82 protein-coding genes, 3 pseudogenes and 3 other annotated features (2 of these 88 only partly in view) are annotated in these 115,343 nt (G+C 26.3%); of the genes and pseudogenes, 50 read left to right on the top strand and 35 right to left on the bottom strand.

Features of this window, described 5'->3' with window-relative positions; translation table 4 throughout:
• From HF996_RS03195 to serS, 4 genes are all read right to left on the bottom strand, one after another.
• Positions 1–770 carry the 5' portion of an ATP-binding cassette domain-containing protein gene (locus tag HF996_RS03195; RefSeq protein WP_254427702.1) on the bottom strand. The gene continues 766 nt to the left of window position 1, outside the view, so only the first 770 of its 1,536 coding nucleotides appear in the window; the start codon lies at positions 768–770; its stop codon lies beyond the left edge, outside the window.
• A 55-nt stretch (positions 771–825) separates the two neighbouring features.
• Positions 826–2,442: an ATP-binding cassette domain-containing protein gene (locus HF996_RS03190; RefSeq protein ID WP_168910600.1), complete on the bottom strand. Its 1,617-nt coding sequence runs from the start codon at positions 2,440–2,442 to the stop codon at positions 826–828.
• Positions 2,443–2,519: 77 nt separating this feature from the next.
• Positions 2,520–2,738: a hypothetical protein gene (locus HF996_RS03185; RefSeq protein ID WP_168910599.1), complete on the bottom strand. Its 219-nt coding sequence runs from the start codon at positions 2,736–2,738 to the stop codon at positions 2,520–2,522.
• Between the two features lie 23 nt (positions 2,739–2,761).
• Positions 2,762–4,036, bottom strand: a complete 1,275-nt coding sequence (gene serS / locus HF996_RS03180; RefSeq protein WP_168910598.1) for a serine--tRNA ligase — start codon at positions 4,034–4,036, stop codon at positions 2,762–2,764.
• 280 nt (positions 4,037–4,316) lie between these two features.
• Here serS and HF996_RS04120 point away from each other — a divergent pair, with 280 nt between their 5' ends.
• A complete protein-coding gene (locus tag HF996_RS04120) occupies positions 4,317–4,970 on the top strand; it encodes a hypothetical protein (RefSeq protein ID WP_254427701.1) in 654 nt (217 codons plus the stop codon).
• A gap of 52 nt (positions 4,971–5,022) precedes the next feature.
• Here the strand turns inward: HF996_RS04120 and HF996_RS04115 are convergent, their stop codons facing one another.
• Positions 5,023–5,166: a hypothetical protein gene (locus HF996_RS04115; RefSeq protein ID WP_254427700.1), complete on the bottom strand. Its 144-nt coding sequence runs from the start codon at positions 5,164–5,166 to the stop codon at positions 5,023–5,025.
• On the opposite strand from HF996_RS04115, the gene HF996_RS03175 reads away from it, so the two are divergent.
• Both HF996_RS03175 and HF996_RS03170 read left to right on the top strand, forming a co-directional pair.
• Positions 5,153–15,502 (top strand): DUF1410 domain-containing protein, encoded by a 10,350-nt coding sequence (locus HF996_RS03175; protein WP_254427699.1) that lies wholly within the window; start codon positions 5,153–5,155, stop codon positions 15,500–15,502. The two genes, HF996_RS04115 and HF996_RS03175, sit on opposite strands and share 14 nt — an antisense overlap.
• A gap of 23 nt (positions 15,503–15,525) precedes the next feature.
• Entirely contained in the window at positions 15,526–26,058 is a 10,533-nt protein-coding gene (locus HF996_RS03170) for an adhesin (protein WP_174813142.1), read from the top strand.
• 65 nt (positions 26,059–26,123) lie between these two features.
• Here the strand turns inward: HF996_RS03170 and HF996_RS03160 are convergent, their stop codons facing one another.
• Both HF996_RS03160 and HF996_RS03155 read right to left on the bottom strand, forming a co-directional pair.
• Complete coding sequence (locus HF996_RS03160) at positions 26,124–26,459, bottom strand: hypothetical protein (protein ID WP_168910597.1); 336 nt, start codon at positions 26,457–26,459, stop codon at positions 26,124–26,126.
• Positions 26,460–26,867: 408 nt separating this feature from the next.
• Positions 26,868–28,331 carry an adhesin gene (locus HF996_RS03155; protein ID WP_168910596.1) on the bottom strand — a complete coding sequence of 488 codons (1,464 nt, stop codon included), beginning with the start codon at positions 28,329–28,331 and terminating at the stop codon, positions 26,868–26,870.
• A gap of 383 nt (positions 28,332–28,714) precedes the next feature.
• Between HF996_RS03155 and HF996_RS03150 the strand changes: the two are divergent.
• Positions 28,715–30,131: pseudogene (locus tag HF996_RS03150) on the top strand (IS3 family transposase).
• Positions 29,199–29,282: a sequence feature (ribosomal frameshift element), on the top strand. (Overlaps the previous pseudogene by 84 nt.)
• 53 nt (positions 30,132–30,184) lie before the next feature.
• On the opposite strand, the gene HF996_RS03145 reads toward HF996_RS03150, so the two are convergent.
• A complete protein-coding gene (locus HF996_RS03145; RefSeq protein WP_168910595.1) occupies positions 30,185–30,358 on the bottom strand; it encodes a DeoR family transcriptional regulator in 174 nt (57 codons plus the stop codon).
• Positions 30,359–31,589: 1,231 nt separating this feature from the next.
• On the opposite strand from HF996_RS03145, the gene HF996_RS03140 reads away from it, so the two are divergent.
• Genes HF996_RS03140 through HF996_RS03110 form a run of 7 tightly spaced genes read left to right on the top strand, consistent with a single transcriptional unit; the run spans position 31,590 to position 40,977 of the window.
• Positions 31,590–32,045, top strand: coding sequence for a hypothetical protein (locus HF996_RS03140; protein ID WP_168910594.1), 456 nt, complete (start codon positions 31,590–31,592; stop codon positions 32,043–32,045).
• Between the two features lie 30 nt (positions 32,046–32,075).
• Positions 32,076–34,496 carry a hypothetical protein gene (locus tag HF996_RS03135; RefSeq protein ID WP_168910593.1) on the top strand — a complete coding sequence of 807 codons (2,421 nt, stop codon included), beginning with the start codon at positions 32,076–32,078 and terminating at the stop codon, positions 34,494–34,496.
• On the top strand, positions 34,496–35,002 hold the full coding sequence (locus HF996_RS03130; protein WP_168910592.1) for a hypothetical protein: 507 nt from the start codon (positions 34,496–34,498) through the stop codon (positions 35,000–35,002). The genes HF996_RS03135 and HF996_RS03130 overlap by 1 nt, the downstream gene beginning before the upstream one ends.
• A 2-nt stretch (positions 35,003–35,004) precedes the next feature.
• Positions 35,005–38,088, top strand: coding sequence for an ABC transporter permease subunit (locus HF996_RS03125; RefSeq protein WP_168910591.1), 3,084 nt, complete (start codon positions 35,005–35,007; stop codon positions 38,086–38,088).
• A gap of 1 nt (position 38,089) precedes the next feature.
• Positions 38,090–39,049 carry a sugar ABC transporter permease gene (locus HF996_RS03120; RefSeq protein WP_168910590.1) on the top strand — a complete coding sequence of 320 codons (960 nt, stop codon included), beginning with the start codon at positions 38,090–38,092 and terminating at the stop codon, positions 39,047–39,049.
• A 3-nt stretch (positions 39,050–39,052) separates the two neighbouring features.
• Positions 39,053–40,297 (top strand): ABC transporter ATP-binding protein, encoded by a 1,245-nt coding sequence (locus HF996_RS03115; protein WP_168910589.1) that lies wholly within the window; start codon positions 39,053–39,055, stop codon positions 40,295–40,297.
• On the top strand, positions 40,297–40,977 hold the full coding sequence (locus tag HF996_RS03110; protein WP_168910588.1) for a hypothetical protein: 681 nt from the start codon (positions 40,297–40,299) through the stop codon (positions 40,975–40,977). Before HF996_RS03115 ends, HF996_RS03110 begins: the two co-directional genes overlap by 1 nt.
• A gap of 71 nt (positions 40,978–41,048) precedes the next feature.
• On the opposite strand, the pseudogene HF996_RS03105 reads toward HF996_RS03110, so the two are convergent.
• A pseudogene (locus tag HF996_RS03105) lies at positions 41,049–42,464 on the bottom strand (IS3 family transposase).
• Positions 41,894–41,977 (bottom strand) — a sequence feature (ribosomal frameshift element). It overlaps the preceding pseudogene by 84 nt.
• Positions 42,465–42,566: 102 nt before the next feature.
• Between HF996_RS03105 and HF996_RS03100 the strand changes: the two are divergent.
• From HF996_RS03100 to HF996_RS03040, 13 genes are all read left to right on the top strand, one after another.
• Positions 42,567–43,277 carry a GntR family transcriptional regulator gene (locus HF996_RS03100; protein ID WP_168910587.1) on the top strand — a complete coding sequence of 237 codons (711 nt, stop codon included), beginning with the start codon at positions 42,567–42,569 and terminating at the stop codon, positions 43,275–43,277.
• A gap of 122 nt (positions 43,278–43,399) precedes the next feature.
• The gene (locus HF996_RS03095; protein WP_168910586.1) at positions 43,400–45,418 is read left to right on the top strand and encodes an alpha-amylase family glycosyl hydrolase; all 2,019 of its coding nucleotides are present in this window, start codon (positions 43,400–43,402) and stop codon (positions 45,416–45,418) included.
• The gene (locus HF996_RS03090) at positions 45,405–47,060 is read left to right on the top strand and encodes an alpha-amylase family glycosyl hydrolase (protein WP_168910585.1); all 1,656 of its coding nucleotides are present in this window, start codon (positions 45,405–45,407) and stop codon (positions 47,058–47,060) included. The genes HF996_RS03095 and HF996_RS03090 overlap by 14 nt, the downstream gene beginning before the upstream one ends.
• 2 nt (positions 47,061–47,062) lie before the next feature.
• Positions 47,063–49,444, top strand: coding sequence for a glycoside hydrolase family 65 protein (locus tag HF996_RS03085; protein WP_168910584.1), 2,382 nt, complete (start codon positions 47,063–47,065; stop codon positions 49,442–49,444).
• Complete coding sequence (pgmB, locus tag HF996_RS03080; protein ID WP_168910583.1) at positions 49,437–50,102, top strand: beta-phosphoglucomutase; 666 nt, start codon at positions 49,437–49,439, stop codon at positions 50,100–50,102. Before HF996_RS03085 ends, pgmB begins: the two co-directional genes overlap by 8 nt.
• 326 nt (positions 50,103–50,428) lie before the next feature.
• Positions 50,429–51,160 carry a triose-phosphate isomerase gene (tpiA, locus tag HF996_RS03075; RefSeq protein ID WP_168910582.1) on the top strand — a complete coding sequence of 244 codons (732 nt, stop codon included), beginning with the start codon at positions 50,429–50,431 and terminating at the stop codon, positions 51,158–51,160.
• A 108-nt stretch (positions 51,161–51,268) separates the two neighbouring features.
• The gene (gene rpsO / locus HF996_RS03070; RefSeq protein ID WP_168910581.1) at positions 51,269–51,535 is read left to right on the top strand and encodes a 30S ribosomal protein S15; all 267 of its coding nucleotides are present in this window, start codon (positions 51,269–51,271) and stop codon (positions 51,533–51,535) included.
• A gap of 80 nt (positions 51,536–51,615) precedes the next feature.
• Positions 51,616–52,878: a serine hydroxymethyltransferase gene (gene glyA, locus HF996_RS03065; protein WP_168910580.1), complete on the top strand. Its 1,263-nt coding sequence runs from the start codon at positions 51,616–51,618 to the stop codon at positions 52,876–52,878.
• A gap of 207 nt (positions 52,879–53,085) precedes the next feature.
• A complete protein-coding gene (p46, locus tag HF996_RS03060) occupies positions 53,086–54,402 on the top strand; it encodes a surface antigen P46 (protein WP_168910579.1) in 1,317 nt (438 codons plus the stop codon).
• 163 nt (positions 54,403–54,565) lie between these two features.
• Positions 54,566–56,104 carry a sugar ABC transporter ATP-binding protein gene (locus HF996_RS03055; RefSeq protein WP_168910578.1) on the top strand — a complete coding sequence of 513 codons (1,539 nt, stop codon included), beginning with the start codon at positions 54,566–54,568 and terminating at the stop codon, positions 56,102–56,104.
• Positions 56,104–57,408 carry a sugar ABC transporter permease gene (locus HF996_RS03050; protein WP_168910577.1) on the top strand — a complete coding sequence of 435 codons (1,305 nt, stop codon included), beginning with the start codon at positions 56,104–56,106 and terminating at the stop codon, positions 57,406–57,408. The genes HF996_RS03055 and HF996_RS03050 overlap by 1 nt, the downstream gene beginning before the upstream one ends.
• Before the next feature lie 25 nt (positions 57,409–57,433).
• The gene (locus HF996_RS03045) at positions 57,434–57,994 is read left to right on the top strand and encodes a hypothetical protein (RefSeq protein ID WP_254427698.1); all 561 of its coding nucleotides are present in this window, start codon (positions 57,434–57,436) and stop codon (positions 57,992–57,994) included.
• Positions 57,981–58,874 carry an ROK family protein gene (locus HF996_RS03040; protein WP_168910575.1) on the top strand — a complete coding sequence of 298 codons (894 nt, stop codon included), beginning with the start codon at positions 57,981–57,983 and terminating at the stop codon, positions 58,872–58,874. Before HF996_RS03045 ends, HF996_RS03040 begins: the two co-directional genes overlap by 14 nt.
• Positions 58,875–58,942: 68 nt before the next feature.
• Here the strand turns inward: HF996_RS03040 and HF996_RS03035 are convergent, their stop codons facing one another.
• The 8 genes from HF996_RS03035 to HF996_RS03000 all read right to left on the bottom strand — a co-directional run bounded on the left by HF996_RS03035 (position 58,943) and on the right by HF996_RS03000 (position 68,757).
• Complete coding sequence (locus tag HF996_RS03035) at positions 58,943–60,094, bottom strand: hypothetical protein (protein ID WP_168910574.1); 1,152 nt, start codon at positions 60,092–60,094, stop codon at positions 58,943–58,945.
• A 72-nt stretch (positions 60,095–60,166) separates the two neighbouring features.
• On the bottom strand, positions 60,167–61,375 hold the full coding sequence (locus tag HF996_RS03030) for a hypothetical protein (protein WP_168910573.1): 1,209 nt from the start codon (positions 61,373–61,375) through the stop codon (positions 60,167–60,169).
• A 10-nt stretch (positions 61,376–61,385) separates the two neighbouring features.
• A complete protein-coding gene (locus tag HF996_RS03025; protein ID WP_168910070.1) occupies positions 61,386–62,822 on the bottom strand; it encodes a hypothetical protein in 1,437 nt (478 codons plus the stop codon).
• Positions 62,823–63,001: 179 nt separating this feature from the next.
• Positions 63,002–64,138 (bottom strand): hypothetical protein, encoded by a 1,137-nt coding sequence (locus HF996_RS03020; RefSeq protein ID WP_168910572.1) that lies wholly within the window; start codon positions 64,136–64,138, stop codon positions 63,002–63,004.
• Between the two features lie 15 nt (positions 64,139–64,153).
• On the bottom strand, positions 64,154–65,485 hold the full coding sequence (locus HF996_RS03015) for a hypothetical protein (RefSeq protein ID WP_168910571.1): 1,332 nt from the start codon (positions 65,483–65,485) through the stop codon (positions 64,154–64,156).
• Between the two features lie 279 nt (positions 65,486–65,764).
• Positions 65,765–66,205, bottom strand: coding sequence for a PTS sugar transporter subunit IIA (locus HF996_RS03010; protein WP_168910570.1), 441 nt, complete (start codon positions 66,203–66,205; stop codon positions 65,765–65,767).
• Positions 66,189–67,298 carry a mannitol-1-phosphate 5-dehydrogenase gene (locus HF996_RS03005; RefSeq protein WP_168910569.1) on the bottom strand — a complete coding sequence of 370 codons (1,110 nt, stop codon included), beginning with the start codon at positions 67,296–67,298 and terminating at the stop codon, positions 66,189–66,191. Before HF996_RS03005 ends, HF996_RS03010 begins: the two co-directional genes overlap by 17 nt.
• Positions 67,276–68,757, bottom strand: a complete 1,482-nt coding sequence (locus tag HF996_RS03000) for a PTS mannitol transporter subunit IICB (RefSeq protein WP_168910568.1) — start codon at positions 68,755–68,757, stop codon at positions 67,276–67,278. The genes HF996_RS03005 and HF996_RS03000 overlap by 23 nt, the downstream gene beginning before the upstream one ends.
• 135 nt (positions 68,758–68,892) lie before the next feature.
• Between HF996_RS03000 and HF996_RS02995 the strand changes: the two genes are divergently transcribed.
• Positions 68,893–69,684: a hypothetical protein gene (locus tag HF996_RS02995; protein WP_168910567.1), complete on the top strand. Its 792-nt coding sequence runs from the start codon at positions 68,893–68,895 to the stop codon at positions 69,682–69,684.
• A gap of 58 nt (positions 69,685–69,742) precedes the next feature.
• Positions 69,743–71,205: pseudogene (locus HF996_RS02990) on the top strand (IS3 family transposase).
• Positions 70,273–70,359, top strand: a sequence feature (ribosomal frameshift element). Its footprint overlaps the pseudogene before it by 87 nt.
• 72 nt (positions 71,206–71,277) lie before the next feature.
• Here HF996_RS02990 and HF996_RS02985 read toward each other — a convergent pair.
• From HF996_RS02985 to HF996_RS02955, 8 genes are all read right to left on the bottom strand, one after another.
• Positions 71,278–73,710, bottom strand: coding sequence for a DEAD/DEAH box helicase family protein (locus tag HF996_RS02985; RefSeq protein WP_168910566.1), 2,433 nt, complete (start codon positions 73,708–73,710; stop codon positions 71,278–71,280).
• 29 nt (positions 73,711–73,739) lie between these two features.
• Positions 73,740–75,131, bottom strand: coding sequence for a DNA methyltransferase (locus tag HF996_RS02980; RefSeq protein ID WP_254427747.1), 1,392 nt, complete (start codon positions 75,129–75,131; stop codon positions 73,740–73,742).
• Between the two features lie 53 nt (positions 75,132–75,184).
• The gene (locus tag HF996_RS03985) at positions 75,185–75,568 is read right to left on the bottom strand and encodes a type III restriction endonuclease subunit M (protein WP_217349327.1); all 384 of its coding nucleotides are present in this window, start codon (positions 75,566–75,568) and stop codon (positions 75,185–75,187) included.
• 287 nt (positions 75,569–75,855) lie between these two features.
• Positions 75,856–77,154 carry a site-specific DNA-methyltransferase gene (locus HF996_RS02975; protein ID WP_254427746.1) on the bottom strand — a complete coding sequence of 433 codons (1,299 nt, stop codon included), beginning with the start codon at positions 77,152–77,154 and terminating at the stop codon, positions 75,856–75,858.
• 64 nt (positions 77,155–77,218) lie between these two features.
• Positions 77,219–77,593, bottom strand: coding sequence for a type III restriction endonuclease subunit M (locus tag HF996_RS02970; protein ID WP_168910565.1), 375 nt, complete (start codon positions 77,591–77,593; stop codon positions 77,219–77,221).
• Between the two features lie 122 nt (positions 77,594–77,715).
• Positions 77,716–79,965 carry a S8 family peptidase gene (locus tag HF996_RS02965; protein ID WP_254427697.1) on the bottom strand — a complete coding sequence of 750 codons (2,250 nt, stop codon included), beginning with the start codon at positions 79,963–79,965 and terminating at the stop codon, positions 77,716–77,718.
• Between the two features lie 40 nt (positions 79,966–80,005).
• The gene (locus tag HF996_RS02960; RefSeq protein ID WP_168910563.1) at positions 80,006–81,055 is read right to left on the bottom strand and encodes an ATP-binding protein; all 1,050 of its coding nucleotides are present in this window, start codon (positions 81,053–81,055) and stop codon (positions 80,006–80,008) included.
• Positions 81,056–81,133: 78 nt separating this feature from the next.
• Positions 81,134–82,192: an ATP-binding protein gene (locus tag HF996_RS02955; protein WP_168910562.1), complete on the bottom strand. Its 1,059-nt coding sequence runs from the start codon at positions 82,190–82,192 to the stop codon at positions 81,134–81,136.
• A gap of 364 nt (positions 82,193–82,556) precedes the next feature.
• On the opposite strand from HF996_RS02955, the gene HF996_RS02950 reads away from it, so the two are divergent.
• From HF996_RS02950 to HF996_RS02895, 12 genes are read left to right on the top strand one after another with little or no spacing between them, the layout of a single operon-like run.
• Positions 82,557–84,026 (top strand): aldehyde dehydrogenase family protein, encoded by a 1,470-nt coding sequence (locus HF996_RS02950; protein ID WP_168910561.1) that lies wholly within the window; start codon positions 82,557–82,559, stop codon positions 84,024–84,026.
• Positions 84,026–85,042 carry a 5-dehydro-2-deoxygluconokinase gene (gene iolC, locus HF996_RS02945; protein ID WP_168910560.1) on the top strand — a complete coding sequence of 339 codons (1,017 nt, stop codon included), beginning with the start codon at positions 84,026–84,028 and terminating at the stop codon, positions 85,040–85,042. Before HF996_RS02950 ends, iolC begins: the two co-directional genes overlap by 1 nt.
• Positions 85,026–85,832: a 5-deoxy-glucuronate isomerase gene (locus tag HF996_RS02940; protein WP_168910559.1), complete on the top strand. Its 807-nt coding sequence runs from the start codon at positions 85,026–85,028 to the stop codon at positions 85,830–85,832. The genes iolC and HF996_RS02940 overlap by 17 nt, the downstream gene beginning before the upstream one ends.
• Positions 85,822–86,838 carry an inositol 2-dehydrogenase gene (iolG, locus tag HF996_RS02935; protein WP_168910558.1) on the top strand — a complete coding sequence of 339 codons (1,017 nt, stop codon included), beginning with the start codon at positions 85,822–85,824 and terminating at the stop codon, positions 86,836–86,838. Before HF996_RS02940 ends, iolG begins: the two co-directional genes overlap by 11 nt.
• The gene (iolD, locus tag HF996_RS02930; protein WP_168910557.1) at positions 86,838–88,808 is read left to right on the top strand and encodes a 3D-(3,5/4)-trihydroxycyclohexane-1,2-dione acylhydrolase (decyclizing); all 1,971 of its coding nucleotides are present in this window, start codon (positions 86,838–86,840) and stop codon (positions 88,806–88,808) included. The genes iolG and iolD overlap by 1 nt, the downstream gene beginning before the upstream one ends.
• Positions 88,808–89,710, top strand: coding sequence for a myo-inosose-2 dehydratase (iolE, locus tag HF996_RS02925; protein WP_168910556.1), 903 nt, complete (start codon positions 88,808–88,810; stop codon positions 89,708–89,710). The genes iolD and iolE overlap by 1 nt, the downstream gene beginning before the upstream one ends.
• 10 nt (positions 89,711–89,720) lie before the next feature.
• Positions 89,721–91,262 carry a sugar ABC transporter ATP-binding protein gene (locus HF996_RS02920; RefSeq protein ID WP_254427696.1) on the top strand — a complete coding sequence of 514 codons (1,542 nt, stop codon included), beginning with the start codon at positions 89,721–89,723 and terminating at the stop codon, positions 91,260–91,262.
• Complete coding sequence (locus HF996_RS04110) at positions 91,263–93,077, top strand: ABC transporter permease subunit (RefSeq protein ID WP_254427695.1); 1,815 nt, start codon at positions 91,263–91,265, stop codon at positions 93,075–93,077. It begins immediately after the preceding gene.
• Positions 93,078–93,098: 21 nt separating this feature from the next.
• A complete protein-coding gene (locus HF996_RS02910) occupies positions 93,099–94,304 on the top strand; it encodes a substrate-binding domain-containing protein (RefSeq protein WP_168910555.1) in 1,206 nt (401 codons plus the stop codon).
• A gap of 27 nt (positions 94,305–94,331) precedes the next feature.
• Positions 94,332–95,372, top strand: a complete 1,041-nt coding sequence (locus HF996_RS02905; RefSeq protein ID WP_168910554.1) for a Gfo/Idh/MocA family oxidoreductase — start codon at positions 94,332–94,334, stop codon at positions 95,370–95,372.
• On the top strand, positions 95,365–95,964 hold the full coding sequence (locus tag HF996_RS02900; RefSeq protein WP_217349336.1) for a restriction endonuclease subunit S: 600 nt from the start codon (positions 95,365–95,367) through the stop codon (positions 95,962–95,964). Before HF996_RS02905 ends, HF996_RS02900 begins: the two co-directional genes overlap by 8 nt.
• 49 nt (positions 95,965–96,013) lie before the next feature.
• A complete protein-coding gene (locus HF996_RS02895) occupies positions 96,014–96,442 on the top strand; it encodes a restriction endonuclease subunit S (RefSeq protein WP_168910553.1) in 429 nt (142 codons plus the stop codon).
• 118 nt (positions 96,443–96,560) lie between these two features.
• Here HF996_RS02895 and HF996_RS02890 read toward each other — a convergent pair whose 3' ends face one another.
• The 10 genes from HF996_RS02890 to recA all read right to left on the bottom strand — a co-directional run bounded on the left by HF996_RS02890 (position 96,561) and on the right by recA (position 106,352).
• Positions 96,561–97,172, bottom strand: coding sequence for a restriction endonuclease subunit S (locus HF996_RS02890; protein ID WP_168910552.1), 612 nt, complete (start codon positions 97,170–97,172; stop codon positions 96,561–96,563).
• Positions 97,173–97,419: 247 nt separating this feature from the next.
• Positions 97,420–97,737, bottom strand: coding sequence for a restriction endonuclease subunit S (locus HF996_RS02885; protein ID WP_254427694.1), 318 nt, complete (start codon positions 97,735–97,737; stop codon positions 97,420–97,422).
• Positions 97,738–97,948: 211 nt separating this feature from the next.
• Positions 97,949–99,172 (bottom strand): DNA (cytosine-5-)-methyltransferase, encoded by a 1,224-nt coding sequence (gene dcm / locus HF996_RS02880; RefSeq protein WP_168910551.1) that lies wholly within the window; start codon positions 99,170–99,172, stop codon positions 97,949–97,951.
• Between the two features lie 108 nt (positions 99,173–99,280).
• Positions 99,281–100,366 carry a M42 family metallopeptidase gene (locus HF996_RS02875; RefSeq protein ID WP_168910550.1) on the bottom strand — a complete coding sequence of 362 codons (1,086 nt, stop codon included), beginning with the start codon at positions 100,364–100,366 and terminating at the stop codon, positions 99,281–99,283.
• A 152-nt stretch (positions 100,367–100,518) separates the two neighbouring features.
• Complete coding sequence (locus tag HF996_RS02870) at positions 100,519–101,229, bottom strand: MnuA family membrane nuclease (RefSeq protein ID WP_168910549.1); 711 nt, start codon at positions 101,227–101,229, stop codon at positions 100,519–100,521.
• Positions 101,230–101,312: 83 nt separating this feature from the next.
• On the bottom strand, positions 101,313–101,828 hold the full coding sequence (locus HF996_RS02865) for a hypothetical protein (RefSeq protein ID WP_168910548.1): 516 nt from the start codon (positions 101,826–101,828) through the stop codon (positions 101,313–101,315).
• Between the two features lie 42 nt (positions 101,829–101,870).
• A complete protein-coding gene (locus HF996_RS02860) occupies positions 101,871–102,518 on the bottom strand; it encodes a uracil-DNA glycosylase (protein ID WP_334199176.1) in 648 nt (215 codons plus the stop codon).
• A gap of 2 nt (positions 102,519–102,520) precedes the next feature.
• Positions 102,521–103,663, bottom strand: a complete 1,143-nt coding sequence (locus HF996_RS02855; protein ID WP_168910546.1) for a 5'-nucleotidase, lipoprotein e(P4) family — start codon at positions 103,661–103,663, stop codon at positions 102,521–102,523.
• 80 nt (positions 103,664–103,743) lie between these two features.
• The gene (locus HF996_RS02850; protein ID WP_168910545.1) at positions 103,744–105,306 is read right to left on the bottom strand and encodes a phospholipase D-like domain-containing protein; all 1,563 of its coding nucleotides are present in this window, start codon (positions 105,304–105,306) and stop codon (positions 103,744–103,746) included.
• Between the two features lie 59 nt (positions 105,307–105,365).
• Positions 105,366–106,352, bottom strand: coding sequence for a recombinase RecA (gene recA / locus HF996_RS02845; protein ID WP_168910544.1), 987 nt, complete (start codon positions 106,350–106,352; stop codon positions 105,366–105,368).
• A gap of 149 nt (positions 106,353–106,501) precedes the next feature.
• Between recA and HF996_RS02840 the strand changes: the two genes are divergently transcribed.
• The 12 genes from HF996_RS02840 to atpA all read left to right on the top strand — a co-directional run.
• Positions 106,502–107,227, top strand: a complete 726-nt coding sequence (locus HF996_RS02840) for a phosphotransferase family protein (RefSeq protein ID WP_168910543.1) — start codon at positions 106,502–106,504, stop codon at positions 107,225–107,227.
• Position 107,228: 1 nt separating this feature from the next.
• Positions 107,229–108,491 carry a GTPase ObgE gene (obgE, locus tag HF996_RS02835; protein ID WP_168910542.1) on the top strand — a complete coding sequence of 421 codons (1,263 nt, stop codon included), beginning with the start codon at positions 107,229–107,231 and terminating at the stop codon, positions 108,489–108,491.
• 175 nt (positions 108,492–108,666) lie between these two features.
• The gene (locus HF996_RS02830; protein ID WP_168910541.1) at positions 108,667–108,963 is read left to right on the top strand and encodes an MG284/MPN403 family protein; all 297 of its coding nucleotides are present in this window, start codon (positions 108,667–108,669) and stop codon (positions 108,961–108,963) included.
• Entirely contained in the window at positions 108,956–110,134 is a 1,179-nt protein-coding gene (locus HF996_RS02825; protein ID WP_168910540.1) for an MHO_1580 family protein, read from the top strand. The genes HF996_RS02830 and HF996_RS02825 overlap by 8 nt, the downstream gene beginning before the upstream one ends.
• On the top strand, positions 110,109–110,540 hold the full coding sequence (locus HF996_RS02820; protein ID WP_168910539.1) for an MHO_1590 family protein: 432 nt from the start codon (positions 110,109–110,111) through the stop codon (positions 110,538–110,540). Before HF996_RS02825 ends, HF996_RS02820 begins: the two co-directional genes overlap by 26 nt.
• A 7-nt stretch (positions 110,541–110,547) precedes the next feature.
• Positions 110,548–110,766, top strand: a complete 219-nt coding sequence (locus HF996_RS02815) for an acyl carrier protein (protein ID WP_168910538.1) — start codon at positions 110,548–110,550, stop codon at positions 110,764–110,766.
• A 43-nt stretch (positions 110,767–110,809) separates the two neighbouring features.
• Positions 110,810–112,000, top strand: coding sequence for a Y-family DNA polymerase (locus HF996_RS02810; RefSeq protein ID WP_168910537.1), 1,191 nt, complete (start codon positions 110,810–110,812; stop codon positions 111,998–112,000).
• Between the two features lie 489 nt (positions 112,001–112,489).
• A complete protein-coding gene (locus tag HF996_RS02800; protein ID WP_168910535.1) occupies positions 112,490–113,239 on the top strand; it encodes a F0F1 ATP synthase subunit A in 750 nt (249 codons plus the stop codon).
• Between the two features lie 90 nt (positions 113,240–113,329).
• A complete protein-coding gene (gene atpE, locus HF996_RS02795) occupies positions 113,330–113,656 on the top strand; it encodes an ATP synthase F0 subunit C (protein ID WP_168910534.1) in 327 nt (108 codons plus the stop codon).
• A 23-nt stretch (positions 113,657–113,679) separates the two neighbouring features.
• A complete protein-coding gene (gene atpF / locus HF996_RS02790) occupies positions 113,680–114,249 on the top strand; it encodes a F0F1 ATP synthase subunit B (RefSeq protein WP_168910533.1) in 570 nt (189 codons plus the stop codon).
• A 9-nt stretch (positions 114,250–114,258) separates the two neighbouring features.
• The gene (locus HF996_RS02785) at positions 114,259–114,795 is read left to right on the top strand and encodes a F0F1 ATP synthase subunit delta (protein ID WP_168910532.1); all 537 of its coding nucleotides are present in this window, start codon (positions 114,259–114,261) and stop codon (positions 114,793–114,795) included.
• Between the two features lie 16 nt (positions 114,796–114,811).
• Positions 114,812–115,343: the start of a F0F1 ATP synthase subunit alpha gene (gene atpA, locus HF996_RS02780; protein WP_168910531.1), read on the top strand. It continues 995 nt past the right edge of the window; 532 of the gene's 1,527 nt are visible here — the first part of the coding sequence; the start codon lies at positions 114,812–114,814; its stop codon lies off the right edge, out of view.

The following is a 115,343-nucleotide window of genomic DNA, read 5'->3' as shown; positions in this document are numbered from 1 at the left end:
AATAAAAATCGAAAGAATATTAGTGATTTTACATCTAATTTTGTATAAAAAATAGCAAAAATAATGGATGTTGTAGCAATTAATTTTATTACATATAAAACTTGAGTGATAAAGCCATCTTTTACAAACTGTTCTAAATAATTTTTTTTCAGTTCGCTTAAATACATATTTTGGAATTGTTCTTGCATTCGCTCTTTAATAACATAAGTTTTATTAGCATAATATAAACGATCATAACCTTCTAATATATTTGCTAATTTTTCAATTAATTTTTCTTGAGCAGTTGAAAAATTAATAATTGCTTCTTTCTGCTTCTTTTGAAAAGAAAAAGAAAGGAGAAAACTCACTGCCAGAACACCTAGAAAAGCAACGATTAAACTTCAATGGATTAGTGCAGCGATTATTATGCTAATAACAATATCAAAAATTTTATTAAGAAAAGAAATTCAGTTTAAAATATTTTCATTAAAGTAAATATCAGCATCATTAAATAAATAATTTCAAAATTTACTTTCAGAAAATTTTTTAATTTCAGTTGATTTAGCTTTTTCAAAATGCTGAGCTACTTCATAGGAAACTGAAGAATAAATCCTAAACCTTATCCTGTTTTGTATATAGCCTTTTATAAATGAAATTACAACTGTATAAAGTTGAATACCTAAAAGAGTAATAAAAATTACTAAAAATTTAGATCAACCAGTATTAAAAGTGTTATTTTTCGCATCGCTCTGAATTTGCTGAACCATCTGTGCATAGTAATAATTTAACATAATAGTTCCAACAGACACTAACAGAAGAACAATTACTTGACAAATTCATAAAAATTTATATTTTTTCCAAAGTATTTTCATCTTCTAATCCTATCTTAATTATGTAATCATATTTATCACTAGGTTCTATATGATGGCTAATGTGAATTAAAGTAAGTTCCTTGTCATTAAACAAATCTTCCTTTATTTTTGAAGCATTTTCCTTGTCTAAATTAGCAAGTGCCTCATCTAAAATTAGTAATTTTTTGTCTCTGTAAAAGTGCCGAGCAATGTTAATTCTTTGCTTTTGCCCAGTTGATAAATTAGAATCTAAGTTATTTAGTTCTTGTCAAATATCATCAACAAAATAATTAGCCTTTTCCAAAGCCTTTTCTACTCTATCTTCTTGATTTTCTTCTCAAAAACTAACATTATTATAGATACTGGTGTTAAAAACAAATTCTTTAGAATCTAGAAAAGTCATACTGTTTTTAAAAGTATCAAAATCAATGTCTTGATAATTTTTACCATTTAATAAAATAGAACCCTGAGTTTCATCTAAAGGAATTTGTCTTAATAATATAGAAATTAATGTTGATTTTCCAGCTCCTGAAGGACCAGTGATTGCATATTTTTTCCCTTTTTCAAATTTGAAATTAAAGTCTTTAAAAATTACTTTTTTATCAAAAGAAAAATTTAGATTTTTAATTTCAATAGATTCAAAATGTATTTCTAAAGTGCTTCTTTTTTCTTCATTTTCCTTTTCTTCCAAGCTATATTTTTTTAGTATATCTTGTGTAGCAACAAATTGCTTAATGTAGTTTAAAAATTGAGCAAGCTGTTGTACTAACAAGATTTCAAAGAAATAAACAAAAATAAAGATAGAATAATCTTCTTTTTGTTGATAAACAAAATATGCAACAACAGTCAAAATACAAATACTAATAAAACCTGAGAAAGAAAAATTTAAAATTTCAAATAGTATTATTCATCTTACTTCTTTTATTATATGTCTTCTGATAATATTGTTTTTATTTTGAATTACTTGTGTAAGCAAATATTTTTTATTTAAAAAGAAAATTGAAGGAAAACCTTCGAGAAAATTTAAAAATTGTTCACCAAAAACTTTTCAAAATTCAATAATTTTTTTAGTTTTACTATTAATAACTTTTTTAACAACAAAAGGAAATATAACATTAGGAATAAACATTGCAATTGTTATCAAAGTAATATAAACACTTTGAGTAAACAAAATTACTAGTATGACTCCAACGGCTAAAATAGAAAAAATAAATTGGTAAAAATTATTCAATAAACCTTCAAAAATAGTATCAAAATCTTGCTTTAACGAAGCTACAAACGAACCACGACCTTTTTTGTAAAAATCAGAAATACTTGTCTTTTCAGCACTTTTAATAATATCTGTTCTTAAATGTTGTTTTACCTTCATCAACATTTTGTTATAGAGTCAAATATTAAAAATAACAAAAATGGTCGTTAAAACAAAGAAAACTACTTGTCAAATTAAAATAGTTTTGTATTCTTCAAATTGATTATTTTTTATAACATTAAAAATTAAGCTAATAATATAAGTATTAGCAATAACTATTAAATTCATAAAAATAAAACATAATAAACTTAAAGCAAAAAGTTTTTTTTCTTTTAAAAAATATTTTAAAACAATTTTAGTCATTTTGAGTCCAAATAAAAAGTGTTTTAATCAGTAAAACATTTTTTATAAATTAATTTATATTTTTTGGTTCTACTTTATTAACCGAACATATAAACAGAAAAAGCTATAAAAGCAGCAATAACTAATAAAATTATAATAACTGCAAAAATAAAAAAGTTTCTAGCAGATTTTCTTTGTTTTTCTATGTAATTTACAACAATTAAATCTGAAGTGTTTGCTTCAAAGTCAGCAATTTCTTGAAAATTATTTAATTCAGAATTAATTTTATCATCATATTTTTTGTATTTTTTGAACATTTTTACCTTCATTTTCCTTCTTTTTATTTATTTTCTTTACTAATTTTTTGAATTTTACCAAAGTATGGAATTAATACTTCAGGAATTTCAATAAAGCCTTCTTCTGTTTGATATTGTTCTAAAATTATAGCAATTATTCTATCAATTGCAAGCCCAGAACCATTAATTGTGTTAGCATATAGAGTTTTTCCATCTTCTTTATAACGAAGTTTCATTCTTTGAGCTTGAAAATCACCACAAATTGAAATAGAAGAAACCTCTCTGTATCTTTGTTCTGAAGGCATTCAAGCTTCTAAATCAATAGTTTTTTTAGAAGCAAATCCCATATCTCCGGTAGATAGAACCACTCTTCTGTGAGGAATTTTAAGCAATTTTAAAATATTAGCAGCATCATCAACTGTTTTTTCAAACTCAGAAAGTGCTTCTTTTTGTGAAGTAATTTTAACCAGTTCTACTTTATGAAACTCATGCATTCTGATGATTCCTTTAGTATCTCTTCCTCCGCTACCAGCTTCAGAACGATAGGATTTTGAATAACCAACAAATTTGATAGGTTTATCTAAATTTATTATTTCTTGAGAGTAAAAATTAGTAATTGGAATTTCCGCAGTAGAAATCAATCATAAATTAGAATCATTTACTTTATAAAGATCTTCAGCAAATTTAGGAAGTTGTGCGGTTCCATACAAAGCTTCTTCTAAAATCAAAGTATTTGGAAGAATTTCTTTATAACCGTTTGAAATATGAGTATCTAACATAAAGTTCATTAAAGCTCTAACTAATCTAGCGCCTTCATTTTTATAGATTACAAACCGAGTACCAGAAAGCTTTACTGCTCTTTTGAAATCGATGATATCTAATTCGGTAGCAATCTCATAATGAGGAAGGATTTTGAAGGATTTTTGTTCAACTTCAGCTCAGGTTTCTAGGATAACATTATCGTTTTCGTCTTTTCCAACAGGAACATCATCTAAAGGTAAATTAGGGATTCTAAGTAGCATATTTTCTACTTTAAAATCGATTTCATTAAAGTCAGTTTCAATACCACTGATGTCTTCATTTATCTTTATAACTTCTTCTTTTAAAGAACGAGTTTCCTTCTTTTCCCTTGCTAATTTTCCAATTTGATCAGATATTTCATTTCTTCTGGCTTTTAGTTCATTAAGTTCAACTAAAAGTTCATTTTTTTGTGTTCCAAAGGCAACAATTTCATCAATTACTTTAATATCAAAATTTCTTTGTGCTAATTTTGTTTTTACTAGTTCTACATTTGCAAGAATAAATTTTAAAGTTATCATAATTTTTTAATTATAAACTTTCGACAAAAATAAACAAACAAACAAGCAAAAAAAGCTTCTTTCTTAGTGAATTTGCAAATAAACAATTCTTTTAAGAGAAAATTTTTAAGACTTTGTTTTTGAAGAGTTTTTGTGTATAAGTCTTTTTTTTTTTTTTTTTTGTGATGTTTTTATTTTATAGTTGAATTGTGGTAAAATTTAGAAACTAAAATATATAAATTATAGCTACTCCTATTTATGCTATGAATTTACAGATTTTATCACATTTAAAGAAGGTAATATGTCAAACAAAACTGTCATAAAAAATTCAACTAAAAAATTAAAAACAACAATAGCAGCAACAGGTATTCTTTTAGGTGCTTCAGTTGCTACACTTCCATTTTTATTCAAAATCGCAACAGGTTCAGAAGTTAAAGTAGAAAACTTTGAAAGTTTTAATATTTCAAGACATTCTGCTGAATTTAATTTTGATCTTAAATCCAATCAACCAGGTTTAATTTCTAGACTGAAAAAAAATAACAAAGACTCTTTTGTTATGGTTTTTCTAGATTCTGACAATGTTATTAGAGAACAAAAAGCAGTTAAGTGATTAGAAGATAAACAAAAATTTAGTGTTCAAACAAACAACTTAGATGCAGGAAACTTATACACCATAAGATTATTAAATTTAAGTGATAAGAAAACAGAAATAGCAAATTTTGTCTTCACAAAAAATGCTAACTATGTACTTACAAAACCAGAAGTTAATTTTTCTTTATTTTCCACACATCTTTCATCTTCAACAGTTAGACTAGATTTTTCTGATCAACAAGACATCTTAAAAGACAAAGAGATTAAAATTGAATATAAACTAAAAGTTGATGAAGCTACTAAATTAGAAACATTTACAAAAGTTCTAACAACTGTAGACAAAAAAAGAATAAACAATTTGTAGAATTTTATTTAGATAATTTAAAAAGAGCTTCAGATTATGAAATTTTAGGTGTTTATTTTAAAGATCCTGAACTAGAAAATATCCCATCAAATTGAGAGAAAATTGATTTTTCAAATAAAGCTTCTAGATTATTTTCAACCTCTGCTCCATTTGCGACACTAAGTGATATTCAACAAACTGCAATGACTTCAAACACTGCAGATATTTCCTTATCATTTGAAACAGTTGATTATACAGTAGATACTAAACAAGTAAATGTAGAATACTACTGAAGAGAAGAAAGTGGTGCATATACTTTTAGAGCGATACCTGGGCAAAAAATAGAAAAAAGATTTGAAAATCAAAAAGAAATTTACGAAATTAAAAACATACATATTACTGACTTACCAGAAGGAGGTAAGTTTGCTATTTCCAGAATATTTACTGATGATAATAAAGAAGTAAATATTAGATTAGATAATCATAAAACTTTTAATTTTTATACACAAGCTGTTATTTCTGAAATTAGAAATGAAGAAGCTGAAACATCAGCAAACTTAAGAATTACCTTCATAGACAAACAAGAATCATTAAATAATAAAATTGCAAAAGTTTACTTTAAAGAAATAAAAGAAGATGGAACAGTCGAAGGACAACCACAACTTGAAGTTGAAGGGCAAATAGTAGGTTCTATTTTAAGAGTTGAACCAAAAGGACTTAAAAAACTACAAAAATATTTAATTGAAAGAATCGAAGTTTTAGACTTTAAAAAAGATCCAAAAACACAAGAAAGTCAATCACAAGTTCTTGATTTTTCTTCACGTTTTGATGAAAAACAAAAAACTTTTGCTACTAATGTAAAATCAGCTGAGATTCAAAAAATTACTTTTTCAGATAATACAGAAACTTCTATAAAATCAACATTAGAATTTAATGCTGATGAGAAATTTTTAGAATACTACACAGCTCAATTACAATACGCAGTAGTTGCAGCTCAAGATAAAAAAGACGAAACTAATCTTCTTTTTTCAGACACTTATCAAACTTTTACTAAACAAGCAGATGGTAAATTTACAATTGATTTTGAACTTAAAAATTTACAAAGTGGAAATGCTTTTATAGTAAAAGGATTAAAATTAGTTCCAAAATCCAACCTTACACAAAAAAATCTAGTTTTAAACAACTTAGATACAACTTTTAATCCTTTATTAGACGGTTCTTCTTTACTATTTTATACACTACCAGTTATCTCTGATATTACTTTCACACCTAATAAAACTTCAGCTAACTTAAACATTGTATTTAATAATGCTTTTCCAGCAGATACAAAAAATTCCTTCTTTACAAAGGATAAAAACAAAAAAATTAAAGCAAAAGTATTTTATAAGTTATATACCGGAGCAAATCCTTCATCAGCAAATAATTCAGAAGAAAAATCTATTGAAACTACAATTTTCCAAAACGGAATTAATAACTTAGAAATTAGTGGTTTAACTGGTGCAAAAATTTATCACATAACCAAAATTGAAGTTCTTGAAAACTATACAAGTTCTAAAAATAGCAATAATATTTTAGAAGTATCTGCAGCACTTGATGAAACCAAAAAATTCTTCTCAACTGTAGCAGAAACAATTAATGTTACTAAAATTGAAAATACCGCTCGTGATCAAGATAATTCAACAATTACAATTACATTATCTAAAAATGCTACTGATATTTTACAAGGAAAAACAGTATTACTTCAATTTAACAAATTAGGTTCAAGCAAAATTGAAGAAGTAGAAGCACAACTTAAACCTACAAATGGAAATGACGATCCAAAAATTGAATTTAAAGTAAGCCAATACGAAAATAAACCTTTAGAACTAGGTACAAAATACATTATTAATAACATTAAGTTAAAATCTGATCTTTCAGCAGCTGAACAAAATAGTGCAAAAGACTCAGCTTTACTTACTCAAATCTTATTTGATAAAAACATCAAAACAAGCGATAAATCCTTCTTTACCTCATCAGGAATTTTAGAAATTACCTATAAAAACGACATCGAAAGAACAATTGGTGTTGTTATTCAGTTAGCAGATGCACTAGGTGAATACAGAGACAAATACGCTGTTTTAAACTATAAATTAGTAGAACAAACAGGTGTGCAATTACAAGATAAAGACAAAGAAGAAAAACATTCAATATCAGCTCCAATTATTAATAATAGAGTTGTATTTAACCTTACAGATTTAGTTAAAAAAGGAAAATACCAACTAATTGAAAATCAAGGTCTTGAAATAGTAGATAATCCAAATGTGCTTCAACCTTCTACTTTAGCAGATTCACAGAAAAAAATATATGTTCCATTTAAAAAAACATTAACATCAACTGATCCAGAAAAACAAAAATCTCAATTTTTCTCAACAGTGCCAAAAACTGCTAATATTGACAAAATTGAGATAGAACAATCTACAAAAAACACAGCTAAATTTAAACTAACACTAAATGATCTAGATTCTTACTTAAATAATCAAAAAATCGTTGTTAAATATAGAAAATTAGGTTCATTATCAGATTTATTAACTCAAGAATCAACTTTAAATGTAACTAATAAAGATGCAAGTTTTGAGCTTAAAAACCTAGATGATGGAAGTGTTTATAATATAGTTTCATTTGAAAAAGCTCAAAACGATGTTGAGCCGATTGTTTTCTATACTAACCAAATCGACAACGAGCATAAAACTCTAAAAACAAGAGCAACTTTAAAATCAGTTGAAGTAGATACTAAAAAAGAAGCAAGTGCCAAAATAGTTTTAAGATTTAATGATACTTGACAAGATATTATTGGTAAGAAAATAAAAGTTACAATTAAAAATCAAAACAATCAAAAACTAACCAATGAACAAATCATTAATACAAATCTTCCATTTTATACATTCCGTTTTGATAATTTATCTAAAACAGATCAGTACGAAATAGAAAAAATTGAAGTAGATGACCAAGCAGTAAATGCACAACAAAGCAATCCTAACTTTAGCCAAATTTTACAACCTACAATAAAAGAACAAGAAAATGAAATTAAACAAAACTCAACATTTAGAATTAGTGCTTCAAAAGCTGTTGTTGAAAAAATTGAATTTTTAGATACACAAGCAGACCAAATAAAAGTAAAACTAACTTTTGATAAAGATTCCAAATTTATTGAAGGTCAAAAAGTAAAAATAAGTTATAGAAATATCTCAGATGTTGCAAATAAAACAGAAACTATTTCAGTTCCTGTAGAAATAGCAACAATTTCAGATGATAAAAAAACAGTTGAATTTAGTTTACAACAATTAAAATCTGGTGATAAATATCAAGTTTTAAAAGTTGAATTAGAAGAAAATAATCAAAAACCAATTTTAGGTAAAAATAAAGACTTTAACATTGTCTTTTCTACTAAAGTAGATTCAGAAGCTAGTTTAGAAAAACGTTTCTTTGTACCAACACCAACCATCGATACAATTAACTGAGAGCAACCAACAGAATCTGCATTTAGAATTAATTTCAAATTACACGATAATTCTGGTTCTTTAAATAACAGAAAAGCAAAAATTACTTATAAAGATAAAGACCAGCAACAACCACAGTCTCAAACATTAGTTTCAGATATGGTTGCAGTGCAAAATTCTAATTTTTCAATTAGTTTAGGGAATTTAACTAAAGCCAAAAATTACGAAATTGAAAAAATAGAAATCTCTGACGATTCACAAGCTAAAACATTTACTGAATTAGCAGGATTTAGTAAATTAGATACTTCTAAAAAAGAACAATATTTAAATCCTTGAACTACTGAAATTACTTCTATTCATACAAGCACTGAATTTGTAACTAATTCAGAAAAAAATAGTGCAACTATTAAATTAAATTTCAAAGATACAGACAGATTCTTAATTGGTAGAAAATTAAAAATTACTTTAAAAGCAAATGTTAAAGATGGACAAGAAAAAGTTGTTGAAGCAACAGTAACAGATTCTAGTGGAAATACAGTAATTGATGATCATTCATTACAAGATTTAGATCCAGCAACAATTTATAAAATTGTAAAAATTAAAGATATTTCTTCAGAACAAGAAGCACAAAATCATCCAAAACTTAAAAATATTTTCTTTGCTAATTCTGTAAGTGATGATCAAAGATTATTAGTTACAAAACCAGTAGTAACACAAATTAAAGTTGTAAACAATGGAGAAACAGCTCGTACAATTTATATTTCAATAAAAGATCCTCTTAAAAACTTTAAGAATGATCAAAGAACTTTTGAAGGTAAAAAATTAAAAATCACTTACGAGAAAAAAAGTGCTACAGGTAGTACAGAAGAATCACAAGAAGTAGGAATTCAAAATTCAAATGCTAAACTTGAATTATCTAATTTAACTAAAGATGAAACTTATGTAATTAAATCTGTAGAATGAGCTGAAAATCCAACACCATCAGGTCGTACTAGAAGAGCAACACCTGCATTTACTAAGTTTTATCTCTGAAAATTTGGTCAAAATGGACAAGTAGGAAATGTTATCTCTGAAGACGAAAGAACTTTCCATATAATGCCAACTACAGCTAGAACAAGTTCTTTATCTTTTTCTTCAGTTACTGCAGATTCAGCAAAAGTATCTGTATCTTTTGATCAACTAGATTCATTTTTAAGTAAAAACGCCACTTATCAACAACACTTACAACTTAGATATCTAGCTTCTGGAAGTGGTAAGATTCAAACTGCTAATTTAGTTTATAAACAAAATTCATCAAATTTTGAAGCAGATTTAACTAATCTTCCATATGGTTCTAATATTATTGTAACTGGTATTTCATATGACAAACAAAGTGCAACTTCAGATTTAAAAATAACTTTTGATGATCAATCACAACAAAATAAAACATTCGGTACATTACCAGCAGTTTCAAGAATAGAAAACAAATCCGATCCAAATTCAGAAACTAGTTGAAACATTGATGTATTTTTCAAAGACACACCAAGAAAATTAGAAGGTCACAAAGTTGTTTTAAAATATCAAAAAGTTGATATTAAAAATCAACAAGAACAACTAAAAGATCAAGAAATGTCTTCACAAGAATTTGAAGTTAAAAATTCAAGAGTAGCAATTAGTCTAACAAATTTAGTAAAATATCAAAACTATAAAATTTTAGGTTTATACTGAAATCCAGCAGATAAATCTAGTGCATCTACAAATTATGATTCAATTTTAATTAAAACAGAAGATTTAGTTAAAAACTTTGATGATAGACACAAAACTTTAGCTACTCAATTACAAACAAATTCCCAAACAGCTTTAATAGAGTCACAAAAAACAGGACAAATATTTAAAACTATTCCTGAGACTCAATCTATTACTAATATTGAATATAAAAGCATTACCTCTAATTCTGCTCAATTAGAAGTAAGTTTTGATGCTGCAGATAATAATTATTTAAATGAATTTACTAAAATACAATTAAATTATAGAAATGTAAATAATACCTCATCAAGTATGCAACCTATTACAGCAATAGCAACAAAAGATAATGGAACAAACACATATAAAGCAAGTTTTACTTTATCTAATTTACAAGTTGGACAATACGAAATTACTTCTATTGAATACCAACAAGGTTCAAAAATCAATCGCGTTCGTTATACTCAAACACAAACCTTACCACAAGAAAAAGTAAATCAAGATAATCCAGAAAATGTAAGAATAGAATTTGGACAAACTGTTTTACCAACTCAAAAAATCTTTACTACACTAACATCAATAAAACAAATTTTAATTCCACAACAAGAAGTCAGAGATACAAGCGCAAGGATTGAGGTTGAATTAAATGATACTGCAGGTATCTTTAATGGTTCTACATTAGCTTTAAAAGTTTACAAGAAAAATGAACCAAATCGATTTTTAAATCTTAAAGATGCACTGGTTATCAGTAGTAGTAGTAGGGCGATTTTCTTACTCGATGATTTAGATAAAAACACTCAATATGTAGTATCTGAGGTTCGTTTAAAACAAAACCAAAAAGATTTAAAATTACAAGAAGAGGTTCAATCTTCTTCTCCTGCTTCTTCTTCTCCTGCTAAATTTGAAAAAGAATTTACAACTACTACTGAATATGCAACAGTTGTAAAAATTACTGATGAAACTAATAGTTTATCAACATCAGATCAAATTTCTAAAGCAAAAGTTAAATTAGAATTTGATGCAAAAGATAAGTTCTTAAAAGATAAAAATATTAGTCTTTATCTAAAATATACTGCCATATTAGAAGGTAATCCTAAATATTCTACACAAGCAAAACAAGTAACAGAATCTAATGGAGAATATTCTATTGAATTTGAACTTGATAAACTAAGTGCAGGTAGTGAATATAAAATTGATGGTCTATTCATGTCTAATCAAGATATGGAAAACCAAAAAGGATTACAAGGCAACATTACTACATTAATTAATATTGATCAAACTAAAGTTACTTCACAACAACAAATATTTAAAACAGAAGTAGCTATCTCTAGAATCGTTACAAATACATCTGAAACAACAGCAAATGTTTTAGTAACTTTAGATAATTCCCAAAATAAAGAATTTAAAGATACTGACGCAACTATAGTATTTACCAAAGAAAATGATCAAATTGAAATATCTAAAACTCAAGTAACAAAATTATCTAACTCACAATTTCTTTTTCAGTTAAACGACTTAGTTAAAATTCAAAAATACCAAATTAAAGCAATTAAATTAACAGAATCAACTTCAAGTCAGCAAGTTGAGTACAATTTTGTTTCAACTTTTGACAATGAACAGAAAAAATTTGAAACAGATATTGATTCTGTAAATGTTCAAGTTAGTGCAAATCAACAAAATAAAGATGATTCAGGTGAATTTACTTTAAAAGTAAATCAAAATGAAGAAAATATTTTAAACAAATATCAAGTTCAAATTAATTATCAAAGTGTTGATAAATCTGAAGCACAAAAAGTAATTAATTGAACTGATTTAACTCAAAATAATCAAGTTTTTAATGTTAGTCAACTATCTAATGGTCAACAATATCAAATTACTAATATTCAATTAAAATTAAAAAATACAATTCAAAAAACTGATCCTAAGTTATTACAAGTTATACCAGTTACTATAACTAATCCAGAACCAGTTACTAACAACACCATTTATACTAATACATCTATTAAATCTATTTCATCAGTATCTACATTTGAAAAACAAGCCACTGTTACAATTGAATTAAACAATAATAATAAAATCATCCAACAAAATAAACAGCTTCAATTAACATATCAATTAGTAAAACAAGGAATAGTTGTTAATAACGGACAAACTCGTACTAAACAAGCTTCATTTTCAGCAGCTGATAATAAAGTGGTATTTAATCTAGATGGTTTAGAAAAAGGTAGTCAGTATCAAATAGTAAAATTAGAAACTGATTTAACTCGAGTTCAAGGATTTGCAAATTCCCAAATAAAATTTGCTGATACTGTTAAAGACCCAGACAAAAAATTTGATGTTGCAGCAACAACTGCAGATATTACTTACTTAACATATGAACAAATTACTACAAGATCTGCTAAAGTTAAAGTAAGATTAAAACAAGATGATAAGTTCTTGTTAAGTGATAATGGAAATGACATTGTATTATCTTATAGAAATGCAAGTGATAATGTAGTTCTAACTTCTCAACCAGCAAGTTTAAGACAACAAGGTAATGAGTTAGAAATTGAGTATCAATTAAATAATTTACTACCAGGTACTAAATATGAAATTGAAAAAATTATTTCACTTAAGTATTCTATTAGTGTGCAACTAGATAATTCAATCAACACAACTTCATTCCAAGAAAGTCAAGTAAACAGAAAAGCCTTTTATACTCACGTAGAAGTAAGTGATATACAATTAGATAAAATTCAAAATCCAAATAACAATAATCAAGAAGAAACAAGAGCTTTAGATCATAGTGCTAATGTAAAAGTGGTTTTTGCTGATAAAGAAAAAACTTTAAGAGGACAGCAAGTAAAATTAACTATTAAGCAAGGTTCTACTATTGGATTAAGTAATACATCAAATAATACAAAAGAAGTTGCTGCAGTGGTTCAAGAAGATAATCAAAATCAAAACCAAGTATATGCAACATTTAATTTAACTTCTTTAGTTAAATGAACCAATTACACTGTAGAAACAGTAACTCATAATGCCACCTCAAATCAGCCACAAAATAATCAACCAATTCAATTTGATTCTGCATTTAATCCAAGAGGGGATAAAGAAGCTAAAAAACACTTCCAAACTTCTGGAGATGTAATTGATATTTTAAAAACTATTCAAGCAGTTGATATCCAAAACCCTAAAAAAACAACATTAATATTGGAAGTTAATGAGTTAAATGCTGCAATTATGAAAGATAAATCATATCAAATAGAATTTGAAGATAAAAAAACTCAGAAAAAATATATATCAAGTCAGCCTGTACAAGTAAGAAATGATTATAATGATTCTTTCGGAGGTCAATCATTAACAAATAAAAACATTTTAAGATTTGACATTAGTAAAGATTATGTTTCAGAAGTTCAACAAAATGGACAAGTAAGCAATCAAAAAACTACACTTGATGAAGGACACAAATTCCAAGTAACAAAAATTACAGAAATATCTCTAGCAAGTAATACAAAAAAAATAGCTGTGGGAATTCCACAAAACACTAACACACAAGTTCTACAAGGTACAGAAACAAATCCTTTAATTAATACATCTGTTCAACAAATACCTGAAGACCAACAAATCATCTTCCAAACTATTTATGACTATCCAACAGTTGAAAGGCTCTATGCAGGTGAGACTACATTACAATTGAATGGAAAATGAAAAACCACTTTAAAACTTAAATTCAACGATCCAAACAATACTTTAGTTTCAAATAAAAAATTTCCAAATTCACAATTTAATTGATGAATGGAAAAATCAATAGTAAAAGTTAAATTCAATAATCAAGAACTATATTTAAACTGAACAAAAGATAATACACACACAGCTTCATCAAATGGTTATGAAGTAAAAAATGCTAGTTTTGATCAAAGCCCTGGTGTAAAAGAACTTTCATTTGATTTAGAAGCGACAGATATTAAATCTTTAATAGGTCAAGACATTAAAGTTAGTGTTATAGAAGCATCATATAACTGAATAGAAACTCAAACTTATGTTGAAACAGTATTTTCTAAAAACTTTACATCTCGTTTTGGTCATGATGGTATTACCAAAACAGTTTATGGTGAAGAAATAAAAACTAAGATTAGACCTAAGTTATATATTGAGCAAGCTACTTCAACAATGAACTATGATAAAGACTTATTTGGATTTACCATAGCAGTCTACGATCCAACAGGATTAATTAAAACCACCAATGATCAAGAAAACAGTTGAGCAAATGATAGATGAACAGTAGAAAAAGTTAACAAACAATCATTTAATTTACAGTTTGAACCGGTGGATATTAAGGTGACTCCATTTAACTATAATAATCGATTTACTATTGCAACTCAAGAAAATGTATGAACTGGAAATAAGGATATAAACGAAATTTTTAATGGAAATGATAATAGTATATCTCCACAATCAGGTGTTGCAACTCAATTAATAGCAGCTTCCCAGCGTCCTCAATATATTCAAACTTTATCAGCTGCTGATTATGCTAAACGAAATAGTAATGATGATGGAGAAGATATATTTAGTAGTCATTATGCTTTTGTTACATTTTTCTATGATTTAACCCAAACCCAAACACTAAAACTGTTTGGCGCACAAATAGCAGAACTAGATTTAAGCAAAATAAAAATATTACAAGATTCTGATAATCCAGAAACAAACAATTTAACCATATATAATCCAAGTGGAAGAAAAAGATGATTAATTGATCCGATGATATCTTTAAATGAGTTTATAACTATAGACACTGCTAATGGAGGAGTTAATTCTGGTAATTTAAAAAAAGGTTTTGACCCCTTTAATTTTAAAAAACAAAATAATAATAATAATAATTTATCTTTAAATTACTCATCAAATACTTTATCTTCACAAACTGATTTTAGCAATGCATTAACAAGTAATTTATATATTAAAAGATGGACTTACAATCCACATTCCAATATTAATAATGTAAAAGTATATTTATCAAGACCTAATAATTTTATGATGAAAGGTGGATGAAATAACTGAGCTGCATTGGCAATGTTTATGGATGAAGATCAAAAAATTTATTTTGCTGGAGATGACTTAAACTTGCCTGTAAATTTATTTAATGCCTCAAGTTTTAGAACTCAAGATGAAGTAGAATTAAACTTTTCACTCAAGAATAATCTTATATACAATCAAAAAAATCTAACTTTTTTAGGAGTTTTAGTTAAAGATATTTCAGGTGCAGGTTATGATACATCTAGCCAAAATCAAGGTTCTTCTACTCAATATATTCAAACCCAATTCTTAATAGATCCAACTAATGCATATAAAATTCATAGAACTATTAAAATAAGATAATCTTCAAAACTATAAGGAGTAAAATGAAACAACAAAATAAATCTTTTAAGAAAAAAGCACTTGCTATAGTTTCTTTAGCCATTGCTGGAGCTTCGCTTGGTTCTATCTTTTTAATTCCATATTTGATAAAGAATTGAAAAGGTATTCAGTATAAAGTTATAGATCTAAAACAGGATTTTGATAATCTAACTACAGATAAAGCAGTAAATTTTAGTTTTGAACTTGCAGATCAAGATGCATATGATTTAGAATATGCAGATTTAAATGTGCACTTAGTTGATGAACAAGGAAACAAAGTTGTATCTACTAAAGCAAAATATGATTATTTTTCAAGAAAATATAATTATGTTCAACCTGAATCTGCGTCTTTAGCAGCTGGAAGTAGATATTATGTTCAAGTAGAAGCACAAAATAATTTCTATAAAAATAGAAAAATTAAAAAACTATTTACCTTCTCAGAAAACACTAACAATTTTGTAACTACAAAAGCATCAGTTAAGTCATTTACATTTAATAATATTTCAAACAAAGAAGCACATGTAATAGTTGACTTTAATGACTCAATAAATTCACTTGATAATAAAAAAGTAGCCCTTCAATATCACTACATCAATACAAACATCTCACAAGATGGTGTTTCACAGGAATTGTCAGTTAAAACTAAAAACTTATCACAAGAAAGTATTACTTCTTACGTTGATTCTGCTACTGTAGCAAATCAAAAAGCAATATTTGTAATCAAAAACTTAACACCTAATAGAAAATATGTAATTGAATCAGTAAAATTAATAGAACAACTTTCTCCTGATTCATTTGCATCTAGAAAAATTGATAACTTATATAATCACTTATCTGAAGAAAATAGAAGTTTTGACACTCATGCAAATACTGTTTGAGTAGATAGTATAACTGCAAGTGATATTGATGATTATTCAAAAACTTTATTATTAAGTTTTGATGAAAATGATGATAATAAAACATCATTAGAAGGTAAAAAAGTTAAATTACAATATTCAAAAGTAGATCCAAAAAATCCAAGTCCTAAATTATTTACATTAGATTCTGTAATTAGATCAAAAATAGCTGAATTTAAATTAGATAGTACTAATTCACAAAATACTTTAGAACCAGGAACAAAATACCGTGTTGAAAAAGTATTTGTAACAGATGCTTATATTAAAGACAAAAATGCAAATACTGGAATTGAATTTAAATTAATAAACGAAAAACAAAGAGAGTTTTCATCTTCTACACAAATTACAGATATTCAATTTGATAAAGTAAGTACCTCAAGTGCAAATATTAATATAACTTTTGCATCAGCTTTAGATCCTGACTTGATTGTTGATCAAGAAGCTTCACTTAGTTTATCTCCAATCTCTGGTAAAAAAATTACTGCGTTAGTTAAAAAAGATGCAAGCAAAACAAATATTTATCACCTTAATTTCCAAGCAAATGATTTATTCCAAAAAACTGAATACTTTGTAGATTCTGTTAAATTATTATTAAAAAATAATCAAGTTGTTTATTTTGATGATACAAACACACCAACATCTAATGATCAACCAAATCAACCAATTAGTGTTAAAAAGATTTTATTTGATAAGAATCTAGAAAATACAAAAGATGCAAAAAGAAGATCTTTTACAACACATGAATTAGATGTTGAAGTATTTATTAAATCTTTCCCAGAATCTAAAATTAATTCAGTTGAATACAACATTGGATTTACTCCTTTATTTTCTTGATTAAATGGGCATAAGTTTATTTTAAAATATAAACAATTAAATTACACAGGATCTGAAGAAGGTGCAAAAGATGGATTTGGTCCAATTATTTCTTCTTCTGCTGTTGAAGCCAAAGATTATAATATTAAATTTAGTCTAATTGAGTTTAAAGATGGGGTTAAATATCAACTAGATTCTATTCATTTAGCTGACGATCCACAAAGAAAAATTGAATTAATATTTGATCCAAACTCTAAACAAAATGATTTAAGTTCAAATCAATTTGCAACTAAAATATTTGTTAAGTCAATTGATATTAAAGATCTTAAAGATACATCAGCTACAGTTAAATTAGTTTTTGGTGACTATACAAAATCACTTTTAAATGAACAATTACAAAACAAAAAAACTAGAAACGTAAAACTTTTATATGAATCAAAAGATACAGTAGTTTCTAATGATTTTGCAGATACTGAAGTAAAAGAAGAAAATGGCGAAATTGTAGCTGAATTTAAATTAAATAACCTACAGAAAAAAACAACTTATGAGATTAAAAATGTTTATTTAGATCCTCTTTTAGTTAACTTTACTGACATTACTATTAAATCATTACCAAATAATTCATTTACTACACCTCATAAACAAGTAATTATTGCTACAGCTAAAGTAAATGATATAATGCCTAATTCAGCAACTGTTGATGTTTCATTTGATTTAGGAGCTAACTTATTTTTAGCTGATAAAAAATTAAAATTACTTTATCAAAAAGAAAATGATTCTACAGTTTTTGAATCAGAAGCTACTACAGTTGGATTAGGTCTTAATACATCCTTTAAAATTAAAGACTTAGAAGCAGGATCTAAATACAAATTAGTAAATGTTAAAGTTGATGAATCACAAACTGATATCGCTGATACTAAATTTGTCTTTAAAACCAACGATCCTAATACACAAACAGAGTTTTACACTTATTTAGGTGTTGGTTCATTTCAAAAAGAAATCCTTAAACAAGATTCTATTGATATTTTAGTTAAACTAGAAAACTCTGATCCAAAAACTAAAGATATTAAAGATGCAATTTTAGTTTACCAAAGACTTTCTGATCAAACTATTTTTACTCAAAAACAAAATTCATATGATCAAAATAATAAGACTTTAAAGTTTGAACTTAAAAACTTAACTAAATTTACTGATTATAAAATTTTAGATGTTGCTTATAATTTCCAAAATCTAGTCTGAAATAAAAATATAAACAAAGACACTTCCGAAGATATTAAGTGAAAAACACTTGCAGAAGATGCAAAAATTATTAATATTTACCAAAATGTTCAAGAACTAACTTCTGTTGGAGTTTCTCTAAACTTTAACAACTTTAGCGACGCTTATTTATATAATGACAAAATAAAAATTAAGCTTAAAAAAACTGAGCCAGCAGATACAACTCAAAATCTAAATTCAAATGCTGTACTTGAAAAAGAAGTGCAAATAAACTCAGATTTAACAGCTGATTTTACTTTTGATAACTTAGATCCAGGTTCTACTTATGTAATTGAGCAAATGAGCGATGTTAATAAACCAGATCTTAGATTACATGACTGAAATCAGACAAAACTTTATACTAAATCACAAGTTAAAAATTTTGAATTCTCTGAAATCAAACAAAATTCTGCAAAAGTAAAAATTAATTTCTCAGACTCAGAGAATTTCTATGACCAAAAACAAATTCAAGTATTTTACAAACAAGTAAGAACTGGAAATATATTTTCTGTTACATCTGATTCTAACAACAAAGTATCTAATCATTCAATTACTATTGAATTAAAAAATCTAGAAAAATATTCTGAATACGTAATTGAAAATGTATTACTAGTTTCAGATGCAGGAAATACACCAATTACTATCTCAGAGCAAGCAAAAACAAATCAAGCTTTTGCTACAATAGTTTCTGAAATTAATCTAGTAGATGTGAAAGTAGATAAAATAAATACAGACTCAGCCCACATTAGCGTCATCTTTGATTCTAATATAGATTTTTACTTAGACAATAAACAAGTAAAAATTGTTTTTGCTGCAAAAAACCAAAATACTAACAGAAATTGAACCGAGACAAAAGACGTTACAATTACAAACAAAAACGGTATTTATCAAGCAGAAACAAATTTAACTAACTTAGAAGAAGGAGCTCAATTCGAGATTAAATCCTTTGAAGTAGGTATTGAAAAAATTACTCCAACTTCTAATTTACAGCCAACTACTTTAGCTGATTCTGATAATGTATTAAAACCTATATTTAAATTAGATAATAAAGAATGAAATCAGCAAAATATTTCAACTATAACCCAAGCTAATTTTGCAACTCATGGTGTTATCTCTCAAATTTCTACAGAAAATTTAATACAAGATAGTGCTAATGTTAAAGTTAAATTTAAAAATTTAAATAGTGATTCAGCACAGGTATTTAATACACATTCAGCTACTTTATCATTTAATGGTCCAGATGGTGTTATTTCTGCTACTGCAACTATTAATAATAATGAAGCAACCTTTAGTTTTAGTAATTTATCTAAATTAACTCAATATAGTTCTCCTTCTTTAATTATTAAAAACGTAAATAATCCACAAAGAGAAGTTTTAATTCCATTTGCAAAAGAATATGACAATCTAAATCAACAACAAAACACTAAAACTTTCCACATCAAAGACTTTACAACTACATTTACTTCAGTTTCAATTACTTCATTTGAATATGAAAAAATTTCTACAACAGAAAATAGATTAACTTTTGAATTCGATAGATTAGTTGATTATTTAATTAATGATAAAAAAGTAAAACTAGTTTATAGAATCAAAGGAACAAATCAACAAAGTCAGCCAATAACAACAGATGCAATCAAAGTCTCTGATTCAACAGTTTCTTTTGATTTAAAACAACTAAATGAAGGTAGTGAATATGAAGTTGAAAAACTTGAAGTAGAAGATGATAAAGCCAACAACATTTCAAGCATATCAGTTAATACAAGCCAAGTATTTACAAATACTAACAACAAAAACATATTCTTTACACAATCAGTAATTTCAACAGTTTCCTCACAACATTCTTATTCTCTTACTTCTGTAGATGCAGATACTAAAAGAAGAGTACAAATTACTTTATCAGATTCTGAAGGTAGATTTAAAGATACTAATTTAAAAGATAAAACTAAATTAGAATTAATTTCACAGCACTCAAACAACATAATTGAAGTAAAACCAACAAGTTTTACAAATAGTACATTAGAATTTGAACTAACAAATCTAGATAAACTCTCTGAGTATCATATAAATACTTTATTTATTAATAATGAAGTTATTCCTTGAGCTCATAATTTAAACTCATCTGATCCACAGATGGTGCCAAAACCTAGAGTGTTTAAAACCACAGCAAATGAAGCTAAATTAGTATCAGTAACACAAACAGATTCTAGTGCACATAAAGCAGTAGTTAATATTCAATTTGATCCACAAAAAGATTATTTCCTTTTAGGTAATGCAATTTCAGTTAAATTCAAAAAAACTTCAGGTAATGCTTCACAAAATCAATATGTTACTAAACAAGTAACTATTGACAACGAAGGTATTGCAAGAGTTGAAATTGATAAAGAAAAATTAGCACAAAATCCTATAAATACTGATTTAACAGCTGGTGCTGTTTATAAAATAGATTCTATTGATTTTCACGATATTACTACACAACTAGATACTGAAAAATTAGTAAATACAAAAATTAGTTTAGAAACATATATTCCAAATTCTTCTGATGTTACAGCTTCAACTCTTTTATCACAAGCTGAATCTGAGTTTAGAACTCAGCCAATTGTACAAACTCTAGAATCTACAAACTTAGAAAATTCTAGTGGTAATATAGATATTCAAATTAACTCAGAAGATACTGCGTTAACTAGCAAATATGCTTGAATTACTTATCAATCACAAAAAGATAATTCAATAATAGTTAGATTAAAATCAAATCAGCAAATTAGTCTTGAAAGAGGACAATATAAAGCTAACTTTAACTTATCAAGTCTAAAAGTACTTGAACGTTATAAAGTTTTAAATGTCAAATTAGGTGATGATCAAAATCCAAACGCAAGAGCAAGTGGTTTAGAAATAGATCAGCAAATTGATCAACAAAATAAACGTGAGTTTTATACCAAACCTACTAGAGCTATTATTCAAGATATTAAAGTAAATTATCCAGATGCGAGAGGTACACAAGCTGTTGTAGATATTAAATTTGATGATGTTCATGATACTTACTTAAATGGTTCATCTGCAACAATTACTTACGAAAGAATTGATGATACTGGTCAACAAATAGGAAATGATATAACACATAAAACTACTTTATTAAACCAAAATTTCCAAATAATTAACTCTTCTGTAAAATTTACTTTAACAGGTGATACTACTCAATCAGATACACAAAAAGTTGTATTAGTTGAAAATACAATAAATAGTAACAATAAAATATCAAAAACTAATACAGTAAAAGACATAGGAACTTCAACAACAGAATGAGAAAGAGATGCTCCTAAAAGTAAATTAGTTGAAGGTACTAGATATAGAATTAAAAAAATAGAATTAGAAAAACCATCAGCTGATTTACAAAAACTACATTTTGAATTTAAACAAGATACTAAAGTAACTTCTAAGAAAATTAATGAAACTACATTAATTGAACCACTTAGAATCTCTACTTATGATTATAAAATTCAAGTTAATGAAACCCCAACAGCCGTAAATACAAAAATAGCTGTTTATTATTCAACTAGTTATGATCTAAATGATCAAGATAAAAGTAAATTTGATTTATATGTTAAAAACTTATCGACCAATGAAGTTGAAATTATTTCAGCAGCTAATACTATAACTAAATTAAGTCCATCAGATAATGACGGAAACTATAGAGTAGAATTTGAATTAACAAATAAAAAAGCTTCTATTTATAGGATATTATCTACAACATATAATGACCAAACTGTTTTAATGTCATCTTATCTAAATCCTGAACAAAGTCAAGCTAATATTTATACAACCCCAGCTTCTAAATCTAAAGTAAAAGAATTAAAATACTTAACTAATTCACAATTAGAAGAAACAAAAGCAACAGTTATAGCATTTTTCGATGATACTAATGAAGATTTAACTAGAGCCAAAAGAAGAGCCATATTATATTACAAAGAAAAAAACTCAAATCAAACTAAAATATCTACTGAAGTAGAAATAAAAGAAAATAAAGCAGAGTTTAAATTAGGTGAATCAGGAACAGGTTTAAATCCTAATACTGACTATATAGTTGAAAAAATAAAAATTGAAACACAATTAGATTTTAATAAAGATCTTCAAGATAACAATTTAGATACACAAAAATTTGCTATTATTGCAAATGAAAATGATTCTGAGTTTAATACTTCTATTCAACCTAATGATAAAAATTTTGAAACCAAAGCTCAATTTCAAACTGCTTTTAGTGCTCAATCAGAAAATTCAGCTACTGTTACTTTAAGATTCAAAAATCCAGGGCAACAGATTCAAAATCAAAAAACTGCTTATATTGTTTTTGCTGAAAGCTCATTAGCTTCTAATAACCAAAATGATATTTTCCAAGAATCACAACAAAAAACTAATTTATCATTTGGCAATATTAGTCAAAACACACTTGCATTTAACTTAAAAGGTCTAAAAAAAGGTACTCTGTATAAAATTCAAAAAGTTATTATTGATAACATTGAATATAACATTGAGCAAAGTGCAACAAGTACATTTTCAACTATATTATCAAAAGCAACTGTGACCAATATTGATTATAAGTATTCAGAGTTTTCAACTACTGAAGCAAGTCAACCAAGTCAAGCTAATAACGTAAAAGCTAAATTTAGAGTGTATTTCCAAACAGTAGATAATTTCTTAAACAATCAATATATAAATGTAAAACTACAAACTAAAACTGCTAGTTTGTCAGATCAATCACAACAAAACCAAAATATTAACAAAGTAGCACAAGTTCAAGTAGATAATACTGGTTTAGTCTACGCTGATGTAGAATTTACCAACACAGAACAAATTAAAGCTGCAACTGAATATTCAATTTCAGAAATACAAATTTTAAATTCTAGTTCTTCAACAGATTTAAAACAAGGTGTACAAGTAGAAGGTATTTCAAGACTAACTAAAGATTTTTATACAATTACTAATATACAATCCTTTGATGCCGCTGTAGATGAAACTAGTGCTGAATTAGTATTTAAATTAAATTCTAAAGATCGTCAAATAAGTAATACACCAGTAATATTAAATTTACGTGATAATAACAATGTAAAATATTATTCACAAGTAATCTTTAATAATACTACTAACGAAATTAAGTTTTCTTTATCACATTTAGATAAATTAAAAGAATATACTATTGAATCACTACAGTTTTCAAAAGGTAATACACCAGTTAATATTGCCTTTATGCCTAATGTATCAAAAACATTTAAAACTATAGCTAAAGACTTTGAGATTAAAGATATTGTGCAAGTTTCTAATACCGATAAAACTGTTAAATTAAAATTAACATTTAATGGTGATTTAGATAAATACTTATTAAATAAACAAATTAAACTAAAATATCAAGAATTTAAAGATGGTCAAGAGCAAGGTAGTGAAAAAACTTCAAAAACAATTGCTACAATTAGAACTCCACGAAGTGTAGTTCAAGCAGGACCTAAAACCTTTGAAGCAGAATTTGAATTACAAAACAATGATGTAACAGATGGAACAAGATATAAAATTCACAGTGTTGAATTAGTTGATAAAAACTTGAAAAATAACTCAAATACAGTTTTAACATCTAGAATCTCAGATGATATTCTTAAATTCTTCCAGCACAAATTATTTTTTGAAACTAAAGTATCACAACCTAAATTAAAATCAATAACAATGGAAAAAACTACTAATGAAGAGGGTGAAGAAAATACTTATATTGCTCCAATTACATTAGAATTTTTTGATAAAAATAATGCATTAGCTAAAGATAAAATTGGTTCACCATCTAAAGGATATATAGCTTCTTCAGCATCTGGTAGACAAAATCAGTCAAATAATGGTAATAATGCTCGAAATGCTTGAAACTTTGAGTTTTGAACAGATAATAAAGAACAAGTTACATTCTTAGATAATGTTGAAGTTACTCATGACAACAGTGCTAAAACTACAAAAGTTAAGATTTTTATGAAAGGTAGTGCAAAAAAATGAGTAAAAACTAATCAAAAAATTCAACAAGATAATTCTAATTCTAATTCTAAGAATAAAAGATTAAGATTTACTTATTCTTATTACGAAGATCTCGATCGTACATCTGCAAAAAGCGTAGGAAGCCTAACTTCTGATGTTATTCACACTTACGCTAACGCACAGAGTACGTCTGCTCAAAATAGCGACCCACTATTTATAGATTCACCGGATAAATTTGTGTTGGAAAAATCATACGGTAGATTTTTAGGTGATGCTAGATTTATTTATTCATTAGAAGTCTATGATCCAAATAAAATCATTCAAAATGTAAATAAAGAAGATAATCCTCAAGTTGAAGGAAAATGACAACAACTTGAATTGTATTCTACTAAAACACCAATAAATCAAATAAATAAAAAATCACGAAAAGTTTGACAAAGTATAAATGAAATTAAATTAAATCTTTTAGCTAAAAAATCAGTATTAAACTTTAGAGGACTTTCATATGACAAAGGAGACTATAGCTTTAATTATAAAAACGCTAACTTAACTCAAAAAGATGCACTAGATATTCCTACTTATACTAATACTTTAGATACATCTTCAGAAATAGATTTTAAATATAAATATGAAAATAATTTGACAACTGATCTATATATAGTATCTAACGTAGACCCTGATAATGCAAATCATCCTCAAGAACAATACACAAGACAAGTAATAGATACCAGAATCAATACATATCTTAGAGAAGTTAGAAGTTCTAGTAATGCTGATTTTAAAACTATTGATTTACAAATAGGACCTGGCACTGGAAATCCAAATCAAATAGATAAAGTACTTTCTAAAATACTTTCAGTAGATTTTAATGTTTTAGAAATAAAAAATAACAAAATTTTATTTGCTAAAAACTCTTCCAAATTTATTAATACTTTCCAAACTCCGTTTGCAATAGGTACAGATGCTTGATGATTTGGTTCTGCAGTTGCAAACACAGGTAATAATGCATCACTTCTAAACAATAACTATAACATTTTAGGTCTTACACCTAATGTTGACACAGATCAAAGTAATAACAAGAATTTTGGTATTGAACAAATAACATACAACAAAGACAATGATACAGTTGAGGTTAAATACCATAGAGAACAAGATTCAAAAATTCAAACCGCTTTTCCAGAAGTCGCATATGCATCCTTTATTAACCAAAAAGGAGATCTCTACTTCTTTGGAGGTAAAGACGGAAGACCACTTTCATATAGAAATGATTATGACTATACAAATGAAACAATGACTTTCTATTTAAGACCAGATGCAATTCCATATGAACAAAGACCAAAACATGGAGAAATACTTTCATTTGTTGGAGTAGTTGTAATTCCTTATTTAGGTGAAGGTACACCAAGTTTTGCTTTTACAGTTGAACCTAACGGTAAAAAAGGTGAAGTAATGATAAAAGCATCAAATTCACTTAGTTGAACAATAGATTTTAGAAAAATGTATCTAACTAACTTCGTAAAATCTGATCCTATTTATAAAAGTATTAAAATAGGATTTGATAATTGAATATAATTAATTTCTAAAATACAAAAACAGAGCAACTTTGCTCTGTTTTGTTTGTAATATTTTTAATGAGATTATTTTTTATACTCAATAACTTTGTAATTATCTTTTGTATCATATCACATTGTTGGATACATAAAAGCAAAGTCAATTTCTGCATCACCAGCAGCAGTTTTAAATTTAATTATTCTTTCATTACCTTTCCCTTTCTTAGCTTCAACTTTTCCTTGACCTTCTTGTACATATGGTAAAACTACTACTCCAACAAATGAAAGTATTTCTCCATGTTTTGGTCTTTGATCGTATGGTATTTGTTCAGAATGAAGATTAAACCACATTGCATTTTGATGGTAATCAAAGTCAGTTACATAATTTAAAGGTTCACCTCTTTTGTTTCCAAAAAAGTACAATTGCCCTTGGTTATTAACAAAAACAGCATAAACAGCTCCTGGGAATGAAGTTTGTAGTAAATAATTATCTGCTATGTTGTAATTTACAGTAAATATTTGATATATTCAAAGACCTAGATACTAAAAAGTGTTGTTTTTTATTAAAGTTGTAGTAGCAGAATACTTAAATTCAGATATTCAAAGTCAAAAATATCAAATAAAAAATAACTCTGTAGTAAAGATAAACAACATTCCAACTAAAATAATGCAGAATTCGTAAAAGAGATTAATTTTAATAAAATATATCTTGCTTCATTCGTAAATTCAGAACCAATATATAAAATCAGTTTCGATTATAAGTAAAAATAAAATTCTTATAAAATACAAAAACAGAGCAAATTTGCTCTGTTTTTGTATTTTAGAAATTAATTAAATTCAATTATTAAATCCTATTTTGATAGGTTGATATATAGGTTTTGATTTAACAAAGTTTGTTAAATACATTACCCGAAAGTCTATAGTATTGAAATTATCAAATCCAGAAGCAGCATTTATTCTAACTCTTCCTTTACTATTTCCTGGATTTAGTTGATAACTTGCTGTGTTTTGGTCTTGACCTAAATATGGAATTACAACAACTCCTACAAAAGATAAAATCTCTCCATATTTTGGTCTTTGATTGTATGGAATTTGTTCAGAAGTTAAATAAAAAGTCATTGAATTATTTGTATAGTCAAAATCATTTACATAAGAAAGTGGTTGTCCATCTTTACCTCCAAAGAAGTAAAGATCTCCTTTTTGGTTAACAAAGGACGCATAAGCAACTTCAGGAAATATAGTTTGAATCCGTGAATTACTATCTCTGTGATACTTAACTTCTACAGTATTATTGTCTTTATTATATTTTAACTCTTCAATACCAAATTTTGTATTATTAGATTGGTCAGTGTCAATATTATTACTAAGACCTAAGACATTAGTATCTTGTTTTAATTGTGAAGGTGCTTGAGATACTAATTGATTATTGGCTGTACCAAATCATCAATTGGTAGATTCAATTATAAAAGGTGTTTGAAATGTGTTTATAAATTTCGGAGAATTTTTTGCATATAATACCGGTTTACTTTTTATTGTAAAAGTATCAAAATTAGCCGAAATTATTTTAGATAAAAGTTTATCTTTGTCTGATGCATTAATACTTATTCCTTTTGATACTTGAATATTTACAGTTTTATAGTCTGGATTATTTGAATTTGCGATCTGACTTATATAAGTATTTAATCTTCTTTTTTCTGGACCTTTTTGATTTCCTTGATAATTAGATGTTTCATTTCTTTGATAATGTTGACCTTGTTTTAGCTTAGTAAATCCACTAAATTCATATTTATACTTAAAACTAATTTGAGAATTAGAATCTAAATTATTGGTATAGTTTGGAATATCCTGTGCGTTTTCTTTAGAAATTGTTTGATTACTATCAACTCTATTAAATTCCTGTGAATTTGAAATATATGTTAATTTTCTAAAATTTAAAATAGAATCTTTTGCTCTCATTTGAAACAAAATGCTATTAGCTGTTCTAGGACCATTGTCATATAACTCGTATCTTGCTCATTGTCCTCCACCAGGATTGTTATCAAATGGAACATTTTGAATTAATTTATTTGGATCATAAATTTCAAGTGAATACATAAATCTTCCATCACCATTAAATCTACCGTATGATTTCTCTAACACAAATCTATCCGGTGAATCTATAAATAGTGGGTCACTATTTTGAGCAGACGTACTCTGTGCGTTAGCGTAAGTGTGAATATCATCAGAAGTTAGGCTTCCTACGCTTTTTGCAGACGTACGATCGAGATCTTCGTAAGGGAATAGAAAAAAACTCAATTAAAAGTTATTTAATTGAGTCATTAAAGTGTTGTATATAAATAAATATTTTTATATTATTATTATTATTATGTTTTATAAATTTAAATTATAAATTAATGATACTAAAATGATACTAAAATTTATTATTAATTCCTATAGTGATAAATATCTAAAAATCCTTCATTTTTAAAGCAAAAATTATCATTTTTTGAAAATTTTAAAATAAAAATTTCAAAAATATGATACCAATATGATACCAATATGATACCAATATGATACTAAAATGATACCAAAATGATACTAATCAATACTGTTAAAAATATTTAATAAATTTGTTAATAAAATAGCATTACTACTGAGCGGATCCCCTTTTCTTAGGAAAATAGAAAAGGGGATTTTTTATGAAATATTCATTAGAATTTAAATTAGAATGTGTAAAAAAATACAAAAAAGGAATTGAAATTAAAAAGCCCGATTTTGTTAATACAAGTCAGAAAAATTTTTTAAATCAAGTAATTTTTGAGAAAAAATTTATGACAAATTAGGAGTTGAAGGACTTAAGAAAAACCACGAAATAAAAAGTGAACTATAGATCAAAGATTAAACATAGTTAAAAGATTTTTAGCTGGTGAACCAATTGTTAAAATTTCACTTGAAAATAATCTTAATCCAAGTCAAATATCTTTTTGAAAGAAAAATATTTAGAATCGGGAATTAGTGGTTTACAATTAAACAAAGGAAGACAAATAATGAAATCTAAGATTAATAATAATAAATCTACAAAAATATCAAACAATTCCGATAGTCAAGATCAATCAAATTCTTCATTATCTGTATATGAAGAACTGAAACTTCTTAGAAAAGAAAATAAACTTTTAAAAAGGAAAATGAAGTACTAAAAAAGTGAAAAGCCTTGGTAGAGATCTTTGACTCAAATCAACCAAGGCAAGAAAAATAAAAAATTTATAATAAAGTAAAAGCTGACAAAAACCTTCAGCTTAACTCAAGTATTAAAAGAGTTTTCTATTCCTATATCTACTTTTTATTATGAACTCAAAAAAGAAGATTTTGACAAGAAAAATGAAGAAATTATAAGCCAAATGAAGCTTATTTTTGATGAAAATAAAGCAAGATATGGAAAAAGAAGAATAGAAGCTGAACTTAATAATAGAGGCTATAAAATTGGACTTAAAAAGTTCGCAGATTAATGGAAAAATTCGATCTCAAAGCAATTTGTCCTAGAAGAAAATACAAATCTTACAAAGGAACTGTTGGCAAAATTGCAGACAATATTTTAAATAGAAATTTTGTCGCAACTCAACCAAATCAAAAATGAACTACAGATGTAACTGAATTTAGCGGTTCATTTGGAAAAGCATATTTATCACCAATTTTAGATATGTTTAATGGTGAAGTTATTGCTTGAGATTTGTCTACAAGCGCTAACATCCAACAAATTAGGAAAATGCTTCAAAAAGCTTTTTCCAAACACAAAAATCTTGAAGGTTTAATTTTTCACAGTGATCAAGGTTGACAGTATCAACATAGACAATTTTCAGAAAAATTAAAACAAAAGGAATAATTCAGTCCATGTCTCGAAAAGGAAATTGTTTAGATAATAGCGTTATTGAATCGTTTTTGGAACATTAAAAAGAGAATGTTTTTATGGTCACTGAAAAAGAATTTTTAACTTTTAAACAACTTCACAAAGCAATTGCAAATTATATTTATTATTACAATCACAAACGAATTAAAGACAAAATAAAATGAATGTCTCCCATTAAATTTAGAGAAACATTCATTTCAAATTATAATTAATTAAAACACTTAAAAATTTTAGAAGAAAAGGGTACCACCTCACTACTACTGTGTTATTCTTCTAATATTTCTCAATAACCAGCTCTAGCTGTACCTATACGTTTTATTTTTCCAGCTTTTTTCAATTCATTTATATCTCTATTTAAGGTCACTCTTGGTATTTGGGTTATATTACTTAATGTGCTTAAGCTTATTGTGTGATTATTTTTAAAGTCTAATAAAATCATTAATCATCGTTTGCTTTTTTCATAAATATATAAAAATTTGTTATATAATGTGTATGTAAACAGATAAGGTCTGGCGCGTGGCGTAAGTGTAATGTAAGTGCACCCGCTTATCTGGGCTCCTTCATTTTGAAGGAGTTTTTTAGTTATTAACAAACAAAAGTAATCAAAATAAAATAAAAATTTTTTTCATAAATATAAAAAAATGTTATAATATTAATGTAAACAGATAAGGTCAGGTACGTTTGTATAAGTGTAATGTAAGTGCACCCGCTTATCTGGGCTCCTTCATTTCGAAGGAGTTTTTTTATTATTAACAAACAAAAGTAATGAAAAATAAAATAAAAATTTTTTGATAAATATAAAAAATGTGTTAAAATAAAAACGTAAACAGATAAGGTCAGGTACGTGTGTTTAAGTGTACATATTAGTACACCCGCTTATCTGGGCTCCTTCATTTCGAAGGAGTTTTTTTATTCTTTATTAATAGTATTTTTTATTTGCATTAATAAAAATTTGTTATATAATATTATCAGATGACAGATAAGTGCTGAATCCTTCGTGGTTTAAGTGTAATGTAAGTACTCCCCCTTATCTGGGCTCCTTCATTTTGAAGGAGTTTTTTTATTTATAGATAGTAACACTACATATAATAATTGTCTTTTGTCAATTTCCTATAAATAATAATTTTATGTAATATATTTTTTTTATATTATCGAATTGAATTTTGGATTTAACTATGTTTTAAATGAATGTGTTTTGATAAAATTTAAAAATAAAATATATGATTATTAATATGAAATTTCATTTTTTATTTGCATATTTTCAATTTTAATATATAATTATTATAGATTTACAGGTAAGTCTGATTCCTATAGGATTTAATCGTAATGTAAGTACGACCTCTTATCTGGGCTCCTTCGTTTTGAAGGAGTTTTTTTATTTTTACTTATATAAATCACTTAGAATTTAAAAAGTTTTTAAATAAAACTACTTTACCAATAATTATTAAAAATTAATATTAGCTTTTTTTTATTTCTTTTTTGTTCTTAAAAATTTTTTTGTTGTTTTTAATAGATTATTTTCCACGGATAATTTTTTAATTCAATAATTTTAAAAATATAATTAATTATTTGTATCTTTACTTTCTTCGCTTGATATATCAAGAATAAAATTAAATGCTTTAATTTGAAGCTAAGTTAGATGATTTAAAGTTTATAATTTAATTAGGATTATGAAACATAAAAAAGAGATTTATTTTCCAAAGATATCACTTAAAGACAAATTGCGCTGATTATTTTTGGGAAAACTTCCTTTAGAAAGAAAGTATAAACCGAAAATTGTTGAATATCTATTTATGCTATTTTCTAGCATAATAATATTTATTTGTGAATTAATTTTATTAATAGCTATTATCAACATTTTAAACACTAAAAGCGAAAATTCCTTTTGGGTTTCTTTTATTACAAAAATAAAAGAATTTAATTTTAGAATCATAATAACTATTTTAATTATCACTTATGTTGTAGAGATATTTTTATCTTTGCATATTTTTTACATACTTTCAAAAACAGAATTTAATAAATGAACGGGTATAATAGCTGCTATTTCTGCACTGCTATTTCTAAGTCCAATTTCATTTATTTTTACAATTATGGCATATCAAAAAAATGATCTTGCTTTTGAATAGATAATCCAAAAATATAAAAAGGAATCTAATATGAAAAAGAATAAATTTTTATTATTTAGTCCCGTAATTTTAACTGGTACCACATTAGCTACTTTAATATCTTGTGGTCAAACCGATATAAAAGATAGTAAAGACATTTACATCGCAGTAGACGGTGTGCAACAAGATTTTTATAACAAAGCAATTGAATTATTCAATCAAACTGACTCATACAAAGAAGGATTTAGAATTAAAACAATTGCCAAAGACGTTTGATCAGCTTTAGATTTTTCAGTCCAAGGTATTAATGATAATGCAGTTCCAGATATTTTTTATACTCCGCAAGATAGATTAACTGATTTTGTACAAAAAAACGCAGTAGCAGATTTGGGTAAATTCGATCCAAACCTTTTTGACGATATTGCAAAAGAAGTACAACTAACTGAAACAGAAAAAAATGATGCAAAAAAATTCGGAGAAGTAAGTGGAGTTTCCCAAGATGGACTTAAAACACTTTCACAATTAGTAGGAATTAGACACAACAAAGAAGGAATTATTATAGCTTCAAATAAATCAGAACTTGAAACCCGAAATGTGTTTAAAAATCCTTCAAGTGATACACTAAAAGAACTAGTTGAATCAGGTGAAATTGTTTTAAGATTACAAGATCTATGATACGGTAACGGAATTTTTTATGGTGGAATGAAAGCTTATTGAGATTCATTATCTGAAGAAGAAAAAGCAAGCTATCCTAAAAACTTTGGTGAGGCTTTAGCTTCAAAAAGCATATACGCTGATCCAGCCGTTCCAAATAAACACTCATCTGGATTTATAAAAGGTGATAAATATCATCCAATTTATAAAAAAGGTTTAGAAGCTGTAGTTGATGTGCTTTGACCTGTTATTAATGCAGCTTATTTTATGACAGATGAAGAATATAGTCAAACTCCTTGAGGTCAAAAAGATATTTCACGAACTGATTTACAAGGTTTATATACAAAAGATATGGGAAATGTGCAATCAAGAATTTTCGAATTAATGGCAGCAAATAAATTATCTTATGCCATAATCGGTACTTGAGATGTTCAGGTTGCACAAAGAACTGCTAATGCTAAATCATTTTTTAATGTTATAAAAGTAAACGAAGATACTGAATACAAACAAGCTCCTGGTGCTTGATCTTTCATGATTAATGCAAGAAATAATGGAGCTCCTGAAGCTAGAAGAAAAGCAATTAGTCAATTTATTAAAAACATTTTTGAAGTAGAACCTTACTATAATTACTTTAAACAAGATTCTAAAGTTCCATATTCTCAAAGCAGACAAGAAGCAATTAATACAAAAATTTCTGAAGATAACAAAGCTAAAACTAAAGAAATTTCCGATCTTGCAACAGAACTTGGATATACAGATGTAAAAGACTTAAAAGCATCTACTGATTTATTACTACAACCAGTAATTAACTTCAGAAATGAAGCAATTTTCTGAAATTCTTGATCATCAGATGAAGACAAAGCTAATCCTTTAGGTGAACAAAATATAATTAAAAAAGAAAAAATGAGTCTTTCTGATGTCAAAAAAATTAACATCGTACAAGATTCAGATTATGCAACATTAAATTCTTCACTTGAAGATGCAATTCCACTAAGAAACGCAGTAGCTGCTATTTTAGGTCTAACAAACGATTGAGATTCTTCATTACAAGGAAACCAACAAACATGACAAATTGGAGATTCTCTTCTAAAAGAAGGTGAATTTGATAGACTAGCAGCATCTAATGATATAGTTCAAGATGCAACTAACAAAACTTTCCACATTAGAAAAGTAGAAAAAATGATTTTCGGAGCAAATGGTGATAACAAAACTACTGATGTTGCTCAATTAATTGCTAAAATTTCTGAAGCAATTACAAATAATACTTTAGATAATTTAATTTCTGATGTAGTTACTAAAGCAAAAACATTTGCTAAATCATCTAAAACACCAGCTACTGACGATGTAGTTGAAAAAGCAGCTATGTTATACTTTAATAACTACGTAAATGCAGCTAAAACATCAAAGGTAATTGAGAATGCACTTTCTAATTACAATATACCTAAAAAAGACAAAACTCCTTCAAATTACAAGGTAAATGATGTAATTTCCAAATTAGAAGAGTATGACAAACTTCTTAGTTTTGACAAAATTTTAGCAGTTATGTCATCTACAAAATCTATTGCAGAAAATGGTTTAGGGTCTTTAAATACACAGACTAACCGTTTTGATTCTTCTAATCCACAATTTGCAGGTGTTTGAGGAAAATGAAACGATTTAATTTTAGGTAATATTGAGTGATACAAAACTCTTAAAGCTAATAATGTTAAAACACGTGCTCAATTTTTAACAGCTTTAGAAGATAAGTTTTCTACAACTTTTGCAGACTTTGCAAACACTATACAACAAGGTACAACAGTACTTAAATTAGAAGTATAATGTATCCAAAATACAAAACACATATTTTAAAAAAGCAATTTTATGCATTAGTGCTTTTGCTTGCTTTGTTAACTGCTTCGTTGTTGATTTGGGTTTTAATTCCTTTTGGTTTAGGTATTAAACAAACCGAGCAAACTAAACTTCTAAGCCCTGAAAAAATTTCACAACTTGGATCGCAGTTAGCTACAAAAACTTTAATTTCTTATTTAGCAAATAATTTAGTCATCATTTTCTTTTTAGTTTACTTGTTATTCTTGCGACATAAATTAAGAGCTGGCTATGTTTTCTTTATTTGCTGAATTATAGTTTTTATTACTTTAATTGCTTTACCTTTTTATCAAGGTAGCAATTACTATTCTGACGTTCAGCTAATTACAGGAATTTTTATTTCTCTTATTTCTGGTTCTATTGTTATTGCTCTTATTGTATTTTTAGTCCAATATTATATTCAAAGACAATTTCATTATTATAAATGATATAAAATCCACAAAGGAAAAAGTAGATAAATATGGAAAAATTAAAGCTCTATAACTGATATGGAAAAGCTTTTGATACTATCTTACCCGAGACATCAAATAATCTAAAAGCCTATAAAAAACAAGTCAATAATCTTTTTAGTAGACAAGAAATTAACATTAAATCACAACAAGCCCGTGACAAAGATTTATTTTTAAGAGCAAGACAAAAATTAAGAGATAATTTAAAAAGAAGGCTGGCTACTCATAAAATTGCTTATAAGAGCAAAATTGCTGTTTTAAAAGATACAATTAAAAAATTATCTTTTGTTGATTCAACAATTTCTCTTCTTAATTTTGAAATTAAAAAACTAAAAGCTAATTTAAAAGATTCAAAAACTTATACCAAAGATTTTGTTGCTTCTTTAGCAAAGTCAGCTGATGATTTAGAAACAAAATTAAACAACATAAGTAATTTAAAAGTTAGCACTAAAGAAGAAGAAATTCAAATTTTTAAAAAATTTACAATTTATAACATAATCAAAATTTATTTACAAAAATGTCAAGATACAAATTTTGAAATTGATAAAATAGAAAATTTTTTGTTAGATAATGAAATTTTATTAGTAAAAAAACTTGGGAAAAATTCTTCTAATTTTTTCAAAAATATCTACGAAAAGATAGAAAAACAAAGACTCTTTTTATTAAAGCAAAAAGAAAAAAATCAAAATAAATACTTAAAAACACATAAACTAGAATACAAACTTTATAAACAAGAAAAACATAATATTATTCTTGAAACTGAACAAAAGATTCTTGACTTAGAATATAAGTTCAAAAGTAAAATTAGTGAGCAAAATGCTATAAATAAGAAGAAAAAAGAAGAATCTTTATTAAAAGTTGAAGAACAAAAAAACTTGATTTTGCAACAAGAAAAACATAATCAAGAAGTAATTGATCAAAAATTAAAAACAGCCAAGCAAAAAATTGAAGCTATTAAAGACAAATACAGCAAATTAAAACCCTATTTTAAGCAAAGAGCTTTAATACAACTTTATAAAGATTTATCCAGTTTTTTACATAAACAAAACTTAGATGTTCCTTTACTTGATTATTCTTTTAATGATCTAAGTTTTGAACAACTTAAGAAGAAAAATGAAGAAATTTTAAAAGAACTTACTTCATTTTTAAAGCAAACTAGTTCTATTGAAAATAATAAAACTAAATTAATTTATCATTTTGCTTTTAAAGTATTTTTATCTAAAATAAATATATTAAGAAATGAATTTGAATTTAGTTTATTATTAAAATCTCAGTATAAAAAATTATTAGCAGAAGTAAAATCTAGCTATACATATGAAGGAAATTTCCTTTTTGAAGAAGCAAAAGCTTTAAAAGAAAGATTTTTAGATTATCGCCTTTCACGACTCAAATTTAGAGCAGAAAAAATACTAGCTAAAGTTGATTATCAACTTTTAGTAGAAAACAAACAAATTGCTAAAGAAAAAGAATTTATTAAAACTTCTTTAAAACAAATTAGTTTAACTTTTAAAGAAAATAAAAAGCAATTACAAAGCAAATTAAAGCAAAAAGAAATTTCAAAACCTGCTTATAAACATAAAATTTATGAATATAAAATAGACAAAAAAGAAGCTATTAGTGAACTAAAGCTCCAGTCTCAATCACTTGCTTCTAAAGAAACTTTAAAGACTTTATTTTGAAGAGAATTTTCTGAAACTAAAGTAAATAAAAAGCTATATGAAAGCAAGATTACTGAAGCACAAAAAAGCATTCCAATCGAAACTTTTAAAAACTTTAGATGACTAGCGCTTATTATGTCAATCATCTTCCCTGGACTAGCTGAAATTACTTTATTTAAGCAATATGTAAAAGGGATTTTGATGTCAATATTCTCTATTTTTTCTTGAGCATTGATTATTCCTTTTTCTTTTGGTGCTTATTGACAAAAAATGGGTGGTATTCCTGGATTTAGCGATTTAGGTGCTCATAAATTTGATTCAGCAAGAGGAATTTTCCCTGATGCTAGATTATACCTTTTCGGTGGTGTAATTTCAGTTTTACTTCTTGTTTTTGTTATTATCTATTTTATTGCTGCATCGATAAGTGCTTGACGGGTTGCCAAATATTTAGAATTTGGTTGCCGTCCAAGTAAATGAACTCACACTAAAAGATGATTAAATACAAGCGGATTTCCTTGAGTAATTTCTATTTTAGGTTGAGTGCTTATGTTATTTATTGTAGCAACTCCGATTATTACTTCAATTTTAATTTCCTTTACTAACTACGGATTTGGACACGAAGCTCCTTCAAAAACTGTTGATTGAGTAGGTCTGAAAATGTGAGGTTATTGATGAACATTCAGAGACAATAATATGTTCTTATCTTTAAGTCGTGTACTTAGTTGAACAGCGATTTGAACTGTTTTTTCAACCTTTTTACCTATCTCATTTGGTATTATCATTGCAGTGCTAACAAATTCAAGTAGAATTAAATTTAAAAAGGTTTTTAGACTAATTTATATCCTTCCATGAGCTATTCCAGCCTTTGTTACTTTATCCTTTTTAAAAACAGCATTTAAAGAAGGAGATGAAGGATATATAAACAAAATAATGTTAGCTTTAGGCTTGATTTCTGAAGCTAAAAACTGATTATCTGAAGTAGGTAGTGCTCGAGTATTAGTAATTGTTGTTCAAACCTGAATAGCTTATGCTTGAATTTTTATGCTAGTTACTGGTAATTTACAATCAATACCAAAAAATATTTATGAAGCTGGATCAGTTGATGGAGCAAAATCAAGACAACTATTTTGACACATCACGCTTCCGTCACTGCTTTTATCCATAGCTCCGATGTTGATAGGTCAGTTTGTAGGTGCATTTAATAACTTTACTACAATTTCTATCTTTACAGGTGGTGGCCCAAACTTTAAAGAGGCAACCGTTTTTGGTGAAGCTTCTACAGATATTATTATTTCTTGAGTTTATAAACTAACAACAGGTAGTGTTCAAATTGAAGGATCTCAAGCCTTTGCAGCTGCTCTTACAACACTAGCTGCTATCTTCTCAATTGCAGTAGGTGCTAGAGGATTTATTAAATCTATGTCAAGGAGGGACTAATATGTTCGATAAACTATTAAGAAAAAGGTTTTATAAACACAGTTTTGATTCGATTAAAGTAGACAAAAAAAGACTTGAGCCTAAAAGATTAAAACTAAATTCTTCTGATGCCAAAGATCCTACTGTGGCTGAAATTATTTGATTGTTCTTTAACTACATCATTTTAATTTTTTGAGCAATCATAATTTTATTTCCAATTGTTTCTTTAGTTTTGGCAGCGTTTAACGTTCAAAATCCAAGGATTGTAGCAATTACGCCATTTCAATTTGGTTTAGATAATTTTAATTATTTATTTACAAGTTCAAGATCATTGTTTGGTCGTTGATATTTAAATACAATTATTATCGCAGGTCTTACAATGCTCATTTCTACCATAGCAGTAGCATTAAATGGTTATGCTTATTCAAGGTTTAAATTTGCGGGTTCAAAACATTCGTTAACTATTATAATGATGCTTCAATTAATACCAGCAACTACTGCTTTAATTTCTTTATATATGTTGGTTAAAATGGGTGAAAATATAGGAATTCCTTCTATTTTTATGTTAGTTTTTATTTACTCAGGAGGATCGATTGCTGGTAATACATTTATGTTAAAATCATATTTAGATACAGTTTCTTCTGAACTAGATGATTCTGGAAAAGTAGATGGTTGTTCTAATTGAGGATTGTTTTTTAAAATATTAGTTCCTGTTATTAGACCAGCTCTAATTATGGTAGCCTTATGATCATTTTTAACTCCGTTTACCGATGTTATTTTGCCTAAATTTGTATTACAAAGAAATGATGAAAAAACTTTAGCAGTTGGTTTAGATACATTTTTAAATGCCGATCCAAAACAAGTTAATGCTGGAGCTTATGCAGCAGGTTCTTTACTTGCTTCACTTCCTGCGTTTTGTTTATTTATGTACTTACAAAAATACATAGTTGGTGGTTTAAGTGAAGGAGCTGTAAAAGGATAAAATATGTTAAAAAAATTGTTTAAAAATAAAAATAATGCTTCAAAAATGAAGGAAAATGCTGATTTTATTTCAGATGATGATCAACTATTAGAAACAGGATTTGAAACCATTGATATAGACAAAATGGTTTCTGAAATAGGTCAAGTATATAGCTCAACAAGAGGTGCAGATATTAAGTTGGTTAACATTTCTAAAAAATACGAAGGTAATGAAAATTACACTTTAGAAAATATTAATTTAGAAATAAAGCCAGGAACATTTTGTATCTTTCTAGGACCTTCTGGTTGTGGTAAAACTACTTTATTAAGAATGATTGCTGGACTTAATTCCATAACAAAAGGTGATCTGTTATTTAATAACAAAAGATATAATAATTTGCTTCCTAATGAAAGAAATATTGCAATGGTTTTTCAATCTTATGCTTTATATCCTCATATGAATGTCTACAATAATATAACTTTTGGTTTAAAAATAGCAAATGAAAGAAAAGACATTATTGATAGAACTGTAAAAGATGTTGCCAAGATATTAAAAATTCATAAATATTTATACAGAAAACCAAAAGATCTTTCAGGTGGTCAAAGGCAAAGAGTAGCAATAGGAAGAGCAATAGCTAGAAAACCGCTTGTGTTTTTAATGGACGAACCACTTTCAAACTTAGATGCTAAATTAAGAGAAAACATGCGTAGAGAAATAGTAAATATTCACCGTATGTTAAATACTACAAGTATTTATGTTACTCACGATCAATTAGAAGCTATGACTATGGGTGACCAAATTGTAGTTTTCAATGATGGTAAAATTCAACAAACTGGAAAAGGAAAAGATTTATACTTTAAACCAGCTAATATTTTTGTTGCTAAATTTATAGGTTCACCAACAATGAATACTTTTGATGCTCAGCTAAAAGGTAAAAAATTAGTAAATTCTCTTGAAGATGTTCAAATAACAATTGAAGATGATTTAGCTTCAAAAATAAAGGAAAATCAAGAACTTGTTGTTGGTTTTAGAAGTGAAGATTTAAAACTCCATACAAGTCAAGTAGCAAATTCAGTAGCTGGTAAAATTTCAAACATAGAATTAATAGGTAAAGATCAGTTAATTGCAGTAAGTATTAATTCAGAAATAGAATTTATAGTAAATGTGCCAAATGATCAGGATTTTGAACTTTATCAAGAAGTTTATGTGGAATTTGTGTTATCCAGAATTCATATTTTTGACAAAATTACAGAAAATAGATTAAACTAATGAATAATAAATTTTTCTTTGATTCAAAATATAATTACTTAGCAAGAAAAATACTTTTAGCACTAATTTCAATTGTATTTTTAATTATTATAATCCTTCAATTTTCTATGTTTTCTACCTTTTCTAACAGAATAACTATAGAGTATGACTGAATAGTAAGTAGCAAAATAGAAAACATACCTTTTCAACCAGTAGATAAAATTTTACAAAGTTCTACTTCTTACCAACTAAAAGATATTTTTTACTCTCTTAATTCTTTAACAATAATTTTTAGCTTTATTATATTAGCTTTACTTATTTATATTCAAATTAGACTTTATAAACAAGTTAGCAATGGAGATAAGTTATTTATTTACTTATTTGTATTAATTCCTGTTGTATTTGTATTTTTGTTTGCAATTAATTCTTTACAACCTGATAAAGTTTTTAGATTAGTGAACTTTGAAGATCCAGATACAGGTGAATTAAAACTCATTCAACAACCAATTGAAGATAAAATAAATTATACAAGATGCTGAATTTCAATGATATTTGCTTTTATTTGTATTATCTTAATTATTATCACTAAAAAGAAATTGGGCTTCATAAATAAAGACAAAATTCTTCAAAAATCATTAATTAATACTCAAGAACTAAAAGAAAAAATTCGTAATATTTTAAAATCTGAATCACAAAATTAAAACTAAAATAAAAAACAAGAATTTAATTTTGAGGTGGTACCCTTTTCTTCTAAAATTTTTAAGTGTTTTAATTAATTATAATTTGAAATGAATGTTTCTCTAAATTTAATGGGAGACATTCATTTTATTTTGTCTTTAATTCGTTTGTGATTGTAATAATAAATATAATTTGCAATTGCTTTGTGAAGTTGTTTAAAAGTTAAAAATTCTTTTTCAGTGACCATAAAAACATTCTCTTTTTAATGTTCCAAAAACGATTCAATAACGCTATTATCTAAACAATTTCCTTTTCGAGACATGGACTGAATTATTCCTTTTTGTTTTAATTTTTCTGAAAATTGTCTATGTTGATACTGTCAACCTTGATCACTGTGAAAAATTAAACCTTCAAGATTTTTGTGTTTGGAAAAAGCTTTTGAAGCATTTTCCTAATTTGTTGGATGTTAGCGCTTGTAGACAAATCTCAAGCAATAACTTCACCATTAAACATATCTAAAATTGGTGATAAATATGCTTTTCCAAATGAACCGCTAAATTCAGTTACATCTGTAGTTCATTTTTGATTTGGTTGAGTTGCGACAAAATTTCTATTTAAAATATTGTCTGCAATTTTGCCAACAGTTCCTTTGTAAGATTTGTATTTTCTTCTAGGACAAATTGCTTTGAGATCGAATTTTTCCATTAATCTGCGAACTTTTTAAGTCCAATTTTATAGCCTCTATTATTAAGTTCAGCTTTTATTCTTCTTTTTCCATATCTTGCTTTATTTTCATCAAAAATAAGCTTCATTTGGCTTATAATTTCTTCATTTTTCTTGTCAAAATCTTCTTTTTGAGTTCATAATAAAAAGTAGATATAGGAATAAAACTCTTTTAATACTTGAGTTAAGCGAAGGTTTTTGTCAGCTTTTACTTTATTATAAATTTTTTTATTTTTCTTGCCTTGGTTGATTTGAGTCAAAGATCTCTACCAAGGCTTTTCACTTTTTAGTACTTCATTTTCCTTTTTAAAAGTTTATTTTCTTTTCTAAGAAGTTTCAGTTCTTCATATACAGATAATGAAGAATTTGATTGATCTTGACTATCGGAATTGCTTGATATTTTTGTAGATTTATTATTATTAATCTTAGATTTCATTATTTGTCTTCCTTTGTTTAATTGTAAACCACTAATTCCCGATTCTAAATATTTTTTCTTTCAAAAAGATATTTGACTTGGATTAAGATTATTTTCAAGTGAAATTTTAACAATTGGTTCACCAGCTAAAAATCTTTTAACTATGTTTAATCTTTGATCTATAGTTCACTTTTTATTTCGTGGTTTTTTCTTAAGTCCTTCAACTCCTAATTTGTCATAAATTTTTTCTCAAAAAATTACTTGATTTAAAAAATTTTTCTGACTTGTATTAACAAAATCGGGCTTTTTAATTTCAATTCCTTTTTTGTATTTTTTTACACATTCTAATTTAAATTCTAATGAATATTTCATAAAAAATCCCCTTTTCTATTTTCCTAAGAAAAGGGGATCCGCTCACAAGATTTATAAATGTTATTTTAAAAAACTTTTTTTGTTGTTAAAATATTTATTAATATGAATGAAAATAATTATGTTAGAGAATTTTTAAGTGCACAAGAAAACAAAAAGGAAACATCCACTACCAAAACAAATTTAGTAATAGATTATTTACTTTCTGTAATAAATTCTAAAAGAGGTAGACTAAATAGACCACTACCTTCAGAACATGCTTTAATGGACAAATTTCAGTGCTCTAGAACTGTTGTTATTAGAGTTTATCAAAGATTATTTTCAATAGGTGCTATATATGCTGTTCCTAAAAGAGGTTATTTTATAGCAGAAAACTTTCACAATTTTATTAAGCCTATTTCTTTTTTGCTTCACGCTGATAAGATAGAAGGTGAAGAAAAATATAAAGAAATTCCAGACTGATTTGAAGGTAAAAACATCAAATTTATTAATGGTTACAAATATATTGAAAAAAAGTTCTACAAAAATGAAGAACATATTATTGATGCTGAAATTTACATTACAGCAAATGATATTTTAAAAGATGAAATTTTAGATTTTTCTAGACCGCTTGTAGCTATATTAAATGATAAGAACCAAGTTAAGAATATGGTCTATGAATTAAAGTATGAAAAAGTAGAAAAATTTGGTCAAAATCAATTGTTAGTAATTTACTTTTGAGGCTATGATAAAATTGGAATTTGTATAGCTGGTAAGTACTATGTAAAACCAGAACATTTCATTTTTTATCATCAAGAATTTTCAATACATTATTAATTTTAAAAAGAATAATTTGTCTTCATTTTTGAAGCAAAAATTAAAAAAATTTGCTAAATTTTGATACATCAAGAACACAGAAAAATTCCTACATCTAAATATCTTTTAACTATAATTTTGCTGTGAAAAATAAAACATTTTTTGATGATTTAGATCAAAAATTTTCTTATAAAAAATCTGATTTAGGTGTTAAGTTTTTAAAAGATAAAATTCAATTAAAACTATGACAACCTATAGCAAAAAAAGTAGAAGTTTTAGTCTTTGATAAAACTAATTTTTCTTCTCAAGTCGCAACTTTTAAAGCAGTTAAAAAAGGCAGCATTTGATTCACTTTTATTCCTTTACAGTTTGAATGTTTTTATTATCAATACAAAATTTTTCACAATAATAATAAAACAACTTTTGCCCTTGATCCTTATGCAATTTCTTTAGCCCCTTTTAATTGACAAGAAGATGAAAATAAAGTTGGACTTGGAGCTCTTATTAATAAAAAATCAGCTCAAACAGGTCAAAAACCTAAAAAATTAGTTTATAAAAATAACAATCATGTAGATGTTAATATTTACGAACTTCACATTAGAGATTTTACTAGTTTAAAAAATCAAAATGAATTTCTTAGCAAGCTTGGAACTTTCGATGCAGCAATAGAAGCTAATTTATTTTCATATGTTAAAAAATTAGGTTTTAGCCACATCCAACTTCTACCAATTGCTTCTGCTTTTAGCGTTAATGATCTAGAACAAAAAATGATTTATAAATCACAGGCTTCAAAATGAAGCACAAATTATAACTGAGGATATGATCCACATAATTATTTTTCTATTAATGGAATCTATTCTTCAAATCCAAAAGATCCTTATGCAAGAATTAAAGAGTTTAAAAAATTTGTCTCAGAAGCTCATAAAAACAACATCGGAATTATCTTAGATGTTGTTTATAACCACTTAATGACAAATAATATTTTAAATAACATAATTGATGGATATTACTTCAGAAATGAAGCCAAAATTAAGCCCGTTAAGTATCCTCCACTTGCTGATCAAAGACTTATGACAAAGAAACTAATTTTAGATTCTTTGAAATATTTTGTTCAAGAATTCAATGTTGATGGATTTAGATTTGATCTTTCGTGTTTTATGCACAAAGAAACTATTAATGAAATTGTAACTGAGTTAAGAAAGTTAAATCCCAATTTAGTCTTCCACGGAGAAGCGTGACCTTTTACAGATTTAGAATTTCAAAATTCTTACATCAAGGGAACAAATTCAAATAATTTAGCTTTTGCTTATTTTAATGACACAATTAGAGATTCAATCAAAGGCAGTGAGCATTCAACAATAAATTCAGGTCTAATTATCAAGCAAAATGAAGATCTTTTTGTCAAATTTGTTAGCTCAATAGTGGGAAATATCAAAGATTTTAATTTTAAAAATATAACTCATTCTAAAGATGATTATTTTTTATTTGCTGAAGATATTTCGATGGTTTTAAATTATGCAGCTTGTCATGATGGTTTTACTTTGTGAGATAAAATAAATGTGAGTGCAAAAGCGAATTTACCTTTAAAAAGAAGGATAGAGATATATAGGCAAGCTTTAATGATGAGTGTTTTTAGCCAAGGTAGGCACTTAATGTTAGCTGGAACTGAATTACTTCAATCTAAGCCTTGTGATAATTCAGGTGAAGAGCCAGAAAAATGTGTTTATTCAACTTATGATGATTTTAATGAACAACCAGATAATAGCGCTTATCATCCCAATTCTTATAAAACTTCTGACTATACAAATGGTTTAAAATGAACTCACCTAAAAAATGAGTTAGTTAAACAAAATGTCTTCAATTTTGTATCTAAATTAAACAAATACAGAGCAAAAACAAGATTTTTCAGACTAGCAACCAATAAAGAAATCAAAGATAATATTAAGTTTTTAGAAGTAGATAAACAAAAAGCAATAATTGCTTACCAAATAAAACAAAATAATGAAGTAGTAGAAGTAATCCACAACTTTTCTGAAGCAAGCCATTTTTATAAATTGCTAAATAAGGATAAAGTACTTTTTTCTTCAAGAATCAAGCAAAAAGAAGGAATTTTAGAAGGTCAATCATCAATTTTAATAAAGAGAAATTATGAAAACAATTAAATTAGAAGATAAAATTATCTATCAAATTTTTCCAAGATCATTTTATGATTCAAACAATGACGGAAATGGTGATTTAAAGGGAATTACTTTAAAGCTTCCGTATTTAAAAAAATTAGGAATAAATGCAATTTGACTTTGTCCAATTTATAAAACAGAGTTTGTAGATGCAGGTTATGATGTTTTAGACTATAAATCAGTTTGAAAAAATTTTGGTACACTAAAAGACTTTAAAGAATTATCAAGCAAGGCTAAAAAACTTGGAATTGATATCATTATGGATATTGTTTTAAATCATGTTTCAAATCAACACAAATGGTTTAAAAAAGCTTGTGAATCTGAAGATAACATAGAACATAACTACTTTATTTGAAGAAAAACATTAAGTGATGAAGAAAAAAAGGCAAAAAGTATTTTTGGTGGTTCAGCTTGAGAATATGTTCCAAGTGTAAAAAAATATTATTTTCACTTATTTTCCAAAGAACAAGTTGATTTAAATTGAAGTCATCCTAATACTATAAAAGCAATGGTTGATGTTATTGATTTTTGATACAAATTAGGTGTAAAAGGTTTTAGATTAGATGCTATTAAACACGTATCAAAAACCTTTGAAAATGTAGAAAAAAATCCTTATTTTGCTTGAAATCCAAAGGCAGTTGAGTATCTTAAAACTTTTAATAAATTAGCTTTTTCTAACAAGCCAGATGCTTATACATTAGGTGAATCATCAGGGATAACAGCTGATGAAATTTTATACTATGGCGCAGGAGAAAATAAGGTTTCAGAAAACTATTTTAATTTTTCCTGATGATGAATTGGTTGAGGTAGACAAACAGGTAGAAACGGCTACGATGCTAATTGAGATTATAAAAATTTTGTTTTCCAACAACAGCCTTTTCAACACAATGAAAAAATTAAGTCTTATATGTTTACTAATTTTTTATCTAATCACGATACTTCCAGAAGCGTTTCTCGTTGAGGTGATGAAAATATTTTTAGACAAGAATCAGCTAAAACACATGCTTTAATGCTTTTTATTTTAAAAGGAATTCCTTGCATTTACTACGGTGAAGAAATAGGTTTATTAAACACTCATTTCGACAAAAGAAACCAGTTTAGAGATGTAGATATTTATAATGGATTTACAACTTTAGTTGATGAACAAAAAATTTATAGCGAAAATGAATTTTTTAAATATATGAATATAAATTCACGTGATGCAGGAAGATCTTTAATGCAATGAGATAGCTCTAAAAATGCTGGATTTTCGCAAGCAAAGAACCTTTGATTAAAAACTGGAAGATATTCTGAAGAAATTAACGTTAAAAAAGCTTTAAAAGAAAAAGATAGTATTTTTTACTTTTATCAACAGTTAATTAAAATGAGAAAGAAAGAATTTAGAGATATCTTAATCAAAGGGACTTCTAAATTTGAAGTTTTACCAAGTGGATTAATTTTGATAAAAAGATGCTTTGAAAATGAAGAATTAATTGCTTATTTGAACCTTACTTCATCACAAATTGAAGAAAATATTGAACAAGGACAAACAATACTTAGTTCTTATAAAGATAACAAAATAGTAAAAAATATTTTCAGACCATATGAGTCAATTTTAATAAAAAATAGCTTTAAAAATAAAGGATAATTATGTCTTATTTAAAATATGATTTAAAGAAAAAATCAATTTCTCAAATCAAATTCAACAAATCAGTAACTGCTAAAACAGAGTCTATTTTTACTTTAGCTAATGGACACATGGGAATAAGAAGTGCTGATGAAGAAAGAATGTCATATAACAAAGAAGGATTCTATGTAAATGGGATTTTTAACCAAGATACTAAAGAAGATGTTCCAGAATTAGTAAATCTTGCTGATTTAATGACAACTCCAATCATAATTAATTCCAATGAATTTGAAGTTAAAGCAAGAGATAAGTACAAAAAAACTCTTTGAATTAGAGACGGTGTTTTAGAAAGAAACGTAGAAATAAAAAGAGATTGAGGGAAATTTTTAATACATTTTGAACGATTTGTTTCTAGAGATGATAGATATGTTTATGGACAAAAAATTCAAATAAAAGTTGAACAAACTCCTGATGATCAAGAAGTAGAAATTGTTTTAAAACCAGCTATAAATGCACAAGTAACCAATACAGGAACACAACACTTTGGAGAAGGTCATAAAACAAGACCAACTTCAGAATCATTGCAAATGGAACAAAAAACAACTTTTTCAAATCGTTGAGTCATTCACAATTTAATTTCAAAAGTTTATCTAAATGGAAAACAAATCAAAGGTGGAACAGACGATTATATAGTAGAAATTCAACGCCGTTATTTAGGTTTTAAAATAAAGCTAAAAGTAAAACCAGGTGATGTTATTGTTTTAGAAAAATTAATGTCTGTTCATAGTTCTGTAGATCACAAACATAATATTTTAAAAAAAGAAGAAGTAAAACAAAGAGCTAATGAAAAACATGAACAACTTCTTAAAACAAGTTATGACGCACTAAAACAAGCTTCAATAGAAAAAATGCATTCAAGAGTTTGAAATCAATTTTTTGTTCAAATTGAAGGAAAAGATGAACAAAGTAAATACGATTTACTAGCTTTAGATTTTGGTATTTTTCACTTAAATGGTTTTGTTCCTAGACATTCTACAAATATGAATGTTGGAGCAAAAGGTCTTTCTGGTGAAGGATATCAAGGACACACTTACTGAGACACAGAATTTTTTATTAATCCTATTTATCTTTTTAATGAACCTAAAATAGTAAAAAATCTTCTTACTTATAGATATAAAGGGATAAAAGGAGCAAGAAATAAAGCAAAAGAAATAAAAGAAAGAGAACAAGAAAGCAACTTAGAAGGGGCACAATTTCCTTGAGAAATGGCTTGACCAACTGATGGAGAAGTATGTCCATATTGAGGTCAAGTTGATGTAGTTAGTGGACAACAAGTTCCAATCGCTTCCAGAAGACAAGAAATTCACGTTTCAGCTGATATTGCTTATGCTGTAAATCAGTATTACCAAATCACAAAAGATGAAGACTTTATGGATAAAATGGGTTATGAAATGATCATAGATACAGCTATTTTTTATTCAAATCGTGCTGAATTACAAACAGATGGTTCTTTTGCAATCTTAGATGTTATGGGACCAAATGAGTACAAAGGTAACATTGATAACAATGCTTATATTAATATGCTCGCAAAACAAAATATAGATCTTGCACTAAAATATATTAATTTTTTAAAGAAAAATAAAGTAAAAATTTGGGAAAAAATCAAGAAAAAAATTCCTTATCAAATTAATGAAAAAAAATTAAAATTAGTTTCTAAAAACTTAATTCAACAACTTCCAAATAAAGATCTAATTATTGCTGAAAATGATCAATTTTTAAAACTAAACAAACTCGATGTTAGACCATTCCAAATGCTTGGTGACGCAGGAAAAAAATTATTTAGTACAAAAGAAGGACATAGACTTTTATCTTCTCAATTAGTAAAACAAGCTGATGTTGTTTTGTTGTTAAATCTACTTCCACACCTTTATAATGAAGAAATAAGAAGAAAAAATTTTAATTATTATGAAGAAATAACCACCCATGATTCTTCACTTTCGCCAGCTACTTATGCAATAGAAGCTGCCAGATTAAAAATGATTGATAAAGCTTATAAAATTTTTAAATACGGAATTAATATAGATCTAGGTCCAAAAATGCACACTTCAAATGCAGGAATTCACGCAGGGTCTTTAGCTGCAATTTACCAAATGATAGTTTTTGGTTTTGGAGGACTAGATTGACATAATGACAAACTTTATTTAGATCCTATTTTACCTTCTGCTTGAGATAAATTAGTTTATAGATTTTTATATCAAAATTCATTATTTGAAGTAAGTATCAATAAAGAGAAATTTTCAATAAAAAATATTTCTGAGAAGGAATTTGAAGGTTTTATGTATATTCATAATCAACCCGTTTCTATAACAAAAGAAGAGAAAATTTTTGAGGTTAAATATGATTAAAGGTTTTATTTTTGATTTAGATGGAGTAATCACTGACACTGCGGAATTACATTTTATTGCATGGCAAAAAATTGTTAAGCAATTAGGTATTGATTATACAAAAGAAGATAATGAAAAATTAAAGGGATTACCAAGAATTGATACACTAAAAGCTATTATCAATCTTAAAAAATCAGATTTAAAACTTTCTGATGAAGAAATGTTAAAAATTTGTGAACAAAAAAATGAACTTTATAAACAATTATTAGACACCGAAATTACTAAAGATTCTTTGTTGGACAATATTTTTAGCTTCATTTCTAAAGCAAAACAAGCAAACTTAAAACTTGCAATAGCTTCTAGTAGTTACAATGCTCCTACTATTTTAAAAAAATTAGAAATTATTGATTTTTTTGATTTTATAGTAAATCCTGCGAATGTAAAACAAGGAAAACCAGCAGGTGATATTTTTACTCAAGCAGCTAAAGGTTTAGGTTTAGATGTTTCAGAGTGTATTGGTTTTGAAGATGCACCAGCTGGAGTATTAGCAATAAAAAATGCAAATATGAAGGCTGTTGCAATTACAATAGAAGATAATGAAGTATTTTCAAAAGCTGATTTGGTAGTTTCTTCTACAAGTGAATTAGATTTTGATAATATAATTTCCAAGTTTTCTTAATAAGGTAAAAGTTTAAAATTTAAATTTTTTAAAATATAAAAAAATTTGCTTCATTTTTGAAGCAAATTTTATTTTTTTAACAATATTTTTGTACAAAAATCCTATACTAAAATTAATAACATTAAAAATAAACTCATTTAATAAACTTTTTTATGAATGTGTACTTTTAAAAGACTTTTTCCTATTTTTTTCCCTTTTTTGAAAAATTATTTTAAAAACAACTATAATAAATCTCACCCAAAATTCATGAATTCAAATTTTTAATTAAAGGTGTTGAATTTGTGCAAAAAATAGTAAAATATAAATTACATTATTAAGGAGACAAAATGAGTAAAACAGTAATTATTGGTAATTGAAAAATGAATAAAACATTATCAGAAACCAAAGAATTTTTTACAGAATTTAATAGTTTATATACAAATAATAAAAATAAAATTATTTCTAATTTAGATTTTGCTGTTGCTGTGCCATTTATTAACACAACTGCCTTTGAATTAAATAAAACTGAATTACAACTTGCAGTGCAAAACATCTCACAATTTGAAAAAGGTGCTTATACAGGTGAAATTTCAGCACAAATGCTTTTAGAACAAAAAGTTAAGTATGCAATAGTAGGACATTCAGAAAGAAGACAATATTTTAAAGAAACAGATCAAGACGTAAACGCAAAGACTCATCAAGCTATTAAAAATAACATTATTCCAGTAGTTTGTGTTGGAGAAACATTAGAAGAATACGAAAAAAATCAAACTAATCAAGTTATAGAACATCAATTAAAACATTCATTACAAAATGTAGATTTATCCAAAGTTATAATAGCATATGAGCCAATTTGAGCTATAGGAACAGGAAAAACTGCAACTCCAGAACAAGCACAAAAAGTATGTAAATTTATAAAGGAAAAAACCGATAAAAATACATTAATACTATATGGTGGTTCAGTAAATCCAGAAAATATAGAGCAGTTATTAAATCAGTCTGACATCGATGGAGCTTTAGTCGGAGGAGCATCTTTAAAAGCTGATTCATTTATTAAATTATTAACTTTAAATAAATAATTAAAAAGTGTTATAATTCTAATTACAAATTATTTATTACTTGGTTATAACAGTTTCTCGGGTTATTTCTAGGTTTTAAAAGAAAATACAATACATAAAGGAGAAATAATGATTTCAAAAGAAAAGAAAAAAGAACTAGTTTTAAAATTTGGTGGTTCAGAAAAAAATACTGGTGATACTAGAGTTCAAATAGCAATACTAACCGAAGATATTGAATCTTTAAAAAAACACTTTGCTGTTAATAAAAAAGATAAACATTCAATGCGTGGTTTTATTGCTAAAGTTAACCAAAGAAAAAGACTACTCGCTTATCTAAAAGAAAAAGACTTTAATTCTTATAAAGAAACAATTGAAGCTTTAAACATAAGAAAATAAAACTTTTTGAAAACATTACAAACACTAAAAATACATATTTTATTTTTAGTGTTTTTTATTAAAATGCAGGGGAGAGTATTATGAAAAAATTAAGACTAAATGACAAAGAATTACAAAAAGCTATAAATAACGAATTAATAAGACAACAAGAGCACATAGAATTAATAGCATCAGAAAATTTTGTTTCAGAAGATGTATTGCAAGCTACTGGATCCGTTTTAACAAATAAATATGGAGAAGGATATCCTGGTAAAAGATATTATGGAGGTTGCGAAAACATTGATGTAGTAGAAAACCTTGCTATTGAAAGAGCAAAAAAACTTTTTGGTGTTAAATATGTAAATGTTCAACCATATTCAGGTTCAGTCGCGAATGCTGCGGCGTTTGCTTCATTAATTAACCAGGGAGACAGAGTTATGGGACTTACTTTATCATCAGGAGGACATTTAACTCATGGTTATAAAATAAGTTTTAGTGGAATTTTTTATGAAGCTCACCCTTATGTTTTAGATGAAAATGACTTATTAGATTATGATGCAATTGAAGAATTAGCTATGAAAATCAAGCCTAAATTAATCATTACTGGTTATTCAGCATATTCTAGAATAATTGATTTTGCTAGATTTAGACAAATAGCAGATAAAGTTGGTGCATATTTATTAGCAGATATTGCACACATTGCAGGTTTGGTGGCTACAGGTTTACATCCTTCTCCAGTAGGTCATGCCCACATTATTACTACCACAACACACAAGACTTTAAGATCTGCACGTGGAGGAATGATTATGACTGATGATGAAGAAATTAGCAAGAAAATAAACAGATTTGTTTTCCCAGGTTATCAAGGTGGTCCTTTATTTCATGCAATCGCTGGAAAAGCAGCTGGTTTTTATGAAGCTTTACAACCTTGATTTAAAAAATATACAAAACAAATAATTAAAAATGCTCAAGCTTTTGCAAATTATTTTATTTCACAAAATGTAAAAGTAGTTTCTAATGGAACAGATAATCATCTATTTATACTTGATGTAAAATCCTCTTATAATCTAACCGGAAAAGATGCTGAACAATTGCTATCAAAAGTAAATATCACAACAAATAAAAACACAATTCCTAACGATAGTCTCAGCCCATTTATTACTTCAGGAATTCGTTTTGGTACCCCAGCTATGACTTCGAGAGGCTTAAAAGAAAAAGACTTTATTAAATTAGGAAAATGAATTCATAATTTATTATCTAATCCAGAAGATTTAAAATTACAACAAAAAATAAAATCAGAAATTAGTGAATTTATTAAAAAATTCCCACTTAAAAAATCTTACTGACCAGAAGATAATGAATAAATAATTTTTAAAAATTAAACTCTTTCTATTTTGTTATGTATTTCAAATAAATAGAAAGAGTTTTTTTGTTTTTTATAAAATTATTGCTACAAGATTTTAATTATAGAACTAAAAAAAGGGAAATTTTCACTAAAAATTGCTTCAAATTTCTTTGTAATTTATATTTTGTTATAATTTAAATGTAAAAACTAAACTAAAAGGAATAAAATGAAAAAATTTATAACTAAAAAATTTTTATATTTAACTACTTTATCAACAGCTTCATTTGCTGCTTTTGCTGCATTTGTAGCTTGTGGAAACACTGATACAGCAGGTTCTGCATCAACAAAAACACATGCTGTTACTAATGAGTCTATTAGAATTGCATTAACAGATCCAGATAATCCAAGATGAATTAATGCTCAAAAAGAAATTATTAATTACATAGACTTAACAGATGGTGCAACTTCAAATATCACCAAAAACCAAGAAACTCAAAATAACTGATTAATTCAACAGGCTAATTTAAATCCAGCTCCAAAAGGATTTATTATTGCTCCTGAAAATGGAGGAGGTGTCGGAACAGCAGTAGACAGTATTGCCGAAAAAGGAATTCCTGTTGTTGCTTACGATAGACTAATTACAGGTTCAACAAAATATGATTGATATGTTTCATATGATAATGAAAGAGTTGGTGAACTCCAAGGTCTTGCGCTTGCAGCAGGATTATTGGGAAAAACTGATGGAAGCTTTAAAGATATAGAAGAAATGAAAACTTATTTAACAGCTCATATGCCAACTGAAGTTATTTCATTTTACGCAGTAGCTGGTTCACAAGATGATAATAACTCTCAATACTTTTACAATGGTGCTATGAAAGTTCTAAAGGAATTAATGACAGCATCTAATGGTAAAGTTATAGACTTAAGTCCTGCAGGCAATGGAGTTTATGTTCCAGGATGAAATTACGGAACTGCTGGTCAAAGAATAGAGCAGTTTTTAACTACAAACAAAGCATCATCTGGTGTCAATAAATTGAACGCAGTTGATGGCAAACCAGCATCTACATTAAAAGGATTTTTAGCTCCTAATGATGGAATGGCAGAAGCAGCTATTACTAAATTAGAAGCAACTGGTTTTGATCCAAAAACTATTTTTATAACAGGTCAAGATTATAATGATATAAGTAAACCTTTCATTAGAGAAGATAAACAAAATATGACCATTTACAAACCAGATGCAATTTTAGGTAAAGTAGCTGTTGAAATTTTAAGAACTTTAATAACTAAAAAAGCAGCTAATGCAACTGCAACTCAAGAAGATATAGAAAATGCTTTAAAAACTAACAACAATACTAAAGACATTAAATTTAAATACGACAACACAACATATAAAGCAGGTACAAAACAAATTCAAGCTATTTTAGTAGATCCAGTTGTAGTTACTAAAGCCAATGTTGATAATCCTTTACCAACAACAGCGCCAACACCAGGAGCAAATGGTACACAAGCAACAGTATCTGCATCAGTAGCAACACAACAATAATTATTTAATTTTTTATAAAAAATTATTTATTATAAAATAGCAATTAACTTCAAGTTATTTTAAACAAAATATAAATATAAAAATTAGCTTAAAATTTGAAACAATAATTATTAATTTATTTAAAATTTTAAGCTAATTTTATATTCAAAAAAAGGAAATTAAGTTGGAAAAATCAAATATTCTATCCCTCAAAAACATAAGAAAGGTTTACGGACCAGTTGTTGCTTTGTCTGATGTTTCTTTTACAGTTCCAAAAGGAGAAGTTACTAGTTTAGTAGGTGAAAATGGTGCTGGAAAATCAACACTTTTAAAAATTTTATCTGGTGTAATTCCTTATGGGCAATATGAAGGAAGTTTGATTTATGAAGACAAAGTTATGTCTTTTCATAATACAAAAGCTTCAGAAAATGTAGGAATTGCAATTATCCACCAAGAACTTTCTATTTCACCATTTTTATCTATTTGTGAAAATATGTACATAGGTTCATATCCAACCAAATTTGGAAAAGTGGATTGAAATAAAATGATTTCTGAGTGCCAAAAATATTTAAAAATGGTAGGTCTGGAAGAAGATCCTACAACCATTGCAGGAACAATTTCAGTAGCAAAACAACAAATGATTGAAATTGCAAAAGCCCTATCTAAAAATGCAAAATTACTAATTTTAGATGAACCAACTTCTTCACTCAATGATGAAGATGCATTTAGGCTACTTGATATTATGAAGAACCTAAAAAAACAAGGAATTACTTCAATTTTTGTTTCTCATAAATTAAACGAAGTAAAATATGTAGCTGACAACATTGTTGTTATTAGAGACGGAAAGTTTATTTCACAATATAACAAAAATGAAGAAAAAATCGATGAAAACAGACTAATTCAAGACATTGTTGGTCGTCCACTAACTTCAAAATTCCCTGCAAAAGATCCAAACAGAAAATTTGGAGATGTAATTTTTGAAATCAAAGATATGGTAATTCCTCATGCAACCATTGCCAACTATGATGTTGTTAAAAATGCTTCATTAGATGTTAGACAAGGTGAAATCGTTGGAATCTCAGGTCTTGTAGGTTCAGGTCGTACTGAATTAATGCTTTCTATTTTTGGGCAATATTATAACAAGCCTTCAAGTGGTGAAGTATTTTATAAAGGAAAACCAGTAAAATTTAAAAATACAAAACAAGCAATTCAATCAGGTATTATGTATGCTTCAGAAGATAGAAAAAATGTAGGTTTAATTCAAATTTTTTCTATTCAAAATAACATAACGTCCGCTGCTTTACACTTGTTTTCAAAATGGGGTATATTAAACAATAATAAAGAAATTATTAATGCTCAAAAACAAAAATCCGAAGTAAATATTAAAACTAAAAACTTATTAAACAACGTTGACTCTCTTTCAGGAGGAAATCAACAAAAAGTTGTAATTGCAAAAGCTTTAAGTACTGAATTTGATTTACTTATCATCGATGAACCAACCAAGGGAATTGATGTTGGATCAAAATTCGAAATTTACAAAATTCTTCTAGATTTATCGTCTAAAGGTAAGACAATTATTGTTATTTCTTCAGAAATTGAAGAACTTTTAGGAATTACTGATAGAATTTTTGTTATGTCTCAAGGTGTTATTAAAGGTCAAATTTTAACATCTGAAGCAACACAAGAAAAAATTATGCAACTAAGTATAGGAGGTGTTAAATAATGAAATTTAATTTTTTTAATGAGATGAAAAATGCTTTTTCATTTCTAAAGTTAGATTTAGTTTCAAAATTTATTAGTAAACAGTTGGAAACAACTAAAAAGTCTTGAAATTACTTTCTAAAAAACCATAAATACGGTTATTACGTAGATAATGGATTACATCATTTGAAAAAATTTTCAATGTTGTATATTTTCTTAATTATTTTTTGTATCTTTTTAGGTATAACAAATGGTACTTTACTACAACCAAATACATTTACACTTTTATTCCAAAATAATTCATATATTATAATTTTGGCAATGGGAATGCTTTTGGTCATTCTTAGTGGAAATATTGATTTATCAGTCGGTACGCTAGTAGGATTGCTGGGTCTATTTTCTGTTACTATATATAATAATACAGGGCAAAGTATTTGACTGACTTTTATATTAACTACAATAATCGGTGCAGCTATTGGATTAATTCAAGGATTTTTAGTAGGTTATGGAAATATTCCTGCATTTATTGTAACACTAGGAGGTTTTTTAGCTTTTAAAGGAGCTCAACTTCTTTATTCAAATGGTGGAACATTAAGTCCTATTGGAGGTGGTTCATCTACTTATATTACAGGAACTATTCGAGGAATTCCTGACATTCAAGTAGGAACTGTTTGAATTTTTTCCTTAATATTACCGATAATTTTTGGAGCTATCATAGTTTCTTTAAGGGTTTGAGGTTATTTTTCAAAACAAAAATTTGGAATCAGAACACAAAATATCTTTATTTTTGCCGCAATTCAAACTATTATATTCTTACTTTTTCTAGCTTGTGGAATTATTTTTGGACTAGGTTCTAACCCAATGAGATACTTTGTTTTATACATAGGAATTGCTTTAGCTTTATTTACTTTCTTAACTCAAAATACTTCATTTGGTAGAGCAGTTTATGCAATAGGTGGAAACAGAAAAGCAGCTAAATTATCTGGAGTTAATGTTAAAAGAACAACAATGATTATTTTTATTATCATCGGTGCTCTTGCAGGATTTGCTTCAATAGTTTATACAGCTACTTTCTCATCAGCTACTTCATCTAGAGGAGATGATTTAGCACTCGATGTTATCTCGGTTGTATTTACTGGTGGAGCATCAGTATATGGTGGAATTGGATCAGTAAGTGGAACTATTTTAGGAACATCAATTATTGGTGTTATAAATCAAGGGCTTTTAGTTTTAAACGTTCAAGAATCACAAAAAAATATTATCAAAGGTTTAATTTTAGTTAGTGTTGTTGGATGAGATGTTCTCTCTAATAAGAAAAATAACTAAAAATATCTTTAAAAATGAAGGAAAAATGTCAAATTTTTCCTTTTATTTTTCCCCAAAATTACAAATTAAATTTTTGAATAATCTATTCATACAAGAGTTAGAATTTAAACTTATATACATCAACGATTCTTCATTAAACATACAACTTCAAGATATTAGAATTTTAGATATTCAATTTAAGCACTTTAACAAGAAAAATCAACACTTTTTACCTTTTGTTGTATACTATGACAAACACAAAATTGAAGGTAGTATTGTTTTAACTATGAAGGCAAATGAAGTAATTATTGAAAAAAGAATAAACTCTAGTTTGACAATAAAAGCATCTATACAAACTAAGTTAAAACTAGCAAATCAAGAAGTTAAAACAATTAATTCAGATCAAGTAATTACTAATTTTAATAAGCATAAAATTGAGTATATTTCAACAGTAGAAAATTGAGTAGTACAAAATAACAACGAATTAGTAGATTTATTTGAAATTAAAGATAATAAAAAATATATGAAAAAATGAAAAGCAACTTATAATAATAAAAATTATCATACAATTAAGATAAAAGCAGGAGTTCAAGATGAAAAAATTTAATTTTGCAACAATTGATATTGGAGGAACTAATACTCGTTTTGCTCTTTTTGAAAATGACAAAATTGTAAAAAAAATTAGATTCAAAACAGATGTTAATAATTACAAAAAAGTATTGGATAAAATTCTTGATTTAGTAAAACAATACAATATAAATGCAATTGCGCTTTGTATTCCTGGGCCTGCAGATTACAAAAAAGGTATTATTCTTTCTTCACCTAATTTAGTTGGTTGAAACGGAATTAATATAAAAGAATACTTGCTAAATAATTCCAAATTAGAATATGCTATTTTCGAAAACGATGCAAACGCGATGGCTTTGGCAAACCACACTCACTTTAAAAACAACAAAAAAGGTGTTACCCAGTTTTATACTATCTCCACTGGCTTTGGCGCAGGGTTAGTAATTAACAATAAAATTTTTCACGGAGCAAACGGTTTTGCTCAAGAAATTGCTCATATTCCTACATCAAAAACTTTTCATAAAAAACATCATTTAAATAATTATGCAGCCGAATTATTTGCATCAGGCACAGGAATGTCTTTAAGAGCTCAAGATAAAAATCTAGAACACATTGATGCTAAAAATATCATAGCAAAATATGAAGAACATGAAGATTACAAACAAATCGTAGATGATTGCATTGACACAATTGCAAGAACTATCTCAACTACAATAGGAATACTAAATCCTAACTTAATGGTCTTTGGTGGTTCTGTTGCTGAGCATAATTATTGAATAATCGAAAAAGCTATTAAAAAAGCAAAACATTGAACAAATCCAGATCAATGAAAAAGTGTAGAATTTAAAAAAGATGCATTTGGAGATGATTCAGCTTTATTTGGTTTATATTATTTAATACTTGACAAAACAAAAAAATAAACATCAACAAAAACAAACAAAAAATCAAGCAATATTGCTTGATTTTTTTAATGATTTTTTAATAACAGCTACATTAATTTTTTACCTGAAACAGGATTGAAAAATCCTTTAAACACGCTAAATATAGATTTATTTTGTTCAAAATTATATTCTATAAAAGCTTCAAGAATTTTAATTTTTTCTTCATCTGACATTGAAGTAAATCTACTTAATTTTTCTTCATTTTCTTCACTAATTTCTTGAGTAATTCTTTCTTTTATCATAAAAATAGAAGTTAAATAAATTCTAAATCATGCTTTTAAACTATTAATTAAAAAATATCTTTGTAAAGATATCGGAGTAGTCATAAGAACTAAAGGAAATATTCAAAAAACTTCTTTAAGTGAAAAATCTATTGCTTGAGAATCTGATCCAAGAACACTCAAATATGCAATTTCAAAAGTTAATGCCATTAAAGTAAAAAGTGCAACTAATTGTGATGCTAGTTTATATAATACTGCTTTATAAAGTAAATTTGATAAAGAAGATTGAAGAAATTGATCAAAATTATTTGTTGAAACTTTACTTATATCAGAAAGACTAAATGCAGGATTTACGTCAATTTCTAAATTGGTTGCTTTAACTAATGAAGGTTTTTGTGTATTAATAAATTTTAGATTAATATCTGACATTCTCGCAGTGTTAAAATAGCTATAAACCATTTTAATATTAAAAGGAAAACTTTGCGAAATTATAGAATTTAAATCTAGATTTTGTGCTTTAAATTCTTCAAATTCTTGTTCTAATTTATTCTCATTTAAAAAATTTTTGATTTGATTTTCTTCTTTAAAAATAAAGGCAAAACCCTTCAAATATATAGGATATTTTCTAAATTCTTTTAAATATCAAAATAAAAAATTTGCTAAAAAAACAAGAGCTAAAAATATAGAGATTCCTAATAAAATAAAAATAATTGTATTTATGTTATTATGAATATCTATCATTTGTTGTGAAGGTTTGGTTGGTTTATCAAAACTGAATATGTCACCTTCTTGACGATATTCACTATCTGGTTTATCAAAGAAAAATAAGTTGTTAAATAATAAACCAAAAAATACTAAAAGAGAAATAGCCGGAGCTAGTAAAAAACCTACTCAAAAAGATATAACTGAATAAGTTTTATTTTGTAGTTTGTATCTTAAAAAATCACTAAAAATTGTTCTAATATTTTTATTTTCCATACTTTCCTTTCTAATAAAGATATTTATTATAAATTCTAATAAACATATTAATTGTAAAACAGATTTTGAAATTTAATCTTTAACTTTATATTTAAATAAGGTTGAAAAAGTCAATAAAGACACGTACGGATTTTTTAATAAACGTTGTAAAGAAGTAAGTTGATAAATTTTGTACACTTTTATTTTTTCTTTTTCGCTTAAGTTATCAAAATGCTCTAATATTTTTTTGTTTTGTTCACTTACTTTATCACTAATTAAATCTAAATTATTAAAATTTGTCATTACAAAAAAAGCTAAGTTTTTCACATAAATACTTCACTCAATTAAACTTCAAAGTCCACTTGTAAATATTCAAATAGCAAAAGACAAACCTAAAAAAATGCCACTGTGAAATTGTATTTCAGATAATTGAAATAATATAATTATGTTAAAAATGAGTATTAAAATAGCACTAAATTGTAAAGTAAAAATTCTACTTGCTCACTTATTTACAAAATTTTGATTATCTAATAATTTAAAAAACTCAGTATTAATAAGATCTTGAAAATTTTGATGTTTGTTAAATTCTTCTATACATTCTTTTTGTAAACCCGCTTTAATCATAAATTCTTGAAATGATTCATTAGGACAAATTTTTCTTTCATCTTGTAAATCAAAATTTAATAAAAAATCTTGATATTCGTTTTTTCTTTTTCTATCATAACCAGGCGTATAAGCAGAAGAATATTCATTTTTGGAAGAAAACATATAATATAAAGAAGGAACAGAAGGAGTTTTAAAACTAAACATAAGTTTTCCAAAAATACTGTTTCAAAAGAAAATTAAAGTTAGTTTCTGAAAAATTTTAATAAAACCAAAAGTAATTGTTTTTGTTTTATAATCTTGCTCTATAAAATTTTCAAATTCTTCTAATAAGTTATTTTCTTTTAAAAAAATATCTTTATATCTAAAATTTTCAAATAAATAATAAAAACCTTGATAACACTTTAGTAAAAGTTCTTGTTTTTTGTTCTTAATTCTTTTATAAATTATTAAACTTATAAAAGAAACTAATAAAAAAGAAAAGAAAATTCAATAAACAAAAAAAGGTATATTTTCAAATAATTTATCAACTTTAGCTTTAGATCAAATATTAATACTTATAAACTCAAGAATTACAACATTAACAGCTAACAAAATAGAAAAAATGATTCTCAGAATGAAGAAAAATGAAGTAAACAATGATAATTTTTTAATTTTGAAATTTAAGAAATTATAAAATTTAAATTTTTCTTTTGTCATAATTTTAATCTTAGTCTACGCTTAAAACTATATCTAAAACTCTAGTCATGAGTACATCTGAAATGGAAATTATAGTGTCTACTAAATTTAATAATTCACTTATAGGATTTACAATTGAAGTAGCCGCTAATGCTAACTTTCTTGAAATTATCTTTTGAGCAAATGATTGTAATTTTCTTGTTAATGACTTTGTTGAAGAATTAATGCTATTAAAAAAACCTTTAAAATTAGAGATTAATTTTATAACATTTGTAGATTTTAAAATATAGTTAATTGAGCTACTTAAATTTAATTTGTAATAAATCTGAAAAGAATTCTTAAAAGTATTAAAAAATGATTTTATGTATTCATTAAAAGGCAATATTTGTGAAGTAATAATGGTGTAAAAATTTCCTCAATCAACATTATTTTTTGTTTGATTATAAAAATTCACTGCATTACGGTAATCTAAACTAAAAATTTTGTCCATTACACTTATATGATCTGATTTATATAGTGTGACTAGAGAATCATATTGTTCTTTCATTTCTTTCATCTCTTTAATAGATAATCCAAAAAATATAGTTGAAATTGTAGCTTGAGTAACTGCCATAGCCGCCATAGGTGCAGTAGCTCCAAAACTTCAAAAAGCTGAAATTGTGTAGGCTGCAGCTAAGCCTCATGCAATTGCAGTAGAAGCTCCGCTTAATGTAGTAAATAAAGTGTTTTTTATTAACATCCCAGCAAAATAATCTATATATTTTTTCAATTTATCTTTTTGATTAATGTGATTTTTTTGTATTTGTTTTCATTGACTAGGTGTTAATGAAAAATCTCCTTCATAATATGCGCTTTGATAATTGGAATAGTAAGAATAATTAGAAGTAAAAGAACTTTTTTGAAAATCTGGTAAATAATTTATTGATTTAAATTCTAATCCTGTATCTTGTGCAGGAAAAACTAGATTAATATTGTCTTGAAAATCAAAGCTTTCTTCTAATAAATTTTCTTCTGGTAAGTGTAAATTAAAATCTTCATCACTTTCTAAAGTAATATCTTCAACATCTGCATATAATACAGAGTTAATAATTTCTAATTGTTCTTGAGAAAAATAGTTTTTATCTATTTTTTCAAAAATTTCTTGCTCTGTTATATTTTTATTAATAAATTCATTGGTTTTTTGATTTCATAAATTTGTAAATTCTTCTATATTTTCATTAAATGGTAATGTATTAAGTGTATTATCGATCAATTGATTGATTTGAAGTGATTCTTCTGATGAAATATTCTTAAAATGATTTTCAATGTTGTTTAATATAGATGTTTTTGCTTCATCTTTTAGTTGAAATGAAGTATTTAAATTTTCTTGATAATAAGTATTATCAACATTAATCTGGTGTTGAATTCCAGGTTGTAGAGCATAAGTTAATTGAGAAATATCTCCAAGTTTAAAAATGGCTTTTTTCATTAATTCCTTTCGATTTTGTTTTTAAAATATTTTATGTTATCATGTGTATTATATATTCAAATTTTATGACATTTTTTAAATTGTTATTAAAAAAACAGCCAAAAAAATGTGGCTGTTTTTTGATATTTAATAAAGTAGATTTTTAATAAAAGTTAAACAATAATTTAGATACTAATTAACTAATCACTGTAATAAACTTTTTGAATAATTTGAGTGTTTATAATATCAAATAATCTTATCTTATCAATTTTGTCTAAACTATCAAAATTATCTACTAGTTTTTTATATTCTTGCTTCAAATATGGATTATATCTTTCTTTTACTTGAAAATTAAAGATAATAAATTCTTTTAAATGATATTCAAATATAATTTGATCACTTAAAACTCATAATAAAGAAAATATTGTTAATATAACAAAAAACGAAATTTCATAAGCTAGTTCACTTTGTATAACCACACCTACATTAATGTATAGATCGATAAACATGGTTATAGCAAATTGTATTAGAGAAAAAGTACTAATAAAAAGACAAAAAGTCACTATTATTTTGCTTCAAGGTTTAGACTTAAAAAATTTTGCTGTATTTTCTAAAAAATATTCTTCAAAATTTGAATATTTTTCAAGTTTTTCCATAAATTCTTGTTTGTAATTTTCAAATGTTTCAGGAAAAAATTCTTTCTGTCTTTCTAATTCAGGAAAATCAGTAAAATTAAATTTAATTAAATAGTGTTTTATTTTATTTTTTCTTAGAGGAAAGTAATGAGGAATATAATGATAATTATAATATGCACCTTTAAATCTACGACCAAAAGCAAATATTTTTCAAATTAAAATTCACACACATATAGTTGTAAATCAACTACTTAAAATTCCAACACCATAATTGATTTTATATTCATTTATTTTTCGATTTTTGAATTTTTGATATTGATCTCATAAATTTACTTCTTTTAGAAAAATATCTTTAGAATCAAAATTATGGATTTGTAAGTAAATAGCCTGAGGTAAAATACTTATTATTTTTTTTCTTTTTTTGACTTGCATAAAAATATAAAAGAAAAAAATAATAGTTAAAATTATAAAGATTCAAAATATTAATCAGTAAATTGAATTATTTATGTTATTAAAAAAATCACTGACTTTTGTTGATTTAATTTGAATAAATTTGTATTTTAGTGCAATTACATTTAAAGATGCAAAAACAGACAAAAGAAATACAATAATGAAGAAAAATGAAGATAAAACACTTGTTTTTCTATAAATTTTTACAAGAAAATTATTGTATATTAGTTCTTCAGACAATTTAGTGTTCACGATAAACCCTTTTAACTACTTGTGTATGTAATCTATTACAAATGTTGTAACCAAATTTAAATATGAGAGCATACTATCTAAAAAATTTAAAAACTCACCTATAGGGTTTGCTATTGCAGTTGAAACAATAATAATTCTTTTCTCTGTAGAACTAGCAACAAAATCTGCTATAGTTTTATCTATATTTTTCATTGCTCTATAAAATTTTACGAGACCTGTCACTTTTGGACCAAGACATCTTTCTTCTGGATATTTTAATAATTCTTTTCATGAATTTAGTGGAGTTTTAAAACTATTTTTTTCCATTCAATTAATAGTTTTGTGAATTCATTTGGTATTAAATTCTTCTATAATTTGATCAAATGTGTATGTAATTAGTTTTTCAGAAAGGAAATTTTTTCATTTTTTTAAATCATCTGTATTATCTTTAAATATTTCATTTATTTCACTATATTTTTTATTAAAAAAATCACTCATAAATTGAACTTCATAAGAATTGTAAAACTTTTCTATATCTATTAAATTCTTTTTGATTTCATTTTGTTCATCAATACTTGATTTTAAAAATCATGTAGATAATGAAGCTTGAACAGTAGCGCTAATTGCTAAAGGAATTGTAGCACCAAATGTTCAAAATGCAGCAGCAGTATAAGCGGCAGCTAAGCCTCAAGCAACAGCAGTTAAAGCAATGCTAATGTCATTAAATACTTGATTTTTGGTATCAATAGAATGTAAATATTCAATATAATTTTTTAATTTTTCTTTTTTATAAAAAAATGATTTTTTTGCTTTTTCTCATTCATTACTTGTAATTAAATCTTGTTGTTTCTTCTTAGAATTTACTAAATCTCTGTTAGAACTTTTTATATAACTTGTATTTGACTTATTTTTATTAATGCTTCTTGAATCTTTAATTTCTTTTTTAGTCAAAGTTTTAGATTTATTATCAATATTAGAGTTAATTAAATTTAAGTCTTTTGTTTTAAAATTTTCACGACCAATAGAATCAATAATGTCTTGTTCAGTTAATTTACCAGTTGTAAAATCATTAGTTTTTTCTTTCCATTTTTCTAAAAACTGTTCTCTTTCAACTCCTATTGGTAAATTTTCAAGAGTATTTTCAACAAAATCCGCAACTTCTGGTCTAGTAAAATATAAGGCTGATTCATAAGTATTGTCATAATCTCTTATAGGAACTATATCGATTGGCTCAATAGGAATTTGTGGTACCTGCATAGGATCTGTGGTATCGGGAGTATTACTTAAAACCATTTGATGTTGAACTACTGGTTGAAAAGCATAGGCAAGTTGAGATACATCACCTATTTGGAATAATAATTTTTTCATAGTGTCTCCTAAAATTGTTTTTTAATTTAATTAGTTAAAAACAGTTAGCGAGACTCTGCCGATATTATTAGTATATTTTTTAAAAAACCTAAAGATAAATTGTAAAAATAAATATTTAAGTTCTATTATCAACTTATTAAATTTATTTATTTTAAAAAGAAAAGTGATTCTTGAATTGTAGAATTTTCTAATTTTGCTTAACACAATTTACCTCTACAACAAAATTATACTCCTAAATTAAATATGCTTATTTTTTTATATAAAATTAAATTAAAAACACTACTTTTGTACATTTTTTAAAAAATTGATAATTTCTTCTTTGTTTATATTAGGCTTATAAACCAATTCTTTTACTTTATTTTCATCAGAAAAACTGATTCCTGCCAGTTGAATAAATTCCATCTGATTATCACCTTTTAAAGCAAGAGCAAAGATTATTTTAACTATTTGATTATCCCATTTTAATTCTTTTTTTAAATGTACAATGCAAACATCGTTTTTAAGTATGTGCTTTTCAGAATCACTATCTCCATGTGGTAATAGTAAGTAATTACCTAAAGCTACTGAAGATAGTTGATCCCGTTTTATCATAGAATCAAGATATTCTTTTGTTACAGAATTATTACTAAAAAATACTTTAAAAACAAAGTTAAATACTTCATTTTTGCTATAAAATTCTTGATTTAAAAATATATTTTCTTTTTTAAGTATTTTGTTCATTGTCTACCTTTAATAAAGTCTTGATATCTTCTAAATTTAGTTTAGTATTTTCTTGCAAAAAATGTTTAATTTGCTTCATTTTTATAGCATTTTGAATTTCCTGAGCTTGTTTATCATCTACAAAATCAAATTGTAGAATTGATTTAAATACATCTAAAATAGGTTGTTTATTTAGGTGAAATTTCAAAACATTTTGATAAATTAAGTTAAATCTTTCGTTTTCAGAAATTTTAGTAATTGGATTTCTAGCAACTCTTGTGTTTAAATCAAAAAGTTGTTTATTTTTGAAGCGTTTTAGAGTATTGAGAAAGTATTTCTGAAGTTGAATTTCTTTAAATTCTTTAAAATTCGATGTTAGTATTTTTATATTAATAGAAGCTAAATTTTTGATATTTTTTATAATTTTTACATCATTTGCACTTTCACTAACAAATTTTAATTTCTTTAAATAACCAAGATAACCTAAATAAGAATGAAGTGAATTTACAAGAAGTAATTTTCTAAAAGTATAAGCATCAATGTCTTTGACATAACTAATTAATTTAAGTTTTTTGCTTCTTTTTTGTTCATTTTTATCAGCTATAACTTCAAAAAAATTATCTACAAATACATCGATATTTTTGGATTTTTTACTAGGAATTATTCTATCAACAACTAAGTCAATAAATCTAATATTAGGTTGAATATCAAAAAATAATTTAGCAAATTCAGAAGATATTTTATAACCATTTTCAAAGCATAAAATAAATTGTAATTTCGAAAAAGTTTGAAAATGCTCTTGCAAATAAGGAACTAAATATTTTAAATTATTTGATCCTAATGAAGTTGTAATATATTTTGATTGTTTTAAATACGTTTTTAACTTTGCATCTTCTAAATGAATTGCTTGAATGTTTTTGATAATTACTTCATCTTTGCTGTTTATATCAATTATTTTGTATTGTTTTTTTTGATTAATTTCATCTATTAAATCTTGATTTTTATCAACAAAAATAATTTCAAAATCATTTTTGTTAAAAATATAAGCTACTAATCCACGACCTATATTTCCAGCTCCGAAAATTAAAACTTTATTTTTTATTTTTGATTTCATTGATTATATTTTTGTATCCTTGTAAATCTAAAAATTGATTTATTATAAAATAATGGGCATCGGGATTTTGTGTTTTGATTCTATCTGCTAAAGATGAGATTGTGATGATGCATTTTTCTGTTTTATCAATATTAGAAATTGATTTGTGTAGTACTTCAATATTGTTTAAGTTTTCTTCTTTTAATAGTTTTTTTAGTATTCCGCTTCCCATTACAGAAGAACCCATTCCTGCATCACAAATAAATCAAATTTTAGAAAAATCATGAGCTTTATTTTCTTTTTTACTATTATCAGAAAGTTTTAAAGATCTAGATAATTGTTGAGCTTGTTCTAAGTCGATATTTTTGTTTTTTTCTTCTTTTCTAAAGAATTTTTGTTTTATTTTAGAAAAATATAAAATCACTAAAGATACTAAAAAAGAACTAATAGCTGATCCAAAAATTCCCAAGCTCAGACCTGCTAAATCCATTCCAGTTTTTTTCACCTGAATATATTGCGCAATAATAGATCCAGGACTAACAGGCGCAACTGCTCCAACATCAAAGATTTGGAAAATTGTATTTCCTACTACACCACCTGCTATAGCTGCTATTATTAAAATAGGTTTTAGTAAAACAAATGGAAAGTAAACTTCATGAATTCCACCAAATAGATGAATAATAGAAGATGAACCAGCTTGTGATTTAACAGTTTTGTCTTTTCCGAAAATTAGTCAAGCTAATAAAATTCCTAGCCCAGGTCCAGGATTTGATTCAAGTAAAAATAAAATTGATTTACCTGAATTTTGAACTTCCTGTGTTCCCAAAGGAGTAAAAATTCCATGGTTTATAGCATTATTTAAAAATAAAACTTTTGCAGGTTCTACAACAATAGCAACAATAGGATAGAGTTTGTGTTCTTGCATTTTACCTACAATTAATGATAAAAAAACATTTATATAAGCTATGATGTAAGCAGAAAAGTAAAACGCAGGAAAACAAAGTAAAAATCCTAAAATTCCTAAATAAAAATTATTTACTAACATTTCAAAACCAGGTTTAATTTTGTGAATTCAATTTTTTTCAGTGTGTTTTAAAACTAATGCAGCAAGTGGTGAAAGTATCATAACTCCTAAAATCATTACAGATTCTTTTCCTGCAATAGATTTAAAAATTTCACTATCTCCTGCAGCAATAACAGCCGAAGCTATTAAAGCAGAAATAGCACCTCCACGAATTAAATAAATTTTTTTACCAGCAAAAAACCCAATTAAAATAGGAATAAGATATTTAATGCCAACTCCTACCATACCTGCTAAAGTAGAATTTGGAGTTCATCCTGTTGGAATGAAAAACGAAGTTAGTAAACCTCAAGAGATAAAAATACCAATAATTGGCATAATCATTGAAGACAAAAATCCACCAAAACTTTGAATTTTTACCTTCATTTTTAAAGCAATGTCTTTATAATTTAAGTTCAAATTTGTTTCCTTTCTTTTTTGATTAAATTATAAAAATTGACTTTATTTTTCTTGATATATGTAACAAAAAATACAAATTGTAAAATTTTATTTTTTTATTCTGTTTGTTATAATTTTTAAATAAAGATTTCTAATATGAACAACAAAAAATTTAAATATTTCTATTTATGAACTCTATTGTTACCTTCATTTTTGTTTTTGTCTTGTAATTCAGAACAAGAAAACCATAATCTAAAAATAGAAGAAAAATTAAAAAAAGATGAAGAAAAAAGAAGAGATATTGAAGAAAAAATAAAAAAAAGAGACCTAAGAAATTCAGAAAATTCACAAATTAATAACCTAAAGAAAACTTGAGATGCTTTTTCAGAAGATTTTTGACAAAATATTTTCAAGCCTTGCCAAGAAAACCAGTCAGATTTTTGTAATCCAAGAGCTGAAATTAATAATCCTGAAGCAGTTTATTCAAGAGAAGCTAAAATAAAGTTAATAAAAAAAATAACTTATTTAAACTTCAAAGAATTATTTTTTAACACGCTATTTAAATATGAACAAATTTTAGACAAAGAACCATTGCCTGAAATCATAGTGAAATCTCCAACTCTCAATGAGAATGTTGCAAACATTAAACAAAACCAAAACATTACTCTTGTTCAAGCTAAAATTAATTTAAAACAAAACAAAATAATTGAAAAAACTTTTGATGAATTAATACAAAATCAAATTATAAATGTAGTTGCTAAAAATAACGTTATTCCTTGAAAAGATCCAGAATTTTTGAAATATCCAGAAAATTTTATTGTTTGACATATTTATTTTTCAGATGATGAACAAAAAATGTTTATTTCATATCAGCAAGCACATTTTCATCCAGACAAGTCAGTTCATATTTTTGGTCAAAATCAAGTTATTAAAATAGAGTTTCAATAAAAAAAACTACATTTTGAGCAGATCCCCTTTTCTTAGGAAAATAGAAAAGGGGATTTTTATGAAATATTCATTAGAATTTAAATTAGAATGTGTAAAAAAATACAAAAAAGGAATTGAAATTAAAAAGCCCGATTTTGCTAATACAAGTCAGAAAAATTTTTTAAATCAAGTAAAGTTTTGAGAAAAAATTTATGACAAATTAGGAGTTCAAGGCCTTAGGAAAAAACCACGAAATAAAGAATGGACTATAGTTGAAAGATTAAGTGTTGTTAAAAGATTTTTAGCTGGTGAACCAATTGTTAAAATTTCACTTGAAAATAATCTTAATCCAAGTCAAATATCTTTTTGAACAAAAAAATATTTAGAATCGGGAATTAGTGGTTTAGAATTAAACAAAGGAAGACCAATAATGAAATCTAAAATTCTTAATGATAAACGTTCAAAAGTTTCAAAAAATTTAAATAGTAAAGATCAATCTAATTCTCTAACATCCGTATATTAAGAACTCAAACTTCTTAAAGAAGAACTCAAGCATTTTAAAAAAGAGAAAAAAAACTTTGAAAAAGAAAATAAACTTTTAAAAAAGGAAATTGAAGTACTAAAAAAGTGAAAAGCCTTGGTAGAGATCTTTGACTCAAATCAACCAAGGCAAGAAAAAATAAAAAAAATTTATAATAGAGTAAAAGCTGACAAAAACCTTCGCTTAACTCAAGTATTAAAAGAGTTTTCTATTCCTATATCTACTTTTTATTATGAACTCAAAAAGAAGATTTTGACAAGAAAAATGAAGAAATTATAAGCCAAATGAAGCTTATTTTTGACGAAAATAAAGCAAGATATGGAAAAAGAAGAATAAAAGCTGAACTTAATAATAGAGGCTATAAAATTGGACTTAAAAAGTTCGCAGATTAATGGAAAAATTCAATCTCAAAGCAATTTGTCCTAGAAGAAAATACAAATCTTACAAAGGAACTGTAGGCAAAATTGCAGACAATATTTTAAATAGAAATTTTGTCGCAACTCAACCAAATCAAAAATGAACTACAGATGTAACTGAATTTAGCGGTTCATTTGGAAAAGCATATTTATCACCAATTTTAGATATGTTTAATGGTGAAGTTATTGCTTGAGATTTGTCTACAAGTGCTAACAACCAACAAATTAGAAAAATGCTTCAAAAAGCTTTTTCCAAACACAAAAATCTTGAAGGTTTGATTTTTCACAGTGATCAAGGTTGACAGTATCAACATAGACAATTTTCAGAAAAATTAAAACAAAAGGAATAATTCAGTCCATGTCTCGAAAAGGAAATTGTTTAGATAATAGCGTTATTGAATCGTTTTTTGTAACATTAAAAAGAGAATGTTTTATGGTCACGAAAAAGAATTTTTAACTTTTAAACAACTTCACAAAGCAATTTCAAATTATATTTATTATTACAATCACAAACGAATTAAAGACAAAATAAAATGAATGTCTCCCATTAAATTTAGGGAAGCATTCATTTCAAATTATAATTAATTAAAACACTCAAAAAATTTTAGAAGAAAAGGGTACCACCTCATTTTGTAGTTTTTTTTTTTTAAGAAGCAATTAGTTTGCTAATTTTCTAAAAATCTTTTTAAGACCAATTTCTTCAATCTTATATTCTTGTGCATCTTTTCTTTCGGTGACTAAAAGTGATTGTGGTTTAAATAAATGATTTATTTTTTCTAACGTTGAAGCACCTTTGCATAAGAAATTATCATCACTTTCATTTTTAGGTCAACAAATTAATGAAGTAAAATTCAAGTTATTTTTTTGTTTATTGTTTAAAGAATTCTCATTAGCTTTTTTTACATATTTTTGTGTCATCTGAATTAAATCTTTGGTTTTTTCAGGACTTATGTCTTTGTTCCCTTTGCCTTTAATTTCAATATTAATTTGGTGTTGATTGATACAAACAATGAAATCAGGATAAGATTTTTTTACTTGTGTTTGTTCAAAGTAATCTCAAAATATACTTTTTGAATTATTTGCAAAGTTTCTAAATCAAATGTTAATTTCCAAATTATCATCAGCATCGTCTTCTAATCAATTAGTAAAGAAACGAACAAATTTTCTTTCTGGTTCTGAATCTACAGAAACTTTTACTTCATTTTTTCCCAATTTTTTATTATTGGAATAGGCATATTTTTCGATTTCACTTTTAATTTCTATATAATTTTTTGAAGAATCTTTTGAGTCATTGATGTCAATAATTTCATAATCTTCTACATATTCTTCTGGTGGAGCAATGATTTGTTTTATATTTAAAGTAGGATTAGTGTTTTCCCAATTTTCTACATTTAGTTGTTTAATATCCTCTAGTAAATCAGTTAAAATGTAGTGTTTATAATATTGGATTGAAACTCTAATATTTTCATTAATTTTCTGATTATAAATTGATTCAATTTCCTTTCACATATCCTTGGTTATTAGCTTCTTGTATTTTTCTATTAATGATTCATTAAAAATTTCAAGCTCAATTTGATCGAAAATTGTTTTTTCTATAAATCTACCTTCATTGATATTACTTTTTCTTGTAATCTTTAAAAAGTCTTGATTTTTCTTTCTAAATTTTTCAAATTTTTCACAAATTTGTTCAAATTCTTTGGAAATTAATTCATAAACTTCTTCTTTGTAAGTTTGATTTATTTTAATTATGCTAGCTTTATCAATCTCTCCAACAAGAAATTTTTTGTTTTTGTATTGCTCTTTTAAGTAATAGATTCTTTCGCGTAAATTTTGATCAAATTTTTTATTATTTGAATAAACAAAAAACTCATTAGCTATTGAATTACTTAATTCTTTTCTGTGATCTTCGTTTTCAATTTTTATAGGAATAGGAAAACGCTTAATTCTTCCAAGTGTTTGTTTATCAAGTGTTTCTGAAGAAACATTTCTTAACTGAACTAACATACAAGCTCTGGGAATATCTCAACCAGTTGCAGGTCCAACTTTAAAAATTATTACATCAACATCACTATCTTTTTTAGATAAAGAATTTAAATCAGTTTTTGAAGTATTACCGGCAACAGTTTTTGTTTTTTCTTCTGAAAAATATTTAGCATAACTTAAATTATATTTTTCCAAAATTTTAATAATCTGTTTTATTTCTTTATTAAATTCAGCTTCTTTTTCAAGCATTTTATCTTTTACTTGAATAAGCATAGCGGGATTTACTTTTCATAAATTTTTTAATTTTTCATCTTCACTAATTTGTTTGTATTGTTTTTTAATATCAACAAAAGTTTTACAAGCTTGTTCTAATAGAAATGAATTATCTATTTCATCTGTAGATTCGTAAGAGATGTTTAAATTGATATTTTTATTAGCTTTTAGAAGTTTTCAATTATCTTCATCTAAATCTTTGTTTGTTATTTCCACAATATCATCATTTTCTTTGGGTGTAGCAGTCATCATTAATTCAAAAACATTATCTAGTTCTTTTATTTTTTTATCAAATGATTTTGCATCTGGCTTTTCACTTATTTTTGATGTACCAATATGTGCTTCATCTCTAATGTAAACAACATAGTAATCAAATCTTAATTCATCAATAAAAGCATCTAATTTTCCTTCTTTTACAAAGATAGTTGACTTACCAAATGAAGAGGTACCAAAAATAAAAATATCAGCTTCTTTAGCTAAAATATTATATTCTTGATCACCTTTAGCTTCTTTTTGTTTTGAAGGAGATTCTTTATATTTTATAGTTGCATTTTTCATTGAATTTAAATGAAATTTATAATCTTCAAATTTATTTAAAGTTTGTTTAGGTAATTCAGCATTAGAAATTGTATTGTAAATAAAAACCAGTTTTTTACCTGAGTTTTTATCAAATTCTTCCATTACTCTATCAATAAAGTTTGCAATTATAAATGTTTTACCTGACCCTGTAGGTGCTTTAAAAGTAATAGAAGTTTTTTGTTGATTATCAAATGCTTTTTTTCATTTATATACTAATAAATCAACTGCTTGAGCTTGTTTTTCACTAAGTTCCATTATATTTTCCTTTTTACTTTATTTTTTCTTTATTCTTCTTTATTTTCTTCTTTATATGGTCTTAAAGATGAAAGAGTTTTTAGTACTGAATCATCAATTTTTTCTTTATCTTTATTGATTCCGAAATCTTTTAAAAGTTTTATAAACTTATCTTTTAATTCTTGATTTGTTATATTGTTATTTAACAATGAAGTATTATAAGTTTTAGATCAAAATACATTTAAACTTGTATCAAATGCTTCATTTTTCTTGATTCATTCGAAGTCTTTTTGACCTTTGGTTCCCTCACCTTTATTAATTCTATAAAGTCTTTCATATGTAACATTTTGACCAATATTATTTTCATTATTAGTTACTAAAACAAAAGAACGATTTCCACCATCTTCTTTATTTAGTTCTAAAACTGCTTGTCCAGTAGTCCCTGAACCTGCAAAGAAATCTAAAACTCTTGTGTTTTTAGAAGGAAATAAGTCAATTATGTACTTGATAAGATTAACTGGTTTTGGAAAATCAAAGAAAGAGTCAAAATTAAAAATTGATCGAAGTATCGAACTTCCATCACTTGTAGAAACCCTTTGTATTTGTTCATTATTGTCTTCGTTTTCTAGCAATTTATTTAGTGTAGAATTAAAAATTACACTTCTAGGATTTTGTTCTTTTGAATTTGGTATTTTATCTTGGACATCATATCTAAAAATTTGATATGAATCTTTTATTTTCTGAACTTTAACCTCATTATTTTTAACTTTTTCTAAAAAAGTTTGTTCAGAAACTGTTCATCTACCATATTTATTTTTTCTAACTATTTTTGGAATTATAGGAGTATAGCCTTGTGAAATTAATAATTGTCTTTCACTTGTAGAATAATCATAAATTATTGTATCAGTTGTTAAATCTTCAGTAATTAAATTAAAGTCAATATTATTATCTGTTTTGAATAAATTTAATTTTTCATTTCATCAAATAATGTATGCCATTTTCTTTCGATCAAAAATCGTTTCTTCATTACTTCCTTTTTGAAGATTTGCTAATTTTTTCTCTCATTTTTGAATTTTGTCATTTCATTTTCATTGATCTGAATTTTCTGCAATGTTTATTTTTTTAATCTTCAGTTTTTTAATATTTTTTGCATAAACTAAAATATATTCATGATTTTGTGAAAAGTATTTTGCATCTTGTTTACTACCTCAAGCATTTATTCATATTAAATTAACTAAGAAATTTTCTTCTCCAAAAATTTCATCCATTAACACTTTTAAATAAGCTTGTTCATTATCATCAATTGAAACTAAAATTACACCATTTTCTTTTAGAAGTTGTTTTGCTAATTTTAGTCTTTCGCTTAAAAGATTTAATCATCCAGTTCTTGAAAATTTATCACGATAAATAAATTTATCAGCAGTTATTTGTTCATCAGTTAAATTATTTCCGTCATCAGATGTTTTTTGTGTGTTATAAGGAGGATCAATGTAGATTAAATCGAAGTTAGAATCCTCTCTCTCTCTCTCTCTACTCCTATAAGATTCTTTAAAACATCATAATTTTCTCCAATGATTAAAGAATTTTGTAAATTATCCTTCATTTTTGAAGAAGAAAAAGATAATTTTTCGTCTTTTTCAAGTATTGCGATGCTTTGATTATTTATTTCTGGGGCTTCATCAAAAACAAAACCCGTTGCTACTCTTTGTTTTAAAAACCTTCAAATTTGTTCAAATTCATCTATAGAAATTTTGTCATTATTTTTTAAAATTTCTAAATTTAATTTAATTAATTCTTTTTGGTTTTCATTTAAAGATGATTTAGAAATTTGTTCTAACTCCTTTAAATGATCTTTTAAAAGTTCTTCTTTTTTGTTCATTTTTTCTCCTTATAAGTAATTTTTTAAGCTAAATTATAATTAAATTAATTCTAAATCCTCCTGTTTTTTAATAAAAATATTATTAGATGCATTAATATCAAGAGTATATGCATTTCATTTCTGACTTTTACAATTTTGTATGAATTCGCCTATTCTATTTATTCCATTTATTTCTTTAAAAGTGATTTCCAATCCCACTTGAGTGTTTATTTTGCATTCCTTGTTTTATCTTTCTTTTTTAGTAATTATTAATCCTCAGGTATGGTCGTCTAATTGTTGTTTTTACTTTATTTTTCTTCTTTTTCTTCTTTATATGGTCTTAAAGATGAAAGTGTTTTTAATATTGAATCATCAATTTTTTCTTTGTCTTTATTGATTCCAAAATCTTCTAAAAGTTTTTTAAACTTATCTTTTAATTCTTGATTTGTTATATTGTTATTTAACAATGAAGTGTTATAAGTTTTAGATCAAAACACATTTAAACTTGTATCAAATGCTTCATTTTTCTTGATTCATTCAAAGTCTTTTTGAGAATTTGTTCCTTCACCTTTATTAATTCTATAAAGTCTTTCATATGTAACATTTTGACCAATATTATTTTCGTTATTAGTTACTAAAACAAAAGAACGATTTCCACCATCTTCTTTATTTAGCTCTAAAACTGCTTGTCCTGTTGTTCCTGAACCTGCAAAGAAATCAAGGATTCTAATGTCTTTTTTATCAGAAAATAAATTAATTAAATATTTCATCAAACCAACCGGTTTTGCAAAATTAAATGCTGTTTTATTAAATAAAACTTCAGTTATTTCATTAGCTGATTTTGTTGTGTAAAAACCATTAGTTAATCTATTGTAATTTTTATCAATTACATTATTAAATCTTCGACCCGCTACTTGAGTTTCTACTTGAAAAGTTTTTGGATTAAATTTTACAAATTGATATTGTTTTCTTTTTGCTACTCAATAACCTTCATTATTTTTTATTACTTGAATAAAGCCTTGTTTTTTACCTTCTAAGTATGTTTTATATGATCAAGTATAACGCGCAGATTTGGCTTTTTTAATATTAGTAAACAATTTAAAAAAAGTGCCATCCGGAGCTTCTATTTCATAATCAAGACTTTCTAAATATTTAAAAGAAGATGCGCTAGCCCCACGGTGTAAATCAACTAATCTGTAATAACCTCTTTCTTCAAAAAACTCGTCTTTTAAATCAAAACCTGAATCAGAAAAAGATTGTTCATCATGTTTTAAATAATTAAAAGTTTTTTTGTTTTTATTTTTAGCATAACACAAAATGTATTCAGTTATTGTATCTATAGAATATTGAGAACTTGTGTTTCCACTAGGACCCGTTTTTTTCATTCAAATTAAATTTGCAACAAAATTTTCTTCACCAAAAATTTCATCCATTAAAACTTTTAAATAAGCCTGTTCATTATCATCAATTGAAACAAAAATTACACCATCTTCTTTTAGAAGTTGTTTTGCCAATTTTAGTCTTTCGTTTAAAAGATTTAATCATCCGGTTCTTGAAAATTTATCCCGATAAATAAATTTATCAGCAGTTATTTGTTCATCAGTTAAATTATTTCCATCATCAGACGTCTTTTGAGTGTTATAAGGAGGATCAATGTAGATTAAATCGAAGTTAGAATCCTCTCTCTCTCTCTCTCTCTACTCCTATAAGATTCTTTAAAACATCATAATTTTCTCCAATGATTAAAGAATTTTGTAAATTATCCTTCACTTTTGAAGAAGAAAAAGATAATTTTTCGTCTTTTTCAAGTATTGCGATGCTTTGATTATTTATTTCTGGGGCTTCATCAAAAACAAAACCTGTTGCTACTCTTTGTTTTAAAAATCTTCAAATTTGTTCAAATTCGTCTATGGAAATTTTGTCATTATTTTTTAAAATTTCTAAGTTTAATTTAATTAATTCTTTTTGATTTTCATTTAAAGATGATTTAGAAATTAACTCTAACTCCTTTAAATGATCTTTTAAAAGTTCTTCTTTTTTGTTCATTTTTTCTCCTTATAAGTAATTTATAAAGATTTTAGCAAATTTTAATATTTTTATGAATATAAAAAAAGCAAAAAAAATATCTTTGCTTTTTCATTAAATTTAAATACTTTATTGAAATAAAATTAATTATCAAATTCCACTTCTTTTTGCATCATATTGTATAAATCATATGATGTTTCTGCATTTAACTCTTCAACTGTTCAGGATTTTTTATAGTCACAAAGTTGAATAAATTCAGTTCATCTATTTTGTCCTTTAATTTCTTTTAAAGTCACTACAATTCCAAATTTTATTGAATTTTTTTCTTCAAGATTTAATCTTTCTTTTTTCGTTACACTTATTCCTCAAGCATCATTATCGATATATTTTTTTGCTTTATTTTTAATTTTATTATTTTCTAATTTTAAATACTCAATAATATTTTTAACATTATCTCATTTTCTAAATAATTCTCTAACTTTACGTTCTGGCAAGTTAAAAGTACCATCATAATCTTGCTTATTGTTATTAATAGAACTAATTTCGATTTTTTTATTGGAATTCATTTTTAATTTTCCAAATTTAAAATCTAATTCAGTATTTGTATAATCAATACCCTGCAATCTTGAAGTAGTTGAAAAATAAGCTAAAGTAGCTTTTGCAATAAAAGGAAAAGTTTTATTTGAAATAGGAACATAAATATTATGATTATAAGTTTGATAACCCAAAGTTTCAGAATTTATTAAAAATTTAATTTCATCCTTTTTACTTTTTATAATTTCTTGGATATGTATTGGTACCACGCCATGACCTTTTAGATGTAAATCAGAGTCATTTTCTTTTTGTCAACCAATAGCTGAATCAATTATTAAAGCTTTAGCTAATTCCCTTGGTAATCCTAAGATATGAATTAAAAAAGCTACTTTTCTTGTTATTCAAGGAGCAGCAAATGAAGTACCATCTACTATTTTCGCTCCTAGAGCTGTACAAACTGTAATATTTTCTCCATAATAACTAATATCTGGCTTGACAAAGAAGGAAAGAGAAGGTCCTTTTCTTGAAAAATCAGAAGATTGTTTTTGTCTGTTTACTGAATTAACTACAATAGAATTAATTGAATCTGCAGGTGAACCTATTTTAACTGCATCAGTACCTTCATCTTTTTTATTGGTACCAGCTACTACAAAAATAATGTCATATTTTGCTTGAAGTTCATCAAGTAAAGATGCAATTGGAGATATGCTAAATGGATTTATTTCTAAATTAGAACCCAAAGATAAATTTCATACTTTAATATCTAAGTTAGATAAAACAACTTCTTCAATTGTTCTTAAAATAGAAAATGTGTTAAAACTATCATTTTTTGAAACACCAAACAGTCTAACTCTAAATTTACCACATCCATCTTCTAAATCTTTATTTGCGCTAGGTCCATCAACTATTATGTAGCTCACTGCTGTTCCATGCTCTCTGTCTTTTGAAGTTATAGGAATGGCTTTGTCTATTTTATTATGATATTCAACTCACTTTCCAAAGTAAACATCATCAGGATTTTCTACAAAATGTGTATCAATTACGCCTACTACAGGTTCGTTATTAGGTTCAGGAATAGTGATGATTTGTTCTTGCTTTTTAGAACTATAGCCTAATTCATCCCTTTTTAAATTATTTTCACTTTCCATAGCAATTAAATAAGGAAATTTTGCAACTAAAAGTTTGTATTGTTCAAGATTTAGTGTTATCACAGAGTTGTTCAAAGGAAATAGATGATTTTTTATATTGGAATCTTTTAAAATATCTGAAATATTAATGCCAATATCATAAAGAGTAACAATGATATTATCACTTAAATTTTCGCTTATGTTCTTTAGTTTTACACCAACTTTTTCTATGTAATAAGCATCAACTAAAATCCTAATATAAAGCGTTTGTGAAATTTGAAAATCTTTAAAAAGTTCTTCATTTTCCTTCTTATTTTGAGAAATATTTTCAATATCTTGATAAGAAATTCTTTTATTAAACTTAGATTCTGAAATTTTTATTACATTCTCTAAGTTTTTAACAGCTTTATTTAGAACATCAAGCTCAATACAATGGCTAATAATGTGTTTTAGTATTTTGTCAGATTCATTAAATTGAATTCCAACAATTGTTTGATTGTTTTTTAGTGGATTAGAGTCTAAAAAGTATTTCATTCTATTAGATTTTGCGATTACATCATTGTAGTAAATAGATACAATTGGCTTTATTTTTAAAGTATTTTTTTGAATTTCTTCTATTCAAAATTTTTTTAGTTCTTTAAAATCTTCTAAAAGTTTCTTTAAATGTTCGATATCTAAAAATTTATTTTTAGGAATATTTGGGTTACCAGGAATACCACCTGCTTTGGGCAAAAATTTTCCATTTTTTAATCACAAGACATTGTTAGTTGTTTTATTCAATACTTTCCTCCAAATCATTTTCTTGTTCTATTTTGTTTAGATTTTTGTTTTTTAGTATACTAATTTCTAATTTACTAAAGCCTTGCTCCTTTAATTTTGGCACACCAGGAATATTTTTAAAAAGTTTTATATAAAGTTGTCTTAAGTAATCATAAGGATCGTTTATATTACAAAAAGCAAAGGATATTTTAATAATATTTTTTAAATCACCAGGCAAGGGAATATTGTCATATACATTTAAAATTTTTATAAATAATTCTTTATTTTTTGCAGTATTTTCAAACATAGTCAAATAATAGTCTAAAATATTTTCTGCAATTTTTAAAAGTTCTTTTTTAGTATATCTATCAAAGTTTACTATGTAATCAAAACGTCTTAACAAAGCCTTATCGAGATAATTTTGTAAGTTTGTTGTTGCAATTAATAAAACTTTTTGACTTAACTCATCTAAACCTTTTAGCAATGCAGAAACAGCTCTTCCCATTTCTCTTAAGTCTTGTGAATCAGTTCTATTTAAGCCCAAAGCATCAATTTCATCAAATAAAATTACTATTTTGTCCAAAAAAGAAAAGTTATTAATTTCTTCAAAAAGTTGAGAAATATTTTTGGTTGTTTGTCCGAGTTTACTATCAATTATTGTAGAAAAATCAACAAGATATAAGTCTTTTTTTAATGCTTGCGCTATGTATTTAGCAGATTCAGTTTTGCCTGTTCCTGGAAGTCCACTAAATAAAAATTTATTCACTAGAGAACTATTTTTTGTAGATCTTATAATACCTGTAATATCATCTTTTATACTTTTAGGTAAAGGGATATTATCAGTGCTTAGTTTTATCTTTTTTAAAAATCCAAATTCAAAATTATATATTTGAGGAACAAAAGTGTTATTATCGCCAGCTAAAATTCCCAAAATATGTTCAGCCAATTGATAATCTCCTTTATTGCTAAAATCTTGAGAGATTAAATATGCTTCATTTCTAAAACCTGCTTCATTTTTGTTTGCAAAATATTTTATTAAATTAATAACATTTTCTTTTTTCATTACATTTTTCTTTCTTTTGTTTTATAAAATATATTAAAAATTTTCAAACTTTCATATAAGTAAATAATTTTTTAACATTTATTTCGATTTTATTGAATGCTCGTTATAAGACAATAATTTTCGAGCTACTTGACTTTTTGAAATGTTTGTTAAAATTTCTATTTCACGAAGTGAAAATCCTTCTTTTTTCAAAGCTATTAAATCAATATTTTTATTATTTAAAGCAGAATAAAGTCTTTGAAAATAATCATATTTATTGTTAACATCGCTAAATGCCAAAGAAGTTTTAATTATGTTTTTTAAATCTCCTGGATTAGGAATTGTTTCTAAACTTGTTAGTAACTTTCTAAAAAGCTTCATGTTTCTAGCTACATTATCACATTTTACTAGGTAAGTTTCTAAAATGCTTTCAGCGACTTTTATTAAATCAGCCTTTGTATATCTATCAAAATTTATTGAAAAATTAAAGCTTTTTAATAACGTTTTATCAAGATATTTATATAAATTGGTAGTTGCAATTAAAACAATTTTTTCATTTAATTCATCTAAACGTTTTAATATCATTGATATAACTTTTCTCATTTCACTCAGCTTTTTAGAATCGTTTCTTTTAAAAGAAACTTCATCTAATTCATACAATAAAACTACTAATTTTTCGGGATATGGAAACCTATTAATTTCTTCAAACAGTGAAGCAATATTTTTAATAGTTTGATTTAGTGTATTATCAATGATGTGAGAAAAATCAACTATAAATAAATCCCTATCCAATAATTTCGCTAACGTTTTTGCAGATTCTGTTTTTCCTGTTCCAGGAGAACCATAGAATAAAAATTTATTTACACCAATTTTGTGTTTTGTAGAATTTACAATTCCAAAAATATCTTTTTGAATTTCAGATGGCAATAAAAATGTCTCAGGTTGAATTTTTACTCTTTTCAAAAATTCAAAACTTTCTTCAATTTCCATAGGAATAAAAACATTTGCTTCTGACATCGAAGTCATAATGTAATCTGCTAAATCATGATCACCAATTTTGTCAAATTCATTAGCAATAATATAAGTCTCTTTTCTAAAAGCAATGTCATTTTTTTCTGAATAATATTTAATTAAATTAATAATATTTCCCTTTTTCATAAATAATCTCCTTTATTTCATTATTATACAAAAATAAGGGACAAAAAATAAATTTTTGGGAAGAAAATCATTTTTTTGATGCTGAATAAAAATTAAAATTATTTTTTCATTTACAAAACAAAACTTAGGATTTTTTGAAAAATTATTAATAAGAAATTAAAATCAAAATTTAAGTAAATTAACTTTTTTCTTCTTTTTTGAAGAAAAATAACTTAAAAATTTTATCAAGATTTAATCAATTTTCTTTAAAGTTTATAAAATTTTTGAAGAATTTTTTTGTTTTAATTGTAATCGTTTTTCTTGTTTAAAATAATATTAGTGCTTCAAATAAACAAGCACGAATTTATTAATAAAAAGGAGAAAAATGAATTTTAAAAGAGATTACATACAATCTTTTTATAACAATGAATTTCATTTAGAAGAAAATCCAAAAATTTTAGACGTATTTTCTCCTCATAATGGAAAATTATTAGCAAAATTAGAAGTAACTTCTACTTATACATTAAATAAAATTGTAGCTCAAGCAAAAATCGCACAAGAAAAATGAGCTTCATTAACTTTTAAAAAAAGATCAGAAGTTATTTATAAATATAGAGAATTAGTAATTCAGCATAAAGAAGAATTAGCTAATTTAATTCATTTAGACAATGGAAAAACTATAAAAGAAGCAATTGCTGAAGTTGAAAAAGTAATTGAACTTACAGAATTTGCTTGTTCTATTCCTCAACTAATTAGTGGCGAAACACAAATGGTAAGTCGTGGAATTGTAGCCAGAGAAGAAAAAAGACCTGTTGGTGTTTTCGGAATTATAACTCCATTTAACTTTCCTTTAATGGTTCCTAACTGATCAATTCCTAATGCAATTGCACTTGGAAATGCTGTAATTTTAAAAGGTTCAGAACTATGCCCTTTATCAACAAGTTTTATGGCTGACTTGTGAAAAGAAGCAGGATTACCAAGCGGAATTTTTAACTTAGTAAATGGTCAAGCAGAAATTGCAAATGCTATGGTTTCACATCCAGATATTGATGGAATTACATTTGTAGGATCTACTGAAGTGGCTAAAATAGTACACAAACATGCTTCATTTCACTCAAAAAGAGTACTTGCCCTTGGTGGAGCAAAAAACCATATTTTTGTTCTAAAAGATGCTCCCATTGAAACAGCAGCTACAGAAGTTTTAGCAGCGGCAATTGGTATGGCTGGTCAAAGATGTATGGCTGCTTCAGTAGCTTTAGTAGTTGGACAAAACGAAGAATTTATTCAAACACTTACTAAAAAAGCACTTGGATTTAGACTTGGATTTAACTTTCCACCTTTAGTTTCTAAAGCATCTGTTGAAAAATTAGTAAATTATCTACAATGAGCTAAAGATCAAGGAGCAAAAATTTTAGTAGATGGGACAAAAGACTTTGTTATTCCTGAAGACAAAACTCATGGATTCTGATTTGGACCAACAATTATTGATTGATCAGAAAATCCAGAAAAAATGGGTTCACAAGAAGTGTTCGGTCCAGTTTTAGAACTAATTAGAACTAAAAATCTTTCAGAAGCTATTGAAATTCAACAAAAATCTCCATATGGAAACGCAGCTTCAGTATTTACTCAATCAGGTAGAGCAGCTGAAGAAATTATTGCAAAAGTAAAACCTGGAATGCTAGGAGTAAACATCGGAGTTCCTGTTCCAAGAGAGCCATTTAGCTTTGGAGGAACAAGATTTTCTAAATTCGGATATGGAGATATTACTGGAAAATCAAGTATTAATTTCTGAACTAACTTAATTAAAATAACTACTAAATGAAATCCAGAAGATAAAGTGGATTGAATGTCATAATGAATAAAGAATTTGACTTTATTTTAATAGGTAGAATCACTATCGATTTTAATCCTACCGATTATTACAACAAACTTGAAGATTCTTATTCTTTTAAAAAATACATCGGAGGATCAACTGCAAATTCTGCTATTGGCTTAGCTAGAATGAACAATAAAGTAGGATTTTTAGGATCAGTAAGCAACGATCAATTTGGTAATTTTGTTCTAAATGTCTTTAAAAAAGAAGGAATTGATACTTCACATATAAAAAAAGACGCAACACATAAATTAGGTCTTACTTTTACAGAAATGCTTTCCGAAGAAAAAAGTACTATTTTAATGTACAGAGATAATGTTGCTGATTTACAACTTAGTGTTGAAGATATAGATTTAGACTATCTTTTAAAAGCAAAAACTTTAATTATTTCAGGAACAGCTCTTTCTAAATCACCTTCAAGAGAAGCGGTTTTAAAAGCTTTATTTTTAGCTAAAAAAAATGGAATAAAAGTAGTATTTGATGTAGATTATAGAGCTTATTCTTGAGCTAATTTAGATGAAGTTAGTCTATACTATCAAATAGTTGCTCAAAATGCAGATTTAATCATTGGATCACGTGAAGAAATTGAGTTAACATCAAAATTTTGCTTTAAAAATGAAGCAAATTTAGATGATGATGACTATGCTAGATACTGACTAAAATTTGTTGAACTCATCATAATTAAAAACGGAAAACAAGGTTCCAAACTCTATACTAGAGATACAAAATTAGTGGCAAAAATTGTACCAGTCAAAATGCTAAAAGGATACGGTGGCGGTGACGCTTATGCTTCTTTATTTTTAAACCATTATTTTAAAAAAGATGTAAGTTTGAAAGAAGCACTTTCACTTGCTACTTCAGCTGCTTCAATTATGGTTCAGTCTCATTCTTCTTTTGATCTTCCTGAACATAAAAAAATCCTTGATTTTAAAGACAAAGCACTCGAATCTGATCCTAATTTAGTAACTAAGGAGCAATGAGATGCATTTAAAAAATAGACACTTAGATTATGGTTTTCATAGATTAGTTGATAGAAAAAACAAGCAAAAAGCTAGTTTTATGGAAATAGATCTTGATTTGTGAAAAGCTAAAGAAAATGAAGAATTAACTTATCAAGTAGCTAAAAATGAAGAAACTGCAATTTTACTTTTAACAGGTAATGCTAGTTTAGAACTAAATGGTAAAAAAATTACTTTAAAAAGAAGCAATATTTTTGAACAAAGAACTAAATTAATCCTTTTAAAACAAGAACAAAGTGTAGCAATTAAAACTAAAAAAGATAGTAAATTCTTGTTTATAACAACTGATAATAAAACCCTGGATAAAAACTATGTTTACGATAAATCTAACTCAAGAGAAGAATTTTTTGGCGCAGATAAATGAGAACAAGTAGCTAAAAGAAAAGTAAGAACATTTTTTGATTATCATACTAATCCAAAATCTAATTTAGTAGTTGGTGAAGTAATAACATATCAAGGAAAATGATCTTCATATTTACCACATCACCATCCACAGCCTGAAATGTACTTTTTCCAATTTGAAAAAGATTCTGCCTTTGGTTTATCAGTAGCTGGAGATGAAGCTTATATTGTAAAAAATGATGATGTAAATGCAGTTGAAGGAGGATTAGTTCATCCTGTTTCTGCAGCTCCAGGTTATCCACTTTATTATTGTTGAATTATTAAACATTTAAAAAACAATCCTTGAGTTGACAGAATCGAAGCAGAAGAGCACTTGTGATTAAATAAAAAAAATCCTAAATATTGAAAGGAAAAAAATGAATTTTAAAGTAGGAATAATTGGTGGTGGAAGAATAGGTTATGTACATTCAAATGCTATTAATAAGTTTGTTGACAATGCACAAGTAGTAGCTATTGCAGATGCTTATTTAAGCAAGGAAAATAAAGAAAAGTTTGAAAAATTAGGTATAAAAACTTTCTACACTGACTACAAAGAAATGCTTCAAAATCCAGACATTGATGTTATTTATATCTGTAGCCCAACTGATACACACCATACTTATTCGATTGAAGCTCTAGAAGCAGGAAAACATGTTTTTTGTGAAAAACCAGTAGCTTTTGATTTAGATAAAATTTTAGAAGTAGAAAAAGTAGTTAAAAAGACAAAAAAACATTTTACAGTTGGTCATAACAGAAGATTTGATCACAATTTTTTAGCCTTAAAAGAAGCAATTTTAAACGAAACTGTAGGCAAAATAGTTCAACTCAGAGTCACTTCAAGAGATCCAGGTTTACCTCCTTATGAATACATTAAAAAATCAGGTGGTATTTTTCTAGATATGATGATTCATGATTTGGATATGGTTTTATTTTTAACTAACAAAAAAGTAGAATCTATTTACGCTACAGGTTCAGCATTGATCGATCCAGAAATTAAAAATTTAGACGATATTGACACAGCGGTTGTTGTTTTAAATTTCGAAGATGGTTCTATGGCAACTATAGAAAATTGCAGACAAACAAGTTATGGCTATGACCAAAGAGTTGAAATTCATGGAACAAAAGCTAATATAAAAATTGAAAATGATACAAATTCAACTTTAATTATTTCTTCAGATCAAGGTGTTGCTAAAGAAAAACCACTTTATTTCTTTTTAGAAAGATATCATAATGCTTACATCAAAGAAAATAAAGACTTTTTTGAAGCAATTGCTTCAAAAAAAGAAGTAAAAGTAAGCATTCAAGATGGATATAATGCAGTTTTATTAGCTAAAGCAGCAACTAAATCATTAAAAGAAAAAAGAGTAGTAAAAATAAGCGAGTTTTTAAAATAATGGCAAAAACAATTAGATTAACTACAGCTCAAGCAATTGTAAAATTTATCGATAACGTTTATTTTAAAGTTGATAATCAAACAACAAAATTTGTCTATGGAGTAGCTACAATTTTTGGTCACGGAAATGTTTTAGGACTTGGAGAAGCGCTTGCAAATGAAGAACACAATTTAAAGCTAATTCAAGGTAAAAACGAACAAGGAATGGCTCATATAGCTCTTGGTTTTGCTAAACAAAAACACAGACAACAAATTATCGCTTGTACATCATCAGTAGGACCTGGAGCAGCGAATATGCTAACCGCAGCAGGAACTGCAACTGCAAATAATATTCCTTTATTACTTTTTCCAGGAGATACTTTTGCTTCAAGAAGACCAGATCCTGTTTTACAACAAATAGAACAAACTTATGATTTTAATATTTCAACAAATGATGCTTTTAAAGCGGTAGCAAAATATTGAGACAGAATCAACAGACCTGAGCAAATTATTAATTCTTTAATTCATGCTTTCGACGTTTTAACTGATCCTGCAAATACTGGAGCTGTTGTAATTTGCCTACCACAAGATGTTCAAGCTGAAGTTTATGATTTTCCACTTTGATTTTTTGAAAAAAGAATCTATGAATTTAAACGAACAAGACCAGATGCTAAAGACCTACAAAAAGTAGTTTCATTAATTAAAAACGCTAAACAACCTTTAGTTATAGTAGGTGGAGGAGTTCGTTATTCACAAGCTAGTTCTGCGCTATTAAAATTTTTAAGCAAAACCAAAATACCTTTTAGCTTTACACAAGCAGGAAAAAGTTCAATTCCTTCTTCTACAAAGCAAAATTTAGGTGGAATTGGGGTTACAGGTTCTCTAGTGGCTAATACTTATGCAAAAAATGCTGATTTAGTAATAGGATTAGGAACAAAATATACTGATTTTACAACTGGTTCAAAAACTCAATTTAATGAATCTGTAAAATTTGTAAATATTAATATAAAACCTTTTGATTCTAAAAAAATGAGAGCTCTTTCTATAGTAGCAGATTTAAAAGCAGCACTTAAGGATTTAAATACTTTATTAGAAGATATAAAAGACTTCAGTTATATACAAAATATAAAGAAAAATGAAGAACTTTTACAAGCTAAAACACAATGACATGATTATTTAAGAACAATTTATGAGCTTGAAAAACCTTTAAAAAATAAAGCATTAGTAGTAGATAAAAATCAAAGTTCTGTAGATAAATTTGCAGCAGCTATAAAAGAACATTATCAAGAAGATATTCAAATTTTTTCACAAACTAGAGCTTTACATTTAATTAGAAAATACATAGATGAAAAAGCTTCAATAACTGCCGCAGCTGGTTCTCTTCCAGGAGATTTACAAAGACTATGAGAAACTGATGAATTTGGCTCTTATAACGTTGAATACGGTTATTCTTGTATGGGACACGAAATTCAAGCTGCTATCGGGTCTTCAATTGCTTTAAATTATGTTCCTTCATATGCTTTAGTTGGAGATGGTTCGTTTTTAATGCTTCATAGTGAGATGCTAACTGCTATTCAAGAACAAATCCCTGTTGTAATTATTTTATTTGACAATTCAGGTTTTGGTTGCATCAATAATTTACAAGTTGGTTCTAATATAAAATCATTTGAAACTGAGTTTTACTGTAGAACTAAACCAAATACCAATGAGTACTCACAACTTGCAATTACTGAATTTGCAACAATAGCAAAAGGATATGGATTCGAAGCAATTTTAGCTAAAACAGAAGATGAATTTATCCAAGCTTTAAAAGAATCAAAAACAACAAAAAAACCAATGTTAATTGAAATAAAAGTTTATCCTAAATCAATGACTCCAGGTTTTGAATCTTTTTGACAAACAGGGCTTTCACTTGTTTCAACAAACAAAGAAGTTGAAACTCTTGCGAAGGAAAATGAAGAAAAAATAAAGGAAAATAATAATTTTAACTAATGAATAAAATATATAAATTAAAGAATGTTAAAGTTGGTGTTGCGCCTATTTTATGAACTAATGACGATATGCCGGAATTAGGTGGAGATATTTCTTTTGAACAAGCAATTTCTGAAATGGCACAAGCGGGCTATCAAGGAACTGAAATTGGTAATAAATTTCCAAAAGATCCACAGGTATTATTAAAAAAATTAAAAGAGCACAACTTAGAAATTGCTTCAGCTTGATTTAGTGCATATATTTTGTCAGATATTGAAAATAATTTCAAAGAATTTCAAAAACATTGTTTATTTTTAAAGCAATTAGGTGCAAAAGTTGTTGTTGTAAGTGAACAAACTCACTCAATCCAAGGTCAAGCAAAACCACTTTATAAAAACAAACCATTTTTTACAGAAGAAGAATTTGTTCAATTAGCTGCTGGTCTTAATATGTATGGAAAATGATCTAAAGAACAAGGTATCGATTTAGTTTATCACCATCATATGGGAACAGGTATTCAAACCTGAAAAGAAACAGAAAAGATCTTAAATTTAACAGAACCTGAATATGTTTCGTTAGTTTTTGATACAGGTCATTTTGCCCACACAGGTGAAGACATTGACCGTACACTTGAAAAAGCAATTCATCGTGTAAAACATATTCATTTAAAAGACATAAGATCACAAAAAGTTATTGAACTACAACTTAAAAATTGAAGCTTTTTAGAAGGTGTTAAAGAAGGAATTTTTACAGTTCCAGGCGATGGAGATGCTCCTTATTTCAATTTATTTTTCGAAATCTTAGCTAATTCAAATTATGAAGGTTGATTAATTGTTGAAGCAGAACAAGATCCAAAAAAAGCAAACCCTCTTGAATATGCAAAAAAAGCTATGAATTATTTAAAAACAATCATCTCATGATAAGGAGGTAATATTGAACATTTTAGAAAAATATCCTTTATTTTTCAAGCTAGAAAACATAAATTTAAGTTTTGGTCCAGTTAAAGTTTTAAAAAATATGAATTTAGAACTTTACAAAGGTGCTGGAGTAGCCTTAATTGGTGAAAATGGTGCAGGAAAATCTACATTAATGAAGGTTTTAAGTGGAGTTTATCAACCAGATTCTGGAAAAATGAGCTTTTGTGAAAATAATATTTGTGATAAAAAAGTAGAATTTTCTGGTGTTATCGATTCACAAAAACAAGGAATTGCTATTATTCACCAAGAACAACATTTAGTAGAAAATTTAACTGTTGCTCAAAACATTTTTTTAGGTCGTGAATTTAGAAGCTCATTAGGTTTACTTGACTATAAAAAACAAGATGAAGAAGCTAAAAAACTATTAAATATCTTAGGTGTTGATTTTAGTCCAAAAGCCATTGTCTCTTCTCTGTCAGTTTCACAAAGACAATTTATCGAAATTGCAAAAGCTTTATCACAAAATCCAAAAATTATTATCTTTGATGAACCTACTTCGGTTTTAACTGAAAAAGACACACAAAAACTTTATGATTTAGTTAAAAAGCTTAAAAAACAAGGAATTGCAATAGTTTGAATCACTCACAGAATGGAAGAAATTGAACAAACTTGCGAGTTTATTACAGTAATTAGAAACGGAATGTACATCGATAGCAAACCAACTGTTGAATTTAAAAATGAAGATGAAATTATCTCATTAATGGTTGGTTTTGACATTGAACACAGATACCCTGAAAAAACTCCTGTTTTAAGTAAAAATCCTTCATTTTTGGTCAAAAATCTTTCAAATGAAAAAGTAGCAAATATTAGTTTTGATATAAAACCAGGAGAAATTTTGATTTTCTATGGTTTAGTTAGCTCAGGACGTACTGAACTTGCTAGAACATTAATTGGTGATATGCCATATTTGAATGGACATATTGAACTAAATGGTAAAGAATTTAAACCTAAAAACATAAAAGATAGTCTAAATCATGGAATTTACTACTTGTCAGAAGACAGAAAACAAATTGGTTTAAATGTCAACTTGCCTATTAATTTTAATATCACAATTTCTTCTTTAAATTCTAATGAGTTTTCTAGATATTTACCTTTGATTTCAAAGACTAAAATATCACAAACAACAAATTCTTATATCAAACAACTAAAAATAAAAACTTCTTCACAAGAAAATCCAGCAACTTCTTTATCTGGAGGAAATCAACAAAAAGTTTCTATTGCTAAAGGACTAGCAACAGAGCCACAATTTTTCATTTTAGATGAACCAACTCGTGGTGTTGATGTTGGAGCCAGAAAAGAAATTTATAATCTAATTCACCAACTAAAACAAGAAAATAAAACAATAATGATTATTTCTTCTGATATGCAAGAAGTAATTGGAATCGCGGATAGAGTAATTACTATGTACGAAGGAAGAATTACAGGTGAATTAGTAGGAGATCAAATCACTGATCAAAATATTATGAAATATTCACTAAATTTACAGAAAGGAAATTAGATGCTAAAAATTTTAAACAAGTTTAAAAAAGAAGAAAAATTTGAATTTGTAGATTCTTTAGATTTTTTCTCAAGAGAAGCAAAAATTGAAGAAATTCGAAGCTATTACAAAAAAAGAATCGAATTTAATCAAGAAAAATTAGATACTTCAATTAATACTTGACATGACGACTTTTTTAACTTTAAAATATCGACAGAAGATAGAAAAGACTTCATTGAAAAAAGAGCTCAAAAAAGAATTATACAAGCTCACAAGCCTTTAGAAGATCTAGAAAAACAATTTTTAAATTTAGAAATTGATCAACAATCTTTTGATAATAAAAAAGTAGAACTTCAAAAGCAAATTGATTTAGAAGTTGAAAAAATTAAACAAGAAGCACAAACTAAAAAAGAAAAAGCTGATACGTTTTTAGAAAAACAAAAAGTTAAATATGAAAAAGAGATAAGCAAAAAAGAAGCTCTTCATAAAAACTTTATGGAATATGTGCATCAAGATTCTAAAAATCAAATTAATAAAATTAGTAAACAATTTGAACAAATTGTTTCACAAGATCCTTCTTTTTTCACTACGAGACAGGAAAAATTAGCTGAAACTCTTAAAATTTTAAACCAAGAAACAAAAGAGAAATTAAATTCTTTAGAAAACGAGTTTCAAACAAGAAAAATAGGTCAAAATACTTATTTATCACAAAAGAAAAATATAGAATCCACCTATAAAAATGAAGTAAAAACACTTCAAAAAGAAGCTCAAAAAGTACACCCTAAAATGAGAAGTGTTGAAAGAGTTTGAAACTTCTTAAAATTCAAAGAAGAAGATAGATTTATTAACACAGTAGAAAGAACTAAAAAGTCTTTAAATAACACAAAATTACTTATTTTGTTCTTAATTATCGCTTTTATTACTGGTGCTTTAAATGTTAACTTCTTTAGTTCCTATAACTGATTTGTTGCTATTTTAAAAAACAACATTTTTATAGGATTTATTGCACTTGGTCAAACACTAGTAATTCTAACTGGGGGAATTGATCTTTCAGTCGGTTCATTAATTGGATTTGGAGCCACAATTTATTTACTACTAACGGTTAAGTTGGGGCTTCATTTTGTAGCAGTTTTATTCATTTTAATAATTATTTTAGCTGCTTTAGGAGTTTTAAATGGAATACTAATTTCTAAGTTTAAAATACCTCCATTTATTGTTACTTTAGCTGGATTGTTATCACTTAGAGGAGCGATTGCTATTTTGTTAAAAGGAACCCCAATAACAAATCCAGATGATCCTATTTTTAACTTCTTTAATTATGATTTAGGATCTAACTTTACTGTACTAGTTTTAGTGTTTATAATAGCAGTTGCATTGTTAATATTCTTTATTAAATTCTCAAAATTTGGAAGATATGTTTATGCAGTAGGAGATAATCCAACAGCTGCTACATTTTCAGGAATTAAAAACAATAAAATCTTGATTTCAGTGTACATGTTTTCCGGAATATTCGCTATTTTAGGTGCTTTATCTATTTCCTCAGGAACTACTTCAGTATCTCCACAAACAGGTTATGGTTTTGAGTTAGATACAGTAACTGCTGTTGTTTTAGGTGGAACAGCATTAACAGGAGGAAAAGGTGGAGTTGGAAAAACTATTGTAGGATGATTTGCAATGGCTTTATTATTAAATACATTTAGTTTCTTCCAAATTGACTCTAACTTCCAATTAGTAGCTAAAGGTATCATCATAGTATTAGCTATCTTATTTGATCAAAAATACCACATAAATGAAAGATTATCAAAACTTTACTACAAAGTATTAGTAAGGATTTAGAAAGGAAAAAGAAGAATTTTTATGTCAAAGTTATTTATTAGAACATTATATTGAGTACTTGGAGTAGTAGCGGCAATTGCTATTTATTTTGGTACTGCATTTGGTATTGCTTCAAAATCTAATACAGGAGCTCAAGTAGCGCCAATAGCTGTAGTTTTTTCTACCAGAAACAATCCATTTTTCCAAAACGTAGAAAAGGGAATCGAAGCTGCAGCTAAAGAACTAGGTGTGGCATATGAAGTATATGATTCACAAAATGATACTGATAAAGAAGCAACAAACATTTCAAACATTATTGCAAAACAACAAAAAGTAGTAATTTTTAATGATGTTAATGAAGATTCAGGAATTTCTGCTGTTAAAAAATTAAATGCTGCTGGAATCAAAGTTATTGCAACTGATCACTTATTAAATTCAGCAAAAGCTATACAAGAAAACATTAAAGTAGAAGCAAATATTGCTTCAGATAACAAGCAAGCCGGAGTTATTTTAGCTCAATTTATGGCTCAAAAAATAGGTCTTCCACAAGATGCATTAACATACTCAGTTTATGGAATTCCAGGAACAGAATCTGGTGAATCCAGAGCACAAGGATTTATCCAAACAGTAAAAGGCAAAAATAACCAAGCAGTAAAATATAATCTTTATTCATATGCAAAATATGGACAAGAAACTGCAAACGGAAAAACATATGTAGGTAGACAAGCAGATGACAACAGAGACAAAGCAAATACAGCTGTTTCAAACGATATTGGTGCATTCTTTACTGAACAAAGTAAAAGACCTGAATTAGTATTTGGAACAAATGATGAATCTGCTTTAGGTGCTATAGCTGCTTTAGAAGCTGCTAAAATTCCTTTAGGAGGTGGTGATTCATATACACCTGGATCTGGTAAAGTATATGTAACTGGAGTTGATTATACAGAAGATGCACAAATAGCAGTTAAAAATAATAAATTATCAGCTACAGTTGAGCAAGATACAGATTTACTAGGAAAACTTTCTTTAGAAATCGCTGCAAAAATCCTTGATAATTCTTGAGAAACAAGCAAATATGAAGACTTTTACAACAAACATACTGGTTTAGATAGAGACAAAAAACCAACTGATACAGTAGAAAAAGGATATTACTTTAAAGTAGCTACAAAACTTTTCTGAAAAGGTCCAGATGGTAAAGGTGAAAAACTTCAAGCAGATCAAAACGGAATTCTTCAAAAAGTTTCATAAATGAAGAAAAAACAAGTAAATTAAGTTATGAATACAAAAATAAAAGTAGGTATATTAGGTTTAGGTCGTATGGGTTTGACTCATGCTGAAAATCTACTAAATAAAATCAATAATGCCCAGCTAATCGCTCTTTGTTCGCTTGATGACAAAGCAGAGCATTATGCAAAACTTTGAAACATTAAATATTGATATAATTCATATGAAAAAATGCTTGAAAATGAAGAAATTGATGCAGTTGTAATAGTTAGTCCAACAGCACATCATCCAAACAACATCTTACAAGCTTTAAAAGCAAAAAAACACGTTTTTTGTGAGAAACCATTAGGTATTGATTTAGATAGTGTTTACAGTCTTGTACAAGAAGCAAAAACCTATAAAAATCAAGTAGTTCAGATAGGTTTTATGCGTCGTTATGATCGAGATTATAGCTATGCAAAACAATTAGTAGATAACGGTCAAATTGGAAAAGTATTTTATGTCAGAACTCTATCCCAAGATCCTGAACAAGATATAAAAAATATGTTCAGCTTTGGTCCAACATCTGGCGGTCAATTTATTGATGTCGGAGCGCACGATTTAGATTTAATGATATGATACTTAGATTCATATCCTAAAAGAGTGTGATCTTTAGGAGATGCGTATAAATATGAAGAATTTAAGTCTTGAAATGATGGTGATGTAGTAGCAGGAATGTTTGAATTTCACAACGGTTCAATTGGTATTATGACTGCAAGTAGAATTGGACCTCAAGGATATCAAGCACAAGCTGAATTAATTGGTACACAAGGACATTTAAATATAGGCTTAATTGATCAAAAAAACAATGTTATTAGTTTAAATTCTCAAGGTGCAATTCATAATTATCATCGAAATTTTAATTCCAGATTTTCTCAGTCATATATCGACGAATTAAATGAGTTTATCAACAAGATAATTAAGCAAGATTATGATAAATCACAACTCGATGAAGCTTTAGTTAACATAATAGCTCTTAGAAAAGCACAAGAATCTTTTTCAAGCAAACAAATAGAAGAAATCCAATATCCTAAATGATTAAAAATTAAATAATTTTTTAAATTTAAAAACTACAAGTAAAAAAACTTGTAGTTTTTTTATAAAGAAAAATCAAGGATTTTACACTTGAATAGAGGGTAAGGTTGGAGATTTATTTTATCTTAAAAGAGGAAAAGTAATTTTACAAAACTTTATTGAAAATAATAGAGGTAAATTTCCTGTATATTCTTCTCAAACTGAAAACAATGGAGAACTTGGGAAAATAAATACATATGATTTCAATGGTGAATTTATTACTTGAACAACTGATGGTGCTCATGCTGGAACAATATTCTATAGAAATGGAAAATTTTCAATCACTGATCGTTGTGGAATAGTAGAAATAAAAAATTTAAAACTTTTTGATTATTTTTGAACCTCAAAATCATTAGCAATGATTTCAAAACAATATGTAAATAATTCTAGTGCAAATGCAAAATTAATGATTCATCAACTTTCTGATATTAATTTCAATTTTCCTTGTTTAAAAGAACAACAAAAAATAGGTCAACTTTTTTATACGTTAGATAAAATCGTAAGTCTTTATGAGAGAAAGATAAATTTGTTTGAGAAGCTTGAAAATATTTCTTGCAGAATATGTTTGTAAAGGAAAATGAAGGAAAACCGAATGTCAGATTTAATAAATTTGACACTTTATGAACTCAAAAAACATAGAAGATAATTTTATTATAGATGGTGGAGGATTTGTTTCCAAACAAGAAATAAAAAACAATCCAGGGCAATATCCAGTATATTCATCACAAACTTCGAATAACGGGAAAATGGGTTCTATAAATTATTATAAATATGATGGAGAATTTATAACCTGAACTACAAGAGGAGCTTTAGCAGGGAGTATATTTTATAGAAACGAAAAATTCAGTGTTTCTAATGCAGGACTATTACAAGCTAAAGACAACCAACTTTCAGATGTAAAATTTTATTATTATGTGTTGAAAAATTCTAATTTAAGAACCATAATGACTATAGGCAGTATACCTCAATTCACTGTGCAGATGATTAAAAATATTAACTGTATAATTCCTGATAACAAAGAAGAACAAGAACAAATTTCTAATTTTTAACTCATATAGATATTACTCACGCACAACTAAAGCGTAAGCAAAAGCCTAAAAAATGGCCTTTTTCTTTGAAATTTAGTACTTTTTGAAGAAAAATCATATTTTTACACAAACATCTTATTTAAGAGCGATTTTTGTATGTTTTTATTAAATTTAACTTACGCTTTAGTTGTGCGTGAGTTAAACTGAAGTTCTTTAAAAGCTCGGAAATTTTCTTTTGTTCTTCTAATGTAGGAAAAATTATTTTTAAGTTTGAAACAGCTGATCAATTGATATAAACTTGAGTGTTTCCTTGTGCGTTTTTAATTATTCCTTCTCTTCCTTTTGAATTTAAGTAAAAATAAGTAAATAATGGATTGAGAAATAATTTATTAAGAACTATTCTCTGTGTTCTTTGATTATAAATAAATTTATTATCTTCAGGGATTAACAAAACTCTTCCTAAAATGTTGCAACTTTGAGTTTTATCATTCAATATCATAGCTAAATCATCTTTATTTAATATAAAGTTTTTACTTTTTTCATTTAAATCAATTCGTAAGTTCTGGTCATTATAATTATTATTTTCATTAAAACTACCAATACTGATTACTTTGTATTTTCCAGTAGTATTAAAATATTCTTCTAATGATGTACCTCCAAAAGAGTTGACAACTTTATCAAGTTCTTTAGCAGATCATTTATAGTTGAAATCTTTAAATCTAATGCTTGGTTTTGCTTCATTTTTCTTCACAAATATATTCATCAAGAAAGCTTTTTCAAGCTTTTCCAACACACTAATTTTTCTCTCGTAAAGACTTACGATTTTATCTAACGTATAAAAAAGTTGACCTATTTTTGTTGTTCTTTTAAACAAGGAAAATTGAAATTAATATCAGAAAGTTGATGAATCATTAATTTTGCATTTGCACTAGAATTATTTACATATTGTTTTGAAATCATTGCTAATGATTTTGAGGTTCAAAAATAATCAAAAAGTTTTAAATTTTTATTTCTACTATTCCACAACGATCAGTGATTGAAAATTTTCCATTTCTATAGAATATTGTTCCAGCATGAGCACCATCAGTTGTTCAAGTAATAAATTCACCATTGAAATCATATGTATTTATTTTCCCAAGTTCTCCATTGTTTTCAGTTTGAGAAGAATATACAGGAAATTTACCTCTATTATTTTCAATAAAGTTTTGTAAAATTACTTTTCCTCTTTTAAGATAAAATAAATCTCCAACCTTACCCTCTATTCAATCGTCAGTGAAATCTTTAAATCTAATCTCTGGTTTTAGTGCTTTTTTCATAATTTATCTCCTTTTTGATGCATTATAAAATACAAATATGTTATTAACTATTTTAATTTAAAACTTTAATTTTTTAAAATCTATTTTGGGAAAAGACATACTTACTTTTATTTTGTTTAACTGCTTGTTTGAGTCAATTTCTAAAATAAAACTCTTAAAATTTTGTCAGCTCTTATTTTTAATTATTCCATTGTTTTAGGAAGTAAAACTATTACTTTGCTTTGTCTCATATTTTTAAAATTTGTTTAGCAATTTTTTCAATAACAGGAACAACTAAAGCATTACCCATACAAAAATATCTAAATCTTTCTGGCATTCCAGTGTTAGTTCAATTATCATCAAAGCCATTTATTCTTTCAATTTCTAACGGTGTTAGTGTTCTTAGTTTTTTTGTCATATAAACTTCAATTATATGAGTACTTCTGTTTACAGAACCTTCACTAGTTAACATTGTTCTAGCAGGTTTGTTTAAATCATCAGGAAAAATCATTGATCCTTCTGAGTAAGTATATTGTTCTCCATTTGGTTTTGTTCTTTGTACTTTTTTAGCCCCTTTTAAATAGGAAAATTTTTGATAGTTATCGTAAATAAAAAACTTTGAATCTACTTCTTCTTTTTCGATAATATCCTTTAAAAATGAAGGTTTTTGAGTTGATTTAGCAACTAAATCTAAAGTCAAAATATTTCCATCAATCATTGAACCAGAATTGAAAAAATTAAAAGAAAAATTATTAGAAACATCAACTAAATTAGAGTAATTTTTAAGAATCCGTGATTTATTAGATTTTTTAAATTGAGATTCCACTAAAAATTCAGATGCAAAAAATCCATCTTTTATAAGGATATTTTCTTGAATTTGTTGTTTATTAATGATTTGAGTTAATTCTTTTTTATAAGCAAATATGAAAACTCTTTTTCTTCTTTGAACAAAACCATAATCTGAAGCGTCGATAATTCTTCATTCAACATTATATCCTTCATTTTCCAAGCTTTTTAGCATTATTCCAAAATCTCTACCTCTTTGGTTTGCAGGTGATTTAATAAGTCTGTCAACATTTTCTAAAAGAATAAAATTAGGATGTCTTTTTTGAATAATTTTTAAAATGCTTCATCATAAAACACCTTTTTTCCCTTTAATTCCTTCAGCTTTTGTTCTAGCCACTGAATAATCTTGACAAGGAAAACCACCAACTAATAAATCATGTTCTGGAACTTGATCAATTACATTTGCTATATCATCGTTTACGTGATTAGTGCTATTTCCAAAGTGTTTTGTGTAACAGTCAAAAGCTCATTGTTTTGTCTTGTTAGGTTCTCATTGATTTGCTCAAACAGTTTTAAATAATTTAGAAGTTCTTTCAAAACCTAATCTAAAACCACCAACTCCTGCAAATAGTTCAACAACTCTAATTTCCTTCTTATCTTTTTTAGTCATAATTTTGTTAATGTCCTTTTTGTCAATGATAATTTTAATTTAAAACTTTTTAATAAGTAAATAAAAAACACTAAGTATTCTTAGTGTTTTTCCAATTCAAATTATATATTATTTGTAGCTAATTTTTTCAAAATCTTCTTGTGTAAAGGCTAAGATAAATTCTTCCATTAAATCAATAATTGATGAAATATCTTTTAAGCTAATAACTCCATAAGTTGAATGTAGATAACGTTGAGGAATTGATATACTAATTGTTGGAGTTCCTGCATTTGAATATTGTAATTCTTCTGCATCAGTTCCTCCACCTTGAGAAAGATATTTATAAATAGGAATGTTTTTTTCTTTAGCTAATTTAAATAAATAATTTACTAATTTCGGATCCATCATAGTTCCTCCATCAGCAATATCAATAGCCACACCTGCTCCTAATTTAGGAATTCCTGCTATTGCACCTTCAGTATCATGTGAAGCTCCTGTATCTATTGCAAAAGCTATATCTGCCTTTATTTTTGAAGCAATTGTCTTTGCTCCTCTGCATCCAACTTCTTCTTGAACAGTACCTACAAAATAAGGAGTATTTGGTAATTTTTTATTTGCTAAACGATTTACTAATTCATCAATTATTACTACACCAGCTCTGTTGTCGATTGCTTTTCCAGCAGCTAATTCAGGATTTGCAAATCTAAAAGTTTCATTACTTAAGTAAATTCTATCTCCTGGTTCTACTCCATTATTTTTTGCATCTTCATCTGAAACAAAACCAAAGTCCATAAATAAATCTTTGTTTAAAATAGCTTTAGATATTGCTTCTCTTTCCATAATGTGAACTGAAGTGTGACCAACAACTCCATAAAAAATTTTGTCAGTAGAAGTAATTAATTTAACTTTAGCTCCAATAAATGCATTTCCTCAAACACCACCAACTGGTTTTATTTTTATTTGTCCTGATTTTTGAACATCTAGTACTTGAAAACCAACTTCGTCCATATGTGCAGCTAAAATGATTTTTGGACCTTTAGTTTCACCTTTTTGCTTAATAATTAAAGAACCTAAACCATCTCTTTCGTATTCAACGTTTAAATGTTTTGTGTTGTTTTTAAGTTGTTCAACAACATCGTCTTCATATCTTGACATACCTTCAATTTCGGTATAAACTTTTAATTTATCATAAATTTTATCTAATTTACTTGACATTTTTATCTCCTTCTTAGTTATAAAAATAATTAAAAATTATAACAAAATTTATTAAATTTTTATTGATTAAATAATTTACTTAAAATAAAAATTTCTTCATTTTTAAAGCATTTTAGTTTTAAAAATGAAGAAACAGGTAATAAAACAAATTTTTAATTTAATGCAATTTCGAAATACACAGGAGAGTGATCTGAAATATATTCTTTTACTTTGTTTTCTATGTTTTGTAAATCAGTTTTGTCAATTGGTTTTTTATCTTCTTTTTGTTTTTCTTTATATGTATCTTCTAAACTCTGTTTAGTAGTTATATTATCTTTTATTACATCTCATAAAGGGTATTTATTAGCGTTTTCAGTCATAAGACTTGAAGATTTAGATTGAAAAATCTTGTCATATGAGTTTGAGTAAATTCCGTAATTTTTACCCAAAGCAGTATTATTGCTTTTATCAATTAAGGATTTATATGAAGTTAAAAGTCTTTCAAAAGCTTTGTCATGCGATTTAGCTTTAATATTTGTATCTCCCATAAAGAAAAGATTGTCTGTGTTTGTTTTGCTTTTAAAAAACTCCATAGTATCTAAAAGATGATTTGCTTCAGAAATCTCTTGAGAACCATTAGTAGAATCGAAGCCATCTTTTGAGTCAACTTTTCCTTCTTCTTTTCCTTTTATATATCCACCTTTATTTATACCAGGAGCATCAAAATGAGAAGCTACAAGAACGAATTCTTGATTATTTTTCTTAATTTTAAATTTTCCACCAACTGGAGGTCTTGCAAAGTCCACATTTTTTGTAGTTTTTGTTTTAGGATAAGTTAATTTACCTTCTGAATTTACTTTACCATCTGGAAAATAAGCTGGCACAGAATTAAAAACAGGATTATCATAAGTGATTAAATAAGGATTAGAACCATAAAGTTTGTCTTTATTTATTTCTAAAATTTCTATTACTGATTTTTTATAAATAAAAGATACCTTTCAGTTGAACCTTCATTTCCTTCTCCAAAAACAGGATCTGAAGTTATTGAAGTATAAGTTTGAGCATTTTCTAATTCATTTAATTTTTTAGTTAAGTTTGCAACTGAATTTGGTTTTTTAGGATCACCAGAATTTACTTCGACTAAACCAATAACATCAGGATTTAAATGTTTTATTACTTTTGCTAGATTTTCTTGTTGAAATTTTTTACCAACTTTAGTTGGATTATCATCATAATTTAAAATGTTTCAAAACCCAACTTTTATTGAATTTAAATTTTGACTTGTTCCATTATCCACTGGTTCATCTTTTTTCACTGAAGCAAAAAGTTGTTTTCCTGCTTTGTTATTTAGAAAATAATAACTTACACCAGCACAAATGGATGCTAAAAATGCTATACATAATAAAATTACTAGTCATTTCTTCCTTCTCAAAGCAAACTTACTTTTTTGTCTTCTTTTTCTTCTTTTTCTTCTTTGTTGCATAGTTTTTTCCTTTAAAAATGTAGAGTTTATTATAGCAAAATTTTATAATGTTCAGTCAATAATTTGTTTATTAATTGAAATTAAATACTGGTTTATTTGTTTAAAAATATGAGAATTTTCGAAACTTATTTTATTACTAAAAGGAGAAGGATGTGAAAGCCTAAATACTTTTTGTTTACTTAAATCAAGCTTAGTTGCAATTTCTTGAGCTTTTTTTCCTAATAGTAAGAAAACTATTTTTTCTTTGTTATTACAAATAAAATTTAAAAGATTTAAACTAAATTGTTCCCAGTTTAAAAAGTAATGACTAGTAGGTTGTGATTGTCTAACACTTAAGACAACATTTTGAAGCAAAACTCCTTGTTTAGCTCAATTTTCCAAATTTCCATTTTGCTTTGAAAAAGAAGGATAATCTCTTGAAATTTCTTTAAAAATGTTCTTTAATGAAGGAGGTAAAATTTTGTTTTTTGTTGAAAAAGCAAGACCATCAGCTTGATCTGTTCCATGATAAGGATCTTGTCCTATAATTACTACTTTTAAATTGTCAAAATCACATAATTGAATAGATTTAAAAAGTTCTTCCTTTTTAGGAAAAATCTGATAATTTTCATACTCAAAATTTAGTTGTTTTATAATATTTTTAAAGTAGTCTTTTTCTTTTTCTTGCTTTAAAAATGAAGCAAAATTCATAGTTATGACTCGTTTACTTTTGGATTTCAAGATAGTGTTTGTAGTGCTTCTTTTAATGCTTTTGTTTGTTTTGGTTTATCAAGTGAGTAGTAATTGTTATCTAAAGCAGATTCAAAACCACCATAAGAAGCATTTCCTCCAATTAAAACGTATGATTCAGATCAAGTTTCATCTACTTTTACTACAGTTTTATCTGCTTGTTTTTTGTATTTAATTCCTTTAACTTTTATATCGAAATTTCCAAATAATTTTCCGTTATCTTGTAATAACTTATTTCTATCTTTATTTAATTTTGTGCCAATGGCTATATCATTAAAATCATTATAGTTATCACCAATTCTCATCACGGTTTTAAAAACAACTGCATTTCCTGATTGACTATAAGAAGATAGATCAAATCCTTGTGTGTGTTCGTTTATAAAGTTCATTCTTTCTTCTTTTTCAGATTTTACACGCTTGTTATTTTCTTTTTTTATGTGGTTTCATGGATCAGTTTTTGTTAAATCAACGCCTTGCATTCATCAAACAAAATCAGGTAAGTATTTTTTATCCAGACCTTCATTTACTAAGTTGTTTAAAGTAGGTGTTTTCTGATTTTCTTGTTCTCTATTGGAATTAAACATTACAACTCCACCTTTTGATCAAACATATCTTATAAAATCAAATGCCCCTTTAATTTCTTTTGCTTGCGCATCTTGTACAAATTGATTTCATATTTGAGGATTAAACATTTTGTTGTTTAGAACCAAATAATTTTGAAATGCAAAATTGTTTAAAATAGTTTCATCGATATCCATAAAAACCACTGGAATTGCTTTACCAGCTTCAGGATTATTAATTTTTATTTTGTCATTTTCAACTGTAATTTTATTAGTATCAAATACTTCTTGCTTGATCATAGCATCAAATTGTTTTTTGGCTGAATTGTATAAATTTAAAGTCATTGCGTCTTTTTCAGCACTTACAGAATTTCAAACATTTGCAAGCCATCTTTGATTATAAACTACTGATTCTGGTGAGTTATAATCATTAACGGTTTTTGTTTGATTATCATTTATTTTATTTGTTTGTCCACAAGAAACTAAAACAGAAGTAGATACTACAGTGGATAATATTCCTAGGGTTAAATATTTAAATTTGTTCATTTTTCCTTTCTTAATTCAGTGAAATTTTATACTAGTTTAATAAAATTAAAAAAACCAAAACTTAATATTTGGTTTTGGTTTTAAATTAATGGTTTGAAAAATAAAATAAGCATTTTGATAAACCAAGAAAATTTTTTGTTTATATTTTTTCTTTGAATAATTTCTAGGGTTTTATTTTTTTCTATGTAATTTAAAAATTTATCAATAGTTTGACCTGTAAAAAACACATTAACTTCATACTGTGAATATAAAGATCTAGTATCAAAATTCAATGTACCAATAATTCCTATTTTTTCGTCGATAATCAAGGACTTACCATGGAAAAAAATATTTTTAAAGAAGAATATTTTTGCGCCTTCATTCTGAAGCTCTTTAGCAAAAAAATTATTTATAATTCCTATAAAATTCTTGTCATTTCTTCCCGGTATATAAATTTCTACTTTTATACCTGCCAAAATAACTTGTTTTAATGCAGATATAATTTTATAAGTTGGAGAGAAATAAGGAGAGAAAATTTGAATTTTTTTCTTCGCTAAGTAAATTTGTTTTAAAATCAATCCTTCAATTAAAGACTCATTTGTAATTGGTCCACTTTCTACTATTGTTCCTATATTTTCTTCATTTTTGAAGCTTTTGTCTTCATTTTCTTCACTTTTTTTAGGATTTATTTTACATATTGATAAATCAATTTTCTTCTTTTTGCTATAGCTTCAATTATTTCAATTAAATAAAAAGTTATAGCAAAAATTTTCAACCATCTCTCCATGAATTTTTAAATTTACATCCATTCAATAGCCAAATTGTTCAGAAAAGCCAGCATATTCTTCGGAAATATTATTTCCTCCAATATATACTTTTTCTCCATCAATTAAGTAAATTTTTTTATGATTTCTATAAAAAGAATTTGCACTAAAAAAAGGAAGAAAAACCTTGTTATAAAACACAATTTGAATTTTGTTTTTTCTTAATTCTATTCAGTCCTTAGAACTAATTTTTAAAATTCCAAAAGCGTCTAAAATCATCTTAATTTTCACACCTTCTTTTGCTTTTTCAAGAAGTAAAATTTTGAGTTGCTTTCAAATAAAATCATTTTTTATTATATATGTGTCAATAAAAATAAATTTTTTAGCATTTTTAATATCTGAATAAACTTGTTTAAAAAAGTTATGTCCATCTGAAATAAATTCAGCTTGAAATTTATAAATCGGAGTGTTAAAAATATCTCTTGAAAATTCCAACATTTGTTTTTGTTGAGAAGGCAGATTTTCTAAGTAAAAATTATTTTGGTCTTTGTTCAGTTTTGTAAAATTTTTATATTCTCTTAGATATTGTTTTGAAGTTGTTCTATAAAAATATCTTCTCCCAAATATAACGTATAAAATTTGACCTATATAAGGAAGAAAAGAACAAACAATAATTCAAGGTAATTTCGCTTCAAAGTGTCTATTTTGAAAAGCTAAATAAGAATTTGAAATCAAATTTGTAAAGTAAATAAAAAAAATGATAATTCCAGCTTCTAAGTTTAAATTTTTCTTAAATGATAAATAAGATAAGTAAATTAAAGAACTTAGTATAGCTAAAATTAACACTAAAAAAACATAGTATAGTAAAATTCAAAAATCAAATTTCTTTACTTTTTTCATTTACTAAATTTTACTAAATTTTAAATTTAATGCTTTATTTTTCTTTGTTTTTATCGATTTTATTCAGAATTTTTCAATTTTTCTTTAACAAGTGTTCTTAGTTCTTCGTATAATGAATTATTGTTTTCAAGAAGTAATCTAAAGTTAGTTTTCCCTTGAGCAATATTTTGATCATTATAAGAGTATCAAGCCCCTTTTTTGCTTACAATTCCATATTCTTCTGCAAGTTGAGCAATTTCTGCAAATTTAGAAATTCCTTGTGCAAAAACAATTTCTACATTTGCTGTTTTAAAAGGAATTGCTAATTTGTTCTTAACAACTTTAATTTTGACCATGTTTCCAATAATGTCTGATCCTGTAGAAATTTGCTGATTTTTCCTTACGTCTAGTCTGATTGATGAATAAAACTTAAGCGCTCTTCCACCAGGAGTTGTTTCAGGATTACCAAAAAGCACTCCAACTTTTTCTCTAATTTGATTTATGAAAATAATAGTTGTTCCGTTCTTATTAAGAGAACCAGTGATTTTTCTAAGTGCTTTTGACATTAATCTAGCTTGCGCACCAACTACTTGATCCTTCATTTCTCCATTTAATTCAGCTAGAGGCACAAGTGCAGCAACTGAATCTACAACAATCAAATCGATTGCTCCTGTTTTGACTAAAGTATCTACAATTTCTAAAGCTTGTTCACCAGAATCAGGTTGAGATAAAATAAGATTATCAATATCGATTCCTAAATTTCTTGCATACTGTGGATCAATTGAATGCTCAGCATCGATAAAAGCAGCAACTCCTCCATTTTTTTGTACTTCTGCAATAGCATGAAGAGTAATGGTAGTTTTACCAGAAGATTCAGGTCCAAAAATTTCAATAATTCTACCTTTAGGAAATCCACCAATGCCCAAAGCATTATCAATTGCTAATGATCCTGTTGAAAATACTTCTGTGTCTGTATCTGGTTTTTCTCCCAAAAGCATAATGGCTTCTTTTCCAAATTTTTTTTCAATCTCTAAAAAAGCTTGTTTTAATCCTTTGTTGTCTTTCATATTGTCCTTTCACTTATATTTGCAATTTTTTTGCCAAGATTGAAAAAAATAAAAAAATTTAGGAAAAAATGAAGTAATTTTACTAATAATAAGTTAAAATTGTCAGATATTTATTTTTAGTTTAATTAAAATTCAATAAAATTATAACTATGAAATCAATTAAAAATGGTTTTACAAATACATCTTTTAGAGATGGAAGCAGATTTGTTCAAAAGAAAAAATTTACAGGTTTTAATCATAAATTAGACTATAAAGTTTTAGAGAAATTTGACTTTGTACCTAAATTAATATCAGAAACCGAAACAGATATTATTTGAAGCTGAATAAACAGCCAACCATTAGATTTAACTAAAGACAATGTAATTAAAATTGCTTCAAATTTAAAGCAATTACATACTTCTAAAGTAAATTTTCCTAATTCAAATCATGCAGCAAGAATTAAAAGCTTGATAAAAGAAATCAATCAAAAAAAGATGTGTTTACCAGTAGTAAATCAATATTTTAGGCACATAATGAAAATTCTTGCTCAGATGAAAAAAACAACGCCATTACATAATGATTTATGACCGAAAAATATCCTTGATTCTGAAGGCAAAATCTACTTTGTAGACTGAGAATTTGCTTCAAAAGGTGATAGACACTACGACCTAGCCTACTTTATTGAATCTGCTAGGTTAAGTCCTGAATTAGAAGACGCATTTTTAGAAGAATATGATGATTATGTTTATGAATATTTAATACAACACAAAATTTTGGTAAACTATTTTGCGATTTTATGAGTCAATGCACAAGAATTTAAAATATATGAAGATGCTCCGTTAGCAAGAAGAATAAAAGAATTATTTATAGAATTAGAAGAATACAAAAAGAGATAAAATGAAATTTATAGATCAAGTTAAAATTAAAATAACCGCTGGAAAAGGCGGAGATGGTGTTATTTCCTTTAGAAGAGAAGCACATGTTGATAGAGGTGGCCCCGACGGTGGAGACGGTGGAGATGGAGGTTCTATCTATTTTGTAGGTGATTCAGGCTTAAATACACTTTTAACGCTTCATAATGAACACATAATTAAAGGAAATGACGGTGAAAACGGAAGAAGCAAAAATAGATATGGCGCTAAAGGTCAAGATATTTTTGTAAAAGTTCCTTTAGGTACTTTAGTTTATAATGATAAAAAATTAATTTGCGATGTTATAGAAGAAATCCCTTATTTAGTAGCAAAAGGAGGAAAAGGCGGACGTGGAAATACTAAGTTCAAATCTTCAAAAAATAAGGCTCCAAGAATTTCTGAAAACGGGGATTTAGGACAATCTTTTAACTTAACTTTAAATTTAAAAGTTTTAGCAGATGTAGGCTTTGTAGGAAAACCATCAGCTGGAAAATCAACAGTTTTAGAAGCAATTTCAAACGCAAAACCAAAAATAGCAGATTATGAATTTACAACATTAGTACCTCAACTTGGACTTGTAAAATATTTTGATAAATCATTTGTAGTCGCAGATTTACCCGGTTTAATACAGGGTGCTTCTTTAGGAAAAGGTCTTGGTTTTGTGTTTTTAAAACACATTGAAAGATGCAAAGCTATTGCCCATATTATAGACTTTGGTTCTGAAGATAAAGATCCAATTTTAGATTTTGAACTTATTAATAATGAATTGTTTAAATTTAATGAAAAATTAAAAGAAGTTGAACAAGTAATAGTAGCAAATAAAAACGATTTACCTTCATTTAAGAAGCATTTACAAGAGTTTAAAAGAGTTTATCCTAATTTAAAAATTGTTGAAATTTCTGCTCTTGAAAAACATAATATTTCTTTACTAAAACAAGAATTATTAAAAATTGTAGAAAATTCGAAAAACAACGTTTATGAAACTGAAACACAAAATGAAGTAGAAATAAAACTAAATCCTCCGTTTGAAATCGAAATCTTACCTGGAAATGTCTTTAATATTTTTGGTGATGAAATCAAAAAAATATTTTTAAAAATTCCATTAAATTCTCATGATAATTTATTGAGATTTAATAATAAACTAAAATATTTAGGAGTTTGAGAAGAATTAATCAACAAAAACATTAAAACTGGAGATACTGTAAGAGTGTATGACTATGTTTTTGTTTGAAATGAAAATATTGACTAAATCCCAAATTATATTTTAAGACTGAAAATTGAATAATAAATAGGAACTTTTACATTAAAAATCCTAAATTTTTTCTTTTTTCCAAGTTTTGCTGCCTTTTTTAACAAAATTTTATGTGAAAGGAGCAGCCATAGACAGAATAAGAAAACTTTCTTTTGTAGAGAAAAAAGAAATAATGAAGAAAATCTTTTGTATGCATAAAAAATATCAGTTTTTAAAAGCTGATGACAAGTTAAAACTTGAAAATCAATCAAAAATTGGTAATGCATTAGCAAATTTAGAAAAAGAAATGTCTGAATTATCAACAATTGAAAGAATTTTAAAATTATTAGACCCTCATCATGTAATTATTCTGCAAAAAGAGTTTTTAGAATCGGATAAAAACTGAAAAGATAATTACTGATCAAAAACAACTTACAACAAACGTGTTCATCAAGCAATAGATCAATTTCTGTACTTTTTATATGGTTAGTATAGATCATAGCGTTCAGATTGAAGAACAAATTCAATCTGTTAATATATATTCAAATCTAGAAAACACCACAAGATTTACTAATTTTGCAGGTGCAGATGATAGACAATATATAGAAATAAATCGTAATATAAAATTAGATTCTTTTTCTGTAAAAGTAACTTATTTTTCAAGAAATAACATTGATCTGATTTCTAAATTACAAATTAACAATAAAGATACTGAAATTGTGAATAATTTAAAGATTTTTGGAGAAAATTTTGCTGAAAGTATTTTTCCTTTTGTTGCTCTTGATAAATTTAATTTTTCAAAATTAAATGCTTTATCAATAGTTTCAGAAATTAAGAAGGAAAATAAAGAAAATTTAGCTATTTTAAGCCAAATAAAATTCTCCAAAAATCCTGTTTTTAAAAAAGACTTTTTTATCAATTCTCAAGGAATTGTGTTTAAATCAATTAAAACATTAAATTTTGCATCTTTTGCAGTTAAAAACAACAAAGTATTTGATTCTCAATTTGAAAAACAGTTTTATAACAACATTTATTTTTTTTCAGTTAAATGAGAAGTAGGAAAACACAACAAAATTGTTTATAAAGTAGCAATCGAAAACGATGTCTACGATGAAAATACACTAGATAGAGATTTGTCAATTTTACCTAAAAAACTGACTAATTTACCTATTGATAAAAACGAAAGTTTAGATCTTCATTTTGTACTCAGACAAGATAAAAACGCTGAATATGTCTTGGGTAAAAAAATTATTGGTGATATTGTAATTGCAAATAACACTTACTATGATTCGGATAAAAAAATAATAGTTAAGGGAATTCAAAATGAATCAAAGCAAGGATTTTTAATCCCATATAATTTTAGTGGTTATTTAAATCCAATTTCAACTTTATTTTTAAATGCAGATTATCCCGATATTTCTCTAGCTCATAGACAAGAAATAAAGCATAAATTTCTAGACAAAACAAATGGACTTTTAAAATTAGATATTCAAACCTACAAAGATTCTTTTTTAGATCAAGATCAATTTATTATTTTAGAAAATAAAAATTTTAAGTACATCTCTTCCAATGAAATGAGTTTAGAAGTACTAAAAAGTCTTTATATTAAAGAAGAAAATGAAGAACTTTCTAAAAATGAAGATAAAGCTAAAACTAAATAAAAAAATATTGTTCATAAGCCTCGGAGTCATTACTTCTTTAGCTATTATTGCTTCATTAACAACATTTTTTGTTATCAAAAACAAACAAAAAACTGAAATAAAATCAGATGATGATACTTTATTTTCAAATTCTAAATTAGAAGCCAAAGATATATTTCCTATTATTTATGCAAGTGACTACTATGATTTAATTGAAATTGAAAATGGCCATGCTAAAATAGGCGAAAAGTTAGTAGCTGCATTTGTTAAAGATATAATTTCCAAAATAACAATTTCTTATGGAGATATCAAATTTAACTATAAAATCAAGACAGATCAAGAAATTTTTATCGAATTTGTTTGATTTCATCAAGACGAAGAAGTTTCACAAAATTATCATTTTAAATTAAAAAAAGATAATATATAATTAACATATGAAAAAATTAATTTATGATAAATTAAGATCATTTACTAATAAAAGTTTTAAAGATGATGATGATATTTATTCAATTGGTATTGATTCTTTAGATTTTGTAGAGTTAATTACAGACGTTGAGGAAAAATATAAAATCGAAATAACTGACGAAGAATTACTAAAAGTCAAAACAGTAAAAGATGTAGTAGATTTAATAGAATCAAAATTACAAAAATAGACAATTATTTGTCTATTTTTTTATATATTTTAAAATAATAACAATGAAAATAATAGCTCATATTGATATAAATAATTTTTTTGTTTCTGCTGAAGAAAAATTAGTACCTAGTTTAGTAGATAAACCCATAGCAATAGCTAGAAAAGAAGCAAATGCTATTGCAGTGTCATTGTCAAAACAAGCAAAAAAACTTGGAATTAAAACAACTGATAAAATTTTTAGTATACAAAAAAAGATTCCAAACTTAATAACTATTGAGCCAGATCACGTTTATTATTCTTTTTTGTCTAAAGAATTTTTTGCCTTTATTAGAAAGAATATCTCAAAAAAAATAGAGGTTTTTTCCATTGATGAATGCTTCGTAGATTTAACAAGTTATTTTCGTTATTTTCATACTTTAGAAAGTATGTTAAATGATATTAAAAATCAAATTTGAAAACATTTAAAACTACCGATTACTATAGGGATTTCTTATAACAAATTTTTAGCAAAAATGGCTACTAATTTAGCAAAAAAAGAAGGAATTTCGTTCAAATTAATTAATAAAAAGAACAAAAAAGAAGCATTATTTCATCTAGATATTGCCGATTTGTTTGGTATAGGTAAGGCATTATCAACACAATTAAAACAAGAAAATATTAATACCATCTCAGATTTAATAAATACTAATATTGAAGATGAAAAGTTAAAGAAAATTTTAGGAACTAGAAGATTTTATTTCTTTGAAAATCTACTACAAAAAGGAGATGATCATATAGAACTAAGTCATCAAGTTAAATCCATTTCTCACTTTAAAAGCTTCAAAAAAGAAGAGATTTTGAACACAAAAATAATTTATGTTCTAATAAAAAGCTTTATATTTGATCTTTGCAGAAAATTACAAGATAAATATTTGTACACAAATAAAATTCAACTTTATTACAAACTAAAAAATCAACAAAATATAAAAAATAATTATAAATTAGAATATTTTAGTGATAATCCTGATTTTATTTACTCAAAAGTTGTTCCTTTTCTAGATCAAATAAGCAACATTGATGATATTTGAGGTATAGGAATTACTTTTTCAAATATACAACAAAATGAAGCAAAAATTAAAAAATCACAAACAAATAACAAGGTAAAAAAAATAATTAACAAGGTAAATCAAGAACTTGGAACAGAGCAAATTAGTTCACTTGCTGATTATGAAATTGATAAAAAAATTAATGACTTTAATAAAAAAATTTTCTAATTTTTACAAAAGGAATAAAATTATATTGCTCATTGAGTTTTAAGATGAAAAAATATGAGTTTTACAAAAGTGTAACAAAAACTTATTTAATATTTTTTTTAATAGGTTTAGTAATATTTTCTTTTTGTATTTTTTGGTCTTATCATTTAGTAGTGGGCTGATTTTTTTCTTTAATTAGTGTTTTATTTTCTATATTTTTTACTTGAATTTTTGAAAATAAAATATTAATCAAAGTCAAAAAATCTCAAAAAAAATTTAAAAAGGTTGCTGTTGCAATTAGTTTATTTTATATATTAATAATAATTCACATTATTTTTATAGCAATTCTAATAGTAATTAACCTTCATTTTCCAGCTAATATGATAAAAACTCCTATACAAAAAGTTTCTGGACCAATAAATTTGTTTACATTTTTAGTAGGAATTTCTCTTTTTCCAATCTCTATTATCGTAAGTGAGTGAAAAAAAATAAAAAAAGAAAGGAGAGAAAATGTTAGACAGTAGTAAATTTTTATCCAACTGAAATCAACCACAACTTTTTACAATGTGTATTATGATTTTTTTAGTTTTTATTCTTTCGTTGATAATTTATTTTCAAATTAAAAAAGTCAAAGTGGATAAAGTACCTCCAACAATTGTTTTATTTGCTGAAGATTACTTCTTATTTGTTGATAATTTAGTAGAAGACATATCAGAAGGAAAACTAAATGTGATGAAAAGATATTTTTTTACCTTATTCACTTTTTTAGCATTTGGTAACCTACTTTCAGTCTTTGGTTTTGAAACAGTAGCATCGACTTTATCAGTCACACTAACGCTTGGTGTGGTTTCTTGAACAGGAATTTTTGTAGTTGGATTTATTTTCAACAAAATAGGTTATATTAAAAAATATATTTTTAACCCTCTAAATGCTTTATCAGCTCCTGCTCCATTAATTTCTCTATCTTTTAGGTTATTTGGAAATATTATTGGTGGTTCAGCAATTTTATTAGTTATGTACTATGGACTATCTTACGTTTGACATTTAATCCCAAATAATGCATTAGGTGTTTTAAATGTACCGGCGATTATAGTCTATCCGCCATTTATTTTCTATTTTAATGTTTTTGGTTCATTAGTTCAATCATTTATTTTTACAGTTTTAACAATAACATATTGATCTACAGAAATAAGTGAAGAAATTAAGCCAAAAAAAGATAAAAAAGGTTTAAGATTTTTTTTCAAAAAAGCAAATGCATAAAGCTTTTATTTTCATTTTAAAGAATAAGTAATAAAATTTTTCTAAGTTTTAAACAAAAAACTTAAATTAATATAAAGGAAAATTATTATAATGAATACAGATCACGTTGTCACTTTATTACAAAAAATCACTACATTTGCTGACACTGCAGCTAATACTGCTGCAGCTCAACCAGCTTTAACTGAATCAGTTGGTAGAGGATTAGTAGGTGTAGGTGCAGGTTTAGCCATGATAGGTGGAATTGGTGCCGGAATTGGTCAAGGGGTTTCTGCAGCGAAGGCAATCGAAGCTGTAGGTAGAAATCCAGAAAGTGAAAAAACAGTTTTTAAATTTATGATTATTGGTGCTGCTATTTCTGAAACTTCTGCTATTTATTCACTAGTTATTTCAATCTTATTACAATTCGTTTTTGCTTAATTATTATTTTAAATTTTTAACTTATGATTTTACAAAATGTAACTAACTTTGCTTCAAAAAGTGAACTAAGTCAAGATATTGATAAATTATTTAAAGGATTATTTCCTAATCCTTGAATAATGCTAGCAACTGTTTTGTCTTTTGCAATTTTATTCTTAATTCTTTCTAAATTTTTATACAAACCTTTGAAGAAAAATATAGAAAAAAGAAGAAAATTTTTACAAGATAACATTGATGCAACAATAGAAAACAAAGAAAAATCTTTACAACTTGTAGAAGAAAAAAATAAAGAACTTTTAGAAGCAAAATTAGCACGTCAAGAAATTATTGCCAAAGCAAAAATACAAGCTGCTAACATAGCAACAACTTATACAAATAATGCAAAAGCAGAATCAAAAAGAATAGTTGAAGAAGGAAAATTCTATGTTCTTCAATTAAAACAAAAAGCAGAGCAAGAAACCAAAAAAGAAATTATTTCAACAGCTACAGTTTTAGCATCAAAAATTTTAGAAAAAAACATCACTTATCAAGATGAACAAGAATTAATTGATGAGTTATTTAAAGACATTGAATTACAAGAATTTGAAAAATAATTTTTAAATATGGAAAACAATTCAAATATTTTAGTTTATGCTGATTCTATGCTTGAATTAGCGCAAGAGATGGATAAAGTAAGAGAATTTCAAGAACAATTTTTTCACATTGAAAATGTTTTAATTCATAATCCATCATTATTCACGTTTTTAAAATCACATATGAATTCAAAAACACAAAGACATGAAATTCTTGATAGTGTTTTTACTAAAAAAGTTTCAGAACCAGTTTTAAATTTTTTAAAAATATTAATTGACAAAAATCTCATTTTTTACTGAGAAAAAATTTTTAAAAGATTTACAAAAAATGCAGATGAAATTTCAAAAATAGCTCGTGGAATAATTTATTCAGGTTTCCCAATGCACACTAGCCAAATAAATAAAATTGTTAATTTACTAGCTCAAAAACTCAATAAAAATATAATTGTAGAACATCGAATAGATAAAAATTTATTAGCAGGAATTAAGATAGTTATAGACAATCATATTTTTGAAAATAGTGTAGCATCGCTTTTAAACCAAATCAAAAGCGATATATTAAAATAAAACAAAGGATTTTTATATGCCATTAAAAGCCAGTGATATTTCTGCTATAATAAAGCACCAAATCGAAACATACAATAAGAAAAATGTAATTTCAGAAACAGGAAAAGTCATTACAGTAGGTGATGGAGTTGCTATTGTCTATGGTATTGACAAAGTAAAATTAGGTGAATTAGTTGCTTTTAAAAACAACACTTATGGAATCGCTCTAAACTTAGAAGAAGACTATGTTGGTGTAGTTATCATGGGTAATGAAAATGCGGTTGCTGAAGGTGATGAAGTAAGAAGAACTAACTTAACTATTTCAACTCCAGTTGGCGATGGAATGCTATCTAGAGTAGTTAATGCTTTAGGTGAACCAATTGATGGTAATGGCGAAATTTCCTTCACAAAAAGAAGACAAATTTTTTCAGAAGCTCCTTCAATAATGTCTCGTCAAGCCATTGATCGTCCATTAAATACAGGTATTTTAGCTATAGATTCTTTAGTACCAATTGGTTTAGGACAAAGAGAATTAATTATCGGAGATCGTCAAACAGGAAAAACCGCAA

The sequence above is a fragment of the Mycoplasma sp. 1654_15 genome (assembly GCF_012516495.1).
Classification (GTDB): Bacteria; Bacillota_I; Bacilli_A; order Mycoplasmatales; family Metamycoplasmataceae; genus Mesomycoplasma.
This window is presented reverse-complemented; position numbering and strand designations above follow the sequence as displayed.